Annotated in this window: 101 protein-coding genes and 1 tRNA gene (1 of these 102 only partly in view); 33 read left to right on the top strand and 69 right to left on the bottom strand. The window is 70.4% G+C overall.

Annotated elements, in window-relative coordinates; genetic code table 11:
- On the bottom strand, positions 1-111 hold the start of the coding sequence (locus O7608_RS06915) for a cold-shock protein (RefSeq protein WP_282224171.1). 276 nt of this gene lie to the left of the window's left edge; 111 of the gene's 387 nt are visible here — the first part of the coding sequence; it begins with the start codon at positions 109-111; its stop codon lies off the left edge, out of view.
- A 33-nt stretch (positions 112-144) separates the two neighbouring features.
- A complete protein-coding gene (locus O7608_RS06910; protein WP_289209172.1) occupies positions 145-759 on the bottom strand; it encodes an HAD family hydrolase in 615 nt (204 codons plus the stop codon).
- Positions 760-867: 108 nt separating this feature from the next.
- On the opposite strand from O7608_RS06910, the gene O7608_RS06905 reads away from it, so the two are divergent.
- Positions 868-3390 (top strand): helicase-associated domain-containing protein, encoded by a 2523-nt coding sequence (locus O7608_RS06905; RefSeq protein WP_289209171.1) that lies wholly within the window; start codon positions 868-870, stop codon positions 3388-3390.
- Between the two features lie 49 nt (positions 3391-3439).
- Here the strand turns inward: O7608_RS06905 and O7608_RS06900 are convergent, their stop codons facing one another.
- The 6 genes from O7608_RS06900 to O7608_RS06875 form a co-directional block, all read right to left on the bottom strand.
- Positions 3440-3703, bottom strand: a complete 264-nt coding sequence (locus O7608_RS06900) for a hypothetical protein (protein WP_289209170.1) — start codon at positions 3701-3703, stop codon at positions 3440-3442.
- 212 nt (positions 3704-3915) lie between these two features.
- Positions 3916-5646, bottom strand: a complete 1731-nt coding sequence (locus O7608_RS06895) for a cellulose binding domain-containing protein (protein WP_289209169.1) — start codon at positions 5644-5646, stop codon at positions 3916-3918.
- Positions 5647-5677: 31 nt separating this feature from the next.
- Complete coding sequence (locus tag O7608_RS06890; protein WP_289209168.1) at positions 5678-7045, bottom strand: glycoside hydrolase family 10 protein; 1368 nt, start codon at positions 7043-7045, stop codon at positions 5678-5680.
- 818 nt (positions 7046-7863) lie between these two features.
- Entirely contained in the window at positions 7864-9168 is a 1305-nt protein-coding gene (locus O7608_RS06885) for a hypothetical protein (RefSeq protein WP_289209167.1), read from the bottom strand.
- A gap of 332 nt (positions 9169-9500) precedes the next feature.
- Positions 9501-10658: a serine hydrolase domain-containing protein gene (locus O7608_RS06880; RefSeq protein WP_289209166.1), complete on the bottom strand. Its 1158-nt coding sequence runs from the start codon at positions 10656-10658 to the stop codon at positions 9501-9503.
- Complete coding sequence (locus O7608_RS06875; RefSeq protein WP_289210811.1) at positions 10655-11149, bottom strand: carbohydrate ABC transporter permease; 495 nt, start codon at positions 11147-11149, stop codon at positions 10655-10657. The genes O7608_RS06880 and O7608_RS06875 overlap by 4 nt, the downstream gene beginning before the upstream one ends.
- 348 nt (positions 11150-11497) lie before the next feature.
- Between O7608_RS06875 and O7608_RS06870 the strand changes: the two genes are divergently transcribed.
- From O7608_RS06870 to O7608_RS06860, 3 genes are all read left to right on the top strand, one after another.
- Entirely contained in the window at positions 11498-12556 is a 1059-nt protein-coding gene (locus tag O7608_RS06870; protein ID WP_289210810.1) for a LacI family DNA-binding transcriptional regulator, read from the top strand.
- 87 nt (positions 12557-12643) lie between these two features.
- Positions 12644-13660: a family 43 glycosylhydrolase gene (locus tag O7608_RS06865; RefSeq protein ID WP_353850507.1), complete on the top strand. Its 1017-nt coding sequence runs from the start codon at positions 12644-12646 to the stop codon at positions 13658-13660.
- Positions 13661-14011: 351 nt separating this feature from the next.
- Positions 14012-15682, top strand: coding sequence for a DNA repair helicase XPB (locus O7608_RS06860; protein ID WP_289209165.1), 1671 nt, complete (start codon positions 14012-14014; stop codon positions 15680-15682).
- 79 nt (positions 15683-15761) lie between these two features.
- On the opposite strand, the gene ligD (O7608_RS06855) is transcribed toward O7608_RS06860, so the two are convergent.
- On the bottom strand, positions 15762-16697 hold the full coding sequence (ligD, locus tag O7608_RS06855) for a non-homologous end-joining DNA ligase (protein ID WP_289209164.1): 936 nt from the start codon (positions 16695-16697) through the stop codon (positions 15762-15764).
- 20 nt (positions 16698-16717) lie between these two features.
- On the bottom strand, positions 16718-17689 hold the full coding sequence (gene ligD / locus O7608_RS06850; RefSeq protein ID WP_289209163.1) for a non-homologous end-joining DNA ligase: 972 nt from the start codon (positions 17687-17689) through the stop codon (positions 16718-16720).
- A 149-nt stretch (positions 17690-17838) separates the two neighbouring features.
- On the opposite strand from ligD (O7608_RS06850), the gene ku reads away from it, so the two are divergent.
- The 3 genes from ku (at position 17839) to O7608_RS06835 (ending at position 21851) form a co-directional block, all read left to right on the top strand.
- Positions 17839-18927, top strand: coding sequence for a non-homologous end joining protein Ku (gene ku, locus O7608_RS06845; protein WP_289209162.1), 1089 nt, complete (start codon positions 17839-17841; stop codon positions 18925-18927).
- Between the two features lie 426 nt (positions 18928-19353).
- Positions 19354-20463, top strand: a complete 1110-nt coding sequence (locus tag O7608_RS06840; protein WP_289209161.1) for a tryptophan dimethylallyltransferase family protein — start codon at positions 19354-19356, stop codon at positions 20461-20463.
- Positions 20463-21851 (top strand): tryptophanase, encoded by a 1389-nt coding sequence (locus tag O7608_RS06835; RefSeq protein WP_289209160.1) that lies wholly within the window; start codon positions 20463-20465, stop codon positions 21849-21851. The genes O7608_RS06840 and O7608_RS06835 overlap by 1 nt, the downstream gene beginning before the upstream one ends.
- A 57-nt stretch (positions 21852-21908) precedes the next feature.
- Here the strand turns inward: O7608_RS06835 and O7608_RS06830 are convergent, their stop codons facing one another.
- From O7608_RS06830 to O7608_RS06795, 8 genes are all read right to left on the bottom strand, one after another.
- The gene (locus O7608_RS06830; protein WP_289209159.1) at positions 21909-22463 is read right to left on the bottom strand and encodes a GTP-binding protein; all 555 of its coding nucleotides are present in this window, start codon (positions 22461-22463) and stop codon (positions 21909-21911) included.
- Positions 22464-22482: 19 nt separating this feature from the next.
- Positions 22483-22848, bottom strand: a complete 366-nt coding sequence (locus tag O7608_RS06825) for a DUF742 domain-containing protein (protein ID WP_289209158.1) — start codon at positions 22846-22848, stop codon at positions 22483-22485.
- The gene (locus O7608_RS06820; RefSeq protein ID WP_289209157.1) at positions 22845-23276 is read right to left on the bottom strand and encodes a roadblock/LC7 domain-containing protein; all 432 of its coding nucleotides are present in this window, start codon (positions 23274-23276) and stop codon (positions 22845-22847) included. The genes O7608_RS06825 and O7608_RS06820 overlap by 4 nt, the downstream gene beginning before the upstream one ends.
- Positions 23273-26011, bottom strand: coding sequence for a sensor histidine kinase (locus O7608_RS06815; protein ID WP_289209156.1), 2739 nt, complete (start codon positions 26009-26011; stop codon positions 23273-23275). Before O7608_RS06815 ends, O7608_RS06820 begins: the two co-directional genes overlap by 4 nt.
- 370 nt (positions 26012-26381) lie before the next feature.
- Positions 26382-27992, bottom strand: coding sequence for a hypothetical protein (locus O7608_RS06810; RefSeq protein WP_289209155.1), 1611 nt, complete (start codon positions 27990-27992; stop codon positions 26382-26384).
- Positions 27989-28222: a DivIVA domain-containing protein gene (locus O7608_RS06805; protein ID WP_502959181.1), complete on the bottom strand. Its 234-nt coding sequence runs from the start codon at positions 28220-28222 to the stop codon at positions 27989-27991. Before O7608_RS06805 ends, O7608_RS06810 begins: the two co-directional genes overlap by 4 nt.
- A 38-nt stretch (positions 28223-28260) precedes the next feature.
- Complete coding sequence (locus O7608_RS06800; protein ID WP_289207450.1) at positions 28261-29187, bottom strand: IS3 family transposase; 927 nt, start codon at positions 29185-29187, stop codon at positions 28261-28263.
- Complete coding sequence (locus O7608_RS06795) at positions 29184-29495, bottom strand: transposase (RefSeq protein ID WP_289207449.1); 312 nt, start codon at positions 29493-29495, stop codon at positions 29184-29186. Before O7608_RS06795 ends, O7608_RS06800 begins: the two co-directional genes overlap by 4 nt.
- A gap of 557 nt (positions 29496-30052) precedes the next feature.
- On the opposite strand from O7608_RS06795, the gene O7608_RS06790 reads away from it, so the two are divergent.
- The 6 genes from O7608_RS06790 (at position 30053) to O7608_RS06765 (ending at position 33909) form a co-directional block, all read left to right on the top strand.
- On the top strand, positions 30053-30292 hold the full coding sequence (locus tag O7608_RS06790; protein WP_289209154.1) for a winged helix-turn-helix domain-containing protein: 240 nt from the start codon (positions 30053-30055) through the stop codon (positions 30290-30292).
- A gap of 322 nt (positions 30293-30614) precedes the next feature.
- Positions 30615-30803: a hypothetical protein gene (locus O7608_RS06785; RefSeq protein ID WP_289209153.1), complete on the top strand. Its 189-nt coding sequence runs from the start codon at positions 30615-30617 to the stop codon at positions 30801-30803.
- On the top strand, positions 30800-31204 hold the full coding sequence (locus tag O7608_RS06780; protein ID WP_289209152.1) for a hypothetical protein: 405 nt from the start codon (positions 30800-30802) through the stop codon (positions 31202-31204). Before O7608_RS06785 ends, O7608_RS06780 begins: the two co-directional genes overlap by 4 nt.
- Before the next feature lie 198 nt (positions 31205-31402).
- A complete protein-coding gene (locus O7608_RS06775; RefSeq protein ID WP_289209151.1) occupies positions 31403-31846 on the top strand; it encodes a hypothetical protein in 444 nt (147 codons plus the stop codon).
- On the top strand, positions 31833-32312 hold the full coding sequence (locus tag O7608_RS06770) for a hypothetical protein (RefSeq protein WP_289209150.1): 480 nt from the start codon (positions 31833-31835) through the stop codon (positions 32310-32312). Before O7608_RS06775 ends, O7608_RS06770 begins: the two co-directional genes overlap by 14 nt.
- A gap of 463 nt (positions 32313-32775) precedes the next feature.
- Complete coding sequence (locus O7608_RS06765; protein ID WP_289209149.1) at positions 32776-33909, top strand: cellulose binding domain-containing protein; 1134 nt, start codon at positions 32776-32778, stop codon at positions 33907-33909.
- Between the two features lie 94 nt (positions 33910-34003).
- On the opposite strand, the gene O7608_RS06760 is transcribed toward O7608_RS06765, so the two are convergent.
- Entirely contained in the window at positions 34004-35074 is a 1071-nt protein-coding gene (locus O7608_RS06760) for an alkene reductase (RefSeq protein ID WP_289209148.1), read from the bottom strand.
- Between the two features lie 28 nt (positions 35075-35102).
- Positions 35103-35477, bottom strand: a complete 375-nt coding sequence (locus O7608_RS06755) for a DoxX family protein (RefSeq protein ID WP_289209147.1) — start codon at positions 35475-35477, stop codon at positions 35103-35105.
- 117 nt (positions 35478-35594) lie between these two features.
- On the opposite strand from O7608_RS06755, the gene O7608_RS06750 reads away from it, so the two are divergent.
- Positions 35595-36080, top strand: a complete 486-nt coding sequence (locus tag O7608_RS06750) for a MarR family winged helix-turn-helix transcriptional regulator (protein WP_282224202.1) — start codon at positions 35595-35597, stop codon at positions 36078-36080.
- A gap of 102 nt (positions 36081-36182) precedes the next feature.
- Here the strand turns inward: O7608_RS06750 and O7608_RS06745 are convergent, their stop codons facing one another.
- The 19 genes from O7608_RS06745 to O7608_RS06650 all read right to left on the bottom strand — a co-directional run bounded on the left by O7608_RS06745 (position 36183) and on the right by O7608_RS06650 (position 61299).
- Entirely contained in the window at positions 36183-37424 is a 1242-nt protein-coding gene (locus O7608_RS06745) for a LamG domain-containing protein (protein WP_289209146.1), read from the bottom strand.
- 1024 nt (positions 37425-38448) lie between these two features.
- Positions 38449-38751: a DUF4265 domain-containing protein gene (locus O7608_RS06740; protein WP_289209145.1), complete on the bottom strand. Its 303-nt coding sequence runs from the start codon at positions 38749-38751 to the stop codon at positions 38449-38451.
- Between the two features lie 265 nt (positions 38752-39016).
- Positions 39017-39649, bottom strand: a complete 633-nt coding sequence (locus tag O7608_RS06735; protein ID WP_289209144.1) for a hypothetical protein — start codon at positions 39647-39649, stop codon at positions 39017-39019.
- 149 nt (positions 39650-39798) lie between these two features.
- Complete coding sequence (locus tag O7608_RS06730; protein WP_289210768.1) at positions 39799-40365, bottom strand: transposase; 567 nt, start codon at positions 40363-40365, stop codon at positions 39799-39801.
- Between the two features lie 20 nt (positions 40366-40385).
- Positions 40386-40877 carry a winged helix-turn-helix domain-containing protein gene (locus O7608_RS06725; RefSeq protein ID WP_289208595.1) on the bottom strand — a complete coding sequence of 164 codons (492 nt, stop codon included), beginning with the start codon at positions 40875-40877 and terminating at the stop codon, positions 40386-40388.
- Positions 40878-40968: 91 nt separating this feature from the next.
- On the bottom strand, positions 40969-42897 hold the full coding sequence (locus tag O7608_RS06720) for a polymorphic toxin-type HINT domain-containing protein (protein ID WP_289209143.1): 1929 nt from the start codon (positions 42895-42897) through the stop codon (positions 40969-40971).
- A gap of 470 nt (positions 42898-43367) precedes the next feature.
- Complete coding sequence (locus tag O7608_RS06715; protein WP_289209142.1) at positions 43368-44129, bottom strand: transposase family protein; 762 nt, start codon at positions 44127-44129, stop codon at positions 43368-43370.
- A gap of 91 nt (positions 44130-44220) precedes the next feature.
- The gene (locus O7608_RS32115; RefSeq protein WP_502959180.1) at positions 44221-47052 is read right to left on the bottom strand and encodes an RHS repeat domain-containing protein; all 2832 of its coding nucleotides are present in this window, start codon (positions 47050-47052) and stop codon (positions 44221-44223) included.
- 1555 nt (positions 47053-48607) lie between these two features.
- Positions 48608-49612, bottom strand: a complete 1005-nt coding sequence (locus O7608_RS06700) for a LamG-like jellyroll fold domain-containing protein (protein WP_289209140.1) — start codon at positions 49610-49612, stop codon at positions 48608-48610.
- A complete protein-coding gene (locus O7608_RS06695; protein ID WP_289209139.1) occupies positions 49585-52272 on the bottom strand; it encodes a DNRLRE domain-containing protein in 2688 nt (895 codons plus the stop codon). Before O7608_RS06695 ends, O7608_RS06700 begins: the two co-directional genes overlap by 28 nt.
- Positions 52273-52316: 44 nt before the next feature.
- Positions 52317-55052 carry a hypothetical protein gene (locus tag O7608_RS06690; RefSeq protein ID WP_502959208.1) on the bottom strand — a complete coding sequence of 912 codons (2736 nt, stop codon included), beginning with the start codon at positions 55050-55052 and terminating at the stop codon, positions 52317-52319.
- 210 nt (positions 55053-55262) lie between these two features.
- A complete protein-coding gene (locus O7608_RS06685; protein WP_289209137.1) occupies positions 55263-55502 on the bottom strand; it encodes a hypothetical protein in 240 nt (79 codons plus the stop codon).
- A 115-nt stretch (positions 55503-55617) separates the two neighbouring features.
- Positions 55618-56133 (bottom strand): DUF6924 domain-containing protein, encoded by a 516-nt coding sequence (locus O7608_RS06680; protein ID WP_289209136.1) that lies wholly within the window; start codon positions 56131-56133, stop codon positions 55618-55620.
- A 142-nt stretch (positions 56134-56275) separates the two neighbouring features.
- Complete coding sequence (locus tag O7608_RS06675; protein ID WP_289209135.1) at positions 56276-57046, bottom strand: ABC transporter ATP-binding protein; 771 nt, start codon at positions 57044-57046, stop codon at positions 56276-56278.
- The gene (locus O7608_RS06670; protein WP_289209134.1) at positions 57043-58107 is read right to left on the bottom strand and encodes a FecCD family ABC transporter permease; all 1065 of its coding nucleotides are present in this window, start codon (positions 58105-58107) and stop codon (positions 57043-57045) included. The genes O7608_RS06675 and O7608_RS06670 overlap by 4 nt, the downstream gene beginning before the upstream one ends.
- Positions 58104-58886 carry a class I SAM-dependent methyltransferase gene (locus tag O7608_RS06665; RefSeq protein ID WP_289209133.1) on the bottom strand — a complete coding sequence of 261 codons (783 nt, stop codon included), beginning with the start codon at positions 58884-58886 and terminating at the stop codon, positions 58104-58106. The genes O7608_RS06670 and O7608_RS06665 overlap by 4 nt, the downstream gene beginning before the upstream one ends.
- Before the next feature lie 12 nt (positions 58887-58898).
- Positions 58899-59909 carry an ABC transporter substrate-binding protein gene (locus O7608_RS06660; protein WP_289209132.1) on the bottom strand — a complete coding sequence of 337 codons (1011 nt, stop codon included), beginning with the start codon at positions 59907-59909 and terminating at the stop codon, positions 58899-58901.
- 50 nt (positions 59910-59959) lie between these two features.
- Positions 59960-60616 carry an NADPH-dependent F420 reductase gene (locus O7608_RS06655; protein WP_289209131.1) on the bottom strand — a complete coding sequence of 219 codons (657 nt, stop codon included), beginning with the start codon at positions 60614-60616 and terminating at the stop codon, positions 59960-59962.
- Entirely contained in the window at positions 60613-61299 is a 687-nt protein-coding gene (locus O7608_RS06650) for an SDR family NAD(P)-dependent oxidoreductase (RefSeq protein WP_289209130.1), read from the bottom strand. The genes O7608_RS06655 and O7608_RS06650 overlap by 4 nt, the downstream gene beginning before the upstream one ends.
- A gap of 133 nt (positions 61300-61432) precedes the next feature.
- Between O7608_RS06650 and O7608_RS06645 the strand changes: the two genes are divergently transcribed.
- Complete coding sequence (locus tag O7608_RS06645) at positions 61433-62047, top strand: TetR/AcrR family transcriptional regulator (RefSeq protein WP_289209129.1); 615 nt, start codon at positions 61433-61435, stop codon at positions 62045-62047.
- Between the two features lie 30 nt (positions 62048-62077).
- Here the strand turns inward: O7608_RS06645 and O7608_RS06640 are convergent, their stop codons facing one another.
- The 5 genes from O7608_RS06640 to O7608_RS06620 form a co-directional block, all read right to left on the bottom strand.
- A complete protein-coding gene (locus O7608_RS06640) occupies positions 62078-62920 on the bottom strand; it encodes a glutaminyl-peptide cyclotransferase (protein WP_289209128.1) in 843 nt (280 codons plus the stop codon).
- A gap of 101 nt (positions 62921-63021) precedes the next feature.
- Positions 63022-63990, bottom strand: coding sequence for an NAD(P)-dependent alcohol dehydrogenase (locus tag O7608_RS06635; RefSeq protein WP_289210807.1), 969 nt, complete (start codon positions 63988-63990; stop codon positions 63022-63024).
- Positions 63991-64034: 44 nt separating this feature from the next.
- Positions 64035-64328 carry a hypothetical protein gene (locus O7608_RS06630; RefSeq protein ID WP_289209127.1) on the bottom strand — a complete coding sequence of 98 codons (294 nt, stop codon included), beginning with the start codon at positions 64326-64328 and terminating at the stop codon, positions 64035-64037.
- Complete coding sequence (locus O7608_RS06625; RefSeq protein WP_289209126.1) at positions 64328-64681, bottom strand: ArsR/SmtB family transcription factor; 354 nt, start codon at positions 64679-64681, stop codon at positions 64328-64330. Before O7608_RS06625 ends, O7608_RS06630 begins: the two co-directional genes overlap by 1 nt.
- A 51-nt stretch (positions 64682-64732) precedes the next feature.
- Positions 64733-65470, bottom strand: a complete 738-nt coding sequence (locus O7608_RS06620) for a TetR/AcrR family transcriptional regulator C-terminal domain-containing protein (RefSeq protein ID WP_289209125.1) — start codon at positions 65468-65470, stop codon at positions 64733-64735.
- A 133-nt stretch (positions 65471-65603) separates the two neighbouring features.
- Between O7608_RS06620 and O7608_RS06615 the strand changes: the two genes are divergently transcribed.
- The 3 genes from O7608_RS06615 to O7608_RS06605 all read left to right on the top strand — a co-directional run bounded on the left by O7608_RS06615 (position 65604) and on the right by O7608_RS06605 (position 68035).
- Complete coding sequence (locus tag O7608_RS06615; RefSeq protein WP_289209124.1) at positions 65604-66548, top strand: ATP-binding cassette domain-containing protein; 945 nt, start codon at positions 65604-65606, stop codon at positions 66546-66548.
- Entirely contained in the window at positions 66541-67287 is a 747-nt protein-coding gene (locus tag O7608_RS06610; RefSeq protein WP_289209123.1) for an ABC transporter permease, read from the top strand. Before O7608_RS06615 ends, O7608_RS06610 begins: the two co-directional genes overlap by 8 nt.
- A 322-nt stretch (positions 67288-67609) precedes the next feature.
- Positions 67610-68035 (top strand): NUDIX domain-containing protein, encoded by a 426-nt coding sequence (locus O7608_RS06605; protein WP_289210806.1) that lies wholly within the window; start codon positions 67610-67612, stop codon positions 68033-68035.
- A 1-nt stretch (position 68036) separates the two neighbouring features.
- On the opposite strand, the gene O7608_RS06600 is transcribed toward O7608_RS06605, so the two are convergent.
- Positions 68037-69620 carry an MDR family MFS transporter gene (locus tag O7608_RS06600; protein ID WP_289209122.1) on the bottom strand — a complete coding sequence of 528 codons (1584 nt, stop codon included), beginning with the start codon at positions 69618-69620 and terminating at the stop codon, positions 68037-68039.
- Positions 69617-70129 (bottom strand): MarR family winged helix-turn-helix transcriptional regulator, encoded by a 513-nt coding sequence (locus tag O7608_RS06595; RefSeq protein WP_289209121.1) that lies wholly within the window; start codon positions 70127-70129, stop codon positions 69617-69619. The genes O7608_RS06600 and O7608_RS06595 overlap by 4 nt, the downstream gene beginning before the upstream one ends.
- A gap of 164 nt (positions 70130-70293) precedes the next feature.
- Here O7608_RS06595 and rfaE2 point away from each other — a divergent pair, with 164 nt between their 5' ends.
- Genes rfaE2 through O7608_RS06580 form a run of 3 tightly spaced genes read left to right on the top strand, consistent with a single transcriptional unit; the run spans position 70294 to position 73138 of the window.
- A complete protein-coding gene (rfaE2, locus tag O7608_RS06590; protein ID WP_289209120.1) occupies positions 70294-71817 on the top strand; it encodes a D-glycero-beta-D-manno-heptose 1-phosphate adenylyltransferase in 1524 nt (507 codons plus the stop codon).
- A complete protein-coding gene (locus O7608_RS06585; protein WP_289209119.1) occupies positions 71814-72731 on the top strand; it encodes a glycosyltransferase family A protein in 918 nt (305 codons plus the stop codon). The genes rfaE2 and O7608_RS06585 overlap by 4 nt, the downstream gene beginning before the upstream one ends.
- Positions 72728-73138: a DUF2267 domain-containing protein gene (locus O7608_RS06580; protein ID WP_289209118.1), complete on the top strand. Its 411-nt coding sequence runs from the start codon at positions 72728-72730 to the stop codon at positions 73136-73138. The genes O7608_RS06585 and O7608_RS06580 overlap by 4 nt, the downstream gene beginning before the upstream one ends.
- Here the strand turns inward: O7608_RS06580 and O7608_RS06575 are convergent.
- The 3 genes from O7608_RS06575 to O7608_RS06565 all read right to left on the bottom strand — a co-directional run bounded on the left by O7608_RS06575 (position 73067) and on the right by O7608_RS06565 (position 77422).
- Positions 73067-74290, bottom strand: coding sequence for a glycosyltransferase family 9 protein (locus O7608_RS06575; protein ID WP_289209117.1), 1224 nt, complete (start codon positions 74288-74290; stop codon positions 73067-73069). The two genes, O7608_RS06580 and O7608_RS06575, sit on opposite strands and share 72 nt — an antisense overlap.
- Positions 74287-74922 (bottom strand): Hsp20/alpha crystallin family protein, encoded by a 636-nt coding sequence (locus tag O7608_RS06570; protein WP_289209116.1) that lies wholly within the window; start codon positions 74920-74922, stop codon positions 74287-74289. The genes O7608_RS06575 and O7608_RS06570 overlap by 4 nt, the downstream gene beginning before the upstream one ends.
- A gap of 202 nt (positions 74923-75124) precedes the next feature.
- Complete coding sequence (locus tag O7608_RS06565) at positions 75125-77422, bottom strand: non-reducing end alpha-L-arabinofuranosidase family hydrolase (RefSeq protein WP_289209115.1); 2298 nt, start codon at positions 77420-77422, stop codon at positions 75125-75127.
- Between the two features lie 532 nt (positions 77423-77954).
- Here O7608_RS06565 and O7608_RS06560 point away from each other — a divergent pair.
- The 5 genes from O7608_RS06560 to O7608_RS06540 all read left to right on the top strand — a co-directional run bounded on the left by O7608_RS06560 (position 77955) and on the right by O7608_RS06540 (position 85475).
- The gene (locus O7608_RS06560; protein ID WP_353850506.1) at positions 77955-78755 is read left to right on the top strand and encodes a YaaA family protein; all 801 of its coding nucleotides are present in this window, start codon (positions 77955-77957) and stop codon (positions 78753-78755) included.
- 512 nt (positions 78756-79267) lie between these two features.
- Entirely contained in the window at positions 79268-79462 is a 195-nt protein-coding gene (locus O7608_RS06555) for a hypothetical protein (protein WP_289209113.1), read from the top strand.
- Between the two features lie 69 nt (positions 79463-79531).
- Complete coding sequence (locus tag O7608_RS06550) at positions 79532-82699, top strand: type 2 lanthipeptide synthetase LanM family protein (protein ID WP_289209112.1); 3168 nt, start codon at positions 79532-79534, stop codon at positions 82697-82699.
- Complete coding sequence (locus tag O7608_RS06545) at positions 82693-84417, top strand: ABC transporter ATP-binding protein (protein ID WP_289209111.1); 1725 nt, start codon at positions 82693-82695, stop codon at positions 84415-84417. The genes O7608_RS06550 and O7608_RS06545 overlap by 7 nt, the downstream gene beginning before the upstream one ends.
- 11 nt (positions 84418-84428) lie before the next feature.
- A complete protein-coding gene (locus O7608_RS06540; RefSeq protein ID WP_289209110.1) occupies positions 84429-85475 on the top strand; it encodes an MsnO8 family LLM class oxidoreductase in 1047 nt (348 codons plus the stop codon).
- Positions 85476-85728: 253 nt separating this feature from the next.
- On the opposite strand, the gene O7608_RS06535 is transcribed toward O7608_RS06540, so the two are convergent.
- From O7608_RS06535 to O7608_RS06525, 3 genes are all read right to left on the bottom strand, one after another.
- The gene (locus O7608_RS06535; protein ID WP_289209109.1) at positions 85729-86391 is read right to left on the bottom strand and encodes a LuxR C-terminal-related transcriptional regulator; all 663 of its coding nucleotides are present in this window, start codon (positions 86389-86391) and stop codon (positions 85729-85731) included.
- A gap of 112 nt (positions 86392-86503) precedes the next feature.
- Positions 86504-88936, bottom strand: coding sequence for an FtsX-like permease family protein (locus O7608_RS06530; protein WP_353850505.1), 2433 nt, complete (start codon positions 88934-88936; stop codon positions 86504-86506).
- Positions 88933-89712, bottom strand: coding sequence for an ABC transporter ATP-binding protein (locus tag O7608_RS06525; RefSeq protein ID WP_421358805.1), 780 nt, complete (start codon positions 89710-89712; stop codon positions 88933-88935). Before O7608_RS06525 ends, O7608_RS06530 begins: the two co-directional genes overlap by 4 nt.
- A 110-nt stretch (positions 89713-89822) precedes the next feature.
- Between O7608_RS06525 and O7608_RS06520 the strand changes: the two genes are divergently transcribed.
- Both O7608_RS06520 and O7608_RS06515 read left to right on the top strand, forming a co-directional pair.
- Positions 89823-90950 carry a sensor histidine kinase gene (locus tag O7608_RS06520; protein ID WP_421358803.1) on the top strand — a complete coding sequence of 376 codons (1128 nt, stop codon included), beginning with the start codon at positions 89823-89825 and terminating at the stop codon, positions 90948-90950.
- The gene (locus O7608_RS06515; protein WP_289209106.1) at positions 90947-91597 is read left to right on the top strand and encodes a response regulator; all 651 of its coding nucleotides are present in this window, start codon (positions 90947-90949) and stop codon (positions 91595-91597) included. Before O7608_RS06520 ends, O7608_RS06515 begins: the two co-directional genes overlap by 4 nt.
- A 79-nt stretch (positions 91598-91676) precedes the next feature.
- Here O7608_RS06515 and O7608_RS06510 read toward each other — a convergent pair.
- A tRNA-Thr gene (locus O7608_RS06510) sits at positions 91677-91749 on the bottom strand.
- A gap of 95 nt (positions 91750-91844) precedes the next feature.
- Between O7608_RS06510 and O7608_RS06505 the strand changes: the two genes are divergently transcribed.
- Entirely contained in the window at positions 91845-93641 is a 1797-nt protein-coding gene (locus O7608_RS06505) for a metallophosphoesterase (protein ID WP_289209105.1), read from the top strand.
- A gap of 69 nt (positions 93642-93710) precedes the next feature.
- Here O7608_RS06505 and O7608_RS06500 read toward each other — a convergent pair whose 3' ends face one another.
- From O7608_RS06500 to tmk, 6 genes are all read right to left on the bottom strand, one after another.
- On the bottom strand, positions 93711-94547 hold the full coding sequence (locus tag O7608_RS06500; RefSeq protein ID WP_289209104.1) for a PSP1 domain-containing protein: 837 nt from the start codon (positions 94545-94547) through the stop codon (positions 93711-93713).
- 300 nt (positions 94548-94847) lie between these two features.
- Positions 94848-95546 (bottom strand): hypothetical protein, encoded by a 699-nt coding sequence (locus O7608_RS06495; protein WP_289209103.1) that lies wholly within the window; start codon positions 95544-95546, stop codon positions 94848-94850.
- Complete coding sequence (locus O7608_RS06490) at positions 95546-95854, bottom strand: hypothetical protein (RefSeq protein ID WP_289209102.1); 309 nt, start codon at positions 95852-95854, stop codon at positions 95546-95548. The genes O7608_RS06495 and O7608_RS06490 overlap by 1 nt, the downstream gene beginning before the upstream one ends.
- On the bottom strand, positions 95855-96181 hold the full coding sequence (locus tag O7608_RS06485) for a YbaB/EbfC family nucleoid-associated protein (RefSeq protein ID WP_289209101.1): 327 nt from the start codon (positions 96179-96181) through the stop codon (positions 95855-95857).
- Positions 96182-96284: 103 nt separating this feature from the next.
- Complete coding sequence (locus O7608_RS06480; RefSeq protein ID WP_289209100.1) at positions 96285-97493, bottom strand: DNA polymerase III subunit delta'; 1209 nt, start codon at positions 97491-97493, stop codon at positions 96285-96287.
- A 5-nt stretch (positions 97494-97498) separates the two neighbouring features.
- A complete protein-coding gene (gene tmk, locus O7608_RS06475) occupies positions 97499-99562 on the bottom strand; it encodes a dTMP kinase (protein ID WP_353850553.1) in 2064 nt (687 codons plus the stop codon).
- A 304-nt stretch (positions 99563-99866) separates the two neighbouring features.
- On the opposite strand from tmk, the gene O7608_RS06470 reads away from it, so the two are divergent.
- Positions 99867-101078 (top strand): alanine racemase, encoded by a 1212-nt coding sequence (locus O7608_RS06470; protein WP_289209098.1) that lies wholly within the window; start codon positions 99867-99869, stop codon positions 101076-101078.
- Positions 101079-101111: 33 nt separating this feature from the next.
- Here O7608_RS06470 and O7608_RS06465 read toward each other — a convergent pair whose 3' ends face one another.
- The gene (locus tag O7608_RS06465) at positions 101112-101777 is read right to left on the bottom strand and encodes a TetR/AcrR family transcriptional regulator (protein ID WP_289209097.1); all 666 of its coding nucleotides are present in this window, start codon (positions 101775-101777) and stop codon (positions 101112-101114) included.
- A 171-nt stretch (positions 101778-101948) separates the two neighbouring features.
- Here O7608_RS06465 and O7608_RS06460 point away from each other — a divergent pair, with 171 nt between their 5' ends.
- Positions 101949-103277 carry a D-arabinono-1,4-lactone oxidase gene (locus tag O7608_RS06460; protein ID WP_289209096.1) on the top strand — a complete coding sequence of 443 codons (1329 nt, stop codon included), beginning with the start codon at positions 101949-101951 and terminating at the stop codon, positions 103275-103277.
- A 51-nt stretch (positions 103278-103328) separates the two neighbouring features.
- Here O7608_RS06460 and topA read toward each other — a convergent pair whose 3' ends face one another.
- The 6 genes from topA to O7608_RS06430 form a co-directional block, all read right to left on the bottom strand.
- Positions 103329-106175: a type I DNA topoisomerase gene (gene topA, locus O7608_RS06455; RefSeq protein WP_289209095.1), complete on the bottom strand. Its 2847-nt coding sequence runs from the start codon at positions 106173-106175 to the stop codon at positions 103329-103331.
- 426 nt (positions 106176-106601) lie between these two features.
- Positions 106602-107225 (bottom strand): hypothetical protein, encoded by a 624-nt coding sequence (locus O7608_RS06450; protein WP_289209094.1) that lies wholly within the window; start codon positions 107223-107225, stop codon positions 106602-106604.
- A complete protein-coding gene (locus O7608_RS06445) occupies positions 107216-107761 on the bottom strand; it encodes a hypothetical protein (protein ID WP_289209093.1) in 546 nt (181 codons plus the stop codon). The genes O7608_RS06450 and O7608_RS06445 overlap by 10 nt, the downstream gene beginning before the upstream one ends.
- Positions 107762-107890: 129 nt before the next feature.
- Complete coding sequence (locus tag O7608_RS06440; RefSeq protein WP_289209092.1) at positions 107891-110281, bottom strand: sodium-translocating pyrophosphatase; 2391 nt, start codon at positions 110279-110281, stop codon at positions 107891-107893.
- A 349-nt stretch (positions 110282-110630) separates the two neighbouring features.
- Positions 110631-111068, bottom strand: a complete 438-nt coding sequence (locus O7608_RS06435) for an ATP-binding protein (protein WP_289209091.1) — start codon at positions 111066-111068, stop codon at positions 110631-110633.
- Entirely contained in the window at positions 111065-111436 is a 372-nt protein-coding gene (locus O7608_RS06430) for an STAS domain-containing protein (protein ID WP_282224242.1), read from the bottom strand. The genes O7608_RS06435 and O7608_RS06430 overlap by 4 nt, the downstream gene beginning before the upstream one ends.
- A gap of 138 nt (positions 111437-111574) precedes the next feature.
- Here O7608_RS06430 and O7608_RS06425 point away from each other — a divergent pair, with 138 nt between their 5' ends.
- Entirely contained in the window at positions 111575-114043 is a 2469-nt protein-coding gene (locus O7608_RS06425) for a DEAD/DEAH box helicase (RefSeq protein WP_289209090.1), read from the top strand.
- A gap of 79 nt (positions 114044-114122) precedes the next feature.
- Positions 114123-114335: a hypothetical protein gene (locus O7608_RS06420; protein WP_289209089.1), complete on the top strand. Its 213-nt coding sequence runs from the start codon at positions 114123-114125 to the stop codon at positions 114333-114335.
- 8 nt (positions 114336-114343) lie between these two features.
- Here O7608_RS06420 and O7608_RS06415 read toward each other — a convergent pair whose 3' ends face one another.
- The 3 genes from O7608_RS06415 to O7608_RS06405 are packed head-to-tail and all read right to left on the bottom strand — an operon-like array spanning position 114344 to position 115310.
- Entirely contained in the window at positions 114344-114757 is a 414-nt protein-coding gene (locus O7608_RS06415) for an Rv3654c family TadE-like protein (RefSeq protein ID WP_289209088.1), read from the bottom strand.
- Positions 114754-115185 (bottom strand): TadE family type IV pilus minor pilin, encoded by a 432-nt coding sequence (locus O7608_RS06410; RefSeq protein ID WP_289209087.1) that lies wholly within the window; start codon positions 115183-115185, stop codon positions 114754-114756. The genes O7608_RS06415 and O7608_RS06410 overlap by 4 nt, the downstream gene beginning before the upstream one ends.
- Complete coding sequence (locus tag O7608_RS06405) at positions 115182-115310, bottom strand: DUF4244 domain-containing protein (RefSeq protein ID WP_282229464.1); 129 nt, start codon at positions 115308-115310, stop codon at positions 115182-115184. The genes O7608_RS06410 and O7608_RS06405 overlap by 4 nt, the downstream gene beginning before the upstream one ends.
- Positions 115311-115343: the final 33 nt, after the last annotated feature.

The following is a 115343-nucleotide window of genomic DNA, read 5'->3' as shown; positions in this document are numbered from 1 at the left end:
GACGCCGGCTGGCAGCGCTCCCTTCGGCAGGAACACGTCGCCGCCCTCGTCGCTGGTGACGAAGCCGTAACCCTTCCCTGCGTCGTACCACTTCACTCGACCCGTCGGCACCACTGACCTCGACTTCACTTGGGCGGATTTACCTCACCAGGCTAGCCGGAGCCGACCATCGAGCGCCGCTGGGAATCCGGTCAGGTCGTCGATGACCGCCGCCGCCCCGGCGGCCAGCAGATCCGCCGCCGGGCAGGGCCCGGAGGCGACACCCAGGCCGGGGACGCCGGCGGTCCGCGCGGCCACCATGTCCGCGGTGTGATCACCCACATAGACCTGTACGCCGTGCTCCCGCAGTGCCGCCGCCTTGCCCTCGGCGAACAGGTCCCCGGCGAGAACGTCCACCGTCAGCCCCAGGTGGTCCAGGTGCAGTTGGGCGAGCCGGCCGAGTTTGGAGGTGACCACCACCACCTGGCCGCCCCGGGAGCGGATCAGGTCGAGGGCGGCGACCGCGCCGGGCAGCGGCAGCGACGGCGCCACCGCGTACCGGGGGTAGAGCGCCCGGAACTGCTCGACCGCCGCGTCGACCTGCTCGGCCGGGAACCACTGGCTGATCTCGTGGCGTAGCGGCGGGCCCAGCCGGGACACCGCGACCGCGGCGTCGACGTGCACCCCGGTCCGCGCGGTCAGCGCCCGGTACGTCGCGGCGATCCCCGGCCGCGAGTCGATCAACGTCATGTCCAGGTCGAACCCGACCACCAGCGGCATCGCACCGCTCCCTCCCCAGGCAGGCAGCCATCGTCGCACGGGCCACTCGGCCCACTGCGGCACGGCCGGGGCCACGGCCGGCCGTCGGCGGGCTAGCGTGGAACAACAATGACCACCACACTCGCCGACCACCTGCGGTCCCGCTCCGATGCCGAGCTGGGTGAACTGCTGCGGCTGCGCCCGGATCTGGTCGTGCCGGCACCGACCGACCTGGCGACGCTGGCCGCCCGCGCCCAGTCACGGATCTCCACCACGCGTGCCCTCGACGACCTGGACGAGTTCACCCTGCGGATCCTCGACGCGGCGCGGCTGTCCAGGGATCCGTCCGACGGGGTCACCTCGGTCGACGCGGTGCTCGCGATGGCCATCACCCCGCGCGGCGCGGCCACCACCGACCAGGTACGGCAGGCGCTGGACCGGCTACGGGCCCGCTGCCTGCTCTACGGTCCGCCGACCGGGCTGCGGGTGGCCGGCGGGGTGGACGAGGCGGGTTCGCCGTACCCGGCGGGGTTGGGCCGACCCGCCGCCGAGCTGGACGACCAGGTGGCGCGGCGGTGTGCGGACCCGGCGCAGCTGCGCCGTACGCTGCTCAGCGCCGCACCGCCGGCGCGGGCGGTGCTCGACCGGCTGGCCGCCGGGCCGCCGCTGGGCACCGTCGGATCCGGCACCGGCGGCACGGGCTCCGGCTCCGGCGGCACCGGCACCGGCGGCACCGGCACCGGCGGCACCGGCACCGGCGGCGCGGAGACCGGGCCCGGCCAGCCGGGTCCGGTGCGGTGGCTCGTCGACGCCGGACTGCTGGCCGTCGTCACCGACGTACCGAGGGCCGAGGGCGGGCAGACCGTCGAACTGCCCCGGGAGGTCGGGCTGCTGCTGCGCCGGGAAACCGGCCCGCTCGGCGTGCTGCGTCCCGACCCGCCGCTGGTGACCGCCCCTGCGCGGACGCCGAGAATCGTCGACGCGGCCGGCTCCGGTCAGGCCATGGAGTTCGTCCGGCACGCCGGCGACCTGTTGGAGGCGGTGGCGGCGGAGCCGGTGCCGATGCTGCGTACCGGCGGCATCGGCGTACGCGAGCTGCGGCGGCTGGCCCGCGCCGGCGGCGTCAGCGAGCAGCTGGCCGGGCTGGTGGTCGAGGTCGGGTACGCCGCCGGGCTGATCGGCGAGGTCGACGCCGGCGGCGCGGCCAACCGGGCCGCCGTCGACCAGCAACTGCTGCCGACCACCGGCTACGACCTGTGGTGCGCCCGGCCACCGGCCCGCCGGTGGGAGCAGCTGGCGCAGGCGTGGTTGGCGATGACCCGCCGGCCCGGTCTGATCGGTGGCCGCGACGACCGGGACCGGGCGATCACCGCCCGGTCGGCGGCGGTGGAACGGGCCGGCGCACCGGCGGTACGCCGTACCGTGCTGGCGGTGCTGGCCGGGCTCGCGCCGGGGGGCGCACCGACCGCCGACGACGTGCTGACCCTGCTCGCCTGGCAGGCACCGCGCCGCAGCCGGGGCCGCGACGAGCTGCACCGCGAGGTGCTCGACGAAGCGGCCCACCTGGGCGTCACCGCGCTCGGGGCGTTGACCGGGTACGGCCGGCTGCTGCTCGCCGACGATCCGGCGACCGGTTGGGCCAGTGTGGACGACGACCCGCTCGGGGTCCGGTCGACCGGGCGGGAGCATCGGGGCGAGGCGTCCGCCGTGGAGCGGGCGTTGGCGGCGCTGCTGCCCGACCCAGTGGACCATTTCCTGGTCCAGGCCGACCTGACCGTGGTGGTGCCGGGCCCGCCGGAGCCGTCGCTCGCCGCCGAGTTGGAGGTGGTGGCCGAGCCGGAGTCGACCGGGGCCGCGAGCGTGCACCGGGTCACCCCGGCCAGTGTCCGCCGCGCCCTGGACGCCGGCTGGTCCGCCGACGATCTGCACGAGCTGTTCGCCCGCCGGTCCCGCACCCCGGTGCCGCAGGGGTTGACCTACCTGGTCGACGACACCGCCCGTACCCACGGTGGGCTGCGGGCCGGTTCGGCCGGCGGGTACCTGCGCAGCGACGACGAGGCGCTGCTGGCCGAGGTGCTGGCGGACCGCCGGCTCGGCGGGCTGGCGTTGCGGCGGCTGGCACCGACGGTGCTGGTCAGCGCGGCGACGGCCGGCCGGTTGGTGGACGCGCTGCGGCAGGCCGGCTACGCGCCGACGGTGGAGGACGGTTCCGGGGCGGCGCTGCGGCGACCGCCCCGGGTACGCCGGGCACCGGCGCCGCATCCGGCGACGATGCGCCCGGTCGACCCGTTGGCGGCGCCGCCGTTGACCAAACCCCGGATCGACGCGCTGGTGGAGCAGCTGCGGCGTGGCGAGGCGGCGGTCCGGGCGGCGCGGCGGGCCCCCGGGCCGGTCCGGGCGGCAAACGGCCAGCCGGTCGAGGGGCTGGCGGCGGTGCAGGCGCACGCGCAGGCCCTGGCCGTGCTGCAGCAGGCGGTACGGGACAAGTCGCTGGTCTGGGTGGGTTACGTTGACGCCCACGGGGCCGCCGCGTCACGTCTGGTCCGGCCGGTGTCGATCGGGGCCGGTTTCCTGCGGGCCGAGGACGAGCGGACCGAGACGCTGCACACTTTCGCGTTGCAGCGGGTGACGGCCGCCGTGGTGCACGACTGACGACGGCGGCGGCAGGCCGCGGGGTGCGGTGACCGGCTGCCGTCCGGTTTCAGCCGGGGCGGGGTCCGCCGTCGTGTCGGTGCCGGCGGGCTGCTTCGACCACCGACACGGCCAGCAGCAGCGTGAAGCCGGTGCCGAGGGCTTCGCCGACGGAGTCGATGAAGCCCTGGCGCAGGACCAGCCAGCCGAACAGGAACCAGCCGACGAGCAGAGTGGACGCGAACGCGTACCAGAAGAGGGTGGCCCGCGAGACCGGCCCCGGGTAGCTCCGGTCGGCCGGTCCTGGTCGATCCGGCTTGTCGTTGACCGTCATGACCGCCTCCCGGTCCGATCGTTACACCGCTGTCTCCAGACTGGCAGGTCGGCGAGGGATCGGACAGCAACCGGTGCCGGCCGACGTGTCCGATGTCGGCGGCGGCACCCGGTGCCGGCGGGAGGTTGCCCTGCCGGCGGGAGGTCCGGCACGGTGACCTCCGGTGCCGGTGCGGGCCGTGGGCCCGCACCGGCACCGGGACCGGGATCGGCTCAGTGGGTGAGCACGACCGTGGAGATGCTGCGTGCGCCGACGTTTACGGTGACCTGGTTACCGTTGACGCCGACCGACTGGCTGGCCGCGCTGGAGTACTGCGAGGTGAGGTAGTGCTCGGCCCGCGTGACGTTCTGCGGGGCCGCGACGACCGCACCGTTGACCGCGCTGTTCGACCGGTTGAGGATGACCAGGGTGGTCTTCCCGTCGCCGGTGTACGCAGTCACCTCCAGCGGTGACGCCTTGGAGCTCTTGGTCAGGGCGACCCGCTGGTAGCCGGGGCGGACGTACTTGGCGTACTGCGAGAAGGCGTACCCGCGCTTGAGCGGTGCCCCCGCCGTGGTGCCGAAGGCCGACTCACCGTCACCGATGAAGGAGTAGAACCGCTTGCCGTACCACCAGATGTAGGCGGCCCAGTTGGCCTCCATAATCCGGTGCACGGTACGCATGATGTCGTCGAGCGTCTCGTCCCAGACGGCAACGTTGCTCGGGTTGCCCCAGATGTTGGAGCCGCTGCCGTCGGCCTCGTGATGGTTCCACTCGGTCATCCACACCGGCTTACCGTGTTGGTTGGCCAGGTTGTACGGCTTCAGTCGACCCTGGGACTCTAGGCCGTACAGATGGCCACCAATGTAGCCGATGTTGTTGCGCGCGCCTGCGTCGTTGAGGGTCGGATCGGTGTAGCTGTAGTTCATGTTGACCGCCTCGGCAACCATCAGCTCGGTGTTCTGCACCCGCCACCCGTGGTCGCGGACGAAGTTTCGCAGCTCGGTCCCGTTCCAGTCCATCGAGTCGTAGCTGGGGTGCCAGTCCGGCTCGTTCTGCACCGAGGTGACGTCGACGGTCACCCCCTGGTTGCGCATGTACTGGACATAGCTGTTCAGATGGTTGGCGTAGTCGTCGTAGTAGTCGGTCCGCAGCTTGCCGCCGTTGATCCGACTGTTGTTGGTCTTCCACGCCGCCGGCGCCGTCCACGGTGACGCCAGGATCTTCACGCCGGAGCCGGCGGACTTCGCCGTTCGCAGCGCGTTGACCTGGTTCGACCATTCGCTGGACTCCGGCGAGATGCCTGTCCGGACGATCGACAACCCCAGTTGGTTGGGGCCCAGCCCGACCAGGGTCTGGGTCTCGGCTGTCGACCAGGTGCTGCTGCCCCAGATCCAGGTGGCGGCACCGAACCCGTCGATTGTCTGGTACCTGGTGCCGGTGTTCACCGTGATGTCCGCAGGGCCGGTCGGCGGCCGCGTTGTGGGCGGTGCGGTCGTCGGCGGCGCGGTGGTCGGCGGCGCGGTGGTCGGCGGCGCCGTCGTGGGCGTGGTGCTGCCGGTGCAGGCCACGCCGTTCATCGTGAAGGCGGTCGGTACGGGGTTGCTGCCGTTCCACGAGCCGTTGAAGCCGAACGACGTCGTCCCGTTTGTCGCAATGGTACCGTTGTAGCTGACGTTCCTCGCGGTGACGGCTGCCCCGCTCTGGGTCAATGTGGTGTTCCACGCCTGGGTGACGGTCTGCCCGGCACCGAAGCTCCAGTTCAGCGTCCAGCTCGTCACCGCGTCACCGAGGTTGGTGATGGTGACGCTGGCGCCGAACCCACCCGGCCACGACGACGACACCGTGTAGTTCACCGAGCAGCCGGCCGCCGCTGAGGCCGGCACCGCCGCAGCGACGGCCGCCGAGGCCAGCAGGACGGCACCGGTCGACACGATGGCGGCGTTGGTCTTCAGTCTTCCCATCTGTTACTCCTCATCCGATCCGACCTCGGGCTCAGCTGGCGGTGCAACTGGGCGCGGGAATGGAGCCGTTTCCGGTGGCTTGGAAGCCGAACTCTGTCGACTGGCCGGCGGCGACCCGGCCGTTGTAGTCCACGTTGGTGAAGTCCACCGCACCGGTGTTGCCGCTGCGGTTGGCGTTCCACGCGCCGGTGACCGTGGCGCCGGAGGGCACCGTGAGCCGCACCCGCCAGCCGTTGATCGCCGACGATCCGGCGGTGACCCGCACGGTCGCCACGAAGCCGCCATTCCAGGAGTTCAGCGACACGCTGGCCGAGCAGCCGCCGCCCGACGGCGGTGGAGTGGTAATTGGCGGCGGCCCGGTGGTGGGCGGCGCCGTGGTGGGCGGCGGGTTGTTGCCGCCGGCGTTGAGTGCGTTGAGGACTGCGTCGTAGGCGGGCTTCTTGTTGCCGTTGCCGTCGAACAGCAACGGGTTCGCTCCGGTCCGCCAGGAGTCGGGGTCGAGGACGCCCCAGACGGTGATGCCGGTGCACCGGGCGACGGCGAGGCAGGCACGGGTGACCTGGCCGTACATGTTGGCCTGATTCGAGCCTTGCATGATGTCGAGCTCGGTGATCTGTACGTCGACGCCGAGGTCGGCGAAGCGCTGAATGTTCTGCTGGTAGGTGGGGTCGAGGGTGGTGCCCAGGTGCGACTGCAGTCCGACGCAGTCGATCGGCACGCCACGGGCCTTGAAATCGCGCACCATGTTGTAGATGCCGGTCGACTTCGCGTTGACGCCGTCGGTGTTGTAGTCGTTGTAGCAGAGTTTGGCACTCGGGTCGGCGGCCCGGGCGGTACGGAAAGCGACCTCGATCCAGTCGTTGCCGGTGCGTTGCAGGTTGGAGTCGCGCCGGCCGCCGCCGCTGCCGTCGGCGAAGGCCTCGTTGACCACGTCCCAGGAGTGGATCTGGCCCCGCCAGTGGCCGGCGACCCGGTTGATGTGGTTGATCATGGCGTTACGCAAAGCGGTGCCGGACAGGTTCTGCGCCCACGCGGGTTGCTGCGCGTGCCAGACGAGGGTATGGCCGCGTACGGTCATCCCTCGGGCGCGGGCGTGGGCAATGAGCTGGTCGCCTGCGGTGAAGTTGAACTGGTTCTGGTTGGGTTCGGTGTGGTACCACTTCATCTCGTTCTCGGCCACGATCGAGTTGAACTCACGGTTGAGGACCGTGGCGTGTGGTTGACGGTTCAGCATGAACGAGTTGGTGGCGGCACCGAAGTAGCGGCCGGACTCTGCCGCCGCCGCGCCAAGCGTCGTCGCCGCATTGGCTGGCGTCGATACAATCGCCGCCATTCCGGCAGCCATCACCATCGTCGCGGAGGCCGCGACAATGAGATGGATGCTTCTGGTCTTTCTCATTACCTTGCCTTTCGTGGGGGGGTGCAGTGTCGTGCGGCATTTCGCGGCACGCTCAGTTCGAACCGTCGGACGGTGACGGCGCCACCGAGCACCCGCGTCGCGCGATTTGCAGATCCCGAACCGGTACCGAAGAACTGCCACCCGTTGCGCAACGTGAATACCCGATCGAAGCCTCGACGGTGGCCACCGCCGTCGCGTCAGTCAGGAGTCGAAGACCTGAGCGTTGCACTGCTGTACGCCTTCTCGCGGGACCAGGAGGGGGTGCGGGATCGGGCACGCCAGGTCGCCATCGGTGACGGATCGATGGTCTGAGCGGCCGGTGGAACGGATGGTCGCCGTCGGGCCCGGATCGACGGCATGAAGCGCCTGGCACTGCGGCCCGGACAGGCGGCGTCCAAACGCTGCCCGTGCCGACTCCGCCGGGCCGCGTCGGCCTTCACGGAAGTCACGTAGCGTGCCCTGCGCTCTCGAGCATGAGCATAGTTGTGATTGCCAACATTCACAAGAGATCGAGCAGCGACAATCGCCAAACGTTGTCAAGAGCGGCCGATCAAATACAGATCCCACTTAGGGGTCTTTCCTACGCAGGACGCCACCCACGCTTCAGCCGCCGAGTTCTTGACTATAATAGCGAAACGCCGAACCGTTTCGACGGCAAGCAGCGACCCGCCCGCCACCGGCTACGGTGACAGACGGGTCGCGCTGGTGCGTTAGGTAGGTAGGTAGGTAACGGCCGCACGGCTCCCGCCCGGTCAGCCGCGCCGCACGGTGTCCGAGCAGGCTGGTCCGGCAACACGACTGCCGACAGGGCCGGCTGGTCAGCCGTCCTTGCGCTGGCTGAGCACCCACTTCAGGATGCTGCGATCCTCGTACGTCGGACCGTAGGCGGCGTGGTAGTCCGGCAGCGAGAACTCCTCGTTGCCGTACTCGACGTAGCGCAACAAGTCGGCGATCTCCTGCTCGGTCTTGCCGTCCTCGGTGTACGCGGCGGTCAGCGCCGCCCGGGAGTTGCGGGCCAGCGAGATGTTGAGCAGGTGGTCGTTGACCCCGTGGGTGAGGTAGATCGGGATCTCGGCCTCGGCGATCGCCGCGGCCTGAGTGGCGTTGACCTGGAAGCCGCCGGTGATCAGGCCGGCCGCCCACAGGTCCGGCCGCTTGGCGAACGCCTCCCAGGCCAACTGCGAACCGTAGGAGACGGTGGTCGCGTAGACCCGGCTGGTGTCGACGCTGTGGTTGGCGATGAACTGGTCGATCAACTTGACCAGCAGGTCGGCCTCGGCGGCGGCACCGACCCGCTGGTTCTGCGGGGCCAGCACGATGACGTCCTCGTCGCTTCCGGTCCAGCTGCGCTGCAGCCAGGCCACCGCTGGGATGTCCGCCGCGATCTGTACGCCGGTGTTGACCCCGTCCCAGCCCATGCCGTGACCGGGCAGGACGACCATCAGTGGGTACTTCTTGGCCGGGTCGTAGTTGGCCGGCAGGTGGTAGTGGTACGGCAGCACCATGCCGCCGCTGAGGAAGGCGTCGGAGGAGAACTCGTCGACGAGCAGGTTCACCGGCTCGTTGGTCATCGCGCGGACGCGGTTCGGGGTGCCGGGGGCGAGCACCGGCCCGCCGTTGCCCAGGGCCCGGACCGGCTTGCGCTGGACCAGCGTGGTCGGCAGGTCCGGGTTGACCTTGACGGTGCACAGGAACGTCGGGCACTTGGAGACGATCACGGTCCACCCACCGACGTCGGCCGGGTCGAGCTCGATGATGACGTACCGGCCGTGGACGGACTGCTTGTTGTGCCGGGTGTGCGCCCGGCTGTTGGTGTAGACGTTGGTGATGGTCCGGTCGGCCATCTTCGACAGCTCGTCGATCGGGTTGAACCGGAAGTTGTACACCGTGTCGGAGACGGTGAACGACGTCGGGTCGATCGAGGCGGGGTCGACGTTGGCGCTGTACTCGACGGCGACGGCGGAGACCCGCTGGCCGTACGTGTAGACCTCGGTGATCGGGGTGATGCTCTGGATCCCGGTGACGACGTTCGTGCTGTTGCCACCTTGAGCGTATGCCGCTCCGGCGCTGGTCAGCACTGCGGCCGTGGCCAGCAGCGCGACCATCTTCCTGCGGAGGGTCACTGCGTCCTTCCTTTTCGCGCAGAGCGCGTGTGCCAGCCAGGTCACCACCGGGTCGCTACCAGGTGCGGGGGGGGGTGGCCAGATGACTCCCCGACTGGTCGTAGATCGATGCTAAACTGATTTAGCTCGGAGCATGCTCGCCGTGATCAGCCGCTGTCAAGACGCCGGCTGGAAATCGGCTGGAAATACGAAAGATGCTGGCGGGACGGCTGATACCCCCGATACCCCCAGCTGAACGCCGCCTGCCACGACGAAACGCCGGGCGGGACAGATCCGTTGCCACGGAAACGTCCCGCCCGGCGTGCCGCAGGTGGTCAAGCCCGGTGCGGCGGTCAGTCCAGGCAGCCGCGCAGCGCCTCGGTGAGCCGGTTCGCCCGGTCGTCGACCACACCGCCCATCTGGTTGAGCACGTACCCGAAACCGACCCGGAACCGGTCGTCGGCGAACGCCAGGTGACCACCGGCCCCGTCGTGACCGAAGCTGCGGTCACTGAGCATCGGGCGGACCCGGGGCGAGCGCAGCAGGAACCCGGTCCCCCACCGCTGGCCGGCGTCCGGTCCGCCGTACCGCTGCTGGCCCTGGACCCGGACCACGACGGCGTCGTCGACCGACGCGGTGCTCAGCAGCGGCCCGCCGGCGACGTCGGAGACACACGCGGCGTACAGCCGGGACAGCCCGGCGGCCGAGCTCACCCCGCCGGCGCCGGGGATCCCGGCGGCCTGGATCGCCGGGTCGTTGAAGCTCACCAGCCCGTCGGCGTCGGCCGGGAAGTCGAACGCGCCGCCCATGGTCAGCGACCGTTCACTGACCTCGTCGGGGAAGGGCATCGGGCCGCCCGGCGGGGCCAGGGTCCAGGCGACCGCGTCGCGCTCGGCCGCCGGCAGGCCGATCCAGGTCCGCAGCCCCAACGGCCCGGCGAGGGTACGGCGGAAGTACTCCCCCGCCGGCAGCCCGGTGACCCGCCGGATCAGCTCACCGACCAGCCAGCCGTACGTCAGGGCGTGGTACGTGTACGCCGTCCCCGGCTGCCACAGCGATCGCTGCTGCTCGATCGCCTCGATCACCGGCCGTTCGGCGATGACCTCGGCCCGGGTCAGGTCCCGGTCCAGCGCGGGCAGCCCGGCCTGGTGGGTGAATAGCCACCGGACCGGGATGTCCGCCTTGCCGTTGGCGCCGAACTCCGGCCAGTAACGGGTGACCGGCGCCGACAGGTCGAGCTGACCGGACTGCACCAGCAGGTAGGCGCAGACCGCCAGGATCCCCTTCGTGCAGGAGAAGACGACCGCCGGTGTCTCCCGGGTCCAGGCCCGTCCGGTACGCGAATCGGCCAGTCCGCCGTACAGGTCGACGACGACCTGGCCGTCGACGTGCACGACCAGGCCGGCACCCACCTCGCCGCGGGTGGCGAAGTTGTCCCGGAACACGTCGGCGACTGGGCCGTAGCCGTCGGCCACGTCCCCGTGCACGGCAGTGGTTGTCGGCACGCTCATCCCTTGACCGACCCTTGCAGCAGGGCCTTGATGAACTGGCGCTGGAAGATGAGGAAGACGATCAGGGTCGGCGTCAGGATCAGCAGCGATCCGGCGCAGTGCAGGACCTGGTCGGTGCCCCACTGGCCCTGGAAGGCGCCGAGCGCCCCGGCCATGGTCCGCTTGGTGCCGTCGTCGACGAGCACGATGGCCAGCAGGAACTGGTTCCAGGTCCACAGGAACAGCAGGATCGTCAGCGAGGCGATCGCCGGGCGGGCCAGCGGCAGATGGATCCGCCAGAACAGCTGCCAGGTGGTGCTGCCGTCGACCCGGGCCGCCTCGGACAGCTCCGGTGGCACGTTGATGAAGTGCGTCCGCATCCAGAACACGCCGAACGGTATGAGCTGACTGCGAGGGCCGCCGCCATCAGCGGCGCCAGCACCACGGCCGGGCGACCGGCGTGGAGCTTCCGCGCGCGAAACTACGCATATCGGGACTCCTTGAGTTCTCACCAGTTGCGCCGATCCCACGCGGCGCAACTGGTGTTTCGGGTTCACCGGCCGACGGCCGAGGTCGTCGGGAACTCCCTAGCTAAACTGATTTAGCAGAGCATGCTTCCGATTGCTCGCTGCTGTCAAGGACTAGTTGGCAGCGGTCCGGAAACGGCTCGTTCACACTGGACCGGCCGCCCCGGCACACCCACCCCGTCGGTCGTCGGTCGGCCACCCGATCGGCCGACGCCACCCCGGCGAACCGGTCGCTACCAGCGATCCGGCGCCACCACGGCGGTGACCCGCCGGTGACCCGGCCGGCCCACCATCGCATCATTGAGCATGGGCCTGACCGGCGGAGGCAACGCTGTGGACAAAGAAACCTCATCTAACGGATCAACACCGCGAAATCGGGCGACACTGGCAGATGTCGCCCAACGCGCCGGGCTGTCCAAGACCGCCGCGTCGATGGTGCTGAACGGCCGGGAGGGGACGCGCCTGTCGGTGGAGGCACATCAGCGCGTCTTCGCCGCCGCCGAGGAACTAGGCTACCGCCCCAACGTCGCCGCCCGAAGCCTCAGGACCAGAAAAACTGCCACCATTGCCTTCGTGTCCGACATTGTGGCTACGACCCGATTTGCCGGCGGGCTGATCCGGGGCGCACTGGACGCCGCCCGGGAGCGCGACCATGTCCTGCTGATCACCGAGACCCAGGGCGACGCGGCCTTCGATCGGTACGCGATCGAGGCCATGCTGGACCGTCAGGTCGACGGGGTGATCTACGCCGCGATGGCGACCCGCCGGCTGACCGTACCGCCGGCGATCCTGGGCGGACCGGTGGTGCTGCTCAACGCCACCAGCGCCGAGGACCTGCCCTGCGTGCTCCCCGACGACGAACAGGCCGGCCGCGCCGTCACCGAGGCCCTGCTCAAGCAGGGCCACCGGGACCGGATCGCGCTGATCGGGCGCAACCGGCTCAAGGAACGCGACCCGGAGGTCTCCCTCGCCGCCGAGGCCCGGTTGCGCGGCATCCGGCACGCGCTGTCCGCCGCCGGGGCGAAGCTGTACGCCGAGCCGTCCTGCCGGGAGTGGCTGCCCGAACACGGCTACACCACGATGCGCGGCATCCTCGACCGACCCGACCGCCCCACCGCCGTGATCTGCATGAACGACCGGCTCGCCTTCGGTGCGTACCAGGCGGTCGCCGACGCGGGCCTGACCGTCCCGGCGGACATCTCGATCGTCTCGTTCGACGACGACCCGATCGCCACCTGGCTGCGCCCAGGACTGTTCACCGCGGCCCTGCCGCACGAGCAGATGGGCCGCCGGGCAGTGGAGATCCTGCTCGACGGCGCACCCGGCGCCCCGTACGTGGTGCCGATGCCGCTGCGCCGCCGCAAGTCGATCGCCGCCCCCCGGCCGCACTGACCTCAAGCCGCCCCCGGGCCGCGTAGGGACCGATCCGGACCGGTCCCCGCGCTTGGCGCTAAACCGATTTACCGTAGGTTCCAACGCATGCTTCGGCTATCGGACCACTGGGTGTGGGACAGCTGGTACGCACGGGACGACGACGGCCTGTGGCACGCGTTCTTCCTGCCTGCCTCCCGGGCGTTGCTCGACCCGCACCGCCGCCACCACCGCGCCACCATCGGCCACGCGGTCTCCACCGACCTGCGCGACTGGCGACTGGTCGCCGACGCGCTGGTCGCCGCCGACACCCCCGCCTGGGACGACCTGGCCACCTGGACCGGCAGCACGGTACGCGGCCCCGACGGCCGGTGGTACCTGTTCTACACCGGCGTCAGCCGGGCCGAACAGGGCCTGGTCCAGCGGATCGGCCTGGCAGTCTGCGACGACCTGGTCAGCTGGCACCGCCACGGCGACGGACCGCTCGTCGAAGCCGACCCCACCTGGTACGAGACCCTCGACCCCGACGCCTGGTACGAACATGCCTGGCGGGACCCGTGGGTCTACCCGGACCCGGCCGGCAACGGCTGGCACATGCTGATCACCGCCCGCGCCCGCGACGGCGCGGCCGACTCGCGTGGTGTCACCGGCCACGCCACCTCCGACGACCTGCTCACCTGGCAGGTCCAGCCACCGGTGTCCACCCCGGCGGGCTTCGGCCACCTCGAGGTGCCGCAGGTGGTGGTGATGGACGGCCAGCCGCTGATGCTGTTCTGCACCAACTCGGTCACCGCCGACCGGGGTGGTCCGGACGCGCCCCTGGTCTGGGTGGCACCGGGGACCTCCACCACCGGCCCGTGGGACGTCGCCGCCGCGATGCCGTACGCCCATCCGAGCCTCTACGCGCCACGCCTGCTGCCCGACGACGCTGGCGGTTGGCAACTGATCGGCTTCCGCGACCACGAGGACGGCCGGTTCATCGGGGAGATCACCGACCCGCTCCCGGTCCGCTACGTACCCGGTGTCGGCCTGGTCCCGACCGGACCGGACGCCTCGGCCACCCCCCGGACACCCACCGCCCCGGCACAGGCCGCCGTCGCGCACGCGGAGACCGCCGCCCGCTGACCGGGGAGGGTCGGTCAGCGGACGGCGGCCGTACGGTGCCGGTCGGGCGCCGCCCACGGACCGCTCGCCCCCGTTGCTCCGCCCGCCGCGCCGCACTCTCCGGCCGGCGCTGCCGCCCGGAGTGGGTCGCTGTGCGGATCGAACGCGTCCCGCGACACCCACCGATCACCGTGACGGACGCACCCGACCGGGACGGCCGTCGTGGTTACAGACGCCACACCGGCCAGGTCGGTTGCGTAATCCGAGCGATTCTCTTCAATCGGGACCCCGACAGTGGCGTCGATCACCGCAGCCGGGGCGCGGGGCCGGCCGGTGTGCCAGACTGGCAGGTCGGCCACAAGGGGGAATGACGTGCACAACGGCCCGCTCATCGTCCAGTCGGACAAGACCCTGCTGCTGGAGATCGACCACCCGGACGCCACCGCCTGCCGGATGGCCATCGCACCCTTCGCCGAGCTGGAACGCTCCCCGGAACACGTGCACACCTACCGGCTCACCCCGCTCGGGCTGTGGAACGCCCGTGCCGCCGGGCACGACGCCGAGAGCGTCGTCGACGCGCTGCTGAAGTTCTCCCGGTACCCCGTACCGAACGCGCTGCTGGTCGACGTCGCCGAGACCATGGACCGGTACGGCCGGCTGCAGCTGACCAACGACCCGGCGCACGGGCTGGTGCTGCGGGCCACCGACCGCGCGGTGCTGACCGAGGTGGTCAAGAGCAAGAAACTCGCCGGCATGTTCGGCGCGAAGATCGACGACGACACCGTCGCGGTGCACCCGTCCGAGCGGGGACGCCTCAAGCAGGGCCTGCTCAAGCTGGGGTGGCCGGCCGAGGACCTGGCCGGCTACGTCGACGGCGAGGCGCACCCGATCGAACTGGCCACCGCCGGCGGTGACGGGCAGCCCGGCTGGACGCTGCGCTCGTACCAGCGGGAGGCGGTGGAGCAGTTCTGGGCCGGCGGCTCCGGGGTGGTGGTGCTGCCCTGCGGTGCCGGCAAGACCCTGGTCGGCGCGGCGGCGATGGCGCAGGCCAAGGCGACCACGCTGATCCTGGTCACCAACACGGTCGCCGGCCGGCAGTGGAAGCGGGAACTGATCGCCCGGACCTCGCTGACCGAGGAGGAGATCGGCGAGTACTCCGGTGAACGCAAGGAGATCCGCCCGGTCACCATCGCCACGTACCAGGTGCTGACGTCGCGGCGTAAGGGCGCCTTCACCCACCTGGACCTGTTCAACGCCCGCGACTGGGGCCTGGTCGTCTACGACGAGGTGCACCTGCTGCCGGCGCCGATCTTCCGGTTCACCGCCGACCTGCAGGCCCGCCGGCGGCTCGGGCTGACCGCCACCCTGGTCCGCGAGGACGGCCGGGAAGGTGACGTCTTCTCGCTGATCGGCCCGAAGCGGTACGACGCGCCATGGAAGGACATCGAGGCGCAGGGCTGGATCGCCCCGGCCGCGTGCGTCGAGGTCCGGGTCACCCTGACCGACGCGGAACGGATGGCGTACGCGGTCACCGAGACCGAGGAGCGGTACCGGTCGGCGGCGACGGCACGCACCAAGCTGCCGGTGGTCAAGGCGCTGGTGGACCGGCACCAGGGCGACCAGGTGCTGGTCATCGGGGCCTACATCGACCAGTTGCATCAGCTCGGCGAGTACCTCGACGCCCCCATCGTGCAGGGCGCCACCACGAACAAGGAGCGGGAACGGCTGTTCGACGCGTTCCGCCACGGCGAGATCCCGACGTTGATCATTTCCAAGGTCGGCAACTTTTCCATCGACCTGCCGGAGGCGGCGGTGGCGATCCAGGTCTCCGGCACGTTCGGCTCCCGCCAGGAGGAGGCACAGCGCCTTGGCCGGGTGCTGCGCCCGAAGGCCGACGGCCGGCAGGCGCACTTCTACACCGTGGTCTCCCGGGACACCGTCGACACCGAGTACGCCGCACACCGGCAACGGTTCCTCGCCGAGCAGGGCTACGCGTACACGATCGTCGACGCCGACGACGTCCTCGGCCCCGCCCTCCCCTGACCCCCATGATCGCGACGATCTTGCGCTTATCGTTGACCGAATCCGACAAATCCTCGCGATAACCGCAAGATCGTCGGGATCATGAGGGGACGGGTGGGCCGGGGGTGAGCAGGTCGGCCAGCAGGTCGCCGTACTCGTCGATCCGGTCCAGCACCTCGGCGGCGGTGAACTGGCGGACGGCCCCTAGTAGGTCCCCCGCCGCTGCGGCCTCCACCTCCGGCCAGGTCAGCGGGGTCGAGGCGGCCGGGACCGGGCCGGCCCGCAGCGAGTACGGCGCCACCGTCGTCTTCGCCGCGTTGTTCTGACTCCAGTCGATGAAGACCCTTCCCGGGCGCAGCCGCTTCGCCATCCTGGAGGTGACCTTCGCCGGCGAAGAAGACTCCAGTTCCTCGGCGACCTGCTTGACGTACCCCGAGATCACCTCGGCCGACTGGGTGGCAGAAACCGGCGCACACAGCTGCATGCCCTTGCGGCCGGAGGTCTTCGGCCAGCAGGCGATCCCGTCGTCGGCGAACCGGTCCCTGATCGCCACCGCGACCACGCAGCACTCCGCTATCCCGGCCGGTGCCCCCGGATCGAGGTCCACGACCAGCAGATCAGGGTCGGCGCCGACCCGCCACTGCGGGGTGTGCAGCTCCAACGCGGCCAGATTGGCCAGCCACACCAGGGTGGGCAGGTCGTCGGCGACGACGAAGTCGATCTCGTCGCGGCCGCGCGAGGACCCAGGGGTCGGCAACCGGGCGGTACGCACCCAGTCGGGGGTGCTCGCTGGGGCGTTCTTCTCGAAGAAGTACTGCCCGTCGACCCCGTTCGGGTAGCGGATCCGGGTGAGCGCCCGGTCGGCCAGGTGCGGCAGCAGTACGCCGGAGACCCGGGTGTAGTAGTCGATCACCTCGCCCTTGGTGAACCCGGCCGCCGGGTAGAGCACCTTGTCGAGGTTCGACAGCTCCAGCGCCCGGCCGGCCACCTCCACGCGGATCCGCCCGGCCGCGCCCGCTCCCCGGTCAGCCGGCATCGGCGGCACCCCGCCTCAAGTCAGCCGCCATCGGCGGCCTCGGCGTCGACGTCGGTGGCCGGCACGTCCGGGCGGATCCGCAGGAAGCGGGGGAAGCGCAGCCGCCCGTCCGGGGTCTGCTGGCCGTACCGTACTTCGATCACGACCTCGGGGCGGACCCAGATCGCGCCCCTGGCGTCCTCGCGCGGCAGCGGCGTGTCGAACGGCGACCCGTCGGTACGCAGCGGTTCGAGCGCGGCCAGCAGGGCGCGCTCGGCCGCCGCCCCGATGCCGCCACCGACGCGGCCGGTGAACCGCAGGGCACCGGTCGCCGCACCGGCCGGATCCCGCCCCGGTACGCCGACCAGCAGCCCGCCGACGCGGCGTACCCCCGGCCGCCAGCCGCCGACGACGAAATCCCTGGTCAGCTCGATTTTGACCTTGACCCAGTCGGGGCTGCGCACCCCTGGACGGTAGATCGCGTCGTGCCGTTTGGCGACCACCCCCTCCAGGCCGTGTTCAGCGGCGGCGGCCCGGGTGGCCGGCCCGTCGGCGAAGCCGGGCGGCACCGCCCACGCCGGCCCGGCCAGGCCGAGGGCTTCCAGCGCGTGCCGCCGGTCGTGGTACGGCCAGCCGGTCAGGTCGGCGCCGCGCAGCCGCAGCAGGTCGAAGATCATGTACGTGGCCGGGGCCCCGGCGGCCAACCGGGCGGCCCGCGCCGGGTCCCGTACGTGCATCCGCTCGGCGAGCGCGGTGAACGACGGCCGGCCGGCGGCGTCGAGCAGCACCATCTCGCCGTCGAGCAGGGCGTCGTCCAGGGCGCGGGGCAGGCCGGACAGTTCCGGGTAGGCCACCGTGATCTCGGCGCCGGAGCGGGCGTACAGACGCTGCGCGCCGCCGGAGATGTCGGCCAGCGCGCGGACGCCGTCCCACTTGAACTCGTACCGCCAGCCGGGGCCTGTGGGCAGCTCCCCGGTCGTCGCGAGCATCGGCCGCAGCGGTCCACCCGGCATCCTGCCACTGTAAAACCAGCAACGAAGTGGTCGCGCTGAGTTCTGTCGGATGCGATCCTGGATCAACACCGGGCTGACCTGGACGATCTTGACCTTGGGGAAGGGCAGGACAGGGCGGCGGCCGCCGGTGGTGGCGAAGGGGACTCACCATGCGCGCGATCTGGAAAGGCGCGGTGTCGTTCGGCCTCGTGTCGATCGGGGTACGCCTGTACTCCGCCACGGAGGAGAAGGACATCCGGTTCCACCAGGTGCACCGCACCGACGGCGGTCGGATCCGGTACAAGCGGGTCTGCTCGGTCGACGGCGAGGAGGTCAGCTACGACGACATCGCCAAGGGCTACGACCTCGGCGGTGGCGAGATGGTGATCCTGACCGACGAGGATTTCTCGGATCTGCCGCTGAGCACGTCGCGGGCGATCGACGTACTGGAGTTCGTGCCGGCCGACCAGGTCGACCCGATCCTCTACAACAAGGCCTACTACCTGGAGCCGGAGGGTACGGCGACCAAGCCGTACGTGCTGCTGCGCGACGCCCTGGCCGACTCCGACCGGGTGGCGATCGTGAAGGTGGCGCTGCGGCAGCGGGAGCAGCTGGCCACTCTGCGGGTACGCGACAACGTGCTGGTGCTCAACACGATGCTCTGGCCGGACGAGATCCGCCAGGCGTCGTTCGGTTTCCTCGACGACGACGTGCAGGTCCGGCCGCCGGAGCTGGCGATGGCGGCGTCGTTGATCGACTCGATGGCCGGTGAGTTCGCCCCGGACGAGTACACCGACGACTACCGGGCCGCGTTGCAGGAGGTCATCGACGCCAAGGTGGAGGGCCGGGAGATCGTCGCCCCGGAGGAGGAGGCGGAGGCTCCGCCGGCTGCGGTGGACCTGATGGCGGCGTTGCGGGCCTCGGTGGAGCGGGCCCGGGTGGCCCGTGGCGAGGCCGCCGACAGTGACCGGGCCCCGGCCGAGCCGACCCCGATCACCTCGGCGAGGAAGGCGGGCGGCAAGGCCCCGGCGGCGCGCCGGACCGCCGCGAAGAAGGCCGATCCCGCCAAGCAGGCCGAACCGGCGAAGAAGACTCAGCGAGCGAAGCAGGCCGAGCCGGCCAGCAAGAACGAGCCGGCGAAGAAGGCTGCCGCCAAGCAGACCGGCGGCACGAAGACCGCCACCAAGAAGGCTGCCGCCAAGAAGGCCAGCTCCCGCAGCTCGACGGCGAGGAAGGCCACCGACCGTAAGTCCGCCTGATCGGCCGGGCGGCCAGCAGCCTGATCGGCCGGCAGGCGGCAGCCGGCAGGCGGCAGGCGGCAGGCGGCAGGCGGCAGGCGGCAGTCCGACGCAGGTTCCCGTTGACGTGCATTCCTGTGTGGAATATTTATTCCACACAGGAATAACTGCTGGTCGCACCGCGTGACCCCGCCGACCAGCGGCGTTGCACCACAGCTGATCAAACTTGGTCAATCCCACTATTCGGCACAGTCGCCACAGGTCCACTACTCCTGCATAGGACGGATTCGTCCACCACGCCAAGCTGGCATTTCACTCATCCTGACAATCCACTCAGGATCAGTGAAATTTGTCTCACTCGACAACTACCTCGGTCGGAGATCACTATGTGAAGTCGGGTGATCACCAAGGGGCCAGGATGTTGCGAGGCGCGGCGGAAGGCGACACATGCACGGAACCTCCCTGTTGGACCGACTGGCCGGACAGTTGACCCGGCTCTGCGCGGTCGTCGACGCCGACCCGGCCGTCCCTCGGCAACTCGTCGCCGACCTGCTCGGCCCGGCCGCGACCCGGCCCGTCGACCAGCCACCGGCCTGGCCGTCCGACGTCGCCGACGACCACACCCCGGTCGAGTACTCCGTCGCGTTCAACGAGGCCGAGCCGCCGACCCTGCGGATCCTCGCCGAGGCCCAGGCCGCCACCGGGGACCTCGCCGCGCACGCCCAGGCCGCGTACCGCTTCCTGGACCGCCAGGTCGACCGGTTCGACCTGGCCACCAGCCGGTTCGACGCGGTCCGCGAGGTCTTCGACACCGACCGACCGCGCGGTGCCTTCGCACTGTGGTACTCGCTGGTCTTCCGCAGCGGCCGCCGACCCGAACTCAAGGTCTACTTCAACCCGGCGGTACGCGGCGAGGAGCACAGCGCCACGCTGGTCGTCGAAGCGCTACGAAAGCTGGGGCTCGACGCCGCGTACCCGATGATGGTCGACGGCGGCCTGCGCCCCGGTGAGCTGGGCCGACGCGACCAGCTGACGTTCTTCGCGCTGGACCTGCACGACGGCGACCAGTCCCGGGTCAAGCTCTACGTCAGCCAGTACGACGCGACCGTCGACGACGCCGTCCGCGCCGCGAGCGTGGTCGACGACATCGACCCCGACCAGGTCGCCGACTTCTGCACCACGGCGGCCGGCGGCCCCGGCCCGTACGAACGGCGTCCGCTGGTCAGCAGCTACACCTTCACCACCGGCGCCACCCAGCCGGTCGGCTACAGCCTGTACGTGCCGATCCGCGACTACGTCGACGACGACGTCCAGGCCCGCGACCGGGTCCGCGAACTGCTCGACCGGTACGGCCTCGACGCCAGCCGGCTCGACCCGGCCATCGAGGCGGTCACCGACCGGCCGTTGGCCGACGGCGTCGGCCTGATCGCGCACGTGTCACTGCGGGTCGGCCGCCCCCGCCCCGGCATCACCGTCTACCTGTCCGCCGAAGCCCACCAGGTCGCCGCACCGCGACCCGGGCGAGACCGTACGCCGATGAACGCCGGGAGCATGTGATGCAGCCAGCCGACCGACGCACCACCCTGCCGCCGTACCGGATCAAAGTGGTGGAGCCGATCCCGTTCCTGACCGCCGACGAACGGCGCGCCGCGCTGGCCGAGGCCGGCTACAACCCGTTCAACCTGCGGGCCGACCAGATCACCATCGACCTGCTCTCCGACTCCGGCACCGGGGCCACCTCGACCCTGCAGGAGGCCGCGGCGGCGCTCGGCGACGAATCGTACGCCGGGGCCCGCTCCTGGTTCCGGTTCCGCGACGAGATCCGCGACCTGACCGGCTACCCGCACGTGCTGCCGGTGCACCAGGGCCGGGCCGGTGAACGGATCCTCTTCGGTGACCTGCTGAAACCCGGCCAGATCAGCATCAGCAACACCCATTTCGACACCACCCACGCCAACGTGGTGCTGGCCGGCGCGCAGGCGGTCAACCTGCCCTGCGCCGCCGCCACCGACCTGGACGACGACGCACCGTTCAAGGGCGACATCGACCTCGACGCGCTGGAACGGACCCTGGCCGGCCCGGACGGGCACCGGGTCGGCGTGGTGCTGATGACGATCACCAACAACGGGCTCGGCGCACAGCCGGTGTCGATGGCGAACCTGACCGCCGTACGCGACCTGTGCCGCCGCTTCGACGTGCCGTTCTTCCTGGACGCGGCCCGGTTCGCCGAGAACGCATGGCTGGTGTCGCAACGGGAGGACGCGTACCGCGACAAGACTCCGCGCGAGATCGCCCGCGCCGCCTTCGACCTGGCCGACGGCTGCGTCATCAGCCTGAAGAAGGACGGCCTGTCGGCGATCGGCGGTGTCATCGGGCTGCGCGACGAGGCCCGGTACACCGCCTGCGAGGCCAACCTGATCGCCACCGAGGGCTTCTCCACGTACGGCGGACTCGCCGGCCACGACCTGGAACGGCTCGCCCAGGGCGTCCGGGAGGTGCTCGAACCGGCGTACCTGCGCTCCCGTGCGGCCTCGACCGCCCGGCTGGCCCGGCTGCTCGCCGACGCCGGGGTGGCCACGGTCGCCCCCGCCGGCATCCACGCCCTCTACCTGAACGCGGGCCGGCTGCTGCCACACCTGTCGCCGCACCAGTTCCCCGGCCACGCGCTGGGCTGCCAGCTCTTCCTCGACGGCGGGATCCGCTGCGCCGAGCTGGGCTCGCTGTACCTCGGCGGGCTCGACGACAACCACCAGCTGGTCACGCCGGCACCGTTCGAGCTGGTCCGGCTGGCGATCCCGCGCCGGGTCTACACCGACGCCCATCTGGAGTACGTCGCCGAGGTGCTGGCCGACATCGCCAAGGACCCGCAGCGGGTCGGCGGCTACCGGATCGTCTCCGCCCCGCCGCTGCTGCGCCACTTCAAGGTCCGGCTGGCCCCGGCGTAGCCGGGGCATGAAAGGTCCGGCTGGCCCCGGCGTAGCCGGACCTTGGGCGGTGCAGGCTCAGCTGGCCACCGGTAGCCGGCGCATCGCGTGCTTGACCAGCTCGATCAGGGTCTCCTTGCAGGAGGCCCGGTCCCGGGCGTCGGTCCACAGCAGCGGTACGGCCGGATCCAGCTCCAACGCGCCCCGGATCTCGTCCTCGGTGTAGAGGCACTCACCGAAGAACTGGTTGACCGCAGCCACGAACGGGATGCCGCGTCGCTCGAAGTAGTCGATGGCGGCGAAGCTGCTGTCCAGCCGGCGGGTGTCGACCAGCACCACCGCGCCGATCGCACCCTGGGCCAACTCGTCCCAGATGAACCAGAAGCGGTCCTGCCCGGGGGTGCCGAACAGGTAGAGCACGACGTCCTCGGCGATGGTGATCCGGCCGAAGTCGAGGGCGACGGTGGTGCTGGTCTTGTCCTCGATGCCGGTGACGTCGTCGACGCCGATGCTGGCCTCGGTCAGCACCTCCTCGGTGGTCAGCGGCGGAATTTCGCTGACCGAGCCGACCATGGTGGTCTTGCCCGTGCCGAATCCGCCAGCGACCACGACCTTGACCGATTTGCGATCCACGGTGATCAGTCCTTCTCGTCTACAGTCGCTGAAGGCCCGCGAGCACGGTCGCCAGCAGGTCACGGTCGGCGATCTTCTGCTGGGCCGGCGTACCGATGTCCAGGTAGCCCTGCTCGAGGAGCACGTCGACCATCACCTTGGTGATGGTGAGCGGGTGGTGCAGGTAGGCGCCGATCTCGGCGATCGACATCCAGGTCGAGCAGCGCTCGACGATCTCCCGGTACTCCGGTTCCAGCCGGGACAGGTCGGCGGGCAGCGCCACCACCTGGGTGGCCAGGTCGAGGTTGGTGTTGCGTGGGCTGGTCCGCCCGTTGACCAGGATGTAGAGCGGGACCAGTCGGCCCGCCTCCGAGTCGTCGTCGCCGTCCCACACTTCGTGTGTCATCGGCCCGGCCCGGCATTGCCGTTGATCTGCGTCACCGCGGTCCGCGGATCGGTGCTCAGGTACTCACCGATGCGGGTGACCAGCCGGCTCATCTCGTACGCGACGGTGCCCATGTCGACGCTCTGCTCGCAGAGTACGGCGAGCCGGGCGTTGTGCCCGGCGGCGGCGATGAACAGGCTCTGTCCCCGGTACTCGACGATGACCTGGTGCACCGGGCCGCTGTCGAACCGGCGGCTGACCCCGGCGGCGACGCTGTGCAGCGACGACGCCCCGGCGGCGAGCAGTTCGGCCTGGTCCTGCGGCAGCGATGTGGACTTCTGGATGATCAGACCGTCGGTGGACAGGACCACCGCGTACAGGACGTCGGGGACCTCGACGAGGTCGTCCAACATCCAGGTCAGGTCGTTCTGCGGGTGAGAGTTGGTCACGCGTTCCTGCCTTGATCATCATTAGTTGCCGGGGCGTCGTTGGCCGCCACGTCGTCGCTGGCTGCCGCCTGACCTGCGCTCCAGGCCCGCTGGTACCGGCTGAATCGGTTCCTGGCCTCCTCCGGGGAGCGCATCGGCGTGGCGTCCGTACCAGGGTCGCCGTCCGCCGCGATCTCGTCGCGCAGCTCCGGCGCGATGTGCTGCTGCGGCTGGCGGTGCGGCAGCGGCGGCCGGGCCGGCGGGGCGGACGGCGGCGTACCGGTGGCCGTCGTGCCGCCGCCGGCCGCCGGGTCCGGCTCGGCCGGCTCCGGGTCGAGCCGCCACTCCACCTGGGCGGCCCCGTTGCGGCGGTAGTCGGCCGGGTCGCCGGTACGGTACGGATGTCCTGCCACGTCGCCTGTGCTCCGTCGTTCGTACACCGTGCCGCCGCCCACCGGGGCGGAACCGGCCGTCGACGCCGGTCCGGGGATCACCGGGGCCGGCCCGACGGTGCTGCCGGGCGCCGCCGCGGTCGCGACGGCGTTCGTGGCCGCTGCCCCGGTCGTCCCGACGGTCGTCGGAACCGGTGTGGCCGAGGGTGCCTGCGGGTGTGCCGGCGCCGTCGCGGTCGCCGACGCCTGCGCAGGTGCCGTCGCGGTCGCGGTCGCGGTTGCGGCGTTGGCGGCGGCTCGGGGGTGGTGCCGCAGCGCGTTCGGTCGGGCCACCGCCCCGGCCATGGCCGGGACGAGCCGTTCCTGCTCCAGGTCCCGGCCGGTCCGGTCGTCGGTACGGCCGGCGAGCAGCCGCTCCGGCAGCAGCACGATCGCCAGCAGGCCGCCGTACGCCGAGGTCCGCAGGCTGACCTGGATGCCGTCGCGCTTGGCCAGCTCGGCGACGACGTGCAGACCGACCTGGGCGCCGTCGCGCAACGCCATCACGTCCGGGGTCGGCGCGGTGGCGAGCAGGTCGTTGGCCCGGTCCAGCGCCTCGCCGCGCATCCCCATGCCGGCGTCCTCGATCTCCACCGCGAGGCCGTGCTTGACCTCGTTGCAGGTGACCCAGACCATCGTCTCCGGCGGCGAGAAGGCCAGCGCGTTGTCCAGCAGCTCGGCGAGCAGGTGGATGGTGCCGGCGACGGCGTGCCCGTGCACCGCCAGGTCGGCGGCCTTGCGCAGGGTGATCCGCTGGTAGTGCTGCGACTCGGCGAAGGCGGCCAGCAGCACCCGGCGGACCGGGACGGGGTTCTTGAACCGACGGCCGATCTGCCCACCGGCGAGGATGACCAGGTTCTCCAGGAAGCGCCGGGTCTGAGTGAGCTGGTGGTTGATGTCGAACAGCTCGCCGAGCAGCTTCTCGTCACCGATTCGACCTTGCAGGTCCTCGATGACCCGCAGGCCGCGCTGCAGTGGCCGCTGCGGGCGCCGGGCGACACCCATCAGCATGGTGATACTCGACGTACGGGTCTGCGCCTCGTTGACGGCGGCGGCCGCCGCCGCCTGCAGCGACCGGTTGATGACCTGGGCCACCTGGCCGATCTCGTCGGCGCCGTAGTCCTTGGTGGCGAGTTCGGCGGAGAGGTCGACCTGTTCGCGGCGGCGCAGCCGGTCCATGACCGCCGGCAGCCGCTCGTCGACCATCGCGGAGGCGTCCTGGCCGAGCTGCGCCAGGCGCAGTGACAGTGCCTGGTCGACCAGGACCTGCGACTGCCGGACCGCCCAGACGGTCGCGGCGACCGCGACGGCCAGGGCGAGGAGGCTGCCGAGCAGCGCCAGCAGCAGCTGGTTGTTACCGGTACGCAGGGTCTGCGCGGAGACCGAGTCGGCCTGCACGATGGTCAGGTCGACCAGGTCGGCGGAGACCTGCGCGGTGAGCTGGGCCCACTGCGCACGGTCGATGCCGAGCCCACCGGGGACCGAGTTGCCCCAGGCACCGGCGGCGATCAGCTTGTCCTCGGCGATCTGCAGCCGCTGCCAGGCGTCGCTGGCGACGATCTCCTCGTAGCGCTGCTGGGCGTCGGGGTGCAGGTGCGGGGAGACGGCGGCCAGGGTGGCCCGGTACGCCCCGACCAGCTGGACGAAGGCGAGATGTTCCTGCTCGGTGAAGGACCGGGAGCTGAACGCCTCGTCACCGAGGGAGCCGGCCCGCGACATCAGGTCACTGGAGAGGAACGCCTCGGTGGCGGCGATACCACCCTGGGCGGCGGTCACGTCGGGCACGATCCGGGCCTGGATGTCGAACATCTCGGTCGCGGCGTCGAGCAGGCCGTTGTAGAACTCGTACGCCTCCTGGCCGCTGGCCGACCGGGAGTCGATCGTGGTCCGGATGCTCGGCAGCTGATCCAGGTACCCGGTGAGGGTGTTCCACTGGGTGATGATCGAGTCGGGGGCGGCGGCGAGGGAGCCTTCGGCGACGGTACGCAGCGCGGTCAGCTGCTCGTCGGTCTGCCGCCGCTGGTCGAGCAGTTCCTGCAGGTCGTTGTCGGACTGGGCCAGGTAGGCGATGCCGAGGCGGCGTTCCTCCTGGATGGAGGCGAGCGCCGGAACGGCCGGGATCGACACCTCACGGACGCCGACGGCGACCTGTCGGTTGTAGAAGCCCTGGAAGACCAGGTAGCCGGAGGCGGCCAGCCAGAGCGCCAGGGCGGCCACGCCGGGGATGAGGACCAGCCGGATGACCCTACGCTTGATCGACTGCTGACGGTCGTTGCCGCGTCGGGATTTCTTCGGCTGCTGGCCGTCGGCCTGTGTGCGTGCCAACTTGTATCCAATCGAATGGCGGCCTGAGTGGAGCAGCGCACGTCCACAGCTGGCCAACGCCGATGCGCGTGGCACGATACCGCTGAGCTCGTAGTCAACACCACCCCTTCGGTGTCGATGGGTAGGGGGTCGCTCACCCTCGGCGCGACCTGGCTAAACCGGTCCACCAGGGACCATGGGAGCGCTCCCGGATGATAGTTGCGCCAGCAAATTGTGGCGTACACCACTGTCTAACTGAGAGTGACAGAAACACCGCCGTCGTTCGGCTCCCGGAGTCGCCGTTCTCGCTGTCGGACTGGTGATCTAGCAGGATTTCGCCGGAATACCAGCCACAATCCTTCTAGATCGCCGACATCCAGCGGGTCGCCGGTCAGCTGGCGGCGGTGGCCCAGTAGCGGCAGCCGGCGTGGTCGAGATGGGCCGCCACCACCCGGCCGACCGCATCGGCGGCCAGCGCGGTGAGCCGACCGACGAGATCGGGCACGAACGGCGGCACCAACTGCTGCGGCACCGGCACCGGCTGCGCCGGATCGATCGGCACCGACTCGGCGGCACGCAGCTCCAGGCGGTACAGGCAGTCACCGACCGCCTGCTGCACACTCGCGCCCAACGGCCGGTCCAGCGGGGCCGACTCGTCGACCGGGACCGCCGCCGGCACCGCGTCGACCGACCAGAACAGGCCGTACGACATCATCGGCTGGTCGACGTCGCGGGGCAGTTCACAGGCGGTGACCCGCAGCGCCAGACCGAGCCCGACGACCAGCGCGGCGACGGCGTCGAACGCCGGCAACTCGGCCCAGTCGGCGGCCTGCACCAGCAGCCGGGCACTGGGCCGGCCGGCGGCGGCCTCGGCCACGTACCGCCGGACCGGGTGACCGAAACTGCCGGAGCTGCCGTCGCGCGCCGCGATGCCGTCACGCAGCCACAGCGACAGCACCCGCTCGTGGGTCAGATCCAGCAGGTCCACCGGCCGTACCCCGAACACGCCCGCCCACCGGCCCAGCCGGAACCGCTCCGGCAACCGATGGTCCCGCCACCGGTCCGCACTGTCTGCGGAAGCGGGATCGGGGTCGTTGGTCGACGCCCGCCACTCGACGTGCGTCGCCCGGTCCCGCAGATTCGTGACGGTGACGACGGCACCGGCGTACCGCCGGCCGTGGCCGCCGCAGCGCCGGCAGGTCAGCACCGGGTGCCGCCAACCGGTGGCGTGACAGTCCAGGCACGGCACCCCTGGGATCGGCTCACCCCACCACGTCGGCGCTGGCGGCTGCTGAGCCCGGCACAGCAGCGGCGCACGCTCCGGGATCGCCGGCCGGGGGCCGAGGATCCGCCGCAGCGACGTGTGCCGCCAACGGCCGTCCCGCCAGATGGCCTGCGCCCCGGGCGTCGGCGGCCCGTCGCCGCAGTCCCGGACGATCCGGCGTTCCAGCTGGTCGGCGTCGATCTCCTCGGGCGGCAGCGTCGACCGGGCCTGCTGCGGCCGCAGGAAGTACGCCGGCGCGGTCAACGACCGCTCGGCGAGCCCCGCCAGCGCGTCGGGCACGCTGGTGCGCTCCAGCGCGGCGGGCAGGCTGTCGGCGTACCCACGCTGGTCACGTGGGACGGCCGCGCCGGGCACCTCGAACCGGAGGTCCCAGTTCAGGCCGGCCGCGTACACACCCCGCCGGGCCTCGACGACCAGGTCCAGGCAGAGCAGGTCGGCGAGGGCGCAGAGCCGGCCGAGCCGGCCGTCGGCGCCGGCCGGGGCAGCCGCCACGGTCCGCCCGAGCAGGATCGTCCACGCCGGGTGGCGCAGCTCGCGCAGCGTCGAGCAGTCCACTTTGACCTGTGCGGCGAGTTCGTCGCGTACCGGCGTCAGCGGCACCCGCCAGCCACCGCCGAAGTCGGCGTGGGTGCCGGCGGCGACACTGGCCGAGGCCACCGCGCCGGTGTCCAGGTTCGCGACGGTCAACACCAGGTGGGTACGCGGCCCGCCGCTCATGCGTACATCCGGGTCTGAGCCGACTGCCACTCGCGCAGCGCACACTTGATCCGCAGGTTCTCGTCGTCGGTGCGCCGCAGATCGTCCCGCAGGGCGGTCAGGTCCTCGGCGACGTAGTGCAGGAAGGCGTACACCTCGTCCGGGTCGAGACCACGGCGGACCTCGCGGAACCGGCGGTCGCGGACCTGGCTGGGGTAGATCCGGGGCCGCAGCGGCGGGCGGCGGAACACCCCGCCGTTGAGGTCCCCCCGCTTTCGTGGAGCGGTGGTTACCTGACGCCGGTCGGCGCCGGGATGGTTCCGTTCGAGTCTGGCTGATCGATTCGTGTCGACGCCCAGGCGGTCTCGTACTCGTCCGGGCTGAGGTAGCCGAGGTCACGCTGGATCCGACGAGGGTTGTACCACCCGTCGATGTAGGTGAAGATCGCGTTCTCGGCCTCGTCGCGGGTCCGCCACGACGTCCGGTACACCAACTCGGTCTTCAACGTCGAGAAGAAGTTCTCCATCAGAGCGTTGTCATAACTATCCCCAGTGGAACCCATCGACGGCAGAATCCCGTTGTCCGCCAACCGTTGCCCGAACCGGAACGACGTATAGTTCGACCCCTTGTCGCTGTGGTGGATCAACTCCTGATCCCGCACATCCCGCGACCAGATCCCGTACTCCAACGCGCCGAGGATCAGGTCGGTGTCGCACCGATCGGAGGTCTTCCACCCCACGATCCGGTTCGAGAACGCGTCCCGGACCGCCGCCAGCCAGAACACACCCTGACCGCACGGGATCCGGGTCGCGTCGGCAACCCACAACCGGTTCGGCGCCGACGCGGTGAAGTCCCGGTTGACCAGGTCCGGTGCCGGAGTGTGCCGCGGGTCCTGCTTCGTGGACCCGCCCCGCCAGCCACGTCGCAGGAACGCCCCCTGCCAACCCTGGCCGGCCATCAGCCGCTCCACCCGCTTACGGCCGACCCGGACACCGTCCCGCGCCAACCGCCGATGCACCCGGTCCGCGCCATAGGTGTGCCCCGACGCGACCCAGATCTCGTGGATGTTGGACAACAACGCCCGGTCGACCTCAGCCCGATCACACGGCCGGACCGTCTTGTCGCGCCAGCCGTAGTACGTCGACGCGGTGATGTTCAGGACCCGTAGCAGGAGCGCGACCGCGTAACGGCCACGATGTTCGTCAACGAACCTCATGACCGACGCCGGGTCGGGTCGAGCTCCTGGGCGAAATACACCGACGCGGCCTTCAAGATCTCGTTCGCCCTGCGCAACTCGGTGTTCTCCCGCCGCAACCGCCGGTTCTCCTCAACCATGTCCGTCGTCGGCCGATCACCGCGCTGACCCTGGTCGGCCTCGTCCTGACGGATCCAGTTGCGCAGCGCCTCGTGATGCACGCCGAGCTGGTCAGCCAGCCGACGGATCACCGGCTTCGGATCCGACTCCCGATACAACCGGACAGCACGAGCACGCAGCTCATCGGGGTACTTCTTCGGTGCTGGCACGAATGCCTCCTCCCATGGCCATCAGACCACGATCAGAAGCTCCGTGAAACCGGGGGGACCTCACCGTTGCGGGGCCGCCCCGGCGGCGGCTCGATGACGTGGTGGAGGCGGCGGGGCCGACTGAAGATCCGGTGGAGAAGGTTGCGCATCGCGGGGGTTCCCCTTCATCAGGAGTTGGATGGGGCGACCCGCCGGCAGGGAAGGCGTAAGCGGGAGTGCTCGTAGCCGACGGGTCGCCCCAGCTCCGGCCGGTCGCAGCCTCATTCGGCGGGTACGACCCCGGAGCGGCTTTTGGTGTGTTTCCTGGGTACGGGTGTCGCGGGTTGCGGGTTTCGCGGGGGTTCGCTCGGGTAGGGCGGTCGGGGCGGGCAGGCCGCGCGCCACCACCCCGCCCCGACCAGGGCACGAGCACTCCGTCGTTGCCACGCGAGGGAGCGTTCGTAGCGATGAACTTATGTGCGGATGTCGTCGATGTCAACCTCTGCGTGGAGGCTACCTAAACCTTGCTCCACACATAAGTGACGTGGTCGAATGGAGGCGCCACGCGAGGGAGCGCCATGCCTGTTTTGCCCGACTACTTCAAGATTTCGAACGCCATCGTTGCCGACGTCAAGAACGGCACACTCAAGGCCGGCGACAAACTGCCGTCGATCGCCCAGCTCTGCAAGCAGTACGACGTGAGCCCGTCAACGATCCGCCTGGTGTTCGTGCGCCTCGAAGCACTCGAGGTCATCGACCGCCACCAGGGCAAAGGTGTCTACGTCACCGATCCGGCGACGTGGATGCGCAAGCCGTAGGCCCCTCTCCCGCTCACCGGCGAGGGTTGCTCAATTGATGATCCACTGCGCCTCATCGACTCGACGCGCCGACGGCTCGTCAGCCCACGCGCATCCGAATCACCACACCCTGATGTCCGTCGAGAGGCTTGCCACGCTTCCACCCACCTGACTCCACTGTGCCGCGAGGGGCCTCCCGCAGTTGGCCACTACCGGTAGCCTTCATGTCACCAGAAGGCTGCCGCGCTACCCCTCTCTGGACGGGCGGCTTCATGACAGTCGAGGATGTCAAGGTGCGCATCGGGCAGGCCATCGAGGCCGCCGAGGAGGCAAGCGGCTCATCGTGCAGCTCAGCGACGTCGCGACGGAAGCAGGTGGCCTGGCCCTTCGCACCGTTCGCGGCAGTCAGTGCGACTACGTCAAGGAGGGCGAGCACCACTTGACGGCTGCCATTGATGAGGTCGAGATGATTTGCCGGCGGATCGACAGCTGCGTGGAGCACGCCCAGGCCTACCGGAGGGCTCTCGGATGACCCTGGCTGACGTGGTCGCTCAGCTCCGCACCGCCGTCGAACGACTCGATCAGGCCGCAGTCGGAGCCGCCCGCGCCCAGGCTGACCTGGACCAGGCTCACCAGCACCTCACGACCGCCGGGACCGGTTCCAACCACAACGAGATTCGCGACGCCATCACCGAGGCGGAGACCGCAGCAGCCAAGGCCGGCAGGCTCGGCAACTTGCTCGCCAAGTCAGCGGAGGCGTTCTCGCGGTGCGGCAATTGCCTCATCCCCGGCTCGATGCCCACCCTCCAGGCCAACCCCGACACCAGCCTACCAGCGGCGAAGAGATCGTCGCCAGCACCGGACGCCCGAAGGGCTGGCACCGACGGGTCGCCAAGAAGAGTGTCGAGAATGCCGAGACCGCCGGCGACGTGACCGGGAAAGTCGCGGATGCAATTGCCCAGCTTGGACCAAAGGGCAGCACGTCTACGGTGCAACATCCGCCGACACCAGGACCTTCGAACCAAACCCCTGGTTACGCCGACTCTGCCGAGTCCGCCGCAATCGTCATCGCGGCAACAGTCGCCCTGATCCTCAAGAAACTAGATGACCGAAAGACCCGGAGGCGGAAGCTTGACGACTGATCGGACACCACACCTGGAACTGCTTCGGGAACTGACCCACGGCAACCCGGCCATATACCAGGAACGCTGCCAGCAGCTTGACGAAGCAGGGTGGCAGGAGCTTGGCCTGGTGCTCGGAGCAGCGTTTTTCCTCGCCGCGCGCGAACGACTCGGGGACCGGACCACCAGAGGCGAGGTTATTCACCTGGTCGCCGATATTCGCAGCAAGTTCGCGGATACGACGCTTAATCTCGATCCGGAACTGGCCGAAAAGTTGCTGGTCTCGGCACTCACCGGCGAAACCGACGACGTCGAGGACGCCGAGCAGGGCGCACTACTTGAAACCGAGCTCGTCGTGCTGTGGCACCTGCTTTCGGACGCACCGGCCGACAAGTTGGACCGCTTCCTCGCAGAGGTTGGTCAACTCGCGGAGGAGTGGAGTGAAGAGGATTAGCCCAGGGGCGGTTGCCCTCGTGCGGGCGCTACTCACCCTCGATGATGACGCAGACGTGCCGACCGCCCAGGAGGATGTTTCACCTGAGGACCAGCTCGGCGCGGCAGCCCTCATCACCTCCCTGTTCATTCACGCCGTGAGACGACTGTTCCCGGAGGGCGCCAGCCGGGGCGAGGTCATCCGCTTCGTCGCGGAGCTTCGCCTCAACCTCCCCTCGGACACGTCGATCGACACTCGGGCGACCGAAGGGATGATCATGTCGGTGCTGGACGCGAAGCGTCGGGAGGAGATCCCGCAGGAGGTGGCGGCAGCATCGGCGGTGGCGATCGTCCAGCACCTCCTCGACCAGGCAAGGATCGGCACAGACGAGCTGGAAGCAGTCCTCGCGAAGGCCATCGCGTCCACCGAGGAGTACGGCCTCGACGCCCAGCTGAGGGTCGAAGATGCCTACGGTAGCCAAGCCTGATCGAACCCGGTGATCCACTGCGCCTCATCGACTAGACACGCCGAAGGCTCGTCAGCCCACGCGCATCCGATCACCATGCCGCGACATCCATTGAGAAACCTGCCGCGCTTCCAGCCGCCCAACCGCCCCACTTCTGCACGCCCAGTGATCCTGGCACCACATGCAGTCGGGCAGCGCTGACCTGGATACGTCGCGGGTCCAGGCTGACGCACTCCGCCTCGACGATCTTGCATTCATCGCGAGGATTTGTCGGATTCGGTCAACGATAAGCGCAAGATCGTCGCGATCTTGGCGTGCCGTGGGCGCAGGGCGCGCTGACGGCGCACCCATTGTGTATCGACAGTTACTGATGCCACGATGGGAGTGCCTACAGTGGCCTGGGCCGGCGGACAGCTGTGGGACCGTCCGTCCTGCCGGCCCGCCGGGTCGGCACGGGTACCTGGGATCGAAGGAGACCAGCCCCATGTCGTTGTCGTCCACCCCACCGACGCACTCCCGTACCGATGAAGTGCCCCACAGCTCCCGACAGACCTCGTGGTGGCGGGCCGCGGCCGGCGTCGCCGCCGCCGTGGTCCTGGCCGCCAGCGGTACGGCGACCGCCAGCGTCCCGGCGCACGCGACCGGCACGACCGGCGACGCCACCACCAGCGCCGGATGCCTGACGGTGACAATCGAGAGCAGCTACTGGAACAACGGCCCGGACAGTGGCGGTGTCTTTCGCGACATCACCATCACCAACAACTGCGCCACGGCGGTCACCGGCTGGAAGCTGGTGCTGACCCTGCCGGCCGGCGAAACGGTCCAGCAGGGCTGGAACGCCAACTGGACACTGGAGGGCAGGACCCTCACCGCCACCCCGACGACGTGGAACAACGTCATCGCCGCCGGCCGGTCGGTCGAGATCGGGTACGTCGGCGCCTGGACCGGCGGCCGGCCGCAGGACCCGGGATGCACCATCAACGGCGACCCGTGTGACGGCACCGGGCCGGACCCGGCACCCGAGGTGACCCTGACCAGCCCGCGGGACGGCAGCTACTACACCGGGGTCTGCGCGATCCGGATGACCGCCGACGCCACCACCAACGTGGGGACCATCGCGCGGGTCGAGTTCTACATCAACGACATTCTGGTCGGCAGCGACAGCGCCGCCCCGTACAGCGTCGACGTCCCACCGGACCACCCGGCGCTGCGCGGCGGCTCGACGACCGTCCCCCGGCACACCGCCTTCGCCCGGGTCGTCACCGTCGCTCCGGCGGCGACCGCCGACTCGCCGAAGGTCGGCTTCACCCCGGCCGCCCTGCCGCCGGCGCTGATGGTGGTCGCCTGCCCGTCACAGGTGCAGGTGCCGGCCGGCGGTACGACGACCATGATCTTCACGCTGGCCGCCTGCACCGACACCGCCGGGTTGACCCTGACCGTCACCGGTGACCCCCGGATCACCGTGTCGCCACTGGTGCTGCCGGCCGGCACCCGGGAACGCCAGGTCACCGTCACCGCCGCCGCCGGCAGCGAAGGAGCAACGGCCCGGATCACCGCGACCCCCGACACCTCCTGCCTGTCCGGAAGCGCCCAGGTCACCGTCGTCCCGGCGGTCTGAGACCAGGAATGCGCGCCGGCATGCGCGCCTGACGGCGGGCCGGCGGCGGGCCGCGTCGAGCCTCCGCCGAGCCGCCGTCAGGCGCGCGGCTATGTCAGTCCAGCGTCGGGTAGTCGGTGTAGCCGGCTGCGCCGCCGCCGTACACCGTCGACTGGTCGACCTCGTTGAGCGGAGCCGACTCGCGCCACCGGCGTACCAGGTCAGGGTTGGCGATGAACGGTCGACCGACCGCGACCGCCGCCGCTTTTCCGCTGCGTACCAGGGTCTGCGCGGTGTCCCGGTCGGTGACCGACGCGAACCCGGTGTTGACGACGACCGGGCCGCCGAAACGGGCCGACAGGTCCGCCAGCAGCGGGTCGGCCGAGTCGATCGACAGGTGCAGGAACGCCAGGCCGAGCGGGGCGAGCGCGTCGACCAGCGCCCGGTAGGTGGCGGCGGTCTCGGCCGGGTCGTCCTCGACCAGGCCGTTGGCCCCGTTGGCCGGGGAGATCCGCAGGCCGACCCGCTCCGGGCCGATCTCCTGGGCGGCGGCGGTCACCGCCTCGACGACGAACCGGGCCCGCGCGGCCGGCGAACCGCCGTAGCCGTCGGTGCGCTGGTTGGTCGTCGGGGCGAGAAACTGGTGCAGCAGGTAGCCGTTGGCGCCGTGCAGCTCGACCCCGTCGAGGCCGGCGTCGACGGCCGCCCGCGCCGCCCGGCGGAACTCGTCGACCACCTGTGGCAGCTCGTCGGTGGTCAGGGCCCGAGGCATCGGGTACGGCTGTTTGCCGCTCGCCGTGGTCATGGTGCCCTCGGCGGCGACGGCGCTCGGCGCTACCGTCTCCTGCCCGTGCTTGTTGTCCGGGTGGGCGATCCGGCCGGCGTGCATCAACTGGGCGACGATCAGCCCACCGGCGGCGTGTACGGCGTCGGCGACCTTCCGCCAACCGTCGACCTGCTCGGGCGTGTGCAGGCCGGGGGTGTTCGGGTAGCCCTGCCCGACGGCGCTGGGCTGCACCCCCTCGGTGATGATCAGCCCGGCGGTGGCCCGCTGCTGGTAGTAGGTGGCGGCGTGCTCGTTCGGCAGCCCGTCCGGTGTGGCCCGGGTGCGGGTCATCGGTGCCATGACGATCCGGTTGGGCAGCGTCCACTTGCCGATGTTCACCGGCTCGAACAGGTCAGGCATGGTCAGGTCTCCCCAGGTAGGTGGCGGGTCAGAAGGCGTACGGGCCGAAGCGGCCCCAGGCGACGACGGCGGCCATGGCCAGGAGGACCAGGTTGGGCACGATCGCCGGATACTCCTTGCGCTGGATGTGCACGATCGCGGCGCCGATCATCATCGCGACCAGGCCGAGAGCGGCCAGCGGGACGAAGATCGGGGCGATGCCGGTGACCGCCGGCAGGATCAGGCCGATCGCGGCGAGGATCTCCAGTGCGCCGATGGTCCGTACCAGGCCCAGGGGGAAGTCGGCGGCGAAGCCCATGCCCTTCTCGACGAGTTTCTCCCTCGGCTGGCTGACCTTCATCAGCCCGGCGCCGAGGAACGCTGCGGCGAGCAGGCCGGCGAGCACCCACAGAACGATGTTCATATCTGTCTCCGATGTCGTCACACTTTAAGCTTGAAGCGAGGCTAGCCCGCAATGACTTCAAGCGTCAAGTGACGCAGCTCTCGTGATCACTTGACGCTTGAAGCTAGACTCGACGACATGGCCACCCCGACCGAGCAGCCGCACTGGCTCGACAAGGAGGAACTGGAGACCTGGTTCGCCCTCGTCGGCGTACTGGCCAGGCTGCCGGGCGCCCTCGACCGGCAACTGCAGCGCGACGCCGGGATCAGCCACTTCGAGTACCAGGTGATGGCCGCGCTGTCCGAGACACCCGAGCGCACCATGCGGATGAGCCGGCTCGCCATGATCGCCGACGGATCGCTGTCCCGGCTGTCACAGGTCGTCACCCGGCTGGAGAAACGCGGCTGGGTCAGCCGCGCACCGGACCCGACCGACGGCCGCTACACCCTCGCGACGCTCACCGACGCCGGGTGGGACAAGCTGGTCGCCACCGCGCCCGGACACGTCGCCGAGGTACGCCGCCTCGTCTTCGACCCGATCACCAAGGCCCAGTCCCGGCAGTTGCGCGACATCGGCCGACGCATCACCACCACCATCGACCCCGACGACTCCTGCCTGCGCTGAGCGCGGCCCGCGCTGTGCACTGAGCACTGAGCGCGGACCGCCCCGTGCACTGAGCGCGGCCCGCGCCCTGTCCCGGGTACGCAGGCCGCGCTCAGCGAACGGTCACCCGATCGGGCCACCCGCCATCCCTGCCATCTCGGCGATCATCATCTCGTCGGCGGCCCCCGCATACACCCGGACCTCGTCGACGACGCCCGTGAGGTACTGGCCGAAGCTCCCGTTGTGCAACGCCCGGCCCACCTGCAGGCCGCCGTCCGCCCGCCAACCGGCCGTGTACGCAGCAGTGCCCGTCGCGGAGAGCTGACCGTCGACGTAGAGCCGCACCTCGTGGCGCACCGAGTCGTAGACCACCGCCAGGTGCTGCCCGACGGAATCCGCTGCCGGGTACGTCCAGTCGTCGTGCACGACTGTCGTCGCCGGGTCGATGGTGTCCTGATGTGGCAGGACCAGCTCCCACCGGTTCGACGCGGCGCTGCAGCGGATGACGAAGCCGCTGGCGGTGACGCCGGCCTGGGACAGCACCGCCTGGTCGGTGGCACCGCAGCCCGGTACGGTCAGCCGCACCCGTACACCGATGGTGAAGCTGCGATCGGTCACCGCGATCGGCCCGTCGGTCTCGGCCCAGTCGTCGACTCCGTCGAGCACCAGATGCCCGTCGCCGACCAGCGGAGACTCAGCGAACGGGTCCTCGTCCAGGTCCGGGGCGTACAGGTGCGAGTCGCCGTGCAACCGCAGGTCCACACCGACGCCGTATTCCGGGCTGTTGCCGTCGGTGGCCTCGTCCAACGGCCAGTAGCCGAGCGAGGTCGGCGGCCGGGCCGACAGCTCCCGCACCTCGTGGGAGACCAGTACGCGATCGAAGACCGCGACGTCGGCGAGGTCCCCGGCCCAGCCTGCTGTGTAGCCGCTGCCGGTGACAGCGCGACCGATCTGCACCGCGCCCTGCGACGCCCACACCGACTGACGCAGCGCCACCGGCTGTTCGTCACCGTGGACGTACAACGTCATCGTCGTCAGCTCCGGGTCGTACGCGGCAGCCAGGTGGGTCCACTCGCCGAGTACGACCGGCGCGGTGCTGGTCACCGACCACACCGACGGTGCGGGCGAGTCCGATGCGGCGATCTCGAACGCCCAGCGGCCGCTGTCGGCGTCGAAGCCGAGGGTGAAGCCGGGAGCATCGGAGCCGTCCTGACTGACCGCGACCCGGTCGACCGAGTCGCGGTCAGCCGCACCCAGACGCTGGCACCGAACCCGGTCGACGTGTCGATCAGGCCGGAACTGCTGGTCGCCAGATAGCTGGTGGCCGCGTCGCCGGTGAGCCGGGCCGCCCGGCCGAGCTGGCACTGCGCGCCCAGGTCGGCGCACTCCGACCCGGGTACGCCGAACGTGACGCCGCTGCCGGCAGCCGCCGGGTGGGTGCCGCGCGCGGCCGCCGCCGACGTGGCACCGGCCGGGTCGTCGAGCGGCCACTCGCCGGCGGCGAGCCGGGTCGGTACGGAGAACAGGCAGGATGCGATCGGCGAACGCCACCCGTCGGCGTCGACCGCCTGCACGGTGACGAGGTTCGGCCCGTCACCGTCCGGCATCCAGCGCACCGACACTGGCGCGCCAACGCTCGCCGGCACCAGGACGTTGTCCGGCAACGGGGTGGTACCGAAGCCGTACAGGTACTTGACGACCTGAGGGGACGGCGAGTGGAAGGTGAAGGTGCCGTAGACGCCGATCGCCCCGCGATGCTCGAAGTCCTGGGCGCAGGCGCTGGTGTGCTCGTCGGCGTCGAGCGGCAGGTACTCCGGCGAGTCGATGTCCGGCGCGATCGGCGCGGCGACGTTGCTCGACGTCGCAGTGTCGTGCCCGGTCGGGCCGGCCACCGCCGGAGCTGCGGCGACGGCGTGGACGCCGAGCACCATCGCGATCAGCACCGCCAGCTGCTGCAGCCCGCGCGCGGGCGCGCAAGGGTCTACTGTCATTCGGTCCTCCCCCGTGCCAGACCTCGAAGTCGAGTGGATCGCTACCCTACGAAACGATCGCATCACTGTCAATAGATAACTGCTACGGCTACTTCGACCGACATCTTCACCTACAGCGGCATGACAGCCTACCCGACCAAGCACACCTACGCTGACAGCCCAAACGCCATGAACTGAATGGTATTTCCTCACGACCTTCCGCCAACTAAGGGAACGCGGGGAGCTGTGCCTGATGAAGTGTTGAGATGGAGCTTTCTTGGACACCAATCAAGCCCTCATCCTTCAGCCGGATCAGTCTTGGCCTAAGAATCGAATAGTCGATCGTCGGAGCGATGTCTACGGCGACGTAGTCTTTAGCACCGATCTCCCATGGACATTCAAACTCAGTCAGCAATCGTTCAGCCTGCAGCTTTCCCTCCGCTTCCTTTGAACAGCAAGCGCACTGTCGAGTTACCAGATTCCTCGACCAGCTTATCGAAAACGATCTCCCGACGCTCGCCGTCTGGACGCACGAGAATGATGTCCCCATACGAGATACCCCGAATGTAGAAGGGAGTGTTCTGGACCCGAAGATGGAGCTTGACCTGGGTTTTTGCAGCCCACAGCCGCTCGGTCTTGAACGGAGCCCATGAGCCATCCTCAGGTGGGAGGTCAAATGCGACCCGAAACCTCTTCTCCCCCGAGTCGACACGTTCAGTCATTCTTAATCCAAGAGCTCTCGGAGTTCATCATCCCATTGCTCCACCGTGATCGAATCTGAATCCTTCCGGACCAACCGACCACAAGGAATAATGCAATTCTACGAATGAGTTGTGCCGTCGCACTCCACCAGGACGGCTACGATCTCGACGTCATAGCGCTAGCTTCAATCAAGTCTGCGATCTGGAATCCAAAGCCAGGGCCTCCTCGGCACCAATAGACCCAAGTTCCGGATCACCAACTTCAAATGAATACCACTTGGACAAATTAGCACCCATACCGCATTCTAAAATTATTTATGAAGGTTTCAATTTGCTCAACAACGAAAGGCGGCTCCTTGCGAATAAGACTTTCGAGTTTTCGAACATCCTCCGACGCCGATCTCAGATCACCACACTCGGCATCTATGACGGCCAAGCGACCTAAGTCAAAATGTGTGCTCGCCTTCTTTGTCCGAATCTCACGAGCGACATCGCGAATATCTTCGTATGCCTCCAGGTAAGGAACCGCATGCGCATCCAGATCCGACTTGACCAAGTCGACAACCATGTCGATTCTGTCGCCGGGAAGCACAACCCAGCGCGGAAGCAGGCCTCCTTCGCGCCCTTCTGCATCGAATAGGTCGGCCAGGGTTGCGCCAACGAGCCAGCCGCCGTCAGAAAGTCCGTAGAGCTCACCGATTAGGGGTGAAATTTGGTCATGGCGGATTCCAACAGAAGGATTTAAGGAAAGGCCATATTCTCTAACTGAAAGATCGAACCCTACCAGGAAGCTCAGACCACCGCACTTCCGCATCTCAAAAACAATATACTCTTCGTCGCCGAAAGATGCCTCGACCCAGCCCGATTGAGCGAGCATTTGGCCGACGCCACGCTTAAACGCTTCCACTAGGATCCGCATGCAGGACACTTCCAGATATCAAACTGGACACCCATTGTCACCCTTGCCCCCTTGGGTATGCCGTGCGCCGACAATTTAGTCGTATCTACAACCGCACCAGTCGACTCCAGCTCAGGATACAGCGGTTGAATAGCTGGGGTCTGTAGTTGTCATGGTGGTTCCGGTTCGAGTGTGAGTCCGGTCTGGGCGAGGAAGCCGGGTATCAGCTCTGGCCGGTACTGGATGCGTTTGAGCCGGTTGCGGATGACCGCGGCGAGGTGGTCCACGCCGTCGACGGCGAGGTTGCCCAGGCCGGCTTTCACTGTCGACCACAGACTCTCGACGGGGTTGAGGTCCGGGGCGTACGCGGGTAGCTGGACCACGGTCAGCCACCGGTGACGGGCGGCGGTCAGGCGACGCATCGTGGTGCTGGTGTGGGTGTTGACCCCGTCCCAGATCAGGATGATCGGGGCGTGGAGTTGGTGGTGCGCGGCGGTGATCAGGGCGGCGTAGTCGTCCTCGGAGAGGCTGCGGCGTTCACCGGTGCGGTTGCGGTGCACACGGAGCCGGTAGAAGACGTGGCCGCGCCGGCCGGGTTTGAGGCAGACCAGGCCGGCGATGGAGACCCGGCCTGAGCCCTTGGCGTTGACCCGCACGACGGGTGTGTGTCCTCTGCGGGCCCAGGTGGTGGCCCGGGGTGGTCGCAGGGTCTGTCCGGCCTCGTCCTCGAAGACGATCCACGCCCCGGTCGCCGCCGCTAGCCTCGTACCTTGGCCCAGGTCGTGGCCCGCCAGGCGGCGATGGCGTCGGCGTCGCGTTGGACTGCCCGGTGCTTCGGGACCTGCGGGGTGTAGCCGATGCGGTGCAGCAGGTAGGACACCCCGCGCAGGGTGTAGGAGGTGTGGAACAGCCGGCCGATGAGCGTGGCGACCCGGGCGAGGGTCCAGCGTTGGTCCTCGCTCCAGCCGTGTTCGGCTGGTCCGAGGTCGAGCTCGGCGCGTAGTCGCAGGAGCTGGTCGGGTGCGAGCCGGCAGGTGGTTCCGCCGGGTCCGGTCGAGGCGAGGGCGGTCATCCCGCCGGTCTGCCAGCGGCGCCGCCACTGGTAGGCCGATTTCGTCGATACCCGCAGCCGGGCTGCGACCTCGGTCGCGGGGACACCGGCGGCGAACATCCGCGCCGCCTGCATCCGTATCTCTTCCCGCTTGGCCCGCCCGCCGGCGGACAGACCACCACTATCGGCGTACCTCATACCTCCGGCATAGACCGGCCGTCATCGATGGTCACGCCGACACGCCGCCTGTGATCAACCAGACCCGAACCGCCCAACAGACCCCGGCTATTCAACCGCTGTAGCCGGTCTGCTGTGCCGGACTAATTGTAGCGCCTCGACCCGTCTTGGCCTCCACAGCAACCCATGCCCCACTCTTGTCTTTGCCAACGAAGTCGGCGATAAAGACATCGCCGTTCCCATTCAAGAACCGAACTTGGCTCTCAATGTTCGTGAATCCATCCGCCAACATCCTACGGTAACTCGCGGCCTCACCCATTGCACCGTGAGGCAGCCCATTCACTGGGCAGGCCCCGACACTTGTATTGTGGACGAGGACCGGAGTCTCACCGGTGAGTACATGATAGGTGTGGATGTCGTCGATGGTGAGGTTGTGGACCGTACGGGTCTCGGACCACTGACGTACGGCGGTGACCTGGACCCACGTACCGGCGGAGGTTCGCAGCCACTGCCCGGCCGCCAACTCGGCGGCGTCGAGCCACTCGCCCACCTCCGGCACCCAGAACGGATGACCGTCGGTCGCGACCAGCACCCCCTCGGCGTCCCCCCGGTCACCGTCGGTGTCGACCGTGATCTCGACAAGATCCTTGACCCCGTGCCCGACGATCGTGGCGACCACCGCCTTCGCCGCCGTCTCACCAGACTCCGGATCAGACGCCACCACCAGATCCCCGACCTCGAGATCCTCGATCGGCTTCGACGAACCATCAGCCAGCAACACCAACGTGCCCGGCACGAAACTGTTGCAACCAGGCGCCGCCGCCTCAGCACCGTCCAGCTTCCTCCGGCTGGAGAAAAACGTACCGACCGCGTCCTTGAGCTTCCCGCCCAGGTTCCACAACCGGTCCCCGAGCTCCTTCAACTTCCACGGCTTCAACCCATACCGCGCCAACAACTTCCCCGCCGCACCACCCACCGCCGTCAACACCACGTTCAACGCCGTCATCGCACAAGCACCCAGGTCACCGTTGATGAAACAATCCACCGCATCGGTGATCCCCAACTCGTCCATCAAAATCTGGCCGAGCTCCTTCGCCACCGCGACAACGACCTGCTTCGCCTCCTCCACATCCCGACGCGCCTGCACCACCTCCGGCGGCACCGGCGGCCGCGACGGCCGCGGCACCACCGTCCACCGGTTCGACGACATCGAGTACACCAACTGCTCACCACGCGACTGCCAGTACGCGTCCTCCTCCGCACCACCACCCGTCGCCAACGGCCGCAAACCATCCGGATCCGTAAACGACACCGGCGAATTGTTCCCATACGCGTACCCGTGCATCTGCTGTGGATCACCCACATCAATAATCGGATCCACCGAAATGAACCGACCAGTCTGCGGGTCATACTCCCGCGCACCCAGATGCGTCAACCCCGTCGACACATCCTCCGTACCACCAACGAAGCCCTTCTCACCCAACCACTGACCGGTCCCCGGCTGGATACCCCGCGCAGTGCCGAACGGCGCCATCCGACGATGCCTGATCTGCCCCGTCGCCCCGTCCACCGCAGCCTGCCCGGACCCGTGATGATCCGCCGCCTGCACCTGCACACCAGCGACCGTCCGCACCACGGTCAGCTGACCACCGACCGGGTAGTACCGCGTTCCATCGACCACCGAATTGGAGCGGTTCAGCTTCAACTCCATGTTCGGCAGATACACCGTGATCGAATCCGGATCCTTCCGGACCAACCGACCGCCATCGGCGTCGTACACGAAACTGGTGGTCTTCCCGTCCTCGGTCACCGACTCCAGCCGGCCCTCGGCGTTCCAGACCAGGTCCTGCTCCTCACCGACCCGGACCCGCTTCGTCGTATTGCCCGCCGCGTCGTACTCGTACGAGTACAACCGGTCACCGGCCGAGGTCTCCTCGACCACCTGCGACAACGTGTGCGGCTGCGCCTGACCCGGCTGCGGATACGAATACGTCCGCTCCACCTCGTCCGCCCCGCCAGCGGCGTGGATCGTCTCGCTCAACCGGTTACCGGCCAGGTCGTACTCGTACGAATGGTGGTACGGCGCCGGACCGCCCACCCCACTGGTGCCCGGACCACCCGCACACGGATCACTCGCGGTCGTCGCCGTGCTCCACGCCCGCGTCATCCGCCGCAGGTAGTCGTACTGGAAACACTGGATGTCCCGCACACCGGAGCCCGGCCGATCGGCGATCGACAGCACGTTACCGGCAGCGTCGTACTCGTAGTGCTGGTCGATGTCGCTGGTCGGCGTTGCTGGGTTGTCGCCCGGGAACGCCTGTCGGCTCAGAGTCGAGCGGGTAAGCCGTTTAGTGCCCTTCTCGTACTCGTAAGCGCCCCAGACCAGGCGGCTACCAGCGCTGACCCGCGCGCGCAGCAGCTCACCGGTCGGAGCGTAATCGGCACCGCCCAGATACGCCTGGTATCCGACGACCTGCGTAAGTCTCTGCAGATTGTCGTAGTTGTAGAGGTCTATTCACAGGCGATCCTGTAGAAGTGCAGCCCGATGGCACAGGAGATCGTTTCTGTGAAGGTCGCGAGCGGTCTGCGGTAGTCGGTGTGCAGGATTCTCCAGGTCTTCAGATTCGCGATGACCTGTTCGACGACCCAGCGGATCTTGTTGACCTGCCTGTTGTATTCCTTCTGCCACTCTGTGAGCTCGCCGCCCTTGGGCTTCTTGTACGGGGTGATCATGCCGTTGCCGACGTATCCCTTGTCGCCGATCCAGCCTGCAGGATTCAGGCTGACGAGAACACCGGTGTCGTTGATCGCGTACGAGTCGTGGTGGTTGCCGGTGACGGGATCGGAGACCCAGACGAGCGCGCCGTCGAGGGTGCAGGCGACCTGGACGCTCATGCCCGTGGTCTTGTGCTTGCCGGAGTACAGACAGCGGTCCGTGCGCCATGACCAGCAGGGGAACAGGGTGCCGCCGACGATGTACTGGACGGTCGGGTCGAGCTCGTCGGCGGTCGGCACGAACCCCGCCAGCACGCGGTCGAGGACCGGGGTGATGGCGGTGACCGCCCGTGAGATCGTCGACTGGGAGACGCCGTGCGCCTCGGCGATCTCCGCTTGGACGCGGTTGCGCCGCATGTAGGTCAACGTGACCACGAGGGCGCGGTAGAGGCCGAGGATCGGTGGCCACGGTTCCATGCCCAGGTTCCGGCATTCGGCGCGGACCAGCACGCAGAGGTCGCGGATCTGATCGGTCGTGAAGCCGGTGGTATGATACATGTTCGGCGGTCCGCTTTTCTTTGGTTGTTGTGTGGTAACTCCATCCTATGGGAGGGCGGGCCGTCTCATTTATCAGGGGGTCCACTGTGGGCTATCGAGGCCCTGCTGAATAAGCCTCGTAGGTGATACTTTCGCCGGGAAGTCCACCTTTTTCTGGGAATCCCGTAGTTGCGACGGTGCCATCAGGATTGTATTCAGTGGTAAAGGAAACCGTGCCACCCAGGTCGGAATGCGTGTCGGCAGCTGGAATAGAGTAGTTTACCTGCTTTACGCGGTAGAAATCGTCTCGGCTGAGGTAGATTGTGTGGTACTTGTGTCCGCCAGCGACGATGCGGGTGGCGACGTAGAGCTGTCCCTTCGCGACGGAGTCGTATGCCCATTCGGCCAGCTTGGTGCCAGTCTCGACCGAGCCCTGGTAGGTGCCGGTCTTGCGGCCGAGCACATCGTAGGTGTGGCTCAGTGTGACACCACGGCCGTCCGTGGTCGAGGTCAGCTGGTCGTAGTCGTTGTAGGTGAAGGTGCTGGTCCCGCTGTCCGGGTCGACCGCTTCGATCTTGCGGCCCCGCTGGTCGTACTCGTAGGTCCACACGTTGCCGGCCGGGTCGGTAACGCTGGCCTGCTGGCCGGCCGGGGTGTAGGTGTAAGTGGTGCGGTCTGAGCTGCCACTCGGCCCGGCACCGTGGTACTGCTGTAGCTCGACGACCTGCCCACGGGCGTCGGTGATGGTGGTGGTCGGGGTACCGCCCGTCGGCGGGTCGACATGCACCCGGTCCCCGCCGTACGTGGTGACGGTCCGCCACTTCTCCTGGCCGGCGACCTGAGTGATGGTGTGCTCGACTCGGTCGAGGTCGTCGTACTCGTACACCGTCTGCAGGTCGACGTCGCCGTTGACCGTCTTCAACAGTGTTGCTGACGGGGCACCGGCGGCGTGGAACTTGTCGTTGAACTTCGCCACCTTGCCGGTGGCGGTGTAGAAGGTCTCCGAGACGAGCCGTCCACCGTCCGGTCCAGGGACCTGGATCTGTCGGGGGCGAAGGAATCCGTCGTAGATGGTGTACTCGGGAGTCACCCAGTTTCCGGCGTTGTCACGCCGCTCGGTCTTCACCGAGACCGGCGCGTTGTCCTGGTTCCGGTAGGTGTATTGAATGCGTGGGCTATTCGGGTAAGTCGTTCTTGGACGGTGTGGCAGCCAGACCCGGACGGCACGACCGAGCTTGTCGTACTCGACGTCGGTGCGCTTGCCGTTCCAGTCGATCTGGGTGACCGGCTGCCCCCACGCTGGGTGGTAGTCGGTGGTCGCGATGAACCGGGTGTCGGCGGTGCCGACCCGGATCTGCGGCCCGGTCTCCATCTTGCGGGTGGTCAACCCGTTGGTCTCGGTGTAGGCGATGTTGGTGACCGCGCCGGAGCCGTCCTGGGCCGTCAGCGGCCGACCGTAATCGTCGAAGGTGCCTTCGCCGACGGTGACATAGCTGGCGGCGGAGCCGGTGTGGCTGCCGAGCTTCTCGATCCGGGTGGCGTTGCCCTTGGTCGGCGTTGCCCCGTACACCTGGCCGTCGTACGAGGTCCGGTTGTCGGTCAGCAGTTGGGTGGCTCGGTTCGGGTTGGCGACCGAGCAGGCGACCGAGCCGGTCTCCTCCCGGGCGACCAGGGTCCGCAGCCGCAGGTTGTGGTTGTCGGCGTAGGTGGTCCGGGTGCACCGGTCGTCGGCGGGCGTGCTGACGTCGCCGAGATCCTCGACCTGGGTGACCCGGCCGACCGGGTCGGTGTAGCTGCCCGACGCCGGGTCGTAGGTGGTGACCGATTTGGTTTCCCGCCAACCGCCGGCGGCCAGGGCCGTGAAGCCTCGGCTGACCTGCGGTTTGACGAAGAACGCCCGGTCGGTGCCGCCCGGCCGGGTGTGACTGGCGGTCTCGTACCGCCACGGGCTGGTCACCGACTTGCTGCTGACCTGGGAGCCGTCGTAGACGGCGGTCTCGATCTCGAAGCCGGCGAGTTCGTCGTGGTCGGTGTAGGAGGTGCCGACCGAATCGGTACGGGTGACCGTGCGGGTGCCACCGGCCGGGTGCTTGTCGCCGTGCATGCCGCGCAGGTAGGTGTGCTCGGTGCGGGTGGTGAAGGTGACACCGTTGCCGCGGCGGACCCGGACCTTCTCGTAGCCGCGCCACTGGTTCCAGGTGAGGAACTTGGTGTCACCGATGCCGTCCGGATCGGAGTGCCGCCAGGCCGCGTCACCCAGGTACTCGTAGCTGGTCACCATGTCCGGAGCCAGGGCGGTGCCGGGCTCGACGTTCGTCCGGTCGGATTCGCTCACCGACTTGACGACATATTTGTGGAACCAGTCGGTGATCGGGTTCGCCTCGCCGCCGGGCGACCACTTAACCGGATAGCAGCGGCGGGTGCTGTTGCCGGCGGTCGGCAACGAGTTCGCCGAGCAGTCCGGGGTTTCGTACGTGACGTCGACCTGACCGCCGGAGTCGGTGTAGACGGTGATGAGTCGGGGCCGGATCAGCGGGGCGATGTTGTCGTTGGGGATGTCGATCCGGTTGGCCAGTTGCAGTGCGCCAAGCTCGACCGATGGCACGGTCAACGGCGTGCCGCCACCGTACCGGCCCTGGTGGTCGATCTTGTGCAGCCACAGTGAGCGGCTGCCGTCGGAGTTGTTGGTGAACAGGTGGGTCAGGTTCCACGAGTCGACCGGCGTCCAACCACTGGCGGTACGGATCTCGGTGGTGATCTGGCTGACCCGCTTACGGGTCCAGAAGCTGGGCGACGACTGGCTGACCGTGCAGTTGGTGCCTGCGGCGCAGTTGCGGTCCCACGGCACGTCCGGCCAGGCGTTCGCGGTGGTGTTGTTGAGCTGGCCCGGTGCGCAGGTGATGCTGCCATCCGGGATGCACCGTTCGGCGTCGGTGAAGGCCACCCGGGCCGCCGCCGGGCTGGAGTAGACGGCGTTGTGCCGCTGGCCGTAGTCGATCCGCTTGAGCCAGCCACCCGGTGGTACGCGGTGCCGTTGACGCTGGTCTGCGCCCGCAGGGCGTAGTGGTTCGTCTCCCGCTCGTAGAAGTACGAGGTGACGTTGCCGTGCCGGTCCTTGACGTAGTCGAGGTTCCATCGCCACGCCTGGTGGCACCAGGCGTTCGCCAGGGTGGCGTTGTAACACGGTTCGTTGACGTCGTCGCCGAAGACCGGCACCGTCCACACCGAGTTGGTCTCCGCGTTGCCGGACGCCCAGCCGTACAGCCGGTTGAGCCCGAAGTAGTGCTCGGTGCCGTCGATCGTGGTGACCTTCCAGAACTCACCATCGTTGTCACCGTTGACGGCACCGTCGACCGGGCCGTCGGACCGTTCGATCTTCGACCCGTCGTCGTTGGCGAACCGCCAGGTGTCTCCGGTACGCACCAGGGTGCTGGACCGGCCGTTGAGCATCAGGACGGCGTTGTCGAACGCCCAGCACAGGTCGCCCATGCCGTCGCGGCCGTCGTCGAGGCAGGTGTTGTAGCGGCGTTCCACGTACCCGGGCTCGTAGCTGAAGCCCTCGCCCAGCCAGGAGCCCTGGTTGTTGGTGGTTGCGGTCCGCCCGTCGGTGGCCTGCGAGTTGTAGCCGAGCACCACCGACGGGGCCAGCCCGCCCGGCACCGGCGGCACCCGCATCGGGTACGACCAGTTGAACGCACCCGACGACGGCGACACGTTCCACTTCGACGACGGCGCGAACTCGGTCGCGCCGAAACTGCCCTGCGCGGAAGCCTCCGAGGCGACCATCGCGAACAACGCCGTGCCGGCACCGACATCGATCGTGGCGGTGAGGGTGTCCGCTTCCGCGTTGTTGACCGCCGGCACCGGCTCCGGCGCGCACGTCGGCGCGTCCGGCGTGGTCAAGGCGCACTCGGGCAACCGGACCAGCCGCAACCGGGCACCGAAGTCTCCGCCGTACGCGTCGGCGATCCCGGCGTAGCTCAACGCCAACCGGACGGTGCCGGCACCGGTCTCGCCGGCGGCCCGTCCGATCCGGGTGACCGGTCCGTCGACCTTCGCTTTCGTCGACACCGCGCGGTCGAGGGTCTGCACCCGCACCTTGTTCGGCGGTGCGGTGCCGGCCGCCCGGCCCGCGGCACATGCCGGGCTGGCCACCGGCGTCACCGGTACCTCCACCGTCCCGGCCGCCGGCCAGGCAACCTCCGGTGCGGTACGCAGCGCCTCCTGCACCACCGGGTTCGGCTCGCGGGGCGGCACCGGAGCCGCCGGGCGGTCCGGGGCCGGCTCGTCCTGCTGCTGGACGGGCGGTGCCCCGGAGGACGGCTCGGCCCGGGCCGGGCTGTCCACCCCCTGGAGCAGGCCGGCGGCGACGACGACCGCCGTTGCCCAGGTGACACCGGCGGTCAGCCGTCGACGGCGGGCCGGGGTCGCAACCAGAATCCGGGAACTCATCACCACTCCAGGGGGGAAGAAGGCGAAGCAGGCGGGAAATCGGCGCATCACACGTACGGATCGGGACTACGGCCAGCCATCCGTTGGATGGTCGTATCGTCGGCGACTCCGGTGTAGACGCGTACCTCGTCGACGACACCGCCGAGGTACTGCCCGAAGGTGCCGTTGTGCAGGGCTCGGCCCACCTGCAGCGGCCCGTTCGCCCGCCAACCTGCGGTGTACGTCGTGGTCCCGGTCGCGGTGACGATGCCGTTGACGTACAGCCGCACCTCGTTGCGGAACGCGTCGTAGACCACCGCCAGGTGCTGGCCGGACTGGTCGGCGCTCGGCAACTGTTCACCATCGAAGACCAGGGTGGTCTGTGGGTCGTTGTTATCGCTGTGCGACAGCACCAGCTCCCAGCGGTTGGTGCTGCCGCAGCGGATCACGAATCCGCTCGCCGCGACGCCGGCCTGGGAGAGCACTGCCTGGTCCCGGTCGCCGCAGGTCGGGCTGGGCAGTCGGACCCGGGCGGCGACGGTGAAGCTGCCGTCGGTCACCGCCACCGGCGCGTCGGTGCGGGCCCGGTCGTCGACCCCGTCGAGCACCAGATGTCCGCCGCCGACCAGTGGCGGCTCGGCGAACGGATCCGCGTCGACATCCGGTGCGTAGAGGTGTGCATCGCCTTCCAGCAGCAGCTCCTGGCCGTCCTCGTCGTAGGCGGGGCTGCGGTCGTCGGAGACGTCGTCCAGCGGCCAGTAGCCGAGGCGGATCGGCCGCAGGGTGGACAGCACGCTCACCTCGCGGGGTACGAGCACCCGGTCGAAGACGGCGATGTCGGCCAGTTCACCGGCCCAGCCTGCGGTGTGTCCGCTGCGGGCGTACGCCCGACCGATCTGCACCGCGCCCCGGGACTTCCAGGCCGACCGGCGCTGCGCCGTCGGTTGGACGTCCCCGTTGACGTACAGAGTCATCGTCTTCAGGTGCGGATCGTACGCCGCCGCCAGGTGCGTCCACTCGTTGCGGATCGCCGGGGCGGTGCTGGTCACCGACCAGCCGCCCAGCGACAGCACGTCCGTCGACGGGATCGCGAATTCCCACTTGTGCCAGCATCGAAGCCGAGGGTGAAACCGGGCTCGCCACTGCCGTCCTGACTGATCGCGACCCGGTCGGCGGTGTCGTCGGTGAGCCGCACCCAGGCGCTGGCTCCGAACCCGGTCGACGTGTCGACCAGCGCCGAACTGGTAGTCGCCAGGTAGCTGTCGGCGGCGTCACCGGTGAACCGGATGGCCCGGTCGAACTGGCACTGGGGGCCTGAGTCGCCGCAGCCCGGCCCGGACACCCCGAACGTCACCCCGGCTCCGGCGGTCGCCGGGTGGTTGCCCCGGGCGTCCTCGGCAGTCGCGGCACCGACCGTCTCGCCGAGCCCCCACTCGCCGACGGCCAGCCGGGTCGGGAGGAAGAACAGGCACGAGGCAATCGCCGACCGCAGGCCGGACTGGTCGACCGCCTGCACCGTCACGAGGTTCGGGCCGTCGTCGACCGGCATCCAGCGCAGCGACACCGGCCCGCCGGGGGTGCTCGGCACCAGGACATTGTCCGGCAACGGGTTGGTGTTGAACCCGTACAGGTAGCGGACGGTGTCGGTGGAGGCCGAGTCGAAGGTGAAGGTGCCGTAGATGCCGACCCCGCCCCGGTGCTGATCGTCCTCGACGCAGGCGCTGGTGTGCTCACCGGCGTCGAGCGGCAGGTACTCCGGCGAGTCGATGTCCGGCGCGGCCGGCGCGGTGGAGTCGTAGACGAACTGGCAGTTCGCGTGCGCGTCCGCCTCCCAGCTCCACTTGCTCCAGGCGTGCGAGTCGCCGGTGCGCACCTCCCAGGTGATCGGGGTGTTCTGCGGGATGTTCGACGGCAGGGTGTACTGGAAGCGGGATCCGCTGGCCTTCCACCCGGTGGTGAAGTAGCGGTTCACCCGGGTGCCGGCCGCGTCGTACCAGTAGTAGAGGATCTCGCCACGGACCTGCTCGGTGTGCGCCGAGCTGTGGTCCGGGTCGCGCAGCACCATGAACAGCGTCGGCGGGGTGTCGACGTACGGGCGGTTGGTGCCGGTGACGCAGACCCCACCCGGCGACATGGTCAGGTCCGCCCGCTTCGGCTGGGTCGGCGTCCGGTTGTAGTGCACCGACAGGATCGCGTTTCCGCAGAACCGCTTGAACGCCGTCTGGTCGCTCTCGTTGGTGGCGGCGAGTCCGAACGTGGTCGTCGACCAGCCCCTCGTCACGGCTTCCCGCACCGCCGCCGTGGCGGTGAAACCGACGTTCTGGTTGGTCGACGTGCAGGAGCTCTGCTTCGCGGTCGGTGCCTTCGTCTGCTGCAGCACGCTCAGCGCCGGCTTGTTGTTCCAGTTCGTGCCGGAGCTGATCCCCGAGCCGGCACGGTACAGCGAGACGTTCTTGGCAGTCGAGTTGTACGTGTGGGTCATCGTGACCCGGAACTCGGCGCTCAGGATGGTCCGCCCCGAGTACGGCGTCGGCAACGCGTAGTAGATCCGCTTGACCCCGACGTCGTTGCACTGCCCGGAGCTCACCGGGCAGTCGCCGACGCCCTCGGTGCCGGAGAACTTCCAGTACTCCTGGTTGGGGTATCCGCTGGCGACCATCGCCCAGGCACTGTTGCGGGTGTCCTGCCAGATCGGGTCGATGTAGACCGGCCAGCGGGTCGCCGGGTCGGTGAGCATCGCCTGGTCCGGCACCAGAGTCAGCTGGTCACCGTCGATCCGCCAGTCCACCGGGGCGAGGCTGGCGCCGGGTGGCGCGGCCTCGGCCGGGTCGCTGACGACGGCGGCCGCGTCGGGTGCCGTGGCGTCGGTGGCGGCCCGGCCCTGCGGTGCCGCGCCCGGCTCGCCCGAGTCCCACATCACCGGGGCGGCGGCCTCCAGCACCGGCGCACCGGACGTCGTGTCGACGGCGGCGAGCCCACCGTCGGCACTGTCCTGCACGGTCAACCCGGTCGTGGCCAGGTCGAACTGCAGCTCAGCCAGCTCCGACTGCTGGGCCGCCTCGGGAGTCTTGACCACCAGGACGTGTGAGAACCCGGTCACGCCGACGTCGACCACCAGGTCGACGCCGGGCAGCACCTCCGGGTAGGTGACCTGGTCGCCGTCGACGGTCGGCGCCGGTAGCGGGCCCGGCCAGTCGAGGGCCAGGCTGCGGCCGGCGCGGTCCACCCGTACCAGCGGGGTCTCGTCGCCGCTGGCGACGTCGCCGCCGGAGAGCCGGATGCCGAGCGCGGCGGCCCGGGGGACGATGCTGCCGTCGGCGGCGGCGACCAGGTTCGGGTCGGTCGGCACCCAACGCCCGTCCCGGACCACCCGGAACGGTTGGGCGTGCTGCACCGAGGTGAGCGTGCCGTCCGGGTTGGCAAACGTCTGGCTCGACTCGCCCTGAAATGCGCCGATCTCGACACGCTCGCCGGTGTCGACCGCGTGGGCGACCGCCTCGGCCTCGGTCTGCCGCACCGGTTCCGTGCCGTCCGTCGCCGCCACGTGCACCGATTCGGCTGTCTCCGCTGCCGCAGCGTCGGTCGCCGGGGCCGGCTCGGTCTGCTGCCGCGCCTGGTCCGGGGCGGCCACCGCCGGTCCGGTCACGACCGCGTACCCGGCCAGCAACCCGGCCAGCCCGAGGCCGAACCCGAGCCCGCGCCGCCGACGCATCGTCCGTCTGCCACCGATCACGTCACTGCCCTCCCCCGTGCTGCCGTTTCGTCCGTTGCCGACCATCAGTTCGCCGCCGCGCCGAAGGCGACCGCTGCGGCCGGGAAACCGCCCTCGCCGGCCCGCCACACGTGCTGCGGGGTCGCCGACCCGGCGGCCAGCGTCGACCACTCGATCGCGTAGACCGCCCGGTCGGAGTACGGGCTGGCCACGTGCAGGTGCGTCGGGCTGCCGGAGATCGACACCCCGATGAGTTCCTGGGCGACCGGCGTACCGGGCAGGGCGGTGGCACCACGCTCGACCGTGGCGTAGCCGCTGACCGGGTCCGCCGCCGCGCCGAACACCCGCACCACGCCGGCGTCGGCGGCCGGGCCGGTGTCCTCGCCGGGGGCACCGACGGCGAGCAGCAGGTTCTGCGCGGTCGCGGCCGATCCGGGGGCGAGGTTGACCAGGTGGACCCGTTCGCCGAAGTAGTCGCCCTCCTCGTCGCCGCTGGGGATGCCGACGATGTGCTGGGCCAGCACCGGCAGCTCGGTGAACCCGCTGTCGGTGATGTGGAACCGTTGGACGACGCCGGTGTCGGCGATGCCGGCCGCGCCGTACTCCTTGCCGGGCACGCCGACGGCAAGGAACGAGTCGGTGCCGCCGGCCGGAGCCCCGACCGCCCGGTACTCCACCATCGACAGTGACTTGCCGAAGGTGTCGTTGGCGGTCGAGGTGCCCCAGACGTTGGCCCGGTTCTGGTCGAGTACGGCGACCAGCGTCGGCCGGCCCGAGGTGAACTGGTGGCTGAAGACGTTGACGCCGCCGGCGAACACCTCGGTGCCGATCGCCTCGCCCGGGGCGCCGACCGCCAGATGGTGTGGTGAGGCGGCGACGGCGTACCCGGTCATGTCGTCGTTCTCCAGGTCCCCGACGATGCCGCCGCCGCCCTGGCTGAGCAGGATGTTCGCGGTGCCGCGCAGGTAGTGCACGACGCCGGTGTCCACGGCGGTGCCGACGTCCTCGCCGGGTGCGCCGATCAGCAGGTACGCCGCACCGGCGGCGGTGTGCCCGGCCGCGAGGGAGAAGCCGAACCAGTCGCCGGCCTCGGCGGTCTCCGGGAACGCCGCCTGGCTCTGGTGGTAGACCAGCGACGCCGGCCCGGTCGCGAGCCCGGTCGGCGAACCGAGCAGTACGTAGACGACTCCCACGTCGGCCTTGCCGTCCAGATCCTCGTACGGCACCCCGACCGCCAGGTCGGTGCAGCCGTCATGGTTGACGTCGTAGCTGGCCAACGCCGTACCGAACTGGTCGCCGGCCTCGGCTGCACCGGCCACCTGGGCATTGTTCTCGTGCAAGGTGTCGACGGTGCCGGTGCCGGCGTATCGCACGTGCACCTGGCCGGCCTTGGCCTGCCCGGCGACGGTCGCTTCCGGGTCGGCGATCGCAACGTCCGACACGCCGTCACCGTTGTAGTCGTTGGCGGCCCCGCCGACGCAGCCGTCGACCGGTGGCGCGGTCACGTAGACGGTCATCTCGCAGAAGCTGGACCAGACGGCGCTACCGGCGACTCCGTCGTTGGCGCGCACCCGCCACTGGTATCGGCCGCCGTCGAGGAACGCCCCGGCGGGTACGGTGACGCTCGCCGTCGCGCCGGAGGCGACGTTGGCGACGGTCTGGCCGCCGAGACGGGCCGAGGCACCGACCATCCACCATTCGAACTCGACCGACATCGCCGTACCGTCGCCGTCGGCGACGCTGGCCCGCAGCTGCGGGGTGAGCGTGTCGACCAGCGGTCGGCCCGAACCGGTGACGCAGGCGGTAACCGGCACCGTCGACCGGGCAGTCACCGTCGGCCACGCGTTGTAGGTGACCGACGCGTACGGCACATGGGCGGAGGTCGTGTGCTCCCGGGAGCGGAACTGCTTGAAGGTGGCGACGTCGGTTTCGTCGGTGGCCCGGATGCCCATGTGGGCCTGGCTCGCCCCCGCGGTCGCCGCCCGTTGGAAGAACGCGGTGCCGCTGATCGTCAACCAGCCGTCGTCGCAGCTGGCGTTGTAGCCCTTGGTCATCGTGGAGGTCGCCTCGTGGTGCAGCCACTGCGGCTGGTTCGTCCAGCGGGTCGCGGTGCTGGCCGCACCGGTGGACCAGACCTCCCAGGCCTTCGGCGTGCAGGAGTGCGACCACCAGTTCCAGAAGTAGACGGTCGCCGAGTTGATCTGCTTCCCGGCGAGCACCGCCGCGTTCCACGTGACGAACGACCGGGTGATCGTCGGCGGGCTGGTGGCGAGCAGCCCGATCTGCAGGTCGGTGGTGCCGCTCCGGTCGGTGGTGACGCCCTCCTGCACGTACCCGTCGAAGGTGGTCGACAGCGGGTTGACCGTCGGGTCGAGAGTCACCGGGTAGACGGTGTCGGGTGCGTCCAGCCAGTCGGTGTCGGGCCGCAACCGCAGGTCGACGCCGTCGGGGCGGGCGGTGACGGTGGTGTCGATCGGGGCGGTACGGGCCGGCGTACCGGCCGGGGTCGTCTGGGCGTCCCACATCGCCGGGGCCGGTACGGTGGCCAGGGTCACGCCGTCGGCACCGGTGAGGGTGACGCCGCCGAGTTCGTCGTGGGTGTGCCCGGCGATGCCCGGTCCGGTGAGGGCGAGGCTGACGTCGCGGACCCGGTCGGCCGCTGCCCGGTCGGCGACCACGAGCAGTTGTTCGAAGCCGATCCGGGTGGCCCGCACCACCAGGTCGACGTCCGGCAGCACGTCCCGGTAGGTGGCGACGGCCCCATCCAGCTGCGGCTCCGGCAGGACGCCGGTCCAGCTCATCGCGACCCGGGCGGCACCGTGGCCGACGGCGGCCAGTACGTGGGTGCCGGCCGGGCGGGCACCGGAGATCCGCAGGTCGTTCGGGTGCGCGGCGGGGGTGACCGTGCCGTCGGTGGCCCGCCGCAGGCGCAGGTCGACGGGCACCCAGCCGTCGTCCCGGCGGACCCGGACAACGTCGGCGGAGATCCGGGCCTCCAGTTGTCCGTCCGGTCAGGCCCAGACCTCGGTGGTCTCGGTGGTCTGGCCGTCGACGCGGACCGGTTCACCGCTGTCGCGGGCGGCCAGCAGGGCCCGGCCTTCCTCGGTGTGGTCGGCGGCGGCCAGCGCGTCGAACCGCCCCGGATCCTCGACGGAGACTGTGGCGGTCACGGCCAGCAGCACCGCCACCGCGGTGATGACCGCGGTCCGCCGTGGTGCGTGCCTGGACGCGCGCCATCGACCCACTGCCATTCGGTCCTCCCCCGTGCGAGACCTTGAAGCTGAGTGGACTGTGACGCTACGGGGCGGATACTTGACTGTCAATGAACATGTGAACGACGTTGCAGGTCAGCGCAACACTGGGTCACTAGAATCCACGGTGGATGTACGTGGTCGGGTCGGCAGCGCCGGGGCCGAACTCGTCGAAGTCCATGTTGGCCAGTGCCAGGTTGCCGTGCACGCTGAGGACCTGCTCCGGAAGCAGGCGGAACGGCTGACCTGCGGACGACTCCACTGCGTCGTCGTCATAATCCTCGTCGTCGTCGAGCTCGTCGTCATCGTCATCATCGAGCTCGTCGTCATCGTCGTCGACCTGGACGGCGAGCAGCGGCTGCTCACCACGCATGGTCACGGCGTCGGCGACAAAGAAGACCGGCAGGCCCTCGTCGGCCGCGACCGCCGCCCGGATCTCCTCGATCGTGGCGCCGTCGAAGGCAGGGTCGTCGACGATGGCCGCCGGGTTGATGCCGGTGGGGAAGTCCGGGTTGTCGTTGCACCGGCGCAGCACCTGCTGCCAGGCCGCCTCGTCGGAGAAGTCGGTGCGCACCACGCACGGCTCGAACTCCAGGTCGTCGGTGCGGACGATCAGCGGACGGGTGGGCACAGGTGGCTCCTTCAGAATCGACGGCGACGCCGGCAACAACGGTCACACCGCAAGCACGGCCCAGCGGACAGCACGGCCCAGCGGCGCGGGCCGACCTCGCGGCATCGTAGCGGGACCGCCCCGGCCGGCCGGGGCGGCGGCATCACCCCTGGATGATGTGTCGCAGGTGGACGTACGGGCGGCCGTCCGGGTCGTCGTCGACCTGGGCGTGTACGTCGTACACCGCGCCGATCCGGGCCGGCGTCAGCACCTGATCCGGTGGGCCGGCGGCCACCACCCGGCCAGCGTGCAGCAGCACGATCTGATCGCAGAACCGGGCCGCCAGGTTGATGTCGTGCAGGGCCGCTATCACGGTCGTCGGTCCGGCCGCCAGCCGGTGCAGCAGCTCCAGCTGGTGGCGGATGTCCAGGTGGTTGGTGGGTTCGTCGAGCAGCAGCAGCCGAGGTTGCTGCAGCAGGGCCCGGGTGATGTCGACCCGCTGACGTTCCCCGCCGGACAGCGACGACCAGCGGCGGTCGGCGAAGCCGGGCAGTCCGGCGTCGGCCAGGGCCTGCTCGGCGGCGGCGACCTCCGCCGCCGTGGTCGCGGCGAGCAGCGGCCGGTGCGGGATCCGGGCCAGCAGCAGTACGTCACGTACCGACATGTCCACGTCGGCCGCCGTGTGCTGGCTGACCAGTGCCAACGTACGGGCCAGCGCCCGGCGTGGGACGGTCGTCGCGTCGACGCCGTCGAGCAGCACCCGCCCGGTGTCCGGCCGCTGCAGCCCGGCGAGCACCCGCAGCAGGCTGGACTTGCCGGAGCCGTTGGGGCCGAGTAGCCCGACGAGGGTGCCGGGTGCGGCGTCGAGGGTGACGTCGGCGAGCAGCGGCGTACCGCGTACCGCCCAGCTGATCTTCTCGGCGCGCAGTCTCATGCCCGCGCCTGCCGACGGCGGATAAGCAGCGCGAACGCCGGCACCCCGAGCAGGGCGGTGACCACCCCGACGGGCACCTCCTGCGGCGCGAAGACGGTACGGGCGGCGGTGTCGGCCCAGATCAGGAAGGTGGCGCCGATGATCGCGCAGGTGGGCAGCAGGATCCGGTGCCGGGAGCCGACCAGGAACCGGGCGGCGTGCGGCACGGTCAACCCGACGAAGCCGATCGCGCCGCTGGCCGCGACGAGGACCGCCGCCAGCAGCGCCGTGGTGGTGAACAGGGCCGCCCGGACCTTCGCCGGGGCGAAGCCGAGGGACTGGGCGACGTCGGTGCCGTAGGTGAACGCGTCGAGCGCCGGGGTGGCGGCCCAGCAGATTCCGACCGCGACGGCGGTGACCGCGGCGGCCAGCGCCACCGACGGCCAGCTGGCCATGGTCAGCGAACCGAGCAGCCAGAAGGTGACGCCCCGGGTCTGCTGCGGTGAGGCGGCCGAGACGACGATCAGGCTGGTGACGGCGGCGAAGAGTTGGCCGACGGCGACCCCGGCGAGCAGGATCCGGGACGGTTCGGTCCAGCGCCGGCCGGCCATGGCCAGGGCGGCGGCGAACGCGGCGACGGCGCCGACGAACGCGCCGCCGGTGAGCGCGGCGGTGCCGACGCCGAGGCCGAAGACCAGCACCGACACCGCGCCGGTCGACGCCCCGGCGGAGATGCCCAGCAGGTACGGGTCGGCCAGCGGGTTGCGGGTCAACGCCTGCAGGACCGCGCCGCAGACCGCGAGGCCGCCGCCGACCAGGCCGGCGAGCAGGACCCTGGGGGTACGCAGGTTCCACACGATGCTGTCGGCCAACGGCGGCAGCCCGGTGACCGGGAGTCCGAGGTGGACGGCGTGGGTGCGGAACACGTCGGCGACGGTCAGGTCGGCGGTGCCGATCGTGGTCGCGGCGGCGATGCTCAGGGCCAGGACGGCCAGGGCCAGGGCGAGGACCGGCCCTCGGGTGCGGGCACCCCGTGCCGCCCGCACCCGGGTGGGACTCGGCCGTGGCGGCGCGATGGTCATCGGCGGGCGAAGACCACGTAGTCGTCGAGGTACTGCCAGATGGTGCCGACCTCGGTGAAGCCGGCGGTACGCAGCGCGGCGAGGTGGAACTGCAGCGGCGAGTCCGGCTGCTGCGGCCGGTCGGCGAAGCGCCGCTGCCGCTCGGCGGTCAGCGCGGCGAGTGCGGGGACCTGCGCCGCCTCGGTGTGCCAGGCGTCGTAGCGCAGCGCCCCGGCGGCGAACCCGTCCTGCTGGGTCTGCTCGTCGTGCCGCTGGGCCAGCGTCGCCAGGGTCGGCTGCTCGGGGCCGAACCGCAGGTGGTCGGCGTTGAGCAGGATTCCGCCGGGGCGCAGCAGCCGGGCGGCGGCGGTGTAGACGGCGAGCAGTTGCGCCGGGGAGAGCCAGTGCAGGGCGGTGGAGCTGACCACCGCGTCGACGGTGTCGACGCCGAGCCGGTCGGCCCAGTCGTCGGCGACCAGGTCGAGGTCGCGTACGTCGGCGCGGTCGCCGTGGTCGGTGAGCGCGGCGGCGGCGATGCGCAGCAGCATCGGGTCGTAGTCGACGGCGACGCAGCGGGCGGCGGGCAGTTCGGTGAGCACCCGGTCGGTGAGGGCGCCGGGTCCGCAGGCCAGGTCGAGTACGGTCGCCGGCCGGTCGCCGAGGTGCAGGCGCAGCACGTCGCGCATCGCCTGGAATCGGTTCTCCCGGTGGGCGACGTACGCCTCCTGTTGGGTGTCCCACAGGTCGAGCAGTCGACGGGCGTCGGCCGGGGTGAGCTGGTCGGTCATCAGGTCGGTCATCGGGTTGCTTCCTCAGGAGTCGGTGAGCTGGGCGAGGCCGGCGGCGACCGCTTCGACGGCGGTGACGCTGCGTACGGACGGGTCCATCGACGATCCGGAGACGGTGATGAACCGGCCGGCCTTGACGGCGTCGAGTTCGGCGGTGGTCGGGTTGCTCCGCAGGTAGTCGATCTTCGCCTGGGCGCTGTCGCCGTCACCACCCCGGGTCAGGTCGGCCAGGACGATGACGTCGGGGTTGCGGGCGGCGATCTCCTCCCAGCTGCCGGCCGGCCAGGTCTGTTCGGCGTCACCGTAGGCGTTGGTGACGCCGAGTCGGGTGCTGATCGCGTCGGGCAGGCCGCCGGAGCCGGCGACGTACGGGGTGGCGGTGCCGGAGTAGTACCAGAGCAGGCTGGTGTCGGCCGGTGCGGTGGCCTCCGCGATGGCGGCGTCGAGCCGGCCGCGCTGGTCGGCGACGAGTGCCTCACCCCGCTCGGTGACGCCGAAGATGGTGGCGATCTCGGTGATCTCGGCGAAGATGCCGTCGAAGTCGACCGTGGTCTCGCCGGTGGCGGGGTCCTCGCAGGCGAAGCGGGACAGGTAGGCGGGCACGTCGAGGGCGGCCAGGTCGGCGCGCGGGCCGGCGGCCTCCGGGCCGTACGCGGAGGTGAAGGTGGAGTAGACGAAGTCGGGCGCGGCGTCGAGGACGGCTTCGCGGTTGGGGTAGAGGTCGGCGAGGACCGGTACGGCCGCGTAGTCGTCGGCGAGTTCGGGCAGCACCGGGTCGGTCTGGTAGCTGGTGCCGATCATGCTGTCGGCCAGGCCGAGGCTGAGCAGGATCTCGGTGGCGTTCTGCTCCATGGCGAGGGCCCGGCGCGGCGGTGCGGCGACGGTCAGCGTGGTGCCGCAGTTGGTGATCTCGACGGCGTCGGCCGCCGGGGTGGTGGCGGTGCCGGCGCTGTCGGTGGGGCTGGCGGTGGCGCAGCCGGCCAGGCCGACCGCCAGCACCACCGCCAGCCCAGCGGAAACGGTAACGGTTTTCATGTCGGCAAGCTAGCATGGTCGAACCGCAGGTCAACCCACGGGTACGCAGGTCAGCCGGGGATCACACGCCGCGCGTTCCGCAGGTTGACGATCAACTCGTCCCGGTTCTGCTGCGCGTGCCGGAGCCAGGCGGGTTGGCCCGGACCACTGCGCCACGACTCGGCCAGCGGGCTGTTGTCGACGGTGTCGAACCCGAACTGGTCGTACAGCCGGGTCACCAGCGCCACGGCCTCCGGGAAATCGCTCGACACCGACAGCGCCAGCCGGTCGGGGGCGCCCGACGGCCGGCCGGCGGCGAGCAGCCGGGGAGCCTGGATGTGGGTGAACGCCTTGGCGACCTTGGACGTCGGGAGCTGTTCCTGACGGAGTTCGTGGACCGTCTTCTCGCCGGAGTCGAGGACCGGAATGTTGCCGTCGCGCCAGACCATGTAGTTGTTGGTGTCCAGCACGATCTTGCCCGCGAGTTCCTCGACCGGCATGTCGTTGACGACCTTGAGCGGCACCGCCACGACGGCGAAGTCGCCGGCGGCTGCGGCCTGCGCGGCGGACGCCGCCCGCGCCATCGGGCCGAGTTCGGCGACGAGGCCCGCCAGCGTCGCGGGCCCCCGGGAGTTGGCGATGACGACCCGGTAGCCGACCGACACCGCCGCCCGCGCGATCTGGCTGCCGACCTCCCCGGCACCGATGATCCCGATCGTTCTCGTCACCAGCTCAACGGACCGGACTCGTCGTGGAAGGTCCCGGTGGGACCGTCGGCGTCGAGGGTGGCCCAGTGCACGATGACCCGGGCGCTGTCCGCCGCCGGCCGTCCGCCGGGCATGGCGGCCGTCATGTCGGTGGCGGTGAAGCCGGGTTCGACCGCGTTGAACCTGATGCCCGGCTCGGCCTTGGCGTACTGAACGGTGAGCATGGTGGCCGCCGCCTTGGACGCCGCGTACAGCGCCGCCGGGATACCGAACTCCGGACGCTGCGGATTGGTCACCGCCCAGAAGGAACCCATGCTGCTCGACACCGTGACCACCGTGGCGTTCTCAGACTTGCGCAGCAGCGGCAGCGCCGCCTCGGTGACGCGGTAGATTCCGACCACGTTGGTGTCGAACACCCGCAGGGCCGCCGGCCCGTCGGCGGCGTCGAGTCCGAGGACGCCCGCGTTGTTCACCAGAATGTCGAGGCGGCCCTCGGCCGTGGCGACCACCGCCAGGGCTTCGCGGACCGATGCGTCGTCGGTGACGTCGAGCTGGACGAACCGCGCGCCGAGCGTCGCGGCGGCCTGCTGGCCCCGCTCGGCGTCGCGGGCACCGATGTAGACGGTGTGGCCCAACGCGAGAAGCTGCCGGGCGGTCTCGAAGCCCAGACCCTTGTTGGCGCCGGTGACCAGTGCGACTGACATGCGTCTCCTCCCAGTGGCGGCGGGGCCGGTGCCCCCACTTTTGTACCGATCGGTTGGGAGGAACCGTAGCATATTCTGTACCGATCGGTTGGTGAGCCCGGTCACGATCTGTACCGAGCGGTAGGGTGGGGCCATGGGCACTGGGACGCACCCCGCCGGCCGACCGCGCGCCTTCGACGAGGAAGCCGTCCTCGACCGGGCCACGGAGGCGTTCTGGCGGTACGGCTACGAAGGCGCCTCGCTGAGCACCCTCACCGCCGCGATGGGCATCAACCGGCCGAGCCTGTACGCCGCGTTCGGCAGCAAGGAGCAGCTGTTCCAGCGCACCCTCGCCCGCTACCAGGAAGCTCAGCTGGCCACCGTGCGCACCGCGCTCGACCAGCCCACCGCGTACGCCGCGATAGAAGCGTTCCTGCGCGCCAGCGCCGACGGCCTCACCGCCGACAGCCACCCGGCCGGCTGTTTCTCCGTCCAGGGTGGCCTGAGCTGCTCGCCGGAGAACACCCGGATCACCGAGATGCTGGCCGCCGGCCGGGCCGCCACCGAAGCCGCCGTCGCGGAGCGGCTGTCCCGCGCGGCCGAGGACGGCGACCTGCCCGAGGGTGTGGATGCCCGGGCGTTGGCCCGGTTCGTGATGGCGCTCAGCGAGGGCCACGCCGTGCAGGCGGCGGCCGGTGCCAGCCGCGAGCAACTGCAGGCGTCCGTCGACATCGCGCTGCGCGCCGTCGCCGGGCCACCAGCACGCTGACCGGCGGCTCCACCGAGAAGCCCAGGTGCGTCAACCGGCGACGAACCGGACCCGCAGCAGCGTCGGCCAGTACTTGCCGGTGATGAGGAACTCGTCGGAGTCGGGCACGGCGGCGATGCCGTTGAGCACGTCCGCACCGGCCCGCTCGGCGTCACTGAGCAGACCGGCGGCATCCACCTGCCCGGTCACCGCGCCGGAGCCCGGATCGATCCGGACGATCTCGTCGGTCTGCCAGACGTTCGCCCAGACCACGCCGTCGACGCACTCCAGCTCGTTGATCTGCGTCAACGGCGTACCGGCCCGGGTCACCGACACCGACCCGGTCTCGGCGAAGCTCGCCGGATCCCGGAAGGTCAGCTTGTCGGTGCCGTCGCTCATGATCAGCCGGTCGGCGGCGGTGTCGTGGCAGATACCCCACCCCTCACCGGCGTAGTCGACCCGACGCCGCTCGGCCAGGGTCACCGGATCCCGCTCGTAGGCGACCCCCTCCCGCCAGGTGATCTGCCAGACCCGCGAGCCTGCCACCGTGATGCCCTCACCGAAGTCACCCACCGGCAGGTCGACCGACCGACGTACCTCACCGGTGTCGAGGTCGACGACCCGCAGCTCGGACTCGCCGTACTGGCCGGTGCCCTCGTAGAGGTCGCCGTCGTGCAGCTCCAGCCCCTGGGTGAAGGCCGCCGGGTCGTGCGGATACCGCTCCAGCACCTCGACCCGCAGGGGCTCCACGGACTCCGACACCGACTCCGGGGCCGCGTCGCGGACGGCCGGTGCCGCCGCCGGATCGGACGTCGCCGCGCATCCGGCGACCAGCAGCCCGGCGACCAGCAGCGCGGGGAGCACCGCCAGCGGGACCATCCGACGTGACCGCACGCCACCACCTCCAGCTCGGCCGACGACCCACCTGCCGGGTGTCGTCGTCGACCAGTCTCCCGCATCGTCGGCGGTGGCTGCCGACGTCGACGCGCCGCGAGTCACATCTCGATGACGTACTTCGAGCGGGGATGCTCGGTGGCGAAGACCCGCATCGCCTCGGCGGCGTCAGCCAGGGGAAACGTCCGCTCCACCGGCGGCACGATCCGGTGGGCCTCGATCAGCTCGGTGACCTCACGCAGCGACCGCTGGTCCGCCATCGCCAGGTAGCCCGCCAGACGCTGGCCGACGAACGGCGACCAGGCAACGGCGCGCGCCAGCCGGGGCAGCGGACCGAGCCACCGCCCGCCCGCCCCGCTGCACAGGATCAATGTCCCGCGCGGGGTCAACGCCCGACGACAGTCTGCCAACCGGTGCCGGCCGGCCACGTCGAGGATCAGGTCCCACTGCCGGCCGGAGCGGGTGAAGTCCTGCCGGGTGTAGTCGATCACGTCGGATGCGCCGAGCCCGCGCACCAGCTCCACGTTGCGGGTCCGGCAGACGCCTGTCACCTCGGCGCCGAGCGCCGTCGCCAACAGTACGGCGAACGTGCCCACACCGCCGGAGGCACCGTTGACCAGCACCCGTTGACCGGGCTGGAGCCGGCCGTGCCGGTGCAACCCCTGCCAGGCGGTGACCCCGGCCAACGGCACCGTCGCCGCCTGCGTGACCGTGAGGTGGGCCGGCCGGTGCCAGGCCCGACCGGCGGGTACGGCGGCGTACTCGGCGAAGCTGCCGGTCTCGATCTCGGCGTACACGGCGTCACCGGGGCGGAAATCGGTCACCGCCGCGCCGACCGCGACCACCTCCCCGGCGACGTCGCGACCACGGACCGCCGACTTCGGGCGGGTCAGGCCCAGAGCCAGTCGACCGATGTACGGCTCACCGGTCATCAGCCGCAGGTCGGCATCATTGATCGAGGCGGCCCGGACCCGTACCAGCAGCTCGGAGTCGGTGATCGACGGACGCGGCAGCTGTCGCACGGACAGCACCTCGGCGGACCCGTAGCGGTCCTGGGTGAGAGCCCGCATCGTGGCGGCAAGCTGGTCCGTGCCCTCGGTGCTGCTCCCGGTGCTCATTCGACGGTCCGCAGGATCTGCTCGATGGTGTTGGTCCGGGAGCGCAGCTCGGCCAGGTCGGCGGCCACCCGCTGCTGGGCGTCGAGGGAGTTCGCGGCGAGCTGCTCGTAGCGCTGGACGAGTTGGCGCATCGTCTCCTCCTGTCCGGCCAGGACCCGGGTCTTGCGGAACTCGTGCAGGGTGGCCATGACCGCGATGATCAGCACGACCCCGAGGGCGAGCACCCCGAGGACGAGAATGGTGCCCGGCCAGGTGGTGGGTTCGGCGGCCTGCGCCGCGTGGACGTACATCAGGATTTCTCCTTGCGCGCGGGACCCGGTGCGGACGGGTCCGGTTCGGTGAGGGTCGCCGCGGCTGCGGCCAGGGTCGTCGGCGTCAACCGCAGGTCGACGTCGACGACCTCGTAGTACTTCATCGCCTTGCCGTCGGCGGAGAGCTCGAGGCTGCCGACGATCAGGCCGGCGGCCTCCAGCCGCTGCAGGTGCATGTGCAGCAGCGGCCGGCTGATGCCGATCTCCCGGGAGAGATGGCTGACGTAGTCACGGCCGGCGGCGAGCCGACCGATGATCCGCAGCCGTAGCGGGTGGGCCAGCGCCGCCAGCTTCTCGACCAGGTCGTCGCCGGAGGGCGCTGCCGATGTCATCGCTCTCCTTCACGTGTCAGAACATTCTTACACGTGAAAGAGTAGCAGACCTCAGCTGGTACGGGAGTGGATCAGCACCTCGATGCCGTCCAGGACGCGGTCGAGGGCGAACCGCAGTTCGTCGTGTTCGCCGCCCGGCCCGTCGAAGACCCCGCTCGCGACGACCTCGCTCATCGCCGGGAACCGACGCTCGTCGATCAGGCGGGACAACCGGCCGCCATAGTCGACCATGTTGCCGGCGGCGGGGCCCCGGGAGACCTCGGCCAGCTGCAACGCCAGGATCATCTCGCCCCGCACCAGGTTGGCGACCAGCAGGACCACGGCGAGTTTCTCTCCCGGCTCCAGGCCGGTGCCGGCGAGCCGCTGGAGCGCGTTGTCCGCCCAGGCCACCGCGTTCGGCGTGATCGGCGGGCCACTCACCGGGACCTGCACGGTCCACGGATCCCGCTGGTAGATCTCCACGACCGCCCAGGCCCAGCGGTCCAGGCCGGACCGCCAGTCCTCGTCCGGCGCGATCGGCGGCGGATCACCGTAGACGGCGTCCACCATCAGGTCGACCAACTCGTGCTTTGCCGACACGTAGCGGTAGAGCGACATCGTGGCCGCGCCGAGCTCCTTGGCGACCCGGCTCATCGACACCGCGCCGATGCCCTCGGCACGCGCCACCGCGACCCCGGCGGCCACCACCCGGGCCAACGTCAACGCCGGTCGGGGCCCCTTCTGCGCACGGTCCCGCAGACCCCAGGCGACCTCGATGCTCGCCGGCAGGCCGGTCGGAGTGTCCGTCATCAGTCCGCCACCTTCCACAGGTACCCACAGGTTTTCCACACCTTTGTCCACAGGACACGTCCGGTTGACTGCGTATAACGCACGCATTAGCGTATGCCATACGCAGAACCTCTCCGGACCTCGGGAGCATGACATGGCCGACGACATGGCGGTGCGCACGACCGCCCTCACCAAGGCGTACGGCAGACAGCCGGTGCTGACCGGCGTCGACCTCGCCGTACCCGCCGGCAGCATCTACGCCCTGCTCGGGCCGAACGGTGCCGGCAAGACCACGACCGTACGGATCCTGGCCACCCTGCTGCGCCCGGACGGCGGCCAGGCCCGGGTGGCCGGCCACGACGTGGTCCGGCAACGTCGGGCGGTACGGCGGACCATCAGCCTCACCGGGCAGCACGCCGCCATCGACACCCTGCAGACCGGTGTCGAGAACCTGCGGATGCTGGGCCGCCTCGCCGGGCTGTCCCGCACCGACGCCCGCCACCGGGCCGCCGCACTCATCGACCGGTTCGACCTGGTCGACGCCGGCAACCGCCGGGTCGGCACCTACTCCGGCGGGATGCTGCGCCGGCTCGACCTCGCCGCCGGACTCGTCGGGTCACCGTCGGTGATATTCCTCGACGAGCCGACCACCGGCCTCGACCCGCGCAGCCGCGCCGACCTGTGGCGGGTGATCGGCGAACTCGCCACCGCCGGCGCCACCGTACTGCTCACCACCCAGTACCTGGAGGAGGCCGACCAGCTCGCCGACCGGATCGGCGTCCTGGACGGCGGCCGGATCGTCGCCGAGGGCACCTCGGACGAGCTGAAGCGGCGGGTCGGCGGCCAGCGGCTCGACCTGACCGCCGCCGACCGGGCCGCGTTCGGGCAACTCGTCCTGCGGGCCGGCGACCGGGCCGGGCCGGTGGACCCGGACCGGCTGCTGGTCAGCGTGCCGACCGATGGCAGCGCCGGACACGTCCGGGCGCTGCTCGACGACCTCGACCCCGGCCGCGACGTCGTCGCCCGCTTCGCCGTACACGCCGCCAGCCTCGACGACGTCTTCCTCACCCTCACCGGAAGCGAGCCCGCCCATGTCTGACGTCGCCGTGATGTCCCGGCGCAGTCTGCGGATCAGCCTGCGCAACGTCGACGGGCTGATCACCGCCCTGATGCTGCCGGTCATGCTGATGCTGCTGTTCGTCTACCTGTTCGGCGGCGCGATCCAGACCGGCACCCGGTACGTCACCTACGTCGTGCCGGGCGTGATCCTGCTCTGCGCCGCGTACGGCGCGTCGATGACCGCCGTGGCGGTGGCCAGCGACATGGCCGAAGGGGTCATCGACCGGTTCCGGTCGATGGACGTGGCCGGCGCGGCGATCCTCGCCGGCCACGTCACCGCCAGCAGCGCCCGCAACCTCGCCTCCGCCGGCCTGGTGCTCGCCGTGGCCTACCTGATCGGTTTCCGGCCGAGCGCCGGACCGGTGCAGTGGGTCGCCGCCGGCGGCGTACTGCTCGCCTTCATCGTCGCCCTCTCCTGGCTGTCCGCGGCCGTCGGGCTGCTCGCCAGGTCCGCCGAGGCAGCCAGCGGCTTCACCTTCTTCGTGCTGTTCCTGCCCTACCCGAGCAGCGCCTTCGTCCCGATCGACACCATGCCGAGCTGGCTGCACGGCTTCGCCGAACACCAACCCGCCACCCCGGTCATCGAAACCCTGCGTGGGCTGCTGCTGGACCAGCCGGTCGGGGACAGCGTGGGGCCGGCGCTGGCCTGGTGCGCGGGGATCGCCGCCGCGTCGATGCTCGCCGCCGGCTGGCTGTTCCGGTCCCGTACCGGCCACTGAAGCGGGCCGCGCGGCCGACGGACCGCCCGGTGACGTCAGGGCTGTGACGTCAGGGGCTGTGACGTCACGGACGGTCACCGTCCGGCAGACAGGTACGCGTTCAGCGGATATTCCTGTGAGGAATAATTATTCCTCACAGGAATACTGGTCTACGGCAGTACGTGTCCGCCAGGTTCCGGTCCACCGCAGTACGTGTCCGCCAGGTTCGGCCGCGCGACGGCAGAGGTGGGCCCGCGCCGCCTAAGGTGAACCGGTGACGAGTATCTCCTGGACCGAGTCGTACCTCGGTCAGCTGCGGGCGTTGGCCGGCGACCGTACGTTGATGTTCGTCGGCGCCCGCTGCGTGGTCCGCGACGCCCACGACCGGGTCCTGCTGATCCAGCGCTCCGACAACGGGCTGTGGGCGCTGCCGGCCGGTGCGATGGAGCTCGGTGAGTCGATCGCCGGCTGCGCCGCCCGCGAGGTCTTCGAGGAGACCGGGCTGCGGGCAGCCGGCGTGACCCCGTTCGCCATGCACACCGGCGTCGACTACACCTTCACCAACATGTTCGGCGACACGTACCAGCTCTTCGTGACCTGCTTCCGGGTCGACGGTTTCAGCGGCGAGCTGTTGACCAGCACCGACGAGACCACCGACGCCGGCTTCTTCGACCCCGACGCGCTGCCGACGCCGCTGGCCGGCACCGTCGGCGAGACCCTGACCGACCTGGCCGCCTTCGAACACTCCGGCCAGCTCGTCCTCAAGTAGGTCAGCCGGCCAGGTCGGCGGGGGTCGTCGACTCCTCCAGCTCGCCGCGCAGCTCCCGGTCCGGCAGCACCAGGGTGATCAGCACCGCGACCAGCCCGACCAGCCCGGTCACCAGGAACACGGTGTGCAGCGACTCGACGAAGGCGTACTGGATGGCCTCCCGGACCGGGTCGGGCAGCGCCAGGATCGCCGACGGCTGGTCGATCGAGATCTCGGTGCCGCCGGCAGCGGCCACCGACGCCGCCTGCTCCGGCGGCAGCTGGGCGACCGCGCCCGGCATCCGGTCGGCCAGCTCCCCGGTCAACCGGGCGTTGAGCACCGCGCCCAGGATCGCCACGCCGAACGAGCCGCCCAACGACCGGAAGAAGGTCACCGCCGAGGTACCGGCCCCCAGGTCCCGCAGCGGGATCGCGTTCTGTACGGCGAGCACCAGCGACTGCATCGACAGTCCCAGCCCGACACCGATGATCACCATCATCAGGAACGCCAGCCACAGTGAGGTGTCCACCTCCAACCGGGTGAACAGCAGTCCGCCGAGGACCAGCGAGACCGAGCCGGCCACCGGGAACCACTTGTACCGCCCGTACCGGGTCATCGCCCGGCCCGCGACCACCGAGGTGACGATGATGCCCGCCATCATCGGCAGCATCAGCAGACCGCTGGCGGTCGGCGAGGCGCCCTTGACGATCTGCAGGTACAGCGGGATGAAGATGATCGAGCCGAACATCACCAGGCCGAGCACGAAGCCGGCGGCGGTGGCCAGCGCGACGGTCCGTTCCCGGAACAGCCCCAGCGGCAGGATCGGCTCGGCGACCCGGGACTCCTGCATCAGGAACAGGACGGCGAGCACGGCACCGGCGACGAACAGCCCGATGATCAGCGGGGAGCTCCACGGGTACTCGCCGCCGCCCCAGCTCAACGCCAGCAGGATCGAGCTGACCCCGGCGACGAGCAGGGTCGCGCCGAGCCAGTCGATCGCGTGGTCGCGCCGCTTGAACGGGATCAGCCGCATCACGTACCAGCAGATCACCATCGCGACGATCGCCAACGGCACGTTGATGTAGAAGATCCACCGCCAGTTGGTCTCGGCGAAGTAGCCGCCGACCAGTGGGCCGGCCACCGACGACAGGCCGAACACCGCACCGAACAGCCCCTGGTAGCGGCCCCGCTCACGGGGCGAGACCACGTCGGAGATGATGGTGAACGCCAGCGTCATCAGGCCGCCGGCGCCGATGCCCTGGATACCCCGGGTGACGATCAGCTGGGTCATGTCCTGGGACATGCCGGCCAGCAGCGAGCCCAGCAGGAACGTGCCGATGGAGAACAGGAACACCGGGCGGCGGCCGAGCAGGTCGGCGGTCTTGCCGTACAGCGGGGTGGAGGCCGTCGACGCCAGCAGGTACGCGGTCACCACCCACGAGTAGTGGTTGATGCCGCCGAGTTCGCCGACGATCGTCGGCAACGCCACGCCGACGATGGTCTGGTCCAGCGCGGCCAGCAGCATGCCGGTCATCAGGCTGCCCATCAGCAGCATGATCTGCCGGTTGTTGAGGGCGGGCGCGACCCGGTCCTCGGTGGTTGTCACGGCTTCTCCTCTTCCACCCGCGGACACCGGTCCGCCGGATCGGTCCCCCCGTAGCGGGCGTTGATCGTCTCGTTCAGCCGGGTGAGCAGGTGTTTGAACTCGCTCATCTCGTCCGGGGTCCAGTCGGCCAGCAACTCGCGCATCGCGTTCACCCAGACGGCCCGGTTGCGGGTGAAGACCTCCTGGCCGAGCGCCGTCGGGGCGATCACGCTGGCCCGCCGGTCGGTCGGATCGGGGGTACGGGTGGCCAGGCCGGCGGCCTCCAGGGCGGCCACCTGGCGGCTGACCGTGGACAGGTCCAACGCCATGTCCTCGGCGAGCACGCTGAGTCGCGCCGGCCGGTCCCCGGCGACCCGCACCAGCAGGGTGTACGCCGCCCGCTCCAACGGCGGGTCGAAGCGCAACCGTTGGTAGAACATGTGCACCGCGCGGTGGAAGACGCCGAACTGCTTGCCCAGGGCGATCAGTTCGGCGTCGGATCCGCTCAGTGGGTCGGCCTGCGTCGCCACCTGCACCCCATCCGATAGTTGCTTGCTACAAGCATTCTGTCACGTCGGCAGCGGATGGCGAGCCGATTTCCTGTGATCCCGGACAACACCGCAACTTCCCGCACCCGGACCGGCCCGCCGTCGACGACAGGTTTGGCCGGCACCGACCGGGGCACCCGCAGCGCATGGGGCCCTCGTCCACCGACCCACGGCACCTGGCCGGCATCGTCGACCGCTGGGCCGGCCGGCCCGTCCTCGTCGTCGGCGACGCGATGCTCGACGAATGGCGCTTCGCCACCTCCACCCGGCTGTGCCGGGAGGCACCCGCCCCGGTACTCACCCTCGACCACCGGCAGATCGCCGCCGGCGGCGCCGCCAACACCGCCGTCAACCTGGCCGCCCTCGGCGCCCGGCCGCTGCTGGTCGCCCCGATCGGCGTCGACCCGATCGGCGACCAGGTGGCCCGCTGCCTGCACCAGGCCGGCGTCCAGGACCGGATGGTCGCCCAGCCGGGAGCCCGTACCCCGGTGAAACGCCGGCTGATCGCCGCCGACCAGATCCTGCTGCGCGAGGACGAAGGCGACCTGGGCGGTACGCGGCCCGCCGCCGCCACCGAACGGCTGCTCGCCGCGATCGCCGCCAGCACCGAGCAGATCCGCCTCGGCCCCGCCGCCGGCCCGGCCGGACCCGACCGCCCCGACCTGGTCATCTGCGACTACGGACTCGGCGGCCTGGCGGAGCCGGTCCGGCGCTGGCTGATCGACAACCGGCACCGGTACGGCACCGTCGCCCTCGACGCCCACGACCTGCGCCAGTGGGCCGGACTGCGGCCCACCGTGATCACCCCCAGCATCGCCGAGGCAGCCCTGGCCATCGGGTACGCCGTACCGGATCACCGCCGCGCCGACGCGGCCCGGTCGCTGCTGGCCCGGCTGCGGGCCGCCACCGGCGCCGAGGTGGTCGCGGTGACCCTGGACGTCGACGGCGCGGTCGTCGACGACGGCCACGGCGCGGCGCACCACAGCCCGACCACGCCGGTCCCGGCCAGCCGGGCCGTCGGCGCCGGCGACGCCTACCTGGCCACCCTCACCCTCGCCGTCAGCGTCGGTGCCGCCGGCCCGGCCGCCGCCGAACTGGCCCAGCGCGCCGCCGCGCTCACCGTCCGCGACACCGGCACCTGCGTCTGCCACCGGGAAACCCTGCTCGCCACCCTCACCGACGCCGGCACCGCCCCGGCCGACCTCGTCGACCAGGTCCGCACCGCCCGCGCCGCCGGCGCCCGGATCGTCTTCACCAACGGCTGCTTCGACGTCCTGCACCGCGGCCACGTCACCTACCTGGCCGAGGCCGCCGCCCTCGGTCACCTGCTGATCGTCGCCGTCAACTCCGACGACAGCGTCCGCCGGCTGAAGGGGCCCGACCGGCCGGTCAACCCGGTCGAGGACCGGGTCGCCGTCCTGACCTCGCTGACCTGCGTCGACCACGTCGTGACCTTCGAGGAGGACTCGCCGGCGGCACTGATCGAACGGATCCGGCCCGACGTGTACGTCAAGGGCGGCGACTACCCGCCGGAGATGGTGCCCGAAGCGCCGCTGGTCCGCCGGCTCGGCGGCGAGGTGCACATCCTCGGCTACGTCGCCGACCGCTCCACCTCGGCGATCATCGACAAGATCCGGGCCGAGAACGTCGACGTACGGGGCGGCGCATGAACCGGCCGCTGTCCCCCGGCGACCCGGCCGAGTTCCGCCGCAACCGGCTGCTCGACGTACTGATCCCGACCCGCAACCGACCCGCCGAGCTCGCCACCACGCTCGCCGGGCTGGCCGCCCAGGAGCTGCCGGCGGAGTTCGGCGTCGTGGTCAGCGACCAGTCCGACGATGGGCCGGCGTGGGCGCAACCCGCCCCCGCGAGCATGGTCCGGGCGCTGCGGCACACCGGTCACCCGGTGCTGCTCACCCGCCGGCTGCCCCGACGCGGGCTGGCCGAACACCGGGCGTACCTGCTCAGCCTCTCCACCGCCCGGCTGACGCTGCTGCTCGACGACGACGTCTGGCTGGCCCCCGGCACCGTGGACCGGCTGGTCACCGCGCTGCGCGAGCTGCGCTGCGGCTTCGTCGGCAACGCCGTACACGGATTGTCGTACCTGGACGACGTACGGCCGCAGGACCACGACGCCTACGTCGAGTGGGACGGCCGGCCGGAGCCGGAACGGATCCTGCCCGGCACCCCGCAGTGGCAGCGGGCCCGGCTGCACTCCGCCGCCAACCTGCTGCACGTCACCGAACGGCTGCGGCTGCGCGCCGACGAGTGGCGGGCGTACCGGATCTCCTGGATCGGCGGCTGCGTGCTGTTCGACCGGGCCAAGCTGGTCGCCGCCGGCGGCTTCGACTTCTGGCGGCAGATGCCCCCCGACCACCAGGGCGAGGACGTCGCCGCCCAGCTCGCGGTGCTGCGCCGCTACGGCGGCGCCGGCATCGTGCCCAGCGGCGCCTACCACCTCGAATCGCCGACGACCGTCACCGAACGGCGGGTCGAGTGCTGGCAACTGCTGCTCGACGACGCCGGCGACGCCGGCGAGGCCGACGAGCGGCAGCAGCGACGACACCAGGAGGTACAGCGATGACGGTACGGCTGGTCCGGCCGACCACCACGATCTGGCAGTGGGACGTGGCGGTGCTGCGTACCCTCGTCGAGACCCTGCCCGCCGGTGAGGCCGCGCTGCTGGTCGACGCCTTGCCGCCGCTGCTGGCGGTCGCCGCCCGGCCCGACGCCCACGCCGGCCCTGACGACCGGGGCGACCCGGGCAGCGACCCGAGCGACCAGGGCGAGTTGGTCCGCCGGGTCCGGCGACGCACCGCGACCTACGACCTCGACGACGACGCGGTACGCGAGGAGATCCGCGCCGCGCTGGGCCGCGTCGCCGGCCACTGCCCGGCCGGGCTGCTCTACCGGGTGCAGCTACCGCTGCCCGACGACGTCCGTGCCCTGTTCCCGCAGCCGGTCCGGGTGCACGCCGTCGGCACCGGTTAACTCGGCGACCGCCTCCAGCACCTCGGCCACCGGCACGTCGACGACGAACGACTCCTGATGCCCGCAGCTCGGCCCGCCGCCCCGGGCCGGGAAACCGACCCGGCTGACGTCCTGCCCGCACACCGGACAGTGGATCGTGAACGCGGCCAGCGGCCGGTGTCGGCCACGCAGCGGCGGGGCGCCGTTGAGCAGGTTGCCGATCCAGTAGATGCCGACCGTCGGGGTGCCGACGGCCGCCGCCAGGTGCAGCGGGCCGGTGTCGTTGGCGACCAGGACGGCGCTGCCGGCGAGCAGCCCGGCCAGCCCGCCCAGGCTCAGCGCGTCGACCACCGTACGCACGGGTCGGGTCGCCGCCGCCGCGACCTGCTCGACCACCGCCCGCTCCGGCCCGGTACCGGTCACCAGCACCTCGAACCCCCGGTCGACGCAGATGTCGGCGACCGCCGCGAACCGCTCGGCCGGCCAGCGCCGCCGGGGGTCGCTCGCCCCCGGGTGCAGCACCACCCGGGGCCGCCGGGCCGGCCCGAGAACCTCGCCGGCCTCTTCCCGGTCGGTCTCGGTCACCGGCACCCGGGGCAGCATCGTCACCGGCGCGGCCCCGAGCAGCCCCGCCACCTCCAGGTAGCGGAACACCTCCGGCTGGTAGTAGACGTAGCGGATCCAGCGGTCCAACGGCGGGGCGTCGACCGCCCGCAACCCGGCCGTCAGCCGCGCGCCCAACGCCGTGACCAGCGGGTTGCTGTTGCGTCCGCCGCCGTGCAGCTGCACCGCCAGGTCGAACCGCTCGCGGCGGGCCCGCTGCACGAACTGCGCCATCGTCGTCGGCTCGTCGTCGGTCGTGGCGGCCCGGATCCCGTCGGCGGCGGGCACCACCAGCACCCGGTCGACCGGGCCGGGCCGGTCGGCCACCGCTCGGGCGTCCAGCCACCGGGCGTGCCACGGGGCACCGAGCAGCACCAGCTCCGCCTGCGGGTACGCCGCCCGCAACGCGGTCAACGCCGGTACGGCGAAAATGAAGTCACCGAGCGCGTTGGCCCGCAGTACGGCGATCCGCCGCACGTCGGGCACCAGCCCGGGATGCTCCAGTAGCAGCGGCGCTGCGGACGGACCGGGCGGCACGGCGTGCGGACCGGGCGGCACGGCGTCGGTCATCGGGCGGTGCTGGCCTGCTGGCGCTGCATGGACGCCTCGCCGACGTGCGGATGATGCATCTCCCGGTCGGCGGCCGGGTCGACCTCGTCGGCGGCGATCGCGTCGGCTTCAGCGGCGCCGATCGCGTCGGCGTCGGTGGCGATCCGCACCTGCTTCGCGCCGCCACTGGCCCGGGCGGCGGCCGAGCCGGCGGTCGGCTGCTGGTACTGCGGTCGACCGACGGTGATCGACCGGCGCCCGCCCGGCTCGGCCCGGGGCATCGTGACGGTCAGCAGGCCGTGGTCCATCACCGCGTCCATCCGTCGGACGTCGACCCCGCTGGGCAGGCGCAGGCGGTACTCGAAGCCGCGCTCGGTCGAACCGGTGTCCGGCATCCCGTTGTCGATGTTGACTTCCTGCTCCGATCGCGCCCGCACACACAGGTCGGCGCCGTCGACCTCGACGGCGACCTCCTCCGGGGCGACGCCGGCCAGTCGGGCGACCACCCGCCAGCCGTCGTGGGTGTCCTGCAGTTCCATCTCGGGCGGGCCCGCGTCACCGCCGAGGGCGCGGTTCAGCTCCGACCAGAGCGACTGCAGATTGCCGATCGGATCCCAGCCACGGTCCTGCATCTGGTCGCGGGGTTGACTCATCCGGCACCTCCCGTACGGCCCGCCCCGGGCGGGAGGGTGGACCCGCCCGGTCGCGGGGGCAGCATCCCCGGCGCGTACCCACGGACAGGGACGGCAAACCCGACCGTGGGGGGCGGACCTGTGGGTCTGCTCCGACCCGGACGGGTGCCGGGCCGGAGCAGACGGTGTCAGGTGGTGCGGTGGTTGCGGCCGTGCCGGTGGTTCAGCGTTGCAGGGTCAGCACACCCGGCCGGTACGGCAGGAGTCCGTAGTCGCCGCCGGAGTTCGGGTCCCGGCCCTGGTAGAGGAACTGGAGGTTGCAGGGGTCGATGGTCATGGTCTGGTCGGCGTTGGTGCGGATGAGTTCGCCGTGGCTGATGTCGTTGGTCCAGGTGGCGCCGCTGTTGGCCTTTCCGGCGAAGGGGTTGGATTCGCTGGTGGCCTGGGGGGTCCAGGTGCCGCCGAGGTTGGTGGCGGTGAAGGAGCGGAAGTAGCGGCCCTGGGAGCCGATGGCCTCGACGATCATGAGGTAGCGCTGTTGGCCCTGGAGTTTGTAGACCTGGACGCCTTCGAAGAGGTTGTTGGTGGTGTCGGTCATGATGGTGGTGTAGTTGGAGCCGAAGCTGCCGGGGAAGTTGCCGATGGGCATGCTGGCGCGGTAGATGCGGCCGTTGTCGCCGGCGAAGAAGAGGTACATGTTCTGGTCGTCGCCGATGAGTGCCTGGTCGATGGGTCCGGTGCCGGAGTTGGAGATGCTGCCGGTGAACAGGGTCTGGTGCGCCGACCAGCTGTTCACGTTCGTCGGGTCGGTCGACGTCCGGTAGGAGAACGCCGGGCCGCCCCACTGGTAGGCCAGCACCCAGACGTTACGGGGCGCGAAGTAGAACAGCGACGGTGCGACGGCGGAGAAGGGCATGGCGTTCTGGCTGGCCGAGCCCATCTGGTTCCAGTTGGAGAACAGGCCGAAGTTCATCGAGCCCCAGCTGGTGCCGAAGTCGTGGGTGGTGCCGTAGACGAGGTGCTGGCCGTTGTACGGGGCGTGGGTGAAGTCCTTCAACGACACCCAGCCGGAGCGGGGCTGGGCCAGCGCGCCGGTGGACGACCAGCGGTACGTCGACGGCAGGTTGCAGGTGCCACCCGGCGGCGGTGTGGTCGCCGGCGGTGCGGTCGTCGGGTTGGGGTTCGGGTTGCCACCGACCCGGACCAACTGCCACTGCTGGTTGGTGCCGCCCCAGTCGTCGTACTGCACGACGGCGCCGCCGTTGGCGGTGGACCAGTTGTAGACGTCGAGGACCTTGCCGGAGTGCCGAGCGCGTAGCCGGTAGTAGCCGCCGCCGGAGTCGACGAACTGCCACTGTTGGTTGTTCCCACCCGATCTGGCGTACTGCTGGATACAGGCGTTGTCCGCCGTGGACACGCCGCAGACGTCCAGCGCCTTGCCGCTGTTGCGGTTCAACACCTCGTAGTAGGCGCTCGGGTCGATCGGACCGTTCGTCGGTGGTGGCGTGGTGGGGTTGGGCCCCGGGGTGGTCGGGCTCGGGCCCGGAGTGACGCTGTTCAGCGCGGAGAGAGTCGCGTCGTACGCCTGCTTCTTGTTGCCGTTGTTGTCGAACAGCAGCGGCGTGCCGTAGGACCGCCACGAGTCACTGTCCCGGATACCCCACACCGTGATCCCGGTGCACCGGGCGATCGCCGCCAGACAGTCGTTGACCACACCCCGGAACGCGTTCGCCTGCGCCTGCCCCGAGCCCTCGATGTCCAGCTCGGTGATCTGCACGTCCACACCCAGCGCGGCGAAGCTCGACAACGTCGTCCGGTAGTTCGACGGGTACGGCGACTGCGAGTTGAAGTGCGACTGCAGACCCACACAGTCGATCGGCACCCCCCGCTGCTTGAAGTCCCGCACCAGGTTGTACGCCGCCTGCGTCTTCGCCCACGACCAGTTGTCGATGTTGTAGTCGTTGTAACACAGCTTCGCCCCCGGGTCGGCCGCCCGCGCGGCCCGGAACGCCGCCTCGATCCAGTCGTTACCCGTACGCTGCAGGTTCGAGTTACGCCGGGCACCCGAGTTACCGTCCTCGAACGCCTCGTTCACCACGTCCCACGAGTGGATCTTGCCCCGGTAGTAGGACGCGACCCGGGTCACGTGGTTGAGCATCGCCTGCCGCAGCGCGGTGCCCTCCATCCGCTCCATCCACGGCGGCTGCTGCGAGTGCCAGGCCAGGGTGTGACCGCGCACCGCCATGCCCCGCGAGATCGCGTGGTTGACGATCCGGTCCCCGTTGGTGAAGTTGAACTGGTTCTGCTGCGGCTCGGTCGCGTCGAGCTTCATCTCGTTCTCGGCGGTGACGCTGTTGAACTCCCGGTTCAGGATGTTCACGTACGTCGAATCACCGAGCTTGTTCGCCGCGACGGCGGTGCCGAAGTACCGGCCCGACTGGGCGGCGGCCGCCCCCAGCGTGGACTCGGCGGCGTTGGCGAGGTTGGGAAGCAGGGTCACGGTGAGGACCGCGACGAGCATGGCGGCGCCTGTGGCCCAGAGCGTTCGGAATCGACGCCGGGCCGGACGGTGGTGAGGGTTCACTGATCCTCCGGTGCGGTGGACGGATGTGCACTGGTTGGAGCGGGACGGATTGTTAGCGCTAACATCGATGTAGATTCATCTAGAGTTGCAGAAGGTTCCGGGGTTGGCAACCGTCGGGATCCGACTCGTCCCGCATTCACCACGGTCGCCCTCACATGGCACCTGACCTGGCGTACACGATCGGTGACACATCGACGTGGGTCACCAGACGGCGCCGTACCGCTGCGGCCTGGCCGGCTCGACGGACCGGGATTGCGAGCTGCGGGCGACCACATTTCCGGAAGTTTTGCGAACAGTACGCCGGCACCAGCCGGACCGGGCGACCGGCGACGAGCGACCGGGCGACCGGCGGCGGGCCGGGGCAGCTCGCCGGCCCCGGCCGACGACAGGTCCGGGTCGTGCGGTTGTATCGGGGCGACGGCAGCGCCACAGCCGGCGATGCGCCACCACGACCCGGCGAGACGGACCCATGATCATCCTGATGCACAGCTCCAAGACGATGCGCCCACCGACGGGCGACCACGGTCACCCGACGCCCGGCGTACCGGCGCTGCTGGCGCGGTCCACCGAGCTGATCACCTACCTGCGGACCCTCTCGGCCGATCAGCTCCGCCGGATGATGGCCGTCTCCACCGAACTGGCGCAGCGGACCCGGCAGCAGTACGCCGAGTGGACCACCACGCCGCAGCACCAGAGCCCCGCGGCGGCGACGTTCGTCGGTGACATCTACAGCGGGCTGCAGATCGACACGTTCGGCCCGGCCGACCGGTCGCACGCCGACGCGCACCTGCGCATCCTCTCCGGCCTGTACGGAATCCTGCGCCCCTTCGACGGCGTCTGCCCGTACCGCCTGGAGATGGGTTACCGCCTGCCCGCCGAGCCGTACGCCAACCTGTACCGGTACTGGGCGGACTCGATCGCCGCGCAGCTGCCGGCGACCGGTCGGATCGTCAACCTCGCCGCCAACGAGTACAGCAAGGCCGTCCTGCCGCACGTCGACCCCGGCCGGGTGGTCACCCCACGGTTCCGCACCGTCGACCCGGCATCCGGCGAACCGAAGTTCGTGGTGGTCCACGCCAAGATCGCCCGTGGCGCGTTCGCCCGGTGGCTGGTGTCGCGCCGGATCGCCGACACCGCCGACCCGGTCGCCGAGCTGCGCGCGTTCGACGACATCGGCTACCGGTACGACCCGGCGTCCAGCACCCCCGACGCCCCGTCGTTCATCTGCCAGGAGTTCGGCGGCAAGGGCCTGTCCGTCCGCCTCACCTGACCGTTCGGCGTCAGCCCAGCCGAGTCGCCAGGTGCAGCACCTGGCGACGTTGATCTCGCTGGCGCCCCCGCCGCTCTTCGACACTGTCGTTGGCCCCGCCTGCGGGTTCACCGCGCTGGTTCGCCACCAACCGCACCAAGGCGAGCAAGCGACAGATGTATGGCCGCGCGAACCTCGGCCCTCCCCACGAACGCGCTCCGACCAGCCCACGCGATCCGCGCGAACCGCCACCAAGATCAATCAGAGAACGTTTGCCGGAGCCAGTTTCCACGCGCTACCGACACCTTCTATCTTGAGATTCAAGATTCGGTCAACCGTCGGCTGGATGTTTCTTCATCTCCGATCATCTCCACCCACCCCCCACATGGCGGGTAGCGAATCGTCGATCGGCGTCGTTTCAATTGACGACGGGTTACCAATTCAGGTTGGACGGAATTGCGGCCATGGCGCCGTGGCTGCATTTGGTCGATCCTGGGCGATCGCCCGGTGATTCACAGGAAGGAAGGAAATAGATGTCCACTCTTGCCATCGAAAAGGCCTGGAAGAACGCTGATCTGCGGGACGGGGACACCGTCGACCCGGCAGGCAGCGGCTTCGGCGAACTGACGTTCGAGGACCTCCGCGAGGATCGGACCGTCTACGCCGCCAGCAGCGGCTGGGTCTGCACCCTGACCATCGAGTGCGGCACGCTGATCTGCGCCTGCTGAGGACCGGCCATCGGGCCCGGGAGCGTGCAGCGCACCCTCCCGGGCCTCCCCTTCCCCGCAGGAGCAGCAATGTCACCGGCCCTTGCACTTGATCCCTTCAATATTCGACGAAGTGCCTACCTGCACGAACGTCCGGCATCGACGAACGACCAGCCGACACCGGGACACGATGATCTTGTTTGTTCGTGGCGAGATTCCGCCTTCCTCGATGACCGCATTCTCGACATCCGGTTACGCGAGTTGGCGATAAGTCGTGCTGCATTTGGGAAAATGATCTCGGGGGAGGATTTCGACCCACCCGACCATCTGCTCGACTGGGCGAACGAACTCGCAGTGGTGCTCGACACGGACGCCAGCGAGGTAGCCTTTCTCAAACTGCCCACCAGATTGTGGTCCCAAGGGTTCGACCGGCTACTTTTCAGCGGCCTGATTCATCCGTTTCTCGCTTTCTACGAGGCGCGACTACGGGAGCGCCTAGCGGAGCGAACGTCCATCGCCGGCTTACGCAATTCACTGCTTGAGGCACTCGCCAACCGGTTACTGTCGATCGCAACCCGAACCATGCTGTTGGAACTCAACGTCGCTCGCTTGCACGGCAAGCTCATGGGCGACACCCCGCAGGAGAGGTACGACGACTACGACAGGCGGCTGCTCACCGACCCAGATTACCTTCGTGCGTTGTTCGGCGAGTATCCCGTGCTCGGTCGGTGTCTCATCGAAGCCGGCCGGCGTTGGGTCGACTACACAGCAGAACTGTTCGAGCGCTTAGCCGGGGATGAGCATCAACTGCGGCGCGTTGGACTGTTACCCCCGTCAGCGACCGTCGTGAGCGCCTTCCGGCTTGACCTTGGAGATCCACACCATGGTGGACGGTCAGTGGCGCAGGTGACCTTCTCCGACGGCACCGATCTGATCTACAAGCCGCGGTCGGTAGCAGCCGAGAAGGCGTACGCCGAGACAGTCGCCGCTCTGGACCGGCAAGGACTGAGTGTGCCGGTGACCGCTCCACGGGTGCTCGACTGCGGCGGGCATGGCTGGTGTGAGTTCGTCCGGCACGCGCCCTGCGTCGACGCCGACGAACTATCCGACTTCTACCGGCGAGCAGGTTCCGTGCTGGCGGTGATGCTGCTGCTCGGCGGCGTGGACATGCACATGGAGAACGTGATCGCTGCCGGTTCGTCGTTCACGCCCATTGACCTGGAGACCGTACTGCAGTGCGGTGAACTCGGCCGCTCGGCCGAAGATGCGTACGGGCGCGCGCTGGACGTGCTCAACCGTAGTGTGCTGGCGGTCGGTATCCTTCCGGCCCGCGCTTTCGGTGGCCGGCAACGCCACAGTGTCGACGTCAGCGCCATCGGAGGCGGGGAACCGCAGGCCGCTCCGCGCCCGATTCCCCGCGTGGTGGACGCCTACACCGACGTTGCCCGCATCGAAGCAGTCGAGGCAGTCATGGCCGGCGCATTGAACCGTCCAGTTGTCACCGGCGGGGAGGTGCAGCCCTGGACGCATACCTCCGAGGTGGTCGCCGGCTTCACCGAGGCGTACGACCTGATGGTTGCGCACCGCTCCGACTTCGACCGGCTGCTACACGGGTTCCGGGACGTCGAGGTACGCCATCTGGCTCGTCCGACCCGGCGGTACAGCCTCTTCCTGACGGAGAGCTTCCACCCGGATTATCTGCGCGATGCCAACGACCGGGACAGGCTGCTTGACAAGCTGTGGGCCGCCGCCGACGCCCGTCCGGAACTTGTCCCGATCATCGAATCCGAGCGACGTCAACTGCTCGCCGGTGACATCCCCTGCTTCCAGAGCATCGCGGGGAGCCGCGAAATCCGCACTGGAGCCCGTCTGCTGCATCCGGGGTACTTCGGTGCCTCAGCCATCTCGGTGTTGACCGGGCGGCTGGCCGAGTTCGGACCGGCGCACCGCGCTGCCCAGGTCCGGATAATCGAGGACTCGATGGGCACCCTGCCGCGGCCGCGGCCGGTCGTCGGCCAGCCCGTCGCCCGCCCTGGTGGACATGAGACGGATCCCGCTGTGCTCGCCAACCGGATCGCGCGGCGGCTGGCGGACGAGGCGATCCTCGGCACCGACGACGTATCCTGGATCGGCGTCAGCATCGAGGGCATCACGCAGGAAACCTACAGCTACAAGCCGTTGGCGACTGGACTGTACGACGGTATCGCGGGGCTCGCGGTGATGTACGCATATGCGGCCCGAGTGTTCGGTGACGACCGGTACCTGGAGATCGCGCACCGTGCCGCCCGCCCTGTAGTGGGCTACCTGCGGTACCTCGCCGAGCATCGTATCGTCGAGACGGTCGGTGCCTACAGCGGTACCGCCGGCTTGCTCTACGCCCTGGACCACGTTGCACACGCGACGGGCGAGCCGGTATACTGGGAGGCGATCTCCGAAGCGGTCCCGTGGTGGCGCGAGTGCGCCACGCGCGAGGAGTGTCCCGACCTCATCGCCGGACTGGCCGGGTGCGCAGTGGTCGCTCTGGATCTACACCGGCGACATCAGATGCCCGGCGTACGGGACGTGGCGGCAGTGTGCGCTGAACGCTTGGCGGCGAACGTGGTCGACGTGAACGGCGCAGCCGGCTGGCCAGCCACCCCAGATGGTCCGCTGCTGGGGGGCTTCTCACACGGCGCGGCCGGTATCGCATGGCCGCTGTACCGGCTCGCCGCAGAGTTTGACGATCAGTCGCTGCACGAGCTGGCGAGCCGGGCGGTCGATTTCGATCGCGCCCTGTACGTGCCTGCCGATGGCGCCTGGCGCGACCTGCGCCCGGAGATGGCGGGTACTGGCTCCTACCCTGCCCTGTGGTGCCACGGTGGTGCCGGCATCGGGCTGTCTCGGCTTCTCATCCTCCGAGACCACCGTCAGGGTGACAGCGGGTTGATCGCGGAGGCCGACGCAGCCCTGAGCCTGGTGGCTGCCAAGGGTTTCGGTCTGAATCACAGCGTCTGCCACGGTGACTTCGGTGCCTTGTCGCTGTTCGATCTCGCAGAGCGGGTCCTACCGGCACCGGGCAGGTACGAACGACTGACCGCATCGGTGGTCGGTGACATCGCCACGAACGGAATGCGTTGCGGTCTGGTCGGAGACATCTACATGCCGGGCCTGATGTTGGGCGCCGCCGGCATTTGCCTGGGCCTGCTGCGACTTGCGTACCCGGCCGAAGTTCCTGCGATCGCCTGGCTGGAAACGCCCGACAGCCCACGCACGTGCTGAGTCGTTCGAGCGTGCTGCGGCGTAGCCTGTCCGCGCATCGGGGCAAGCTGATCGCAGCTGGGGTGCTCGCGCTCGTCGGGGTCGCGGGACAGCTCTGCCAACCGTTGCTCATACGTCGAGTACTGACCGCTCTTGAGTCGGGCGAGCCCTATGGGACGGCTGCGACGTTGGTGCTGGCCGTGATGGTCGCTGGAGCGGGTGTGGGTGCCGCACAGCAGTTCCTTTTGCAGTGCACCGGGGAGGCGGTGGTGTTCGCCGCGCGACGCGCCCTCGTCGTGCACCTGCTACGGCTGCCGGTCAGTGTTTACGATGGGCGCGAGTCCGGCGACCTGATCGCCAGGGTCGGCTCGGACACGCCGCTGCTCCGCTCGATGTTCGCCTCCGGTGTGGTCGATATGGTCAGCGGACTGCTCCTGGTGTCCGGAGCATTGATAGCAATGGCGATCATCGACCCCCTACTACTCGGCGTCAGCCTGTTGCCGGTGCTGCTGGGGGCGGTGGGCGTCCGCTTCCTCAGCCGGAGACTGGCGGCCGTGAGTGGGACCGTCCAAGAGACGGTCGGGGGGCTGATCGCCGCGTTGGCTCGCGCCCTCGGTGCCGTCCGTACGATCCGCATCGCAGGCGCCACCGATTCTGAGACCGCCAAAGTGGTCGAGTGCGCCGACCAGGCTCGACGCGCAGGCGTCCGGCTCGCGCAGGTCTCCGCGTACATCGGCCCGATCGTGCGGCTTGCCCTGCAGGGTGCGTTCGTCGCCGTGATCGGATTCGGCGGTCTGCGGGTTGCACAGGGTGCCATGCAACTTGGGGACTTGGTGGCGTTCCTGTTGTTCCTGTTCGTCCTCGCACTGCCGCTAGCCCAAGTCGCCGACGCCGTGACCACGATACAGAGCGGGCGGGGCGCATTGAGCCGAATCCAGGAGATTCTCACCTTGCCGGACGAGAAACAGGTCATGCCGGCACGGTCGTCGACCATCTCCCCCACCTGGCACCCCGTACCCGCCATCGAGTTCGATGACGTGTCATTCGGCTATCACGGCGACGTGGTGCTGCGTAACGTCAGCTTCCAGATTCCTGAAGGCAGTACCACCGCCCTGGTGGGACCGTCCGGAGCTGGCAAGTCCACCATCCTGGCATTGATCGCTCGCCTGTACGAGGTCTCCAAGGGAGAGATCCGGTTGTACGGTCGTGACATCCGCGAGTACCCCTTGGACGAGTTACGCGCCCTTCTCGGATACGTGGAGCAGGAGGCGCCGGTGCTGGCCGGCTCCGTCCGGGACAACCTCACCCTTGCGGCTCAGGAAGCATCCGATCTCGAGATCGATGCAGTTGCCCGAGCGGTGAACCTGGACCTGCTGATCGCGCGGCACCCAGCTGGCCTGCAAGCTCCGGTCGGCGAGGGTGGGGGCATGCTTTCCGGCGGGGAGCGGCAGCGGTTGGCGGTCGCCCGGGCGCTGCTCGCCAAGTCGCCAGTTCTGCTCTTCGACGAACCGACCGCACATCTGGACGCCCGCAACGAGCAGCTACTGCAGGACAGTCTCGGAACGCTCGCCGCCGGACGCACCGTCCTGATCGTCGCGCATCGGCTGGCCACCGTGGTACGCGCCGACCGGATCGTGGTTATCGACGAGGGCCGCGCCACAGCCGTCGGACAACACGATGACCTGCTCACCAACAACGAGCTCTACCGGGAGTTCGCGGGTCGGCAGCTGCTGATCTGAGCGTTCATCGAGTGAACACTCGTGAGGAGGAAGCCTTGGGAGACATCGTGCTCAGCGTGTTGGATCAGGTTCCGGTGTTCCGTGACGGCAGCCCGGCTGAGGCGGTCCGCGACTGCGTCACGTTGGCCCACAGCGTCGAGTCGCACGGCTACCACCGGTACTGGATTGCCGAACACCACGGCAGTGCGGCACATGCGTGCGCCGCGCCCGAGGTGGTCGCGGCTGCGGCGGCTGCAGTCACCAGCCGGATTCGGGTTGGCAGCGGCGGCGTGCTGTTACCTCATTACAGTCCCCTCAAGGTGGCCGAAACGTTCCGTGTTCTCACGGCTCTGCACCCGGGACGCATCGATCTCGGTTTCGGGCGTGGACTCGGCGGTCCGCCCGCCTTCGCGGAACTACTCAATCCCTACGCGATCCGCACTGACGAGGCTTTTCTACAGCAGATCGGAGGATTGCTCGGATTCCTTGGCGATGGCCGGACGATCACCAGGGTGTCTGTGACGCCCGAGATACCAACGCCGCCGATACCGTGGATGCTCGGCTCTGGAAAATCCAGCGCCCAGATGGCTGGGATGCTCGGGCTACCCTTCTGCCTCGCCCAGTTCATCGCCCCCGCCGAATGCCCGGAGGCCCTCGCGGTGTACCGGGAAAAATTCCGCCCCTCGGCGTGGCTGGAACAGCCACAGGCGATGTTGGCTCTACGGGTGCTATGCGCTGATTCGGATGCTGAGGCCGAGGAGTTGGCGGCCTGCTTCTGGATGTCGTGCACCACGGGGTGGAGGGCGCAAGTTCAGCGCACCGACGAGTACCGAGGGGGCGCGCCGAATCTCGATGATGCCCGCCGTTACCAGCTCACGGACGAGGATCGCAGACTGCGCGAATCCCGCCCGTACCTGCAGATCGCAGGCACACCCGCCGTGGTGGGGAAGGAGATCCGCAGGCTGCAGACCCTCTACGACGTCCATGAGGTGATGCTGACGACGAACTGCCCCGGCCTTGGGGCGCGGCAGCGCTCATACGAGCTGCTTGCGGAGGAATTTCGACTGTCAGTGGAATAATCAGAACAGGCAGTGAACCGCAGTGTTCTGCAAACCTCGGCTGCCGGCGCCAACCACCTCGCGGAGCTGGATTTGAGCACAGAGGATGTAATTCGCATTTGGGTAATCCGATATTTATATGGCGGAATGCATGCGCAGACCACAGCATCAGTCGACGCACCGCCGGATCCTGCAACGCCTGCGGTTACTGCTTCGTTCCCGCCATCTCTCGATCCTTCCAAGCGGGGAAGTTCTCTACAAGATCCAGGGTCGTTCAGCAGCGACGGCCATCCTCGTCGACACAAAGGCCAGCGGAGCAAGCCAGGACCGCAGCCTGTACGCGGTTTCTCACGTGCAACTTTGCGAGTATGAGGCTGACGTGCTCCTTCACGGTCGCCGTGCTGAGAAAGACTTGTTTGCTAATCTCGGAGTTGGTGAGTCCTGCAGTGAGTAACCGCAGGATGCTCTGGTCTCGGTCAGAAAGCTGTTTGAGCCGCTCGACCGCTCGTGAACCGTAAGTGGGAACGACCTCAGGCCGGATGGCCGCATGCATCACCACCGAGGATGCCTCGGGCGCCAGCACGACGCTACCCCGGGCAAGCGCCCGCACTGCCGCGACAAGCTGCTCAGGTTGAGTGTCGCGCAGCAGAAAGCCGCACGCCCCACCTCGTAACGCATCGAGCACAAGGTCCGGCACAGCCCGAGTGGTCAGGACGGCGATGGCGGATACTCCACCCAGAGCCTGCAGTTGGTCGAGCACAGTGATTTGTTCCCGCAAGCCGGCGAGCAGCACCACGGCCGGCCGGCGCTGCTCGACAGCGGATCGGGCGTCCTTCCACTCAGTGGTGGCGACATCGAGTCCTCCGCCGCTCTCCAGAATCATCTTGATTCCGACACTGATCAGGGTCTCGTCGCCTACCACCAGCACATCCGTCACGAACCGTCCCCCGCCAAGCCGAGTCTGAACAACCTGACAGCAAGGACGGTAATAGACATATTTGATCAAGTCAATATAAGTTCACTTTCAGCATGCGAAGTTGCACATTTTGCTACCGAGTCAGCCCCTCGGCGGGTGCCACCCTGGCCGCTCGGCGGGCCGGCGCCACACTCGCCAGCACCCCGGTCAGGATGGCAACTACGAGGACTAGGACGAGTTGCCCCCAGGGCAGCCGGATCACCGGCTCAGCGGTGCGCCCCACCGCTGCGGCGACCCCGGCCAGGCCCACGGGAACCCCGATCAGGATTCCGATGAGGGTGCCCAGGGTGGTGATGGTGACGGCCTCAGCCGTGAGCATCGACCTCAGTCGCCCCCGGCGGGTGCCGAGAGCCCGCAGCAGCGCCATCTCCCGGGCCCGTTCGATGACCGACAGGCCGAGCAGGTTCGCGATGCCCAGCAGGGCGATCACGACGGTCACCAGCAACATCGCCAGGGAGAGACCGAGCAGGATGGACAGGACGTTGGCGATGTCGCCGCCCTCGGTGACGCCGCCGCCGACCTGGACTCTGGGGTCGCGCGCAGCCACCGCGTTGACGTCGGCGGTCAGGGCGTCCCGGTCGAAGCCCACCGCCGCCGCTGCCCACACTGCGGTCGGGGTCGTCGTGATCTGATGCGCGGCCAGGGTCGCCGGGTTGACCACACCGAGGAGTTGTCCCGTGGTGTCGGCCAGCCGGGAGGCGTGGGCGGTCAACCGGAGTTCCCGCTCGCCCACCGCCACGGTGATGGGCTCACCCTCGGCCAGTCCGAGGGCGGTGAGGTAGGTGGCGGGGAGCAGGACGGTCCCTTCTGGCCGGGCCTGGGGAGCGAGGTTCTCGGGTGTGGCCGCGAGCAGCCGGGGTGTGGCCCTGCCACCGTCGGGGAAGCGTGCGGTGATGGTGCCGACCGTCGCGGTGGTCGTGACCTGCGGTACCCGGGCCAGAGCCTCAACTGTGTCGATGCTGATCGCCGAGCCGTCGGTGCGGAGGCTGGCCGCGATCGGGTACCGAGCCTCCAGGTCCGCGGCCACGGTGGCACGTCCGGTGGTGGCGGCCACCGCCAGGCTGCTGATCAGGGCGGCGCCGACCACCACGACCATCGCGGCCGAGGCAGTGCGGCGGGCGTTCTGGCTAAGACTGGTGCCGGCCAGACCAGCGGCAACCCCGAAGCGTTCGAGTAGTCGGGCCACCGGAGCCAGCAGCAGGCCGATCAGTGAGGGCAGGCCCGTCAGGAGGCCGGTCGCCAGAAGCAGCCCGCCCACCAGGGCCAGGGGTAGTGCGGCACCGACGGCGGCCACGACCAGCGCCACCGCACCGATGGCGGTGATGATGCTGCCGACGACCAGACGACGACCGATCCGGACCGATCCGGCCGGTGGCTCTTCAGCTGTCTGCAGGGCCCGGACGGGAGGGATCCGGGTGGCCCGCCGGGCTGGTGTCCAGGCAGCCACCACCGTGGCCACCATTCCGACGGCAACGCAACCGGCCAGGGCGGTCGGTGAGACCCGTAGGCCGCCACCAGCGATGTCCAGGGTAGTCGCGCCGAGGTAGCCGAGACCCACCCCGACAGCGGCACCAGCCAGACCGCCGATCCCACCGACGATCGCAGCCTCCGCCAGTACCATGCGCCTGGCCTGCGACCGGTGGCCGCCGACCAGGCGCAGCAGCGCGATCTGCCGAACCCGCGCGACGATCACCACGTGGAAGGTGTTGGCCACGACCAGCATGGCGGCCAGCAGCGCCACCGCCGCGAACGCCAGCATCAGTACGACGAGTTGTCCGTTGCCGCCGGCGAAGCGGGCAGCCGCCTGGTCGGCGACGACCGAGGCCTCGGAGACGGTGATTCCGTCGCCCAGTCTTTCGCGGAGCGCGTCGAGGGTGGCGGCCAACTGCGCCCGGTCGGCGACGGTCAGCAGCGCGGCAGGCGGCACGTCCCCGGAGAAGAACGACGCCGGGGCGTAAAACCGGAAGGATGAACCGGTCAGCGGCTGGAAACCCAGATCGGCCGCGCCGGTCACGGTCACCGGAACCGGTGCCAGGTCGCCCTGTCGGAACGTCAGGGTGGCACCGACCTCCACGCCGAGGTCGTCGAGGGTCCGCTGGTCGGCCACCACCTGGTTGGAACGGCTAGGCCACTGCCCCCCGTCCAAGGCGAACCAGCGCACCCGTTCGGTAGCAGCGATGCTCTGCACGTTGGCGTCGCCGCGACGGGAGCCACCAAAGACGGTGACCGTACGGGCGTGCTGCGGGTCGGCCGAGCGCACCCCCGGTACGGAGGCTGCAGCCTGGTACCACTCCGGGTCCTTGACCGTGTCGTCGGCCTCCAAGACTATGTCGGCGGTGGTCAAGGGTGCGGCGGCGGTACGGCGTAGTCCCTCGCTGGAGGTCGCTGCGAAGGTCGCGGTCGCCGTCAGGAAGCCGGTAGCCAGGGTCACCGCCATGACGATGGCGAGCAGGCGGGCCGGGTACGACCGCAGCTGCGACCAGGCAAACGCGAAGATCATGGTCACACCGCCACCGCTGCCATCGCCACCAGGATCTGTTCCCGGGTCGGGCTGCGTAGTTCGGCGTGGATCCGACCGTCCGCCATTACCAGGACCCGGTCGGCGTAGGTGGCCGCGCCCGGATCGTGAGTCACCATGATGATCGTCTGTCCCTCCCGGCGGGCCGCCTCCCGCAGGGTTCCCAGCAGGGCCCGCCCGGTGGCGATGTCCAGGGCGCCGGTCGGTTCGTCGGCGAAGATAACCGAGGGCCTGGTCAGCAGCGCCCTGGCCACCGCGACCCGCTGCTGCTGGCCGCCGGATAGCTCGGCCGGCCGGTGTGCCAGCCGGTCGCCGATCTGCAGCGCCCCTGTGACCCGGCGCAGTTCGTCCGGGTCGGGACGCCGCCCGGCCAGCCGCAACGGCAGCACGATGTTCTGCTCGGCGGTCAGCGTCGGCAGCAGGTTGAACGCCTGGAAGATGAAGCCGACCCGGTCTCGGCGCAGGTCAGTCAACGCGCGGTCGTTCAAGCCGGCCAGCGACGTTCCCGCCAGGCTCACTGTGCCCTGGGTCGGGGTGTCCAGACCGGCCATCAGGTGCATCAACGTGGTTTTGCCCGATCCGGACGGGCCCATGATCGCGGTGAACTCCCCAGCCAGGAAATCCGCAGATACGCCGTCCACCGCGACCACCGCTGCCGCACCGGTGCCGTAGGTCTTCCGGACCTCGCGGCAGCTCACCATCTCGGCAAATGTCGTATGCGTCGTCACCGTACCCACGGTAGGAATCAGCGCATCCCGACACATCCCACCAAGGAATCCGTCTGCCGGAAAAAGCCGATACCTTGGTATCAGGCGCAGGTATCGATCTTTGCGGCAGGTTTCCGTGAACGACAGGCGTTGCCTAGCCTGGACGTGTGGGGTTACGACGCAGACCGGTGCCCGCCCTCGATGTCGCGATCGCCACCGCAGCCGTCATCTGTTGCCTGCTGCTCGGCTTGGCCGGGCTTTCCGAGTGGTACTGGTCGGCGATGATCGCCGTGCCCCTGCTGATCCGCCGCAGCGCACCGCTGCTGTTTCTCGCGGTAGTCGCCGCCATCTCAGCCGCGCACCTGGCCGTCTCCCGGAGTTTCATGTTCCCCGGCGACCTCGTCAGCCTCGTTGCCGTGCACGCCACCGCAGCCTACGCCCCCAGACATTGGCGGCACGCGGGACTGCTGCCGGGTGCCGCCAGCGCGATACTGGTCGTCGCCCAAGCGCTGCATGACCGGCGGCTCGGTGCCGCCCTGCCCGCCGTGCTGATCATGGCGACCGTACTGGCTGCCTGGTCGACCGGCCTGATGCAACGTCAGCAACGGATCGCTGTTGCCGACGCCGAGCACCGCCGGAGGTTGGCCGAGCAGGACAGCGCTATCCGGGCTCAACTGGCCGCCCAGGAGGAACGCATCCGAATCAGCCAGGAGATGCACGACATCATCGCGCACTCCCTCGCCTCCATCATCGCCCAGGCCGAAGGTGGCCGCGCCACCGCCAGGGTCGACAGCGGAGCCGTCGGCCCCGTTCTCGACCGGATCGCGCACCTCGGCCGGCAGGCCCTCACCGACGTGAAACGGCTGCTGACCGTCGTCGAGGACGGCAACCAGGACTGGCAAGGCGAAGGACTCGGCCGGCTCCCGGAGCTCCTCGGCGGGTTCATCGACGCTGGCCTCGACCTGACCGCCCAGTCCAGCGGGGAGGATCAGCCCTTGGCAGCAGGCATGGACCTCGCCGTCTACCGGGTGATCCAGGAGTCCCTGACCAACGTCCTGAAACATACCCACGAACGCCGCGCCCACCTGGCCATGCAGTGGACACCCACCCTGCTCACCGTCACGGTGCGCAGCCCTCTGTCGCCCAGCCACAACGAACCACCCATCCCAGGCCGGGGCCTGACCGGCATCCGCCACCGGTGTGCGCTCTTCAACGGCACCTGCACCATCAGCACCGGCGAGGACCTCACCGTCACCACGACCTGGCCACTGACCGCCCAAGGAGCACGGGTATGACGATCGACGTACTCATCGCCGACGACCAGGACCTCGTCCGTACCGGTTTCGCCATGGTCGTCGACGCCGCTCCCGACATGCGGGTCGTCGCCACCGCAGCCACCGGTTCCGCAGCCATCGCCCTCGCCGCCCGACACCGACCCCACATCATTCTGATGGACATCCGCATGCCCGAACTCGACGGCATCACCGCCACCCGCGTCATCCTCGCCAGCGCCAACCCCCCACCGAAAATCCTCGCCCTCACCACATACGACAGCGGCGACTACGCCACTCGTATCCTCACCGCTGGTGCCAGCGGCTACCTGCTGAAGGACACCACCGGCGAGGGCCTCACCGCCGCCATTCGCACCGTCCACCACGGCGGATCGGTCCTCGCCCCGACCACCACCCACCACCTGGTCGCCGCCCGCACCACACCACCACTCCCGCCCCGGGACCCCGCGCCGCTGGACACCTTCACCACCCGGGAACGCGACGTCTTCAACCTCATCCTCGCCGGAGCCAGCAACGCCGAAATCGCCCAGCGACTCCATCTCGCCGAGGTGACCGTCAAGACCCACGTCGGCCGAATACTGGCCAAGCTCGGGGTCCGGGACCGGCTCAACGTCGTGATCTGGGCGTACCGCAACGGTGCCGCCCGCTGACCTTGGTCAGCTTGATCGGATGCGAGGGTGCCCCCGTCGCCTCGGCTGTTCGCCGAGGTGACGGGGGCACCGGTTGCCGAGCCGCCTGACGGAATCGAACCGTCGACCTACGCATTACGAGTGCGTCGCTCTGCCGACTGAGCTAAGGCGGCAACGATCAACCAGTGTACGGCACCGCACCGCCGGTACGCCCGCCGGCCGGAAGCCGGCCCCGACCGGGCACCAGGCCGGCGGATGACAGAGGTCGATGACCGACAGTAGGCTGCCAGACGTGGACGATCCGACCGGAACCGCCCCGCCCGACTCCCCGACCGGCCCCGGCCAGACCGGCACGGGCAGCGTCGATCCGACCGGCGACCGCCGCCCCCGGCCCCGCTCACTCGACCCTTCGGAGCTGGGCTTCACGCCCCGACCGCCGGTGCCGTGGCTCGCCCCGATGCTGCTGCTCAGCACCGGGCTGCGGACGGTGCTGGCGATGCTGTTCGGAGCGTACCTCGACAAACGGGAACTGCAGGGCGCGCTCCCCGACGACGTGCACCAGCACGACGCGGTCGACGGCGAGCTGTGGATCGACTACGTCGCCGACCTCGGTGACGGTTTCCCGGCCACGTACTCGTTGGCGTACCTGCTGGCGCAGCCGGAGCTGGCGGTCGACGGCGCCGGCCGGCTGCGCCGCGGCGATCTGCTGGTGATGGGGGGCGACCAGGTCTACCCGTCGGCCAGCGGCGAAGCGTACGAGGACCGGTGCAAGGGGCCGTACCAGGCGGCGCTGCCGACGACACCGGCCGGTCAGCCGCCGCCGACGCTGTACGCCATCCCGGGCAACCACGACTGGTACGACGGGCTCACCGCGTTCCTGCGGCTGTTCGCCCGACGGCGGGACGCCTCGATCGGCGGCTGGCGCACCGAGCAGAAGCGGTCGTACTTCGCCGCCCGGCTGCCGCACAACTGGTGGCTGTTCGCCATCGACGAGCAGTTCGGCGCATACCTGGACGACCCGCAGCTGATCTACTTCGAGAAGGCGGCCGAGCAGCTCGGGCCGGACGACCGGATCATTCTGGCCGTGCCGGAGCCGACCTGGGTCAAGGCCGTCGTCGACCACCAGGCATACGACGCCGTCGACTACTTCCTGCGTACGGTGATCAAACCGACCGGTGCCCGGGTGCCGTTGATGATCTCCGGCGACCAGCACCACTACGCCCGGTACGCCCACCCGGAGCGGGAGTTGATCACCTGCGGCGGGGGTGGCGCCTACCTGTCGGCCACCCACAAGCTGCCGGAGCGGATCACCGTGCCGCCGGTCGACACCATCACCCGCAACACCAGCCCGCGCCGCCAGTACGCCCTGGCCGGGCGTTACCCGCAGGCCGACCGGTCCCGCCGCTACAGCTGGGGCATCTTCCACCGGCTGCCGCGCCGCAACCCTGGCTTCGCCACCCTGCTCGGCACCCTGCAGACCCTGCTGATGCTGGCCGTCGCCGGCGTCATCGTCTCCTGGGCCGACACCAACGGGCAGCGGCTGTTCAGCATCCCGCTGGTCGCGATGGTGGTGCTCACCCTCGGCGCGTCGGTGGTCTTCGCCAAGCCACCGAGCGCCAGCGGCGTGCGACATTCCCGGCACTGGCTGCTCGGGCTCGGGCACGGCGCCGCGCACATCGCGCTGGCCTGGGTCGGCGCGCTGATCTGGCTGCAGCTGCCGTTCGTCGACTGGCCGTGGCCGCTGCCGGTGGTCGCCGCCGCCGTCGTGTACGGGCCGGTCGCCGGCCTGGTCGCCAGCCAGTTGACCGCCGGCTACCTGGTGCTGGCCGGTGCCTTCGACGTCAACGTCAACGAGCTCTTCGCCGGGCAGGGCATCGAGGACTCGAAGAGTTTCGTCCGGATGCGGATCACCGCCGACGGGGCGCTGACCATCTACCCGATGGCGGTCGACCGGGTGTGCCGGCGCTGGCGGGCCGACCCGGCCGGCGCACCGCACGACCCGTGGATCGTGCCGGAGCAGCCGCTGACCGCCCGGCTCGCCGAGGAGCCGATCACCGTCCGGTGACGCGACGCGCAGCGGCGGTGCCAGCGGCAGCGAGCGACCATCGGCGGTGCCGGCAGCGAACGCTGGCGGTCAGCCGTACGCCTCGTCGTGGGCCTTTCGCGGGCCGCAGACCGACGCCCGGCTGCAGCTGCACCGGCTGCCGTCGGCGTCCATCCGGACCACGACCGCGTCCCGGGGGACGCTGTGGCCGACCACCCGCCCGTCACCGTCGGGGGTCGAGACCCGGGCACCGATCGGCGGGGCGGACTCGGTGAACTTGGCGTACAGCGGGTGCTCGTACTTCAGGCAGCACATCAGCCGGCCGCAGGCACCGGAGATCCGCAGCGGGTTCAGCGGCAGGTCCTGGTCCTTGGCCATCCGGATCGTCACCGGCTCGAAGTCGGTCAGGAACGTGGCGCAGCACAGGTCCCGCCCACAGGACCCGATCCCGCCCTGCACCCGCGCCGAGTCACGGGCGGAGAGCTGGCGCAGCTCCACCCGGCAGTGCAGGGTGGCACCGAGGTCACGCACCAGGGACCGGAAGTCGACCCGGTGCGGCGCGGTGAAGTAGATGGTGGCGCGGGAACTGTTCAACGTGCCGGGCTCCAGCACGTGGTCGACGGCGACGACCTTCATCGGCAGGCCGTGCTCGCGGATCAGCCGCTTCGCGGCGACCTTCGCCTCCGCCTTGCGTTTGCGCTGCACCTCGTCGCGGCGCAGATCCTGGTCGGTGGCGACGCCGGCGAGCCGGGGGAACCCGTCGGTGGGCTCGTCGACCCACTGCGGCGCCCACACGCACTCGGCGACCTCGGTGCCGTCGTCGGTCGGCACCAGGACCTTGTCACCGACCGCCGGTCGCAGGTCGCCCGGGTCGAGGTAGAAGAGGCGCCCGTACCGGTTGAAGCTGACCGCGCAGAGCATCCCCATGGCCCCCACCCTACGTCCCCGCGGGCACGCCGAGAAGGCCGCCGTACGTCGAACAGCCGTCCCGGCGCTGCCCGATCCGGTAGTGCCGGCCGACCGAACGGCCGGATCCGGCGGGCAGGGCGTAACCCGCAACGGCCGGCCGCGTTCCACCCGGTGTCACAAGCCTGCGGGGGGTGCAGGGAAAGGGCCACGGCGTCGCAGCCGGGAGCAATAGGCGAGAAGCCTGGCTCCCTGAGCGCGGCGCCGTCGCCATGTCCGGCGTCGTCGCCATGTCCGGCGCCGGGTGACAGCCAGCCGGCGTCAGTAGCGCAGCCGGATCGACCCGTCGGGCCGTACGGGTGCCTCGTCGACCGGGCCGGCGGCGTCCGTCGGCGCGAGCAGCGGCCCCCACCACGCCGCCAGACTCTCGCCGTGCTCGACGATCTCCACCAGGACCGACAGCACCGGTACGGCGATGCGCGCCGCCGCGTCCGCGCCGGCCGGGCCACCCGGGCCATCGGCACCGGTGCCGGCACGAGAGCCCGTGGTGACGGTGACCGCATCGGCCGAGCCCAGCACCTCGGCCAGGGTGCGGGCCAACGCCGCCCGGCTCAACGACACCCACCGGGCGGTCGCCTCGGCGTACGCGGCGGTCGCCGCCAACCGGCCGGCGTGACTGACCGCCCCCGGGTCCGGACCGCCGACCAGCCGGGCCGCCAGCGCCTGCCGGCCTGCGTCGTACGCCTGCGCCGCCGCACCGGACCAGTCCCGGTGCACCGCCAGGGCGTCGGCCGCCTCGGCGTACCGGTCGAGGTGCGGTCCGATCGCGGTGCCGGCGGCGACCAGCGGCGTGGGTCGGACCGCGACGAACGCGGCCACCGCGTCCCCCGGCAGCGCCCGCAGCCGTCGCGCCAGCGGCCAGACCGGGTCGTCGGCGGCGGCCCCGTTGCGGGCCAGGCTGGTGTCCACCAGTGTCAGCAGGGTCAGCGCCGGCCCGGCGACCCGGTCCAGGGCGTCCATCACGGTGCCTCCGGGTGGTGCTGCCCGGCCTGCGTGTCGATGTCCCGGTACGCCTGCGCCACGGCGCGCAGCGCTGCGGCGGTGTCGGTCAGCCGCCGCGCCGCCTCGGCCGCCTCGGCCGCCCGCTGCGCCGTGGCGGCGTGCCAGTGCCCGACCAGCGTGGCGGTCAGCTCCCCGAGCCGCCCCGGCGCGTCCCCGCCAAGTACGGCGTCGACCGCGCTGTCCAGGTCAGGCAGTCGACGGGCGGTCTCTGCCAGCTGGTCGGCGCAGCGGGTCAGGTCGGCGGCGACCTGCGTGACGGCGTCCACTCAGACCCCCCGCAGGGTCGGATGGCCGCCGACGGTCTCGGCCCACAGTTTCTCCCGGGCCCAGCGGGCGGCGTCGGCGGCGGCGACCACGGTGGAGCGCACCGCGCCAGCCAGGTCGGCGTTGCTGCGGGAGTGCAACGGGCCGAGGATCCGTACGTCGGTCACGGTGCCGGCGGCGTTGACCACGATCTCGACCGACCCGTCCGGTGAGCGGACGGTGACCTCGACGGTGTGTACCGCCTTGTCGAACTCGGCCTGCCGGGCCTCGATGCCGCGGTACCGCTCGACCGCGTCCTCGATCCACGCCTCGTCGATCTCGCGTACCACCGGGATCCCTCACCATCGTTCGCGGCGAACGGACGCAGACGACGTCTGCACCCAACGTACGGATGGGGCTGCGCTACGGCACCGAACCGTACCGGGCGGAGGTCTAGCCGCGCCAGAGGCTGAGCATCATCGCTTCGACGGCGATGCGTGGCTTGACGTTGCCGGCGATGGCGTCCCGGCAGGTCAGTACGGCTTCCAGCCGGCGCAGCGTCGCCTCCGGTGTCCACTTTTCGGCAGCCGCGTCGGCCAGCGGCGCGACGTCGGTGTGCACCGGCGCCACCGGTGCCCGCAGCGCCGCCACCAGCACGTCGCGGTAGAAGCCGGCGAGGTCGACCAGGGCCCGGTCCAGGGCGTCGCGCTGGGCCCGGGTGGCCCGTGACTTCTGCCGCCGTTCCAGCTCCTTGAGCTGGCCGGCGGAGCCCCGGGCGGCACCGGCCGCGCCGCGGCCGGTGCCGCCGGCGCCGAGCGCGGTCTGCAGGGCGGCGCGTTCCGCCGCGTCGGTCTCGGCGACCGCCGCCTCGGCTTCGGCCTCGGCGGCCTCGATCAGCGCGGAGGCGGCGTCGAAGCAGGCACCGACGTTGGTCAACCGACGCGGTACGGCCAGCACCGCCTCCCGCCGCTGCCGCGCCTGCGGGTCCCGGGCCAGCCGTCGGGCGCGGCCGACGTGACCCTGGGCGGCCGCCGCCGCCCACATCGCGGTCTCCTGCGGTACGCCGTCGCGGCTGGTCAGCACCTGGGCGACGGCGTCGGCCGGCGGCTGGCGCAGGGCGACCACCCGGCAGCGGGACCGGATGGTGACCGAGATGTCGTCCGGGTGGGTGGACGGGGTGCAGAGCAGGAACACCGTCCGGGGTGGTGGCTCCTCGACGGCTTTGAGCAGTGCGTTGCCGGCGGCTTCGGTGAGCCGGTCGGCGTCCTCGATGACCAGGACCTGCCAGCGGCCGCCGGACGGGGTGCTGGCCGAGCGCAACACCAGGGCACGCATCTCGCCGACGCCGATGGAGAGCCCGTCGGGCACCACGAACCGGACGTCGGCGTGGGTGCCGGCCCGGGTGGTGTGGCAGCCGGGGCACTCGCCGCAACCCCGGCCGTGCACGCACTGCAGGGCGGCGGCGAGGGCGCGGGCGGCGACCGACCGGCCGGAACCGGGTGGCCCGGTGAAGATCCACGCGTGGGTCATCGCGGCGGCGGACGGCGGTGGCTCGCCGTCGCCGGCGGCGAGCAGGTCGGCGGCGGCTACGGCGGCCCGGCGCAGGATCTGCACCGCCTCGTCCTGGCCGACCAGTTCGGTGAAGACGTCGGTGTCCGCCATGATGCTCACCCGCGCCGGCCGGCTTCCGCGTCGGCCGCCGGTGCGTCGGCCGCCGACGCGTCCGCCGCCGGTGCGTCCGCCCGGCCACCCTCGGCTGGGCTTTGGTCGGCCGGGCCGGTCAGTGGCGCGACCCGGGTACGGACCGCGTCGTGCAGCTCGTCCGGTGCCCGGCTGGCGTCGAGCACCAGGTAACGCTTCGGGTCGGCGGCCGCCAGGTCCAGGAACGCGTACCGGACCCGCTCGTGAAAGGCCAGCGACTCGCTCTCCAGCCGGTCCACGCCCGCACCGCGCCGCTGCGCCCGGGTCAGCCCCGCCGCCGGTTCGATGTCCAGCAGCACCACCAGGTCCGGCTTGAGCCCACCGGTGGCCCAGGAGGAGAGCCAGGTGACCTCCTCCACCGGCAGAACCCGCCCGGCACCCTGGTAGGCCAGCGACGAGTCGACGTACCGGTCACTGATCACCACCGCGCCCCGGGCGAGCGCCGGGCGGACCACGGTCGCCACGTGATGGGCCCGGTCGGCGGCGTACAGCAGGGCCTCCGCGCGGGGCGACGGCGCGTCCGCCCCGCCTTCCAGCACCAGCCGGCGGATCTTCTCGCCGAGGCCGCTCGACCCCGGTTCGCGGGTGACCACCACGTCGCGGCCCTGCTCCCGCAGCGTCTGCGCGAGCTCGGCGACCTGGGTCGACTTGCCGGCACCCTCACCGCCCTCGAAGACGATGAAGACCCCGCTGGAGGTGAACGGCTCGGCGGGCGCAAGCGGCCGACCCCGGACCGACCCCCACAGGTCGGCCAGGATCGGCACGCCCGGCTTGTCGTCCATCTGGCGGAACGCGCTGAGCCCGGCGAAGATCCCGGCCGCCCCGGCGAGCAGCAGCAACAGTCGGGTCGACGAGAACGACAGGCCCAGGTTCGCCACCTGGAACTGGCGGGAGCCGCCGACCCCGACCAGCACGCTGCTCAGCGAGATGGCCAGCATCAGCACCACCCGGGTGCCGGTCTGCACGACGGCGAACACCCGGCCCCGTACGTCGTCGGCGATCTCCCCGCCGAGCAGGGTGATGCCGGCCAGGAACGCCATCCCGGCGGCCGCCCCGACCAGCACCGCGCCGAGGATCGCCATCGACAGGTGGATCGACAGGGCCAGGATCAGCACCGAGCCGCTGGCCAGCATGATGCTCAACCCGAACCAGCGCCGCCGGGACAGGTCCCGCACGATGGTCGGGCCGAGCCCGATCCCGGCGCCCAGGCCCACGAACAGGGCCGCGAAAAGCAGGTAGAAGGCGGCGTCACCGGCACTGAGCGAGGCGGTGAAGAACTGGGCCGTACCGATGACGATGCCGCCGCCGGCGAAGGCACCGAAGATGCCCAGCACCAGGCCGCGCACCAGCGGGGTCTTGCCGATGAACCGCCAGCCGTCGACGAACTGGCGCAGCATGCTCTGCTGGCTGGCCTCGGCCGCCCCGGCGCGGCCGCTGATCTCCTTGATGCCGTAGAAGACGACGATCGCCGTGGCCAGCCGGGACGCGGCGTTGAAGAAGAGCGCGAGCTGCGCCGGCTCCACCCAGGACGGCAGCTCGCCGCCGCCACCGGCCGCCCGGACCGCGCCGTCGAGGACCGCCAGGCTGATCGCGGCCAGCACCGGGGTGATGCCGTACGTGGCGATCAGGGTCAACTGGTTGGCGATCTCCAGCCGGGCCCGGGGAATCAGGTTGGGGACGGCGGCTTCCTTCGCCGGGATCCAGATCAGGGTGATCGTCTCGATCAGGAAGATGGCGATCGCCGCCCACGCCACGGTGGCGGCCCCGCTGGCCCCGAACATCGGCAGCAGCGGGATGGAGGCGAACAGGGCGAACCGCAGCAGGTCGCAGATGACCATGGTGTAGCGGCGGTCGAACCGGTCGGCCAGCACCCCGGCGACCGGGCCGAGCACCAGCGCCGGCAGCAGCCGTACGGCGATGACCCCGCCGAACGCGGCACCCTGCGCCGCGCTGCCGGAGACCTGGGCGGCGGCGAAGACCGAGGTGGCGAGCAGGCCGAGCCAGTCACTGAAGGAGGCGACGCTGAGCACCAGCCAGAGCCGGCGGAACGGCCGGATCCGCAGTACCGAGCGGAGCGCGGGCAGGCCGGAGAGGTCGACCGGCGCAGCGGCCTGGTCGGCGGGTGGCGCGTCCGGCGCGCCACCGCGTCGCGGACCGCTGACGTTGTCGTCGATGATCGTTCCTCCCCGTCGGGCCGGCGTCGGGCCCCGCTGACACTCTAATCGTGGCCGGCACCTGCCCCCGACCGACATTCGTGCGGCGTACCGGGCCCGCCCACGACCCGCAAGATACGAGCCTGTTTCGCGTTCCGTCGGCACCGGCTACCGTGCGTACGTGGATTCCGACCGGCAGCGTCTGCGCGCCCGACTCGACCGGGCCACCGCCCAGCTGGACCCGCCGTTCGCCGTCGTCGACCTGGCCGCTTTCGACGCCAACGCCGCCGCGCTGGTCCGCCGCGCGGACGGCAAGCCGCTGCGGGTGGCCAGCAAATCCGTCCGGTCCCGGCAGCTGCTGCGGCGGGTGCTGGCCGGCGACGGCTGGCGCGGGGTGCTGGCGTACACCCTCGCCGAGGCGAACTGGCTGGTCCGCTCCGGCGTCACCGACGACGCACTGGTGGCCTACCCGACCTGCGACCGCACCGCGCTCGGCGCGCTGACCAGCAGCGAAGCGCTGGCCGGCGGGGTCACCCTGATGGTCGACGACCCGGCCCAGCTGGACATCGTCGACGCGGTCCGGCGACCGGGCGACCGGCCGGTCGTCCGGGTCTGTGTCGACCTGGACGCCTCCTGGCGGCCGTTCGGCACCGACCGCGCCCACGTCGGGGTACGCCGGTCCCCGGTGCACGCCGCCACGACCGCCGCCGACCTGGCCGCCGTCATCGCCGGGCGGCCCGGTTTCCGCCTGGTCGGGCTGATGGCGTACGAGGCGCAGATCGCCGGGCTCGGCGACGCGCCCGCCCGGCAGGCGCTGCGGGCGGCGGCGATCCGGGTGGTGCAGCGACGGTCGTACCAGGAGCTGCTGCGCCGCCGGGCGGCGGCGGTGGCGGCCGTCTCCCGGTACGCCGAACTGGAGTTCGTCAACGGTGGCGGTACCGGCAGTGTCGCGGCCACCAGCGCCGATCCGGCGGTCACCGAGGTGACCGCCGGATCGGGGCTGTTCGGGCCGACCCTGTTCGACCACTACCGGGCCTGGCAGCCGCAGCCGGCGGCGCTGTTCGCCCTGCCGGTGGTACGTCGTCCCGCGCCCGGCATCGCCACGGTGCTCGGCGGCGGGTGGATCGCCTCCGGGCCGGCGCAGCGGGACCGGCTGCCCAGCCCCTGGCTGCCGGGCCGGCTGCGGCTGCTCGGTGCCGAGGGCGCCGGCGAGGTGCAGACCCCGCTGGTCGGACCGGACGCCGCCGGGCTGCGGGTCGGCGACCGGGTCTGGTTCCGCCACGCGAAAGCCGGTGAACTGTGCGAACACGTCACCGAACTGCACCTGGTGACCGGTGACCGGCTCGACGGCGCGGCACCCACCTACCGTGGCGAGGGTTTCGCCTTCCTCTGAAACCGGTGCGACGTCAGCTGGTCCGTCGGTGCCCTACTGCGGCGGTGCGGTACGGGCCGTGGGGGCGTCCGCCGGGTCGACGTGGCGGTGCAGGTACTCCCGGATCAGCGCCTTGGCCTCGCGCAGCACGCTGTCGTCGCCCTCGGTGTCGCGGCGGAACGCCAGCTTGATCAGCGCGTCGGCGGCCTCCACCGCGATCTGCAACGCGAACCGTAGTCGCGGTTCGTCCGGGATGCCGAACCGCTCCACGAGCACCCTGGTCAGCTCCCCGGCGATCACCGCGTTGTTGTCCCGGCTGTCGTCCAGCAGCCGGACGTCCACCACGTCGCCGAAGTGCAGGGTCCGGAATCCGGGCACCGTACGGTGCATGCAGATGTACTCGTCGATGCCGGCGTCGACACCGTCCCACCAGTGGGCGAAGTCGCCCCCGGCGAACCGGTCGTTCAGCCGTTGCAGATAGGCCTCGATGTTGCGCAGCGTCAACGCCTGCACGATCGCCCGCTTGTCGGGGAAGAACTGGTAGACCGAGCCGATGGCCACCTCGGCCCGTTCGGCCAGCAAGGTGGTGGTCAGGCCCTCATAGCCCACCTCGTCGACGATCTCGGCGCACGCGTCGAGCATCCGTTGGACCCGGGCGAGACTTCGCCCCTGGACCGGAACCCGACGCAGCGGGCCACTGGTGACGGCCGGTGTCGACACTTGTCCCACTCCTTTCCGAGAAGGATCCCCCGCGCGTCGGATGCACGTCAGCAGCAGCGAGATCGAAAACGTTACTCGGATTAACGATCGAACCCGATATCGGTATTTACCTGCCCAGGATGGGGCTGATATGAAGATGATTCACGTGTGTCCCAGCGCCCGGGAGGCCGGATGTCAGCCACTGCCGCGTCGCCCCCGACCGGCCCGGTGCACTGGTCGAACTGGGCCGGCAACCAGCAGGTCACGGTCCGACAGGTGCTGCGACCGGCGACCGTCGACGAGCTCTGCGCCCAGGTGCGGGCCGCCACCGACGCCGGCGGCCGGGTGAAGCCGGTCGGCAGCGGGCACTCGTTCACCGACATCGCCAGCGCCCCCGACCGGCAGCTCGACCTGAGCGCCCTGACCACCGCGGTGACGGTGAACACCGGGGCGCGGCTGGTCACCGTACCGGCCGGGATGACGCTGCGCCGGCTCAACGCCCTGCTCGCCAGCCACCGGCTGGCCCTGCCGAACCTCGGCGACATCGATGCGCAGACCATCGCCGGGGCGATCTCCACCGGCACCCACGGCACCGGCGCCGGGCTGCCCGGGCTCGCCGGGTTCGTCGACTCCCTCACCATGGTCACCGCCGCCGGCGAGGTGCTGCACTGTTCGCAGCGGCAGCACCCGGACGTGTTCGCCGCCGCCCGGGTCGGCCTCGGCGCACTCGGCGTACTCGTCGACGTGACCCTGCGCTGCGTGGACGCTTTCGTGCTGCGCGCCGCCGAACGGCCCGGCACCCTCGCCGACGTCCGCGCCACCCTGTCGGAGCTGGCCGACGGCAACGACCACGCCGAGTTCTTCTGGTTCCCGTACACCGACCGGGTGCAGCTGCGGGTCAACAACCGGACCCCGGTCGACGACCAGCCGCTGCCGTCCTGGCGCGGCTGGTTCGACGACGACTTCATGGCCAACACCGTGCTCGACGGGGTCTGCCGGCTCGGCCGGGCGATACCCCGCGTCGTGCCGACGTTGAACACGCTCACCGCCCGCGCCGCAGCCACCCGTAGCTACACCGGCCGCTCCGACCAGGTCTTCTGCAGCCCCCGTCGGGTGCGGTTCGCCGAGATGGAGTACGCGCTGCCCCGCTCGGCACTCGACCCGGCGTTGACCGCCCTGGCCGACATCGTCGACCGCCTGCCGCACCGGGTGATGCTGCCGGTGGAGGTACGGTTCAGCGCCGGCGACGACAGCTGGCTGTCACCGGGCCACCGGCAGGACTGCGGGTACGTGGCGATCCACCAGTACACCGGGATGCCGTACGAGGAGTACTTCCAGGCGTTCGAGCGGGTCGCCACCGACCTGGGCGGGCGACCGCACTGGGGCAAACTGCACTGGCGGACCGCCGAGACGCTCGCGTCGGCGTACCCACGGTTCGCCGATTTCCTGGCGGTCCGCGACCGGCTCGACCCGGGCAGGGTCTTCGCCAACGACTACACCGAGCGGGTCCTCGGCGGCTGACCGCCGGTCAGCCGCCCCGGCCCCAATCAGCCGCCCCGGCCCGGCCCTGGTTCAGCCCTCGTCCGGTTGGCCGGTCGCCTTGCGGGCGGTGGTGGCCTTACGGGGCGCGGCCTTCTTCGCGGTGGTGGCCTTCTTGGCGGTAGTGGCCTTCTTCGCGGCGGTCGACTTCGTCGCGGTCGCCTTCTTCGCCGGCGTGGCCTTCTTGGCAGCCGCCTTCTTGCGCGGTGCCGGCCCCTTCGCCCGCTTCTCGGCGAGCATCTCCGAGGCCTGCTCGATGGTCAGCGACTCCGGGGTCTGGCCCCGCCGCAACGAGGCGTTGCTCTCGCCGTCGGTGACGTACGGACCGAACCGGCCGTCCTTGATCACCAGCGGCAGTTCGGTGAGCGGATCCACGCCCATCTCGCGCAGCGGCGGCGCGGCGGCCCGCCGCTGCCGGGTCTTCGGCGCGGCGAGCAACGCCAGCGCCTCGTCCAGCGAGACGGTGAAGATCTTCTCCTCGGACTCCAGCGACCGGAACTCGTCGCCCTTCTTCACGTACGGGCCGTACCGGCCGGCTGCGGCGAGCACCTCGGCACCGTCGGGTGCGGTGCCGACCAGCCGGGGCAGGGAGAGCAGTTGCAGCGCCTCGGCGATGCTCAACGACTCCGGCGACTGGGAGCGCAGCAGCGATGATCGACGTTCGCCGCTGGCGACGTACGGGCCGAACCGGCCGGACTTCAGCACGATCGGCTCGCCGGTCTCCGGGTGCTCGCCGAGCTTGCGCTCGCCACCACCGCCGAGGAACAGCTCGTTGACCTTCTCCGGCGTCAACTCGTCCGGGGCGATCCCTTCCGGCAGCGACACCCGGTCCTCGGCCGGCCGTTCGGCGTTGTCCGCGCCGTCGGCACCGTCCGCGCCGTCGGCACCGTCCGCACCGGGCAGGAACCGCTGCAGGTACGGGCCGTACCGGCCGACCCGGACGACGACCTGCCGCCCGTCGTCGTCGGCGAACAGCGGGATCGAGTTGACGCTGCGCGCGTCGATCTCGCCGAGTTTCTCGGTGACCAGCCGTTTCAGACCGCCGGAGCGGGCGACCGACTGGTCGCCGGCGCTGTCGCTGCCGAAGTAGAACGAGGTCAGGAAGTCGACCGCCTGGTGGTCGCCGGAGGCGATCTCGTCCAGCTCGTTCTCCATGCTGGCGGTGAAGTTGTAGTCGACCAGCCGCGGGTAGTGCGTCTCGAGCAGGCCGATCACCGCGAACGCCAGGAACGACGGGATCAGCGCCTGCCCGCGTTTGGCGACGTACCCCCGGTCCTGGATCGTCTGCATGATCGACGCGTAGGTCGACGGCCGGCCGATGCCCAGCTCCTCCAGCGCCTTGACCAGCGACGCCTCGGTGTAACGCGCCGGCGGCTGGGTGCTGTGGCCGACCGCGGCCAGCTCCTGGGCGGTCAGCGGCTGGTCCTTGGTCAGGTTCGGCAGCCGCCGCTCGGCGTCCTCGGCCTCGGCCGACTCGTCGTCGGAGGACTCGACGTAGGCACGCAGGAACCCGGGGTCGGTGATCGTCTTGCCGGTGGCGCCGAAGTCGCACTCCTCGCCGGCGGTGGAGACCGCCCGGATGCGCACCGAGACGCTGGAACCGACCGCGTCGGTCATCTGCGAGGCGATGGTCCGCCGCCAGATCAGCTCGTAGAGCTTGAACTCCTCGCCGGACAGTTCGTTGGCCAGCTCACCGGGGGTCCGGAACTGGTCCCCGGCGGGCCGGATCGCCTCGTGCGCCTCCTGGGCGTTCTTGACCTTGCCGGTGTAGCGGCGCGGCTCCGGCGGCACGAACCGGTCGCCGTACAGCTCGGCGACCTGGCTGCGGGCGGCGGCGATCGCCGTCTCCGACAGGTTGACCGAGTCGGTACGCATGTAGGTGATGTAGCCGTTCTCGTACAGCCGCTGCGCGGTGCGCATCGTCTGCTGCGAGGAGAACCGCAGCTTGCGGGCCGCCTCCTGCTGCAGCGTCGAGGTGATGAACGGGGCGTACGGCCGACGCCGGTACGGCTTCTCCTCCACCCGGGTGACGGTGAACGGTCGGCCGTCCAGGCGGGCCGCCAGACCCCGGGCCCCGTCGCCGTCGAGGTGCACCACCGACGCCTCCGGGCGGACCCGGCCGGTGGTCGGCTCGAAGTCCTTGCCGGTGGCGATCCGGTCCCCGCCCAGCGCGATCAGCGTGGCGGTGAAGCTGCGCGGTCCGTCCGCGTCGGCGCCCGTCCGGCCGGTCAGCGCCAGGGTGGCCTGGATGTCCCAGTATTCGGCGGTACGGAAAGCCATCCGCTGCCGTTCCCGCTCCACCACGATCCGGGTGGCGACCGACTGCACCCGGCCAGCGGAGAGCCGGGGCATCACCTTCTTCCACAGCACCGGCGAGACCTCGTAGCCGTACAGCCGGTCCAGGATGCGCCGTGCCTCCTGGGCGTCGACCAGGTCCCGGTCGATCTCCCGGGGGTTGGCCACGGCGGCCTGGATGGCGGCCCGGGTGATCTCGTGGAAGACCATCCGCCGGACCGGCACCTTCGGCTTGAGGGTCTCCACCAGATGCCAGGCGATCGCCTCGCCCTCGCGGTCCTCGTCCGTGGCGAGAAAGACCTCGTCGACCTCCTTGGCCAGCCTGGTCAGTTTGGCGATCTGCTGCTTACGGTCGGGGGAGACGACGTACAGGGCGGAGAATCCGTTGTCCACGTCGACGCCGAGCCGGGCCCACGGCTCCTTCTTGTAGCGGGCGGGCACGTCGGCTGCGTTGCGCGGCAGGTCCCGGACGTGCCCGAGGCTGGCCTCCACGACGTACCCCGGGCCTAGGTAGCCCGAGATCGTCTTGGCCTTCGCCGGCGATTCGACGATGACCAGACGGCTGCTTGAGGTGTTGCTCGGCACTTCTCTCCTGACCTCGGCCCAGATCGACCGGCGCCCGCCACGGCGGGCGGGCGACAGTCACGACGTCCAACGTAACGCGAACCCGGGGCCAGTGGGGCACACGCACACCAGCCGTACGCCCGATTCGCCTCGGTCGTCCGGTTGTTCCGTTGCAGCCGACCAGCAGCCCGCCCGACGCTGAACCAGCTCGTACCCACCGCACCAACGGCGACACGGTACACCGAACGGTGGGCGTGACGTGGCGCACCGCACCGGATCGAACCCGGCCAGTGACTCTGGCCGGCACCTGCCCGCCCACCGTACAGGTACTGCTTTCCAGCAGTATTCCTGTAGGGAATAAATATTCCTCACAGGAATACCGACGAAAACCGTACCTGTCCCCCGCGTCACGCCCAGCTCCCCGCGTCACGCCCAGCTCTCCCCGCGTCACGCCCAGCCGTCGACCGGGGCGGCGGCGGGCCGGTCGCCGAGCAGCTCCGTCAGCCGGGTCAGCCGCCGCCGGCCGACGATCCGGTACGCCGGACCACCCGACCCGGCGTCGAGCAGCACCGCCGGCAGGCCGATCGCGGCGAGCGCCGCACCCACCTGGGGCCAGTTGTCGGCGTCCGCCGCGTCCAGGCCGAGCCGGTAGCCGAGCTGGTCGCGCAGGCCAGCGGCGGCGGCCCACAGCCGGAGCCGCTGCCCGGCCAGGTGAAAGCCCGCCGGTGGCCGCTTGACCAGCAGCGGTGGACGCAGCCAGTCGGTGCCCAACCGGGCCAGCACCGCCGTGTAGGCGGTCCGCACCACCAGGCCGCCGCCCTCCGGCAGCTGCCGCCAGCTCGGCGTCAACCCGCGCAGCCGCAGCTCGGCCACCAGCACGTGCACCCGCCAGGGATGGTCGACCCGCACCGACACCCGGACCGTACCGCCCATCCGGGTGATCCGGCCCGGCCCGGCGAGCAGGCCCGCCAGATCGCCCGGCGTCGGATCGACCGCCGCCACCCCGAACAGGGACAACTGCCGCGCGGTCAGGGCACCGGCGGACGGCTCGACCGGCGGGGTCAGCGACACTCCGGGACCTCGTCGAAGGCCCGGTTCAGTTCGGCGGAATCCAACGAGCTGGTGTCCAACGCGCTGCGCTGGTAGTCGTCGGTGAGCGTCGCCAGCACCGCCTCGACCCCGTCGTAGAAGGTGTCCGACGGGCCGCTGGCGTCCAGCCCGGCGATACCTTCCTCGGCCTTGCCGTACGCGTCCCGGACCGCACTCAGCGACGCGACGAAGCCGGCGGCGACCTGCTCGCCCTGGTCGGCGTCGGGGATCCCGGCGTCGGCCACCCGGGTCCGGGCGGTCTCGGTGGCGGCCTCCGCCCCGGCGAGCAGCCGCACCAGGTTCTCCTGGGCCTGCGCCGGGGTGGTCTGCGCCGTCATCTGCTGCTGGGTGCTGCTGGTCAGGTTGCTGATCTCCGCCCGCCACGGGCGCAGCGCGGTGCAGACCTCGGCGGCCCACATGACCGGGCTCGGCCCACCGCCGCAGGCGGCCAGAGTCAGTACGGCGACGACGAGCACCACTGTGGTCCGGGCGGTGGATCCCACGTGGTGCGCTCCCATGATGTGCAGCGTACGCACCGGCGCCGACAGCCGTACGGCCCGCCGCCGGTGGCACGATACGTCGATGCCGGTGGCCCCGGGCGGCCCACCCGCGAGGGGTGCGCGGGCCGCCCGGGGCCACCGGACGGGTCAGACGCTCACCCGCTCCGTCTCCGAGCCGGTCGCGCCGCCGGCCGGGCCGTCGCCGATGTTCTCGCCCATCGCCATCGGCTTGCGCTTGGTGAACACCACGGCGGCCACCACGATCAGCGTGGCCACCACGGCGATGGTGATCCGCAGCGGGTCGTTCTGGTCGGTCCCGACACCCCACATGATCACGGCGGGCGCGATCAGCAGCGCCACCAGGTTCATCACCTTCAGCAGCGGGTTGATCGCCGGGCCGGCGGTGTCCTTGAACGGGTCGCCGACGGTGTCGCCGATGACCGTCGCCGCGTGCGCCTCGGAGCCCTTGCCGCCGTGCGCGCCGTCCTCGACCAGCTTCTTGGCGTTGTCCCAGGCACCACCGGAGTTGGCCAGGAAGACCGCCATCAGCACACCGGTGCCGATCGCACCGGCCAGGTACGCGGCGAGCGCACCGGCGCCCAGGCCGAAGCCGACCGCGATCGGTGCCAGCACCGCCAGCAGACCCGGGGTGAGCAGTTCCCGCTGGGCGTCGCGGGTGCAGATGTCGACGACCTTGCCGTACTCCGGCCGTTCGGTCCGTTCCATGATTCCGGGGTGCTCCCGGAACTGGCGACGGACCTCCATCACGACGGCGCCGGCGGAGCGCGACACCGCGTTGATCGCCAGGCCGGAGAAGAGGAAGACCACCGCGGCACCGATGATCAGACCGACCAGGTTGCCCGGGTTGGCGACGTTGAGCGAGTCGGCGAGGTACGCCGGTACGTCGTCGATGCCGGCGTCGTTGAGGGCGATGCTGACCGTGTCGGTGTAGGAGCCGAACAGCGCGGTCGCGGCGAGTACGGCGGTCGCGATCGCGATGCCCTTGGTGATCGCCTTGGTGGTGTTGCCGACCGCGTCCAGCTCGGTGAGGGTCCGGGCACCGGCCTCGTCGATGTCGCCGGACATCTCGGCGATGCCCTGCGCGTTGTCGGAGATCGGGCCGAAGGTGTCCATCGCCACGATCACGCCGACCGTGGTGAGCAGACCGGTGCCGGCCAGCGCCACGGCGAACAGCGACAGGGTGATGGAGCCGCCGCCGAGCAGGAACGCGCCGAACACGGCGGCGCCGACCAGCAGCGCCGAGTAGACGGCCGACTCCAGGCCGACGCTGATGCCGGCCAGGATGACGGTGGCCGGGCCGGTCAGCGAGCTCTTGCCGATGTCCTGCACCGGGCGGCGGTGCACCTCGGTGAAGTAGCCGGTGAGCAGCTGGATCGCGGCGGCCAGCACGATACCGATGATCACGGAGCCGATGGCCAGGCCGGCCGGGGACAGCGGCAGGTCCACGCCGTCGTCGACGCCGAGTTGCGTACGCCAGTCGTCGCCGAGCAGGTCGGTCCAGCTGCCGGGCAGGTAGAGGAAGGCGGCGATGGCGACCAGTACGGCGGCGAGGACCGCCGAGGTGAAGAAGGCCCGGTTGATCGCCACCATGCCGTTGCGGTCCGACGGGCGCAGCCGGGTGATCAGTACGCCGAACAGCGCGATCACCGCGCCGATGGTGGAGACGATCAGCGGGAAGACCAGGCCCTCCTCGCCGAACGCGGCCCGGCCCAGGATCAGGGCGGCGACCAGGGTCACCGCGTACGACTCGAACAGGTCGGCGGCCATGCCGGCGCAGTCACCCACGTTGTCGCCCACGTTGTCGGCGATGGTCGCCGGGTTACGGGCGTCGTCCTCCGGGATGCCCTGCTCCACCTTGCCGACCAGGTCGGCGCCGACGTCGGCGGCCTTGGTGAAGATGCCGCCGCCGACCCGCATGAACATGGCCAGCAGGGCGGCGCCGAAGCCGAAGCCCTCGAGGACGGTCGGCGCGTCGACCCGGTAGATGACCACCACCAGGGCCGCGCCGAACAGGCCGAGACCCACGGTCAGGAAGCCGACCACACCGCCGGTGCGGAAGGCGATCTTCATCGCGTTCTCCCGGCCGCCCTGGCCGGTCCCGGCGGCGGCGGCGACCCGCAGGTTCGCCCGGGTGGCCAGGGCCATCCCGGCGCCGCCGATGAAGGCGCTGAACACCGCGCCCACCACGAAGAAGACGGACCGGCCGATCTTCACCATCGTCTCGCTGCCCTGTGTCTCGTGGACGGGCAGCAGGAACAGCAGTACGACGGCGAGTACGACGAACACGCCGAGGGTCTTGAATTGGCGGAACAGGTACGCCGACGCGCCTTCCTGCACGGCGCCGGCGATCTCCTGCATGTTCGTGGTGCCCTTACCGGTCGCCAGCACCGCCCGTACCAGGGCGGCGGCGAAACCCAGTGCCACCAGCGCGATGACCGCGGCGATGACGACATACGTCAGGTGTGAGCCGGTAAGGGACAGCCCGCCGCCTTCGGCGGCCAAGGTGGTCCCGGACATCAGTGTCCTCCTGTACCGAACGCTCGCCCCGGCCGGTGGACGAACCGTCGGGGCGACTCCACGCGGGGAGCAACGAGGTCTGCTGGCGCCCACGGTTTGTGGGGCCAGGACAGTTGGTGATAACCCGCGTACTCTAGCGGCCCGAGGTAAGCCAGGTCACACCGTCTACCCACCGAGTTGTGGATCATTCTCGCAGGCAGCGAGAATTATGTGACGACCGATGTTGATCTTCGTCGGTTTGGGGGCACTCGCCGACATTGCGCTCAGTGGCATCGACGCTGCGGTGGGTGGCATCGATGGACCGCCCAACGGCACGATCCAGCGGCTGCGTGCAACGGGATCAGCGGGATCAGCGGCCGACCGGCCAGACCATCCGTACCTCGGTGCCGATGCCCTCGTCGACCGGGCGCACCTGCAGATCCTCGACGAAGCCGGCCAGCAGCGCGAAGCCCACGCCGACGGTCAACGCCTCGTCGGTCAGCGACTCGTCGGCCAGCTCGTCCGGCGGCAACGCACTGAGCCCCAGACCGGCCTCGATCGGCGCCCGGTCGATCACCCGTACGGTGTACGTCTCCTCATCGGACATCTCGACCTGCACCAGGTCGGCCAGCCCGTACTGGCGGTGCAGGGCGACCGCCCGGGTGCACGCCTCACCGATCGCCAACCGCACCTCGTCGAGCAGCTCCTCGGCGACACCGGCACGACGCGCGACAGCGACGCCGACCAGGCGCGCGGTGCGCACGTGCACCGGTGCCGGGGAGAACGACAGGCGGACCGTGGCCATCACGCCGTCGGAGCTACGCCGAGTGGGCCGTCCGGTCCGTCGCCGGTGGCGGCCTCGACCGTCGGGAAGATCGGGAAGACCTGGTCCAGCGCGGTGATCCGGAAGATCTTCAACAGCGGCTCCTTGTCGCAGACCAGCCCGAAGGTGCCGCCAGCGGGGCGCAGCCGCTTGAGCGCGCCGACCAGCACACCGAGTCCGGTGGAGTCGAGGAAGTCGACCCGCCGCAGATCCACCACGATCTTGCGACTGCCGGCGTCGATCAGCTCGATCAGCCGCTCCCGCAGGCGTGGAGCGGTGTAGACGTCCACCTCGCCGCCGACTTCCAGCACCGTGTGCTCGCCCGCCGTGCGAGTCGACAACGACAGCTCCATCGGTCTCCTCCTCGGCTGCGACGCGTGCTGTTGGCATCTAACCACCGACCGGCACACCCGCGCCGCGCGGCTGCCGGTCCGTCGACCGCGTGCGCCCCCGGGGTGCCGACGTCCGCACACCAGTGCGAGAGTGCAGTGGTGACCTCACCCGCCACCGTAACGCCTGGGCCGGCACCGGACCCGGCGGGGTTGCTGCGCCGCTGGCGGGCCGGCGGGCAGCTGCCCCGGCAGGGGCCGGACGCGGTCACCCATGTCGAGCGGCTGCCGGCCCGGGACGGGGTGAGCGTGCCGTGGCCCGACTGGGTGCCGGACCAGCTGCGCGCGGCGCTGGCGGCCCGTGGGGTCGACCGGCCCTGGCAACATCAGGCGTACGCCGCCGAGCTGGCCCGCGCCGGACGCCACGTCGTCGTCGCCACCGGCACCGGTTCGGGAAAATCGTTGGCGTACCTGCTGCCGGCGCTGGCGACGCTGCTGGCCGACCCCCGGGCCACCGTGCTCTACCTGGCACCGACCAAGGCACTCGCGGCCGACCAGCTGCGGACCGTCGCCGGGCTCGGTCTGGACGGCGTCCGACCGGCCTGCTACGACGGCGACACCCCGCAGAGCGAACGGGCCTGGATCCGCCAGCACGCCCGCTTCGTGCTGACCAACCCGGACATGCTGCACCGGGGCATCCTGCCGGGGCACAACGGCTGGTCGCAGTTCCTGCGCCGGCTGACGTACGTGATCGTCGACGAATGCCACAGCTACCGGGGGGTCTTCGGCTCCCACGTGGCACACGTACTGCGTCGGCTGCGCCGACAGACCGAGCGGTACGGCCGGGTCCGCCAGCAGGCCGGCGTACCCGCTGCCCGCCGGGGCGGGGTCGACGGCCGGACTGGCGCTGCCGGCCGGGCCGGGGTCGACGGCCGGGCCGGGCCGACGTTCGTTCTCGCGTCGGCCACCTCCGGTGCGCCGGAGCAGTCCGCCGGGCAGCTGACCGGGCTGCCGGTGACGGCGGTGACCGAGGACGGGGCGCCTCGGGGCGCGGTGACGTTCGCCCTGTGGGAGCCGCCGTTGCTGCCCGGCGCCCGCGCCGACACCGAGGACCTCACCCCGGCCCGCCGCTCCGCCCTGCGGGAAAGCGCCGACCTGCTCGCCGACGCCGTCTCCGCCGGGGTACGGACGCTGGCGTTCGTCCGTTCCCGGCGGGGTGCCGAGGTGGTCGCCACCACCGCCCGCCGGGCCCTGGACGAGGCGGTCCCCGGGCTGGGCGCGCGGGTGGCGGCGTACCGGGCCGGGTTTCTCGCCGAGGAGCGTCGCGCGCTGGAACGCTCCCTGGCCAGCGGCGAACTGCTCGGGATGGCCACCACCAACGCGCTGGAACTCGGCGTGGACCTGGTCGGTCTGGACGCGGTGCTGATCTGCGGCTACCCCGGCACCCGGGCGTCGCTGTGGCAGCAGGCGGGGCGCGCCGGCCGGGCCGGACGGGAGGCCCTCGCGGTGCTGATCGCCCGCGACGACCCGCTCGACACGTACCTCGTGCACCACCCGGAGGCGGTCTTCGGCCGGCCGGTCGAAGCCACCGTGCTCGACCCCACGAACCCGTACGTGCTCGGGCCGCAACTGTGCTGCGCCGCCGCCGAAGGGGCGCTCACCTCGGCCGACGTCGAACTGTTCGGCGGCGCGGTGGTCAAGCAGACGCTGGACGAACTGGTCGCGGCCGGGCTGCTGCGCCGTCGGCCGACCGGCTGGTACTGGACGGCGGCGGGTCGACCCGACGTGGACCTGCGCGGTGAGGGCGGCGCGCCGGTCCAGGTGGTGGAGGAGGCCACCGGGCGGCTGCTGGGCACCGTCGACCCCGGCTCGTCGCACTTTCTGGTCCACCCCGGCGCGGTCTACCTGCACCAGGGCGTGTCGTACGTCGTCGACGACCTCGACCTGGCCGACGCCTACGCCCTGGTGCACGCCGAGGAGCCGGACTGGTCGACCCACGCCCGCGAGGTGACCTCACTGTCGGTCGTGTCGGTACGCGAGTACCGCGACGCCGGACCGGTCGGCCTGTTCGTCGGTGACGTCGACGTGACCAGCCAGATCGTCTCCTATCAGCGGCGGCGGATCGGCTCGGGCGAGGTACTGGACACCCGACCGCTGGACCTGCCGGCCCGGCAGCTGCGTACCGTCGCGGTGTGGTTCACGGCGTCGCCGGCCGCGCTCGCCGCCGCCGGGATCGACCCGGCCGACGTACCGGGTGCGCTGCACGCCGCCGAACACGCGGCGATCGGCCTGCTGCCGCTGGTCGCCACCTGCGACCGGTGGGACATCGGCGGCCTGTCCACGGCGTCGCACGCCGACACCGAGGCACCGACCGTGTTCGTCTACGACGGCCACCCCGGTGGTGCCGGCTTCGCCGAACGGGCGTACCGGGCGGCCCGCACCTGGCTCGGTGCCACCCGTGACCTGATCGCCGCCTGCGGCTGCGAGACCGGCTGCCCGTCGTGCGTCCAGTCACCCAAGTGCGGCAACGGCAACAACCCGCTGGGCAAGGCCGACGCGGTGCGGGTGCTGGACGTGGTGTTGACGAACCTGCCGCAGACATCGGCCGATCAACCATCGGATCCTGGTTGATTTGCTGGCATAGATCTCAGCTGATCTGGATAGATTAGGTCATGGGAGCGCTTCCAGCACGTCGCCGGAGGAGAACGCCGTGGCCGACACAGTGACCGAGACCGTCGAGTTGCTCTACTCGATCGACCAGCAGAACCTCACCGTCGACCAGCAGATAGCCCTGGCCCAGGCGTACGCGTCCCTGGCCCAGGCCGAACGTCTCGAGCTGATCCAGCAACGCCTCTACAACATCCATCAGGTCATCTCCCGCTGGGCGATGCACGCCACCACCGCCGACGGTCCGGCCCGCTGATCTCCGGCTCAGTCCTGCGCGTCGGCGCCTCCCCATGGATCGGCCCGCAGCGGCCCGGCACGGGCGGTGGCGGTCACCGGCAGGTCGAGGCCGGTGGCCGGTGGCAGCGTCACCGCGACAGTGACGACGACCTCCAGCCCGTCGACGGTGCAGACCCGCAGCCGTCCGCCGTTGCGCCCGGCGACCTCGGCCGCCCGGGCACAGGCGACGTCGGGGCCGGCGAACACCCGGGCGGCACCGGCCAGGGCGGCCAGGTCGGCCGCCACCGAGGCCTGCTGGCGGGCGAGGCGGACCGCACCGATCAGCGCGCCGGCCGTACCGGCGGCGACCAGCGTCAACCCGACCGCGAGCAGCCACAGGCTGGCACTGCCCCGCTGCCGGTCGCCGGCTGCAGGATCCGACCGACGCTGGCCCACGGTCACCGGTGCTCCACCGGGGCGTCGGTGCCGTCGGTGGAGCCGGGCACGTCGGTGGAGCTGGGCTGGTCGGCCCTCCCCGGCGCGTCGGTGGTACCGGGTTCGAGGGCGGCGGTCGCCGAGGCGGTGACCGCCGCCGGCCCGAGTCGGGCACCCAACGCCCGCAACGGTGCCCGGACGGTCACCGTGACCAGGTCACCGTCCACGACGACGCGGACCTCGGCCCCGGCCGGGCCGGGCGGGGCCGCCGTACGGTCGCCACGGGCGGTGGCCAACGCGACCGACCGGGCCAGGTCGAGGCACTCGGCCTTGGTGACCACGGCGGCGACGGCCGAGAGCCCGACCGCCAGCAGCAGGACCAGCGCCGGCAGACCGGCGGCCAACTCGGCGGTGAACGAACCCCGGTCACCGCCGGTCCGCCGGCGCGGCCTCATCCGAGCGCCCGATCGATCACCGAGGCGAGGGCTGCCTGCACACCGTCGCTGGTCAGCACCTTCAGCAGGATCCCGGCGAAGGCGACGGCGGCCAGGGTGCCGACGGCGTACTCGGCGGTGTTCATCCCGGCGTCGTCGCGTAGCCGGTTGGCCAACCG

It is taken from the genome of Solwaraspora sp. WMMA2056 (assembly GCF_030345095.1).
Taxonomy (GTDB): Bacteria; Actinomycetota; Actinomycetes; order Mycobacteriales; family Micromonosporaceae; genus Micromonospora_E.
The sequence above is the reverse complement of the archived record's forward strand: the minus strand, read 5'-3'. Positions and strand labels throughout refer to the sequence as shown.

Excerpts from the sequence above, each read along its gene's own strand:
- O7608_RS06910 (WP_289209172.1), bottom strand. The coding sequence starts at position 759 with ATGCCGCTGGTGGTCGGGTTCGACCTGGACATGACGTTGATCGACTCG.
- O7608_RS06905 (WP_289209171.1), top strand. The coding sequence starts at position 868 with ATGACCACCACACTCGCCGACCACCTGCGGTCCCGCTCCGATGCCGAG.
- O7608_RS06900 (WP_289209170.1), bottom strand. The coding sequence starts at position 3,703 with ATGACGGTCAACGACAAGCCGGATCGACCAGGACCGGCCGACCGGAGC.
- O7608_RS06895 (WP_289209169.1), bottom strand. The coding sequence starts at position 5,646 with ATGGGAAGACTGAAGACCAACGCCGCCATCGTGTCGACCGGTGCCGTC.
- O7608_RS06890 (WP_289209168.1), bottom strand. The coding sequence starts at position 7,045 with ATGAGAAAGACCAGAAGCATCCATCTCATTGTCGCGGCCTCCGCGACG.
- O7608_RS06880 (WP_289209166.1), bottom strand. The coding sequence starts at position 10,658 with ATGAGCGTGCCGACAACCACTGCCGTGCACGGGGACGTGGCCGACGGC.
- O7608_RS06865 (WP_353850507.1), top strand. The coding sequence starts at position 12,644 with ATGCTTCGGCTATCGGACCACTGGGTGTGGGACAGCTGGTACGCACGG.
- ligD (WP_289209164.1), bottom strand. The coding sequence starts at position 16,697 with ATGCCGGCTGACCGGGGAGCGGGCGCGGCCGGGCGGATCCGCGTGGAG.
- ligD (WP_289209163.1), bottom strand. The coding sequence starts at position 17,689 with ATGCCGGGTGGACCGCTGCGGCCGATGCTCGCGACGACCGGGGAGCTG.
- ku (WP_289209162.1), top strand. The coding sequence starts at position 17,839 with ATGCGCGCGATCTGGAAAGGCGCGGTGTCGTTCGGCCTCGTGTCGATC.
- O7608_RS06840 (WP_289209161.1), top strand. The coding sequence starts at position 19,354 with ATGCACGGAACCTCCCTGTTGGACCGACTGGCCGGACAGTTGACCCGG.
- O7608_RS06835 (WP_289209160.1), top strand. The coding sequence starts at position 20,463 with ATGCAGCCAGCCGACCGACGCACCACCCTGCCGCCGTACCGGATCAAA.
- O7608_RS06825 (WP_289209158.1), bottom strand. The coding sequence starts at position 22,848 with ATGACACACGAAGTGTGGGACGGCGACGACGACTCGGAGGCGGGCCGA.
- O7608_RS06810 (WP_289209155.1), bottom strand. The coding sequence starts at position 27,992 with ATGAGCGGCGGGCCGCGTACCCACCTGGTGTTGACCGTCGCGAACCTG.
- O7608_RS06800 (WP_289207450.1), bottom strand. The coding sequence starts at position 29,187 with ATGAGGTTCGTTGACGAACATCGTGGCCGTTACGCGGTCGCGCTCCTG.
- O7608_RS06790 (WP_289209154.1), top strand. The coding sequence starts at position 30,053 with ATGCCTGTTTTGCCCGACTACTTCAAGATTTCGAACGCCATCGTTGCC.
- O7608_RS06780 (WP_289209152.1), top strand. The coding sequence starts at position 30,800 with ATGACCCTGGCTGACGTGGTCGCTCAGCTCCGCACCGCCGTCGAACGA.
- O7608_RS06765 (WP_289209149.1), top strand. The coding sequence starts at position 32,776 with ATGTCGTTGTCGTCCACCCCACCGACGCACTCCCGTACCGATGAAGTG.
- O7608_RS06760 (WP_289209148.1), bottom strand. The coding sequence starts at position 35,074 with ATGCCTGACCTGTTCGAGCCGGTGAACATCGGCAAGTGGACGCTGCCC.
- O7608_RS06755 (WP_289209147.1), bottom strand. The coding sequence starts at position 35,477 with ATGAACATCGTTCTGTGGGTGCTCGCCGGCCTGCTCGCCGCAGCGTTC.
- O7608_RS06750 (WP_282224202.1), top strand. The coding sequence starts at position 35,595 with ATGGCCACCCCGACCGAGCAGCCGCACTGGCTCGACAAGGAGGAACTG.
- O7608_RS06740 (WP_289209145.1), bottom strand. The coding sequence starts at position 38,751 with ATGACTGAACGTGTCGACTCGGGGGAGAAGAGGTTTCGGGTCGCATTT.
- O7608_RS06735 (WP_289209144.1), bottom strand. The coding sequence starts at position 39,649 with ATGCGGATCCTAGTGGAAGCGTTTAAGCGTGGCGTCGGCCAAATGCTC.
- O7608_RS06725 (WP_289208595.1), bottom strand. The coding sequence starts at position 40,877 with ATGAGGTACGCCGATAGTGGTGGTCTGTCCGCCGGCGGGCGGGCCAAG.
- O7608_RS06715 (WP_289209142.1), bottom strand. The coding sequence starts at position 44,129 with ATGTATCATACCACCGGCTTCACGACCGATCAGATCCGCGACCTCTGC.
- O7608_RS06690 (WP_502959208.1), bottom strand. The coding sequence starts at position 55,052 with ATGAGCTGGACCGGCGTCCTGCCGGAGCCGCAGCTGGATGGGGCCGTC.
- O7608_RS06685 (WP_289209137.1), bottom strand. The coding sequence starts at position 55,502 with ATGGCAGTGGGTCGATGGCGCGCGTCCAGGCACGCACCACGGCGGACC.
- O7608_RS06675 (WP_289209135.1), bottom strand. The coding sequence starts at position 57,046 with ATGAGACTGCGCGCCGAGAAGATCAGCTGGGCGGTACGCGGTACGCCG.
- O7608_RS06670 (WP_289209134.1), bottom strand. The coding sequence starts at position 58,107 with ATGACCATCGCGCCGCCACGGCCGAGTCCCACCCGGGTGCGGGCGGCA.
- O7608_RS06665 (WP_289209133.1), bottom strand. The coding sequence starts at position 58,886 with ATGACCGACCTGATGACCGACCAGCTCACCCCGGCCGACGCCCGTCGA.
- O7608_RS06660 (WP_289209132.1), bottom strand. The coding sequence starts at position 59,909 with ATGAAAACCGTTACCGTTTCCGCTGGGCTGGCGGTGGTGCTGGCGGTC.
- O7608_RS06650 (WP_289209130.1), bottom strand. The coding sequence starts at position 61,299 with ATGTCAGTCGCACTGGTCACCGGCGCCAACAAGGGTCTGGGCTTCGAG.
- O7608_RS06645 (WP_289209129.1), top strand. The coding sequence starts at position 61,433 with ATGGGCACTGGGACGCACCCCGCCGGCCGACCGCGCGCCTTCGACGAG.
- O7608_RS06635 (WP_289210807.1), bottom strand. The coding sequence starts at position 63,990 with ATGCGGGCTCTCACCCAGGACCGCTACGGGTCCGCCGAGGTGCTGTCC.
- O7608_RS06630 (WP_289209127.1), bottom strand. The coding sequence starts at position 64,328 with ATGTACGTCCACGCGGCGCAGGCCGCCGAACCCACCACCTGGCCGGGC.
- O7608_RS06625 (WP_289209126.1), bottom strand. The coding sequence starts at position 64,681 with ATGACATCGGCAGCGCCCTCCGGCGACGACCTGGTCGAGAAGCTGGCG.
- O7608_RS06620 (WP_289209125.1), bottom strand. The coding sequence starts at position 65,470 with ATGACGGACACTCCGACCGGCCTGCCGGCGAGCATCGAGGTCGCCTGG.
- O7608_RS06615 (WP_289209124.1), top strand. The coding sequence starts at position 65,604 with ATGGCCGACGACATGGCGGTGCGCACGACCGCCCTCACCAAGGCGTAC.
- O7608_RS06610 (WP_289209123.1), top strand. The coding sequence starts at position 66,541 with ATGTCTGACGTCGCCGTGATGTCCCGGCGCAGTCTGCGGATCAGCCTG.
- O7608_RS06605 (WP_289210806.1), top strand. The coding sequence starts at position 67,610 with ATGTTCGTCGGCGCCCGCTGCGTGGTCCGCGACGCCCACGACCGGGTC.
- rfaE2 (WP_289209120.1), top strand. The coding sequence starts at position 70,294 with ATGGGGCCCTCGTCCACCGACCCACGGCACCTGGCCGGCATCGTCGAC.
- O7608_RS06585 (WP_289209119.1), top strand. The coding sequence starts at position 71,814 with ATGAACCGGCCGCTGTCCCCCGGCGACCCGGCCGAGTTCCGCCGCAAC.
- O7608_RS06580 (WP_289209118.1), top strand. The coding sequence starts at position 72,728 with ATGACGGTACGGCTGGTCCGGCCGACCACCACGATCTGGCAGTGGGAC.
- O7608_RS06575 (WP_289209117.1), bottom strand. The coding sequence starts at position 74,290 with ATGACCGACGCCGTGCCGCCCGGTCCGCACGCCGTGCCGCCCGGTCCG.
- O7608_RS06570 (WP_289209116.1), bottom strand. The coding sequence starts at position 74,922 with ATGAGTCAACCCCGCGACCAGATGCAGGACCGTGGCTGGGATCCGATC.
- O7608_RS06565 (WP_289209115.1), bottom strand. The coding sequence starts at position 77,422 with ATGCTCGTCGCGGTCCTCACCGTGACCCTGCTTCCCAACCTCGCCAAC.
- O7608_RS06560 (WP_353850506.1), top strand. The coding sequence starts at position 77,955 with ATGATCATCCTGATGCACAGCTCCAAGACGATGCGCCCACCGACGGGC.
- O7608_RS06555 (WP_289209113.1), top strand. The coding sequence starts at position 79,268 with ATGTCCACTCTTGCCATCGAAAAGGCCTGGAAGAACGCTGATCTGCGG.
- O7608_RS06550 (WP_289209112.1), top strand. The coding sequence starts at position 79,532 with ATGTCACCGGCCCTTGCACTTGATCCCTTCAATATTCGACGAAGTGCC.
- O7608_RS06525 (WP_421358805.1), bottom strand. The coding sequence starts at position 89,712 with ATGTGTCGGGATGCGCTGATTCCTACCGTGGGTACGGTGACGACGCAT.
- O7608_RS06515 (WP_289209106.1), top strand. The coding sequence starts at position 90,947 with ATGACGATCGACGTACTCATCGCCGACGACCAGGACCTCGTCCGTACC.
- O7608_RS06505 (WP_289209105.1), top strand. The coding sequence starts at position 91,845 with ATGACCGACAGTAGGCTGCCAGACGTGGACGATCCGACCGGAACCGCC.
- O7608_RS06500 (WP_289209104.1), bottom strand. The coding sequence starts at position 94,547 with ATGGGGATGCTCTGCGCGGTCAGCTTCAACCGGTACGGGCGCCTCTTC.
- O7608_RS06495 (WP_289209103.1), bottom strand. The coding sequence starts at position 95,546 with ATGGACGCCCTGGACCGGGTCGCCGGGCCGGCGCTGACCCTGCTGACA.
- O7608_RS06480 (WP_289209100.1), bottom strand. The coding sequence starts at position 97,493 with ATGGCGGACACCGACGTCTTCACCGAACTGGTCGGCCAGGACGAGGCG.
- O7608_RS06460 (WP_289209096.1), top strand. The coding sequence starts at position 101,949 with ATGTCAGCCACTGCCGCGTCGCCCCCGACCGGCCCGGTGCACTGGTCG.
- O7608_RS06445 (WP_289209093.1), bottom strand. The coding sequence starts at position 107,761 with ATGGGAGCGCACCACGTGGGATCCACCGCCCGGACCACAGTGGTGCTC.
- O7608_RS06440 (WP_289209092.1), bottom strand. The coding sequence starts at position 110,281 with ATGTCCGGGACCACCTTGGCCGCCGAAGGCGGCGGGCTGTCCCTTACC.
- O7608_RS06430 (WP_282224242.1), bottom strand. The coding sequence starts at position 111,436 with ATGGAGCTGTCGTTGTCGACTCGCACGGCGGGCGAGCACACGGTGCTG.
- O7608_RS06410 (WP_289209087.1), bottom strand. The coding sequence starts at position 115,185 with ATGAGGCCGCGCCGGCGGACCGGCGGTGACCGGGGTTCGTTCACCGCC.
- O7608_RS06405 (WP_282229464.1), bottom strand. The coding sequence starts at position 115,310 with ATGAACACCGCCGAGTACGCCGTCGGCACCCTGGCCGCCGTCGCCTTC.